Source organism: Streptomyces sp. NPDC054842 (assembly GCF_053611025.1).
On record NZ_JBSGZN010000029.1, the window covers coordinates 1 to 111308 of the forward strand.

The 111308-nt window shown below is 73.3% G+C and carries 92 protein-coding genes; 47 read left to right on the forward strand and 45 right to left on the reverse strand.

The window, feature by feature from the left end; genetic code table 11:
* Window positions 1-284 (reverse strand): alcohol dehydrogenase catalytic domain-containing protein (locus ACWGIS_RS22485; RefSeq protein ID WP_453364236.1); only part of this gene is annotated, 284 nt, incomplete at its 3' end.
* Window positions 285-623: 339 nt separating this feature from the next.
* Between ACWGIS_RS22485 and ACWGIS_RS22490 the strand changes: the two genes are divergently transcribed.
* Entirely contained in the window at window positions 624-2378 is a 1755-nt protein-coding gene (locus ACWGIS_RS22490; RefSeq protein WP_453364237.1) for an ABC transporter ATP-binding protein, read from the forward strand.
* A gap of 26 nt (window positions 2379-2404) precedes the next feature.
* Here the strand turns inward: ACWGIS_RS22490 and ACWGIS_RS22495 are convergent, their stop codons facing one another.
* On the reverse strand, window positions 2405-3865 hold the full coding sequence (locus ACWGIS_RS22495; RefSeq protein WP_453364238.1) for an aldehyde dehydrogenase family protein: 1461 nt from the start codon (window positions 3863-3865) through the stop codon (window positions 2405-2407).
* 206 nt (window positions 3866-4071) lie between these two features.
* Entirely contained in the window at window positions 4072-4362 is a 291-nt protein-coding gene (locus ACWGIS_RS22500) for a hypothetical protein (protein ID WP_453364239.1), read from the reverse strand.
* Between the two features lie 170 nt (window positions 4363-4532).
* Between ACWGIS_RS22500 and ACWGIS_RS22505 the strand changes: the two genes are divergently transcribed.
* Complete coding sequence (locus ACWGIS_RS22505; protein WP_453364240.1) at window positions 4533-4898, forward strand: nuclear transport factor 2 family protein; 366 nt, start codon at window positions 4533-4535, stop codon at window positions 4896-4898.
* A gap of 268 nt (window positions 4899-5166) precedes the next feature.
* On the opposite strand, the gene ACWGIS_RS22510 is transcribed toward ACWGIS_RS22505, so the two are convergent.
* Both ACWGIS_RS22510 and ACWGIS_RS22515 read right to left on the reverse strand, forming a co-directional pair.
* Window positions 5167-6162 (reverse strand): CU044_5270 family protein, encoded by a 996-nt coding sequence (locus ACWGIS_RS22510; RefSeq protein ID WP_453364241.1) that lies wholly within the window; start codon window positions 6160-6162, stop codon window positions 5167-5169.
* Complete coding sequence (locus ACWGIS_RS22515) at window positions 6155-6733, reverse strand: RNA polymerase sigma factor (protein WP_453364242.1); 579 nt, start codon at window positions 6731-6733, stop codon at window positions 6155-6157. The genes ACWGIS_RS22510 and ACWGIS_RS22515 overlap by 8 nt, the downstream gene beginning before the upstream one ends.
* A 105-nt stretch (window positions 6734-6838) precedes the next feature.
* On the opposite strand from ACWGIS_RS22515, the gene ctaD reads away from it, so the two are divergent.
* Window positions 6839-8551: an aa3-type cytochrome oxidase subunit I gene (ctaD, locus tag ACWGIS_RS22520; protein WP_453364243.1), complete on the forward strand. Its 1713-nt coding sequence runs from the start codon at window positions 6839-6841 to the stop codon at window positions 8549-8551.
* Window positions 8548-8907, forward strand: a complete 360-nt coding sequence (locus ACWGIS_RS22525) for a hypothetical protein (protein ID WP_453364244.1) — start codon at window positions 8548-8550, stop codon at window positions 8905-8907. The genes ctaD and ACWGIS_RS22525 overlap by 4 nt, the downstream gene beginning before the upstream one ends.
* Here the strand turns inward: ACWGIS_RS22525 and ACWGIS_RS22530 are convergent.
* Together ACWGIS_RS22530 and ACWGIS_RS22535 are read right to left on the reverse strand one after the other, a co-directional pair.
* The gene (locus tag ACWGIS_RS22530) at window positions 8888-9889 is read right to left on the reverse strand and encodes a polyprenyl synthetase family protein (protein WP_453364245.1); all 1002 of its coding nucleotides are present in this window, start codon (window positions 9887-9889) and stop codon (window positions 8888-8890) included. The genes ACWGIS_RS22525 and ACWGIS_RS22530 overlap by 20 nt on opposite strands.
* Window positions 9890-10042: 153 nt before the next feature.
* Entirely contained in the window at window positions 10043-10711 is a 669-nt protein-coding gene (locus ACWGIS_RS22535) for a TetR/AcrR family transcriptional regulator (protein ID WP_453364246.1), read from the reverse strand.
* 176 nt (window positions 10712-10887) lie between these two features.
* Between ACWGIS_RS22535 and ACWGIS_RS22540 the strand changes: the two genes are divergently transcribed.
* Window positions 10888-12156, forward strand: a complete 1269-nt coding sequence (locus ACWGIS_RS22540) for a YncE family protein (RefSeq protein WP_453364247.1) — start codon at window positions 10888-10890, stop codon at window positions 12154-12156.
* A gap of 1252 nt (window positions 12157-13408) precedes the next feature.
* Here the strand turns inward: ACWGIS_RS22540 and ACWGIS_RS22545 are convergent.
* A complete protein-coding gene (locus ACWGIS_RS22545) occupies window positions 13409-15391 on the reverse strand; it encodes a GTP-binding protein (RefSeq protein WP_453364248.1) in 1983 nt (660 codons plus the stop codon).
* Between the two features lie 352 nt (window positions 15392-15743).
* Here ACWGIS_RS22545 and ACWGIS_RS22550 point away from each other — a divergent pair, with 352 nt between their 5' ends.
* Window positions 15744-15914, forward strand: a complete 171-nt coding sequence (locus tag ACWGIS_RS22550) for a hypothetical protein (RefSeq protein WP_453364249.1) — start codon at window positions 15744-15746, stop codon at window positions 15912-15914.
* Between the two features lie 33 nt (window positions 15915-15947).
* Window positions 15948-17081, forward strand: coding sequence for an XdhC family protein (locus ACWGIS_RS22555; RefSeq protein WP_453364250.1), 1134 nt, complete (start codon window positions 15948-15950; stop codon window positions 17079-17081).
* A 452-nt stretch (window positions 17082-17533) separates the two neighbouring features.
* On the opposite strand, the gene ACWGIS_RS22560 is transcribed toward ACWGIS_RS22555, so the two are convergent.
* From ACWGIS_RS22560 to ACWGIS_RS22575, 4 genes are all read right to left on the reverse strand, one after another.
* Entirely contained in the window at window positions 17534-17956 is a 423-nt protein-coding gene (locus ACWGIS_RS22560; RefSeq protein ID WP_453364251.1) for an SHOCT domain-containing protein, read from the reverse strand.
* Between the two features lie 166 nt (window positions 17957-18122).
* Window positions 18123-18347 (reverse strand): hypothetical protein, encoded by a 225-nt coding sequence (locus ACWGIS_RS22565; RefSeq protein ID WP_453364252.1) that lies wholly within the window; start codon window positions 18345-18347, stop codon window positions 18123-18125.
* A gap of 633 nt (window positions 18348-18980) precedes the next feature.
* Entirely contained in the window at window positions 18981-19181 is a 201-nt protein-coding gene (locus tag ACWGIS_RS22570; protein WP_453364253.1) for a hypothetical protein, read from the reverse strand.
* A gap of 240 nt (window positions 19182-19421) precedes the next feature.
* Window positions 19422-20561, reverse strand: a complete 1140-nt coding sequence (locus tag ACWGIS_RS22575) for an Ig-like domain-containing protein (RefSeq protein WP_453364254.1) — start codon at window positions 20559-20561, stop codon at window positions 19422-19424.
* Between the two features lie 622 nt (window positions 20562-21183).
* Here ACWGIS_RS22575 and ACWGIS_RS22580 point away from each other — a divergent pair.
* A complete protein-coding gene (locus ACWGIS_RS22580) occupies window positions 21184-23427 on the forward strand; it encodes a glycoside hydrolase family 9 protein (protein ID WP_453364255.1) in 2244 nt (747 codons plus the stop codon).
* 50 nt (window positions 23428-23477) lie between these two features.
* Here ACWGIS_RS22580 and ACWGIS_RS22585 read toward each other — a convergent pair whose 3' ends face one another.
* Both ACWGIS_RS22585 and ACWGIS_RS22590 read right to left on the reverse strand, forming a co-directional pair.
* Entirely contained in the window at window positions 23478-23981 is a 504-nt protein-coding gene (locus tag ACWGIS_RS22585) for a metallophosphoesterase family protein (protein WP_453364256.1), read from the reverse strand.
* Between the two features lie 33 nt (window positions 23982-24014).
* Window positions 24015-26453 carry a SpoIIE family protein phosphatase gene (locus ACWGIS_RS22590; RefSeq protein WP_453364257.1) on the reverse strand — a complete coding sequence of 813 codons (2439 nt, stop codon included), beginning with the start codon at window positions 26451-26453 and terminating at the stop codon, window positions 24015-24017.
* A 282-nt stretch (window positions 26454-26735) separates the two neighbouring features.
* Here ACWGIS_RS22590 and ACWGIS_RS22595 point away from each other — a divergent pair, with 282 nt between their 5' ends.
* On the forward strand, window positions 26736-28877 hold the full coding sequence (locus tag ACWGIS_RS22595; protein WP_453364258.1) for a SpoIIE family protein phosphatase: 2142 nt from the start codon (window positions 26736-26738) through the stop codon (window positions 28875-28877).
* 163 nt (window positions 28878-29040) lie between these two features.
* Here the strand turns inward: ACWGIS_RS22595 and ACWGIS_RS22600 are convergent, their stop codons facing one another.
* A complete protein-coding gene (locus tag ACWGIS_RS22600) occupies window positions 29041-30387 on the reverse strand; it encodes a S1 family peptidase (RefSeq protein ID WP_453364259.1) in 1347 nt (448 codons plus the stop codon).
* A gap of 118 nt (window positions 30388-30505) precedes the next feature.
* Between ACWGIS_RS22600 and ACWGIS_RS22605 the strand changes: the two genes are divergently transcribed.
* The 6 genes from ACWGIS_RS22605 (at window position 30506) to ACWGIS_RS22630 (ending at window position 39353) form a co-directional block, all read left to right on the forward strand.
* A complete protein-coding gene (locus ACWGIS_RS22605; RefSeq protein WP_453364260.1) occupies window positions 30506-30919 on the forward strand; it encodes a PaaI family thioesterase in 414 nt (137 codons plus the stop codon).
* A 446-nt stretch (window positions 30920-31365) separates the two neighbouring features.
* The gene (locus ACWGIS_RS22610) at window positions 31366-31581 is read left to right on the forward strand and encodes a type A2 lantipeptide (protein WP_453364261.1); all 216 of its coding nucleotides are present in this window, start codon (window positions 31366-31368) and stop codon (window positions 31579-31581) included.
* A 91-nt stretch (window positions 31582-31672) separates the two neighbouring features.
* A complete protein-coding gene (locus tag ACWGIS_RS22615; protein WP_453364262.1) occupies window positions 31673-32482 on the forward strand; it encodes an HlyD family efflux transporter periplasmic adaptor subunit in 810 nt (269 codons plus the stop codon).
* The gene (locus tag ACWGIS_RS22620) at window positions 32479-34722 is read left to right on the forward strand and encodes an NHLP family bacteriocin export ABC transporter peptidase/permease/ATPase subunit (protein ID WP_453364263.1); all 2244 of its coding nucleotides are present in this window, start codon (window positions 32479-32481) and stop codon (window positions 34720-34722) included. The genes ACWGIS_RS22615 and ACWGIS_RS22620 overlap by 4 nt, the downstream gene beginning before the upstream one ends.
* A 1-nt stretch (window position 34723) precedes the next feature.
* Window positions 34724-37540, forward strand: a complete 2817-nt coding sequence (locus ACWGIS_RS22625; RefSeq protein ID WP_453364264.1) for an NHLP bacteriocin export ABC transporter permease/ATPase subunit — start codon at window positions 34724-34726, stop codon at window positions 37538-37540.
* A gap of 310 nt (window positions 37541-37850) precedes the next feature.
* Window positions 37851-39353: an MFS transporter gene (locus tag ACWGIS_RS22630; protein ID WP_453364321.1), complete on the forward strand. Its 1503-nt coding sequence runs from the start codon at window positions 37851-37853 to the stop codon at window positions 39351-39353.
* Window positions 39354-39389: 36 nt separating this feature from the next.
* On the opposite strand, the gene ACWGIS_RS22635 is transcribed toward ACWGIS_RS22630, so the two are convergent.
* On the reverse strand, window positions 39390-40973 hold the full coding sequence (locus ACWGIS_RS22635; protein WP_453364265.1) for a phosphatase PAP2 family protein: 1584 nt from the start codon (window positions 40971-40973) through the stop codon (window positions 39390-39392).
* 136 nt (window positions 40974-41109) lie between these two features.
* Here ACWGIS_RS22635 and ACWGIS_RS22640 point away from each other — a divergent pair, with 136 nt between their 5' ends.
* From ACWGIS_RS22640 to ACWGIS_RS22655, 4 genes are all read left to right on the forward strand, one after another.
* On the forward strand, window positions 41110-42126 hold the full coding sequence (locus ACWGIS_RS22640) for a Ppx/GppA phosphatase family protein (RefSeq protein WP_453364266.1): 1017 nt from the start codon (window positions 41110-41112) through the stop codon (window positions 42124-42126).
* 150 nt (window positions 42127-42276) lie between these two features.
* Window positions 42277-43272 carry an iron-containing redox enzyme family protein gene (locus tag ACWGIS_RS22645; RefSeq protein WP_453364267.1) on the forward strand — a complete coding sequence of 332 codons (996 nt, stop codon included), beginning with the start codon at window positions 42277-42279 and terminating at the stop codon, window positions 43270-43272.
* The gene (locus tag ACWGIS_RS22650) at window positions 43256-43948 is read left to right on the forward strand and encodes a HemK2/MTQ2 family protein methyltransferase (RefSeq protein WP_453364268.1); all 693 of its coding nucleotides are present in this window, start codon (window positions 43256-43258) and stop codon (window positions 43946-43948) included. The genes ACWGIS_RS22645 and ACWGIS_RS22650 overlap by 17 nt, the downstream gene beginning before the upstream one ends.
* Complete coding sequence (locus ACWGIS_RS22655) at window positions 43929-44132, forward strand: CDGSH iron-sulfur domain-containing protein (protein WP_355790384.1); 204 nt, start codon at window positions 43929-43931, stop codon at window positions 44130-44132. Before ACWGIS_RS22650 ends, ACWGIS_RS22655 begins: the two co-directional genes overlap by 20 nt.
* Before the next feature lie 345 nt (window positions 44133-44477).
* Here the strand turns inward: ACWGIS_RS22655 and ACWGIS_RS22660 are convergent, their stop codons facing one another.
* The 5 genes from ACWGIS_RS22660 to ACWGIS_RS22680 form a co-directional block, all read right to left on the reverse strand.
* The gene (locus tag ACWGIS_RS22660; protein ID WP_453364269.1) at window positions 44478-44912 is read right to left on the reverse strand and encodes a protease inhibitor; all 435 of its coding nucleotides are present in this window, start codon (window positions 44910-44912) and stop codon (window positions 44478-44480) included.
* 295 nt (window positions 44913-45207) lie between these two features.
* The gene (locus ACWGIS_RS22665) at window positions 45208-46248 is read right to left on the reverse strand and encodes a LacI family DNA-binding transcriptional regulator (protein ID WP_453364270.1); all 1041 of its coding nucleotides are present in this window, start codon (window positions 46246-46248) and stop codon (window positions 45208-45210) included.
* A gap of 65 nt (window positions 46249-46313) precedes the next feature.
* Window positions 46314-48746 (reverse strand): glycoside hydrolase family 3 C-terminal domain-containing protein, encoded by a 2433-nt coding sequence (locus tag ACWGIS_RS22670; RefSeq protein WP_453364271.1) that lies wholly within the window; start codon window positions 48744-48746, stop codon window positions 46314-46316.
* 16 nt (window positions 48747-48762) lie between these two features.
* Window positions 48763-50511, reverse strand: coding sequence for a discoidin domain-containing protein (locus tag ACWGIS_RS22675; RefSeq protein ID WP_453364272.1), 1749 nt, complete (start codon window positions 50509-50511; stop codon window positions 48763-48765).
* Between the two features lie 113 nt (window positions 50512-50624).
* Window positions 50625-51719, reverse strand: a complete 1095-nt coding sequence (locus tag ACWGIS_RS22680) for a DUF1996 domain-containing protein (protein WP_453364273.1) — start codon at window positions 51717-51719, stop codon at window positions 50625-50627.
* Window positions 51720-52145: 426 nt separating this feature from the next.
* Between ACWGIS_RS22680 and ACWGIS_RS22685 the strand changes: the two genes are divergently transcribed.
* Together ACWGIS_RS22685 and ACWGIS_RS22690 are read left to right on the forward strand one after the other, a co-directional pair.
* Window positions 52146-53942, forward strand: a complete 1797-nt coding sequence (locus ACWGIS_RS22685; RefSeq protein ID WP_453364274.1) for a coagulation factor 5/8 type domain-containing protein — start codon at window positions 52146-52148, stop codon at window positions 53940-53942.
* 398 nt (window positions 53943-54340) lie between these two features.
* Window positions 54341-55525, forward strand: a complete 1185-nt coding sequence (locus ACWGIS_RS22690; RefSeq protein WP_453364275.1) for a glycoside hydrolase family 64 protein — start codon at window positions 54341-54343, stop codon at window positions 55523-55525.
* 133 nt (window positions 55526-55658) lie between these two features.
* Here the strand turns inward: ACWGIS_RS22690 and ACWGIS_RS22695 are convergent, their stop codons facing one another.
* A complete protein-coding gene (locus ACWGIS_RS22695) occupies window positions 55659-56867 on the reverse strand; it encodes a PucR family transcriptional regulator (RefSeq protein WP_453364276.1) in 1209 nt (402 codons plus the stop codon).
* Window positions 56868-56980: 113 nt separating this feature from the next.
* On the opposite strand from ACWGIS_RS22695, the gene ACWGIS_RS22700 reads away from it, so the two are divergent.
* Complete coding sequence (locus tag ACWGIS_RS22700) at window positions 56981-58150, forward strand: lactate 2-monooxygenase (protein WP_453364277.1); 1170 nt, start codon at window positions 56981-56983, stop codon at window positions 58148-58150.
* On the forward strand, window positions 58147-59148 hold the full coding sequence (locus tag ACWGIS_RS22705; RefSeq protein ID WP_453364278.1) for a 2-hydroxyacid dehydrogenase: 1002 nt from the start codon (window positions 58147-58149) through the stop codon (window positions 59146-59148). The genes ACWGIS_RS22700 and ACWGIS_RS22705 overlap by 4 nt, the downstream gene beginning before the upstream one ends.
* Before the next feature lie 60 nt (window positions 59149-59208).
* Here the strand turns inward: ACWGIS_RS22705 and ACWGIS_RS22710 are convergent, their stop codons facing one another.
* A complete protein-coding gene (locus tag ACWGIS_RS22710; protein WP_453364279.1) occupies window positions 59209-61086 on the reverse strand; it encodes an RICIN domain-containing protein in 1878 nt (625 codons plus the stop codon).
* Between the two features lie 879 nt (window positions 61087-61965).
* Between ACWGIS_RS22710 and ACWGIS_RS22715 the strand changes: the two genes are divergently transcribed.
* The 3 genes from ACWGIS_RS22715 to ACWGIS_RS22725 all read left to right on the forward strand — a co-directional run bounded on the left by ACWGIS_RS22715 (window position 61966) and on the right by ACWGIS_RS22725 (window position 66205).
* Window positions 61966-64347 (forward strand): SpoIIE family protein phosphatase, encoded by a 2382-nt coding sequence (locus ACWGIS_RS22715; RefSeq protein ID WP_453364322.1) that lies wholly within the window; start codon window positions 61966-61968, stop codon window positions 64345-64347.
* Window positions 64348-64421: 74 nt separating this feature from the next.
* Complete coding sequence (locus ACWGIS_RS22720; RefSeq protein ID WP_453364280.1) at window positions 64422-65717, forward strand: arsenic transporter; 1296 nt, start codon at window positions 64422-64424, stop codon at window positions 65715-65717.
* 5 nt (window positions 65718-65722) lie between these two features.
* Window positions 65723-66205, forward strand: coding sequence for a universal stress protein (locus ACWGIS_RS22725; RefSeq protein WP_453364323.1), 483 nt, complete (start codon window positions 65723-65725; stop codon window positions 66203-66205).
* Window positions 66206-66211: 6 nt separating this feature from the next.
* Here the strand turns inward: ACWGIS_RS22725 and ACWGIS_RS22730 are convergent, their stop codons facing one another.
* From ACWGIS_RS22730 to ACWGIS_RS22745, 4 genes are all read right to left on the reverse strand, one after another.
* Window positions 66212-68083, reverse strand: a complete 1872-nt coding sequence (locus ACWGIS_RS22730) for a ricin-type beta-trefoil lectin domain protein (protein WP_453364281.1) — start codon at window positions 68081-68083, stop codon at window positions 66212-66214.
* 272 nt (window positions 68084-68355) lie between these two features.
* Window positions 68356-71133, reverse strand: coding sequence for an AAA family ATPase (locus tag ACWGIS_RS22735; protein WP_453364282.1), 2778 nt, complete (start codon window positions 71131-71133; stop codon window positions 68356-68358).
* Complete coding sequence (locus ACWGIS_RS22740; RefSeq protein WP_453364283.1) at window positions 71130-71990, reverse strand: alpha/beta hydrolase; 861 nt, start codon at window positions 71988-71990, stop codon at window positions 71130-71132. Before ACWGIS_RS22740 ends, ACWGIS_RS22735 begins: the two co-directional genes overlap by 4 nt.
* A gap of 1 nt (window position 71991) precedes the next feature.
* Window positions 71992-72615: an NADPH-dependent F420 reductase gene (locus ACWGIS_RS22745; RefSeq protein ID WP_453364284.1), complete on the reverse strand. Its 624-nt coding sequence runs from the start codon at window positions 72613-72615 to the stop codon at window positions 71992-71994.
* Between the two features lie 282 nt (window positions 72616-72897).
* Between ACWGIS_RS22745 and ACWGIS_RS22750 the strand changes: the two genes are divergently transcribed.
* Window positions 72898-73809 (forward strand): endo alpha-1,4 polygalactosaminidase, encoded by a 912-nt coding sequence (locus ACWGIS_RS22750; RefSeq protein ID WP_453364285.1) that lies wholly within the window; start codon window positions 72898-72900, stop codon window positions 73807-73809.
* A gap of 488 nt (window positions 73810-74297) precedes the next feature.
* A complete protein-coding gene (locus ACWGIS_RS22755) occupies window positions 74298-75194 on the forward strand; it encodes a hypothetical protein (protein WP_453364286.1) in 897 nt (298 codons plus the stop codon).
* A 21-nt stretch (window positions 75195-75215) separates the two neighbouring features.
* Here ACWGIS_RS22755 and ACWGIS_RS22760 read toward each other — a convergent pair whose 3' ends face one another.
* Both ACWGIS_RS22760 and ACWGIS_RS22765 read right to left on the reverse strand, forming a co-directional pair.
* A complete protein-coding gene (locus ACWGIS_RS22760) occupies window positions 75216-75746 on the reverse strand; it encodes a flavoprotein (RefSeq protein WP_453364287.1) in 531 nt (176 codons plus the stop codon).
* Between the two features lie 69 nt (window positions 75747-75815).
* A complete protein-coding gene (locus ACWGIS_RS22765; RefSeq protein ID WP_453364288.1) occupies window positions 75816-76274 on the reverse strand; it encodes a nuclear transport factor 2 family protein in 459 nt (152 codons plus the stop codon).
* Between the two features lie 112 nt (window positions 76275-76386).
* Here ACWGIS_RS22765 and ACWGIS_RS22770 point away from each other — a divergent pair, with 112 nt between their 5' ends.
* Entirely contained in the window at window positions 76387-76965 is a 579-nt protein-coding gene (locus tag ACWGIS_RS22770; RefSeq protein ID WP_453364289.1) for a TetR/AcrR family transcriptional regulator, read from the forward strand.
* 205 nt (window positions 76966-77170) lie between these two features.
* On the opposite strand, the gene ACWGIS_RS22775 is transcribed toward ACWGIS_RS22770, so the two are convergent.
* The gene (locus ACWGIS_RS22775) at window positions 77171-77374 is read right to left on the reverse strand and encodes a cold-shock protein (RefSeq protein ID WP_004979083.1); all 204 of its coding nucleotides are present in this window, start codon (window positions 77372-77374) and stop codon (window positions 77171-77173) included.
* 251 nt (window positions 77375-77625) lie between these two features.
* Window positions 77626-78099 carry a nuclear transport factor 2 family protein gene (locus tag ACWGIS_RS22780; protein ID WP_453364290.1) on the reverse strand — a complete coding sequence of 158 codons (474 nt, stop codon included), beginning with the start codon at window positions 78097-78099 and terminating at the stop codon, window positions 77626-77628.
* 185 nt (window positions 78100-78284) lie between these two features.
* Here ACWGIS_RS22780 and ACWGIS_RS22785 point away from each other — a divergent pair, with 185 nt between their 5' ends.
* Window positions 78285-78728, forward strand: coding sequence for a nitroreductase family deazaflavin-dependent oxidoreductase (locus ACWGIS_RS22785; RefSeq protein ID WP_453364291.1), 444 nt, complete (start codon window positions 78285-78287; stop codon window positions 78726-78728).
* A 154-nt stretch (window positions 78729-78882) separates the two neighbouring features.
* On the opposite strand, the gene ACWGIS_RS22790 is transcribed toward ACWGIS_RS22785, so the two are convergent.
* Window positions 78883-79866: a cation diffusion facilitator family transporter gene (locus ACWGIS_RS22790; RefSeq protein ID WP_453364292.1), complete on the reverse strand. Its 984-nt coding sequence runs from the start codon at window positions 79864-79866 to the stop codon at window positions 78883-78885.
* A gap of 111 nt (window positions 79867-79977) precedes the next feature.
* On the opposite strand from ACWGIS_RS22790, the gene ACWGIS_RS22795 reads away from it, so the two are divergent.
* Window positions 79978-80982, forward strand: a complete 1005-nt coding sequence (locus ACWGIS_RS22795) for a glutathione S-transferase family protein (protein WP_453364293.1) — start codon at window positions 79978-79980, stop codon at window positions 80980-80982.
* A gap of 114 nt (window positions 80983-81096) precedes the next feature.
* Window positions 81097-81402 carry a DUF4235 domain-containing protein gene (locus tag ACWGIS_RS22800; RefSeq protein ID WP_453364294.1) on the forward strand — a complete coding sequence of 102 codons (306 nt, stop codon included), beginning with the start codon at window positions 81097-81099 and terminating at the stop codon, window positions 81400-81402.
* An 81-nt stretch (window positions 81403-81483) separates the two neighbouring features.
* On the opposite strand, the gene ACWGIS_RS22805 is transcribed toward ACWGIS_RS22800, so the two are convergent.
* Both ACWGIS_RS22805 and ACWGIS_RS22810 read right to left on the reverse strand, forming a co-directional pair.
* Window positions 81484-81876: a VOC family protein gene (locus ACWGIS_RS22805; RefSeq protein ID WP_453364295.1), complete on the reverse strand. Its 393-nt coding sequence runs from the start codon at window positions 81874-81876 to the stop codon at window positions 81484-81486.
* A 224-nt stretch (window positions 81877-82100) separates the two neighbouring features.
* Window positions 82101-83693 (reverse strand): hypothetical protein, encoded by a 1593-nt coding sequence (locus ACWGIS_RS22810; protein WP_453364296.1) that lies wholly within the window; start codon window positions 83691-83693, stop codon window positions 82101-82103.
* 187 nt (window positions 83694-83880) lie between these two features.
* On the opposite strand from ACWGIS_RS22810, the gene ACWGIS_RS22815 reads away from it, so the two are divergent.
* Window positions 83881-84243, forward strand: coding sequence for a DUF1304 domain-containing protein (locus tag ACWGIS_RS22815; RefSeq protein ID WP_453364297.1), 363 nt, complete (start codon window positions 83881-83883; stop codon window positions 84241-84243).
* Between the two features lie 32 nt (window positions 84244-84275).
* On the forward strand, window positions 84276-84866 hold the full coding sequence (locus ACWGIS_RS22820; RefSeq protein ID WP_453364324.1) for a TetR/AcrR family transcriptional regulator: 591 nt from the start codon (window positions 84276-84278) through the stop codon (window positions 84864-84866).
* A 70-nt stretch (window positions 84867-84936) separates the two neighbouring features.
* Here the strand turns inward: ACWGIS_RS22820 and ACWGIS_RS22825 are convergent, their stop codons facing one another.
* A complete protein-coding gene (locus ACWGIS_RS22825) occupies window positions 84937-85884 on the reverse strand; it encodes a GlxA family transcriptional regulator (protein WP_453364298.1) in 948 nt (315 codons plus the stop codon).
* A 70-nt stretch (window positions 85885-85954) separates the two neighbouring features.
* Between ACWGIS_RS22825 and ACWGIS_RS22830 the strand changes: the two genes are divergently transcribed.
* Window positions 85955-86905, forward strand: a complete 951-nt coding sequence (locus ACWGIS_RS22830; RefSeq protein ID WP_453364299.1) for an NADP-dependent oxidoreductase — start codon at window positions 85955-85957, stop codon at window positions 86903-86905.
* A gap of 584 nt (window positions 86906-87489) precedes the next feature.
* Window positions 87490-87906: an anti-sigma factor antagonist gene (locus ACWGIS_RS22835; protein WP_453364300.1), complete on the forward strand. Its 417-nt coding sequence runs from the start codon at window positions 87490-87492 to the stop codon at window positions 87904-87906.
* 60 nt (window positions 87907-87966) lie between these two features.
* Here ACWGIS_RS22835 and ACWGIS_RS22840 read toward each other — a convergent pair whose 3' ends face one another.
* Entirely contained in the window at window positions 87967-88920 is a 954-nt protein-coding gene (locus ACWGIS_RS22840) for a ribose-phosphate diphosphokinase (protein ID WP_453364301.1), read from the reverse strand.
* A gap of 224 nt (window positions 88921-89144) precedes the next feature.
* Complete coding sequence (locus ACWGIS_RS22845) at window positions 89145-89879, reverse strand: alpha/beta hydrolase (protein WP_453364302.1); 735 nt, start codon at window positions 89877-89879, stop codon at window positions 89145-89147.
* Window positions 89880-90193: 314 nt separating this feature from the next.
* Here ACWGIS_RS22845 and ACWGIS_RS22850 point away from each other — a divergent pair, with 314 nt between their 5' ends.
* The 4 genes from ACWGIS_RS22850 (at window position 90194) to ACWGIS_RS22865 (ending at window position 93657) form a co-directional block, all read left to right on the forward strand.
* Window positions 90194-90889 carry a DUF4230 domain-containing protein gene (locus tag ACWGIS_RS22850; protein WP_453364303.1) on the forward strand — a complete coding sequence of 232 codons (696 nt, stop codon included), beginning with the start codon at window positions 90194-90196 and terminating at the stop codon, window positions 90887-90889.
* 182 nt (window positions 90890-91071) lie between these two features.
* Window positions 91072-91437, forward strand: a complete 366-nt coding sequence (locus tag ACWGIS_RS22855; protein ID WP_453364304.1) for a cupin domain-containing protein — start codon at window positions 91072-91074, stop codon at window positions 91435-91437.
* Window positions 91438-91746: 309 nt separating this feature from the next.
* Window positions 91747-92283 carry a VanZ family protein gene (locus tag ACWGIS_RS22860; RefSeq protein WP_453364305.1) on the forward strand — a complete coding sequence of 179 codons (537 nt, stop codon included), beginning with the start codon at window positions 91747-91749 and terminating at the stop codon, window positions 92281-92283.
* 138 nt (window positions 92284-92421) lie between these two features.
* Entirely contained in the window at window positions 92422-93657 is a 1236-nt protein-coding gene (locus tag ACWGIS_RS22865; protein ID WP_453364306.1) for a ricin-type beta-trefoil lectin domain protein, read from the forward strand.
* Window positions 93658-93748: 91 nt separating this feature from the next.
* On the opposite strand, the gene ACWGIS_RS22870 is transcribed toward ACWGIS_RS22865, so the two are convergent.
* Window positions 93749-93985 (reverse strand): hypothetical protein, encoded by a 237-nt coding sequence (locus ACWGIS_RS22870; RefSeq protein ID WP_453364307.1) that lies wholly within the window; start codon window positions 93983-93985, stop codon window positions 93749-93751.
* A 217-nt stretch (window positions 93986-94202) separates the two neighbouring features.
* On the opposite strand from ACWGIS_RS22870, the gene ACWGIS_RS22875 reads away from it, so the two are divergent.
* Together ACWGIS_RS22875 and ACWGIS_RS22880 are read left to right on the forward strand one after the other, a co-directional pair.
* Entirely contained in the window at window positions 94203-95240 is a 1038-nt protein-coding gene (locus ACWGIS_RS22875; RefSeq protein ID WP_453364308.1) for a PHP domain-containing protein, read from the forward strand.
* A 37-nt stretch (window positions 95241-95277) separates the two neighbouring features.
* A complete protein-coding gene (locus tag ACWGIS_RS22880; protein ID WP_453364309.1) occupies window positions 95278-95943 on the forward strand; it encodes an HAD family hydrolase in 666 nt (221 codons plus the stop codon).
* A gap of 58 nt (window positions 95944-96001) precedes the next feature.
* Here the strand turns inward: ACWGIS_RS22880 and ACWGIS_RS22885 are convergent, their stop codons facing one another.
* Window positions 96002-97165: a hypothetical protein gene (locus ACWGIS_RS22885; protein WP_453364310.1), complete on the reverse strand. Its 1164-nt coding sequence runs from the start codon at window positions 97163-97165 to the stop codon at window positions 96002-96004.
* Between the two features lie 550 nt (window positions 97166-97715).
* Between ACWGIS_RS22885 and ACWGIS_RS22890 the strand changes: the two genes are divergently transcribed.
* Window positions 97716-98675 (forward strand): SDR family NAD(P)-dependent oxidoreductase, encoded by a 960-nt coding sequence (locus ACWGIS_RS22890; protein WP_453364311.1) that lies wholly within the window; start codon window positions 97716-97718, stop codon window positions 98673-98675.
* 222 nt (window positions 98676-98897) lie between these two features.
* Here ACWGIS_RS22890 and ACWGIS_RS22895 read toward each other — a convergent pair whose 3' ends face one another.
* From ACWGIS_RS22895 to ACWGIS_RS22920, 6 genes are all read right to left on the reverse strand, one after another.
* Window positions 98898-99590, reverse strand: coding sequence for an Lsr2 family DNA-binding protein (locus ACWGIS_RS22895; protein ID WP_453364312.1), 693 nt, complete (start codon window positions 99588-99590; stop codon window positions 98898-98900).
* A 101-nt stretch (window positions 99591-99691) separates the two neighbouring features.
* A complete protein-coding gene (gene nrfD / locus ACWGIS_RS22900) occupies window positions 99692-100588 on the reverse strand; it encodes an NrfD/PsrC family molybdoenzyme membrane anchor subunit (protein ID WP_453364325.1) in 897 nt (298 codons plus the stop codon).
* 77 nt (window positions 100589-100665) lie between these two features.
* Complete coding sequence (locus tag ACWGIS_RS22905) at window positions 100666-101544, reverse strand: 4Fe-4S dicluster domain-containing protein (protein ID WP_453364313.1); 879 nt, start codon at window positions 101542-101544, stop codon at window positions 100666-100668.
* The gene (gene fdh / locus ACWGIS_RS22910; RefSeq protein ID WP_453364314.1) at window positions 101541-104786 is read right to left on the reverse strand and encodes a formate dehydrogenase; all 3246 of its coding nucleotides are present in this window, start codon (window positions 104784-104786) and stop codon (window positions 101541-101543) included. Before fdh ends, ACWGIS_RS22905 begins: the two co-directional genes overlap by 4 nt.
* A gap of 18 nt (window positions 104787-104804) precedes the next feature.
* A complete protein-coding gene (locus tag ACWGIS_RS22915; RefSeq protein ID WP_453364315.1) occupies window positions 104805-105053 on the reverse strand; it encodes a hypothetical protein in 249 nt (82 codons plus the stop codon).
* A gap of 109 nt (window positions 105054-105162) precedes the next feature.
* Window positions 105163-106452 (reverse strand): ROK family transcriptional regulator, encoded by a 1290-nt coding sequence (locus tag ACWGIS_RS22920; RefSeq protein ID WP_453364316.1) that lies wholly within the window; start codon window positions 106450-106452, stop codon window positions 105163-105165.
* Window positions 106453-106623: 171 nt separating this feature from the next.
* Here ACWGIS_RS22920 and ACWGIS_RS22925 point away from each other — a divergent pair, with 171 nt between their 5' ends.
* The 4 genes from ACWGIS_RS22925 to ACWGIS_RS22940 all read left to right on the forward strand — a co-directional run bounded on the left by ACWGIS_RS22925 (window position 106624) and on the right by ACWGIS_RS22940 (window position 111268).
* On the forward strand, window positions 106624-107943 hold the full coding sequence (locus ACWGIS_RS22925; RefSeq protein WP_453364317.1) for an extracellular solute-binding protein: 1320 nt from the start codon (window positions 106624-106626) through the stop codon (window positions 107941-107943).
* 76 nt (window positions 107944-108019) lie between these two features.
* Window positions 108020-109015 (forward strand): carbohydrate ABC transporter permease, encoded by a 996-nt coding sequence (locus ACWGIS_RS22930; RefSeq protein ID WP_453364318.1) that lies wholly within the window; start codon window positions 108020-108022, stop codon window positions 109013-109015.
* Entirely contained in the window at window positions 109008-109880 is an 873-nt protein-coding gene (locus tag ACWGIS_RS22935; RefSeq protein ID WP_453364319.1) for a carbohydrate ABC transporter permease, read from the forward strand. Before ACWGIS_RS22930 ends, ACWGIS_RS22935 begins: the two co-directional genes overlap by 8 nt.
* A gap of 29 nt (window positions 109881-109909) precedes the next feature.
* Window positions 109910-111268, forward strand: a complete 1359-nt coding sequence (locus tag ACWGIS_RS22940) for a GH1 family beta-glucosidase (RefSeq protein ID WP_453364320.1) — start codon at window positions 109910-109912, stop codon at window positions 111266-111268.
* The last annotated feature ends 40 nt before the right edge of the window (window positions 111269-111308 follow it).

Here is a 111308-nt window from a genome sequence, read left to right on the forward strand (position 1 = left end):
TGCCCGCACACGGCACGCCAGTTGAGGATCACGAAGTCACCCGGCGCCACATCCGTGACATCCGCACCGACCGACTCGACCACACCCGCCGCCTCGTGGCCCAGCAGGAACGGGAAGTCGTCGTTGATCCCGCCCTGCTTGTAGTGCAGATCGGTGTGGCACACCCCGCACGCCTGGATCCGCACCACGGCCTCGCCGGGCCCCGGATCGGGCACGACGATGGTCTCGACGCGCACCGGCTCGTCCTTGCCCGGTGCGATCACGCCGCGTACTTCCTGCGCCATGTGGTGAACCTTTCCTCAGTAGACGTTCCGTCAGCCGACCCTACGGGGTGACCGGCGGGTAGCGTGCCAGGTGGGTGACGGGGCGGGCCCGGAAAACGTCCCGGGCACGCGCGGGGCGGTTCCGGGCCGATCGGTGCCCCCGGGGAGCGGCTGCGGATCAGTGGCGGGTTCCTCCACGGCACCTCGCCGGTGGTTCCGTGCGGCGTGACGCCCTGCTTCACGACCGCGGGCCCGCCCCGGCGAACTCGCGGGCGCCCCGCGAATCCCCTGGTCCCGCCCCTGGCCGGGAACACGGGGACGTAGCCTGGAAGTTCCGCCCCGACTCCCACGAGGAGCGCCGTGACCATCGCCCAGACCGAAGCGGCCCCGCCCGCCTGGCGGTTGCTGTTCGGGTACGTACGGCCGCACCGGTGGGCACTGCTGGCGGGCGCGCTGCTCGCGCTCGGCACCGGGGCCACGGGGCTGGTCCTGCCGCTGGTGGCACGACGGCTCATCGACGACCTCTCGCACGACCGCTCCATCACCGGCGCCCTGCTCGGCCTGTCGGTGCTGGTGGTCGCCAACGCGACGGTGGGCGCGCTCGGTTCGTACGTCCTGCGGCGCACCGCGGAGTCCGTGGTGCTCGGCGCCCGGCGCACCCTGTCCTCGTACCTGCTGCGGCTGCGGATACCGGCGGTGGACCGCAGCGAGCCGGGCGACCTGATGGCCCGCATCACCTCGGACACGACGCTGCTGCGGGAGGTCACCACCGACTCGCTCGTGGGGCTCGGCACCGGCGGGCTGACCCTGGCCGCGACCGTCGCGATGATGGGCTTCGTCGACCCGGTGCTGCTGGGCGTCACCCTGGCGGTGGTCCTGGGCGCGGGCACCGTGCTCGGCGTGATCGTGCCGCGCATCAACCGGGCGAGCCGCCGGGCGCAGGACGCGGTCGGCGTGATGGGCGCCTCGCTGGAGCGGGTCCTCGGCGCGCTCCGCACGGTCAAGGCGTCCGGCGCCGAGCAGCGGGAGGAACGGGCCGTGCACGCGGCGGCGCAGGAGTCGTGGCGGCAGAGCGTGAGCGCGGCCAAGTGGTCGGCCGCCGCGGGCAACACGGCGGGCCTCGCGATGCAGATCGCGTTCATCACCGTGCTCGCGGTGGGCGGCGCCCGGGTCGCGACGGGCGCCATCGACGTCGGCACGCTGGTCGCGTTCCTGCTCTACGTCTTCTATCTGATGTCGCCGATCCAGCAGGTCGTCGGCGCCGTCACGCAGTACCAGACCGGTGCCGCGGCGCTGGCCCGGATCCAGGAGGCGCTCAGCCTGCCGGCCGAACCGGTGTCCCGGGCGGCGCCGTTGCCCTCGCCGGGCGCGGAACCGGCCGCGCTCGCCTTCGAGGACGTCCGCTTCCGGTACGCCGACGATCTGCCGTACGTCCACCACGGTGTGACGTTCGCCGTCCCCGCGCAGGGCATGACCGCGTTCGTCGGGCCGTCCGGCGCGGGCAAGACGACCGTGTTCTCGCTCATCGAGCGCTTCTACGAGCCGGAGGCGGGCGTCATCAGCGTCGACGGGCGCCCGCTGGAGGACTGGGAGCTGCCCCGGCTGCGGGCCGCCATCGGCTACGTCGAACAGGACGCCCCGGTCCTCTCGGGCACGATGCGCGACAACCTGCTGCTGGGGAACCCGGAGGCGGACGAGGCGGAGCTGGACCGGGTGGTGAAGACGACCCGCCTCGACGGTCTGCTCGAACGGCTGCCGCGCGGCCTGGACACGCTGGTCGGCCACCGCGGCACGAGGCTCTCCGGCGGCGAGCGCCAGCGCGTGGCCATCGCCCGCGCCCTGCTGCGCCGCCCCCGCCTGCTGCTCCTGGACGAGGCCACCTCGCAACTGGACGCCGTGAACGAGGCGGCGCTGCGCGACACGGTCGCCGACGTGTCCCGGACGACGACGGTCCTGGTCGTCGCGCACCGGCTGTCCACGGTGACGATGGCGGACCGGATCGTCGTGATGGACGCGGGCCGCGTGCGGGCGGTGGGCACCCACCGTGAACTCGTCGCGCGGGACCCGCTGTACGCCGAACTGGCGGCCACGCAGTTCCTCGCGACCTCGGGCTGACCTTCGCACCATTTACTGACTGTCCGTCAGAACGGGTAGCGGGCCTGCTGGGTGGCGATGGTCACCCATCGCGTGCTGGAGAACGCCTCGACGCCCCAGCGCCCGCCGAACCGCCCGTAGCCGGAGGCCTTGACGCCGCCGAAGGGCGCGTGCGGCTCGTCGGCGACGGACTGGTCGTTGACGTGCACGATGCCGGTACGGATCCGGCGGGCGACGGCGAGTCCGTGCGTGGCGTTCTCCGTGATGACCCCGCAGGTCAGCCCGTTGTCCGTGTCGTTGGCGACGGCCACGGCGCTGTCGTCGTCGGCGAAGGTCTCCACGACGCAGACCGGTCCGAACGCCTCCGCGTAGTACAGCTCCGCGTCCTTCGGGACGCCGGTGAGCACGGTCGCGGAATGCACCGCGCCGTCCGGCTCGCCGCCTCCGGTGAGGACGGTGCCGCCCTTGGCCACGGCGTCCTCGACGAGCGCGGCGACCCGCCGGGCGGCGGAGGCGGTGACCAGCGGGCCGACGACGGTGTGCGGGTGGCCGGGGTCGCCGGCCCGGAGCGAGGCGACCTTCTCGGTGAACTTGCGGGTGAACTCCTCGGCGAGGGACTCGTGGACGAGGATGCGGTCGCCCGACATGCAGATCTGCCCGGAGTTCATGAAGACCCCGAAGGTGACGGCGTCGACGGCGTAGTCCACGTCAGCGTCGTCGAGCACGAGCACGGCGTTCTTGCCGCCCAACTCCAGCACCGCGGGCTTGAGATGCCTGGCGGCGTGGGTGCCGATGACGCGGCCGACGCCGGTGGAGCCGGTGAAGTTGACGGCGCGCACGCGGGGGTCGGCGATCAGCGTCTCGGCGATCTCGGCCGCGTCCGCACGGTCGTTGGTGATCACGTTGAGTACTCCGTCGGGCAGTCCCGCTTCCCGCAGGACGTCCGCGACCAGCAGCGCGCAGGCGATCGGCGCGTCCTCGCTCGCCTTGACGACCACGGTGTTGCCCGCGGCCAGCGGCGCGGCGACGGCCCGGGTGCCGAGGATGACGGGGGCGTTCCAGGGGGCGAAGGCGGCGACGACGCCGAGCGGTTCGCGTACCGCGAGTCCCAGCACTCCCTCCTCCTGGGCGCTGAGGACCTCGCCGCGCGGGGCGGTGATCGCGGCGGCCGCCTCGCGCAAAATGTTCGCGGCCAGCGAGACGTTGAAGAGGGCCCACGGCCGGGTCCCGCCGGCCTCCCGCGCCATCAGCCCGGCCACCTCGTCGCCCCTGTCGTCGAGCAGGTCGGCCGCGTCGAGGAAGATCTTCCGCCGGGCGAAGGGGGCGAGCGCGGCCCATCCGTCAAAGGCGGCGTCGGCGGCGTCCACGGCCCGCGTGACGTCCTCGGGGCCGGCGGCGGCGACCGTGGCGTACACCTCGCCGGTGTAGGGGTCGACGTCCTCGGCGGTGCGGCCCGAGGCGGCGGGGACGTCCTTGCCGCCGATCAGCAGTTCACGGGTGATGGCCATGGCGCGGCTTCCTTCGGTACGTCACTACGGCATACACAACCAGGATGCCCGGAGTCGGCCCGAGCGAGGTTGTTCGCAAAGTGAACTTTCGTTCGTTCAACTACCGGGATGCTCCGGCCGCGCCCGGGGAATGTCAAGGGCCCCCGCCGGAGCGGGGGCCCTCGGAGCGCGGTGCCGGACTCCTGGGAGCCGGCGCGTACCCGGTGTCAGCCGACGGGGAGCAGCCCGACGACGGGGGCGACGAGGTCGGTCGCCTGGTGCAGCTGGTTGAGGTCGTGCAGTCGCTTGAGGCCCGCGAGCTGGCTGGACACGTGCGGAAGCTGCTCGCGGTGCTCGGCCGGGACGTTGCTCTGGGCGAGCGCGTCGAGCTGGGCGACCGGGCTGATCGGCGCCACGCCGAGGGTGTCGGCACCGAGCGCGTTCGCGGCCGGGGCGGCGAGCCCCGTGGCACTGACAACGAGACCAACGGCGGCAACGATGCGTCGTGTTGAGATCATGACTTCAGCAACGCTGCCGGGCCCCGTCCGGACACGGCCGTACCGGGCTCCTCACCCGAGAGGCGCACAGCGCGGCCTGCGCTTGCCGACCGTCGCGCGGCGGAGGAGCCTCGAAGGAGGGGCCCTCGCGGCCCGCTCCTCGCCGGGCCGCGGCCCTCAAGGAGGTCATCATGGGCACCGCAGCAGGTCCCGCCTTCGACACCGAGGCTCTGCGCCGGGGCATCGAAGGACACAGCGCGGCGGCACTCCTGTCGCTCTACGCGGACGACGCCGAGATCCGGGTCGTCGACCGCAACACGCAGCCCAGCCACCCGATGGTCATGCACGGCCGGGACAAGATCGGCGAGATGCTCGCCGACGTCTACAGCCGCGACATGACCCACAAGATGGAGCAGTGCGTCGTCCAGGGCGACCGCGTCGCCTACACGGAGTCCTGCCAGTATCCGGACGGGGTGAAGGTGCTGTCCCAGTCGATGATGTCCCTGCGCGACGGGAAGATCGTCGATCACACACTGCTCCAGGCATGGGACGAGTGACGCGGCGCTGGCCGCAGGCCCGGTTCACGTCCCGTGTGACCTGGACCGTCTCGGCGCGGGCGACCATGGGCCGGTCGCGTCCGGCGCCGGCCCGGCGGCAGGGCGCGGTCCCGCCGAGGCGGTGGCCGGCGGCGTCCTGGATCCTGGTGCGCGCCGTCCTGCGGGCGGTGCGTCCCCGCGCGCGCCGTCGGCGCCGGCTCCCGCCCTGACGGGCGGGGTGGTCCGCCGCACCGCGCCGTACGTCACCGGTGACCGGCCCGGCACGCGGTCATCGCATCCACGCGCTATACGACATCACGTCGCCCGCCTCGACGCCGTACTCCGGTTCGGCCTCGGTGACGGTGTCCTCCAGTCCGAGGACGGCGCCGGTCGACGGGTCCAGGACCAGCATCCGGCGCGTGGAGTGCGCCGCGTCCCCGTACACGTACGCCTGCCCTTCGCGTCCCAGGCGGTCGGTCACGGCGCCGAGCGGCCGCAGCCCGTCGGCGTCGGCGAGGAGCCGGATCAGGGCCGCCGACTCGCGTCCGCCCAGGGTCCAGTTGTCCAGGAGTACCGCCGTGGCGTCCAGCAGCCGGGGCGTGTCCATGGTGTCGACGGGGTCGATCTCCTCCAGGTAGGCGCGCAGCCGTCGGGCGTCGTGCGGGGGACGCGCGGCGGGCGGGGCGTCGCTCCAGCTGGGCGGGTACGACCGCCGGCTCAGGACGTGCCCGTCCTCGACGGTGCGCGGGGTGTCCCCGCTGTCGGTGATCACGGGCCTGCCCGGGTGGCGCGGGTCGGTCGCCACGACGAGTTCCGTGTGGCTGCCGTCGGCCTTCCAGCGCACGACGCGCTCCTCGGGGAGGGTGAGCGGCGGCCGGGCACCGGGTCCGCCGGTCATCGCGAGGCTCCACGTCTGGACGTGCGTGCCCCGGCGCAGGGGCGTCTTGTCGCCGGCGGCGGCCGCCCGGTCGGCGATCCGGTCCAGCGGGACGGCGGCGGAACCGGTCTCGACGAGCAGCGGGCGGGGGGCGGCGACGGCGGGCGCGGTCGTCGTCCCGGACAGCAGCAGGGTCAGCGCGAGCGTCGCGACGGCGGCGGACGCGGCGAGGCCCCAGGCCCAGCGCCGCTTGTGCCGTACGCCCGGCGGCCGTACGCGCGCCGGGGCGCCGGTCAGCAGGTGGTCCAGCCGGCGTTCGGCCCGCCGGTCGAGGGGCCGGTCGCGGAAGCGGGGGTCGTCGGACGGCACCGGGTCGGCGCGGCGCAGCAGGTCGAGTTCGTCAGCCATGGCCGTGCTCCGTGCTGTCGTGGCCGGGCGTGCCGGCGCCGGGCGTCGCGGACGCGTGGGGGCGCCAGGTGTCCCGCATGCGGTCGATCTCGGTCCTCAGGCGGCCACGGGCGCGGTGCAGCCGCATCGCCGCGGCTCTGCTCCCGCAGCCGAGGGCGACGGCGATCTCGTCGATCCCGAGTCCCTCCCACGCCGTGAGGCGCAGCACCTCCTGGTCGCCGGGGGCCAGGCGGGCCAGGGCCTCGTGCACCCAGGCGCCGGGCGTCTCGGTGTCGGGGCTGTCCACGATCTGCCGTCGGTGGGCGGTCTCGTGGTGGCCGATGCGGTCGACGAGCCGTCGCCGGCGGCCGTACCCGCGTACGGCGTTGGCCAGGCAGTTGCGGGCGACGCCGTACAGCCAGGGCAGCGGGGTCGCCGGCAGCTCCGCACGCCGGCGCCAGGCGACGGTGAACACCTCCGCCACCACTTCCTCCACCTCGCTCGTCCGGCCGTCCAGTCGCCGCGCAACGTAGCGGCTGACCGCCCAGTAGTGCTCGCGATAGGCAGCGGCGAAGATCTCGTCGTTGCTCATGTCCCGTAGGTGTCCGGCAGGCCGGTGTTCGTCACACCGGCCGGTGTGACGCTCGTCGCTTCCCCCGAGTGTGACGGCCGCGCTGGGTGCGGACACAGGCGGGGCATGGAGAGCAACACCGCGACGACGCCGCCGTCCGCGCCGTCCCCGCCCGTACGCACCCACCGGCCCGGAGCCACCGCCGTCAGGTGGCTGACGACCACCGACCACAAGACGATCGGCTCGCTGTACCTGATCACGTCGTTCGCGTTCTTCTGCATCGGTGGCGTCATGGCGCTGCTGATGCGTGCGGAGCTGGCGCGGCCGGGTCTGCAGATCATGTCGAACGAGCAGTTCAACCAGGCGTTCACGATGCACGGCACGATCATGCTGCTGATGTTCGCGACGCCGCTGTTCGCCGGATTCGCCAACTGGATCATGCCGCTGCAGATCGGCGCGCCCGACGTGGCGTTCCCGCGGCTGAACATGTTCGCCTACTGGCTCTACCTGTTCGGCTCGCTGATCGCGGTGGGCGGTTTCCTCACCCCGCAGGGCGCGGCCGACTTCGGCTGGTTCGCCTACAGCCCGCTCTCGGACGCGGTCCGTTCGCCGGGCATCGGCGCCGACATGTGGATCATGGGTCTGGCCTTCTCCGGCTTCGGCACGATCCTCGGCGCGGTCAACTTCATCACCACGATCATCTGCATGCGCGCGCCCGGCATGACGATGTTCCGCATGCCGATCTTCGTCTGGAACGTCCTGCTCACCGCGGTCCTGGTGCTGCTGGCCTTCCCCGTGCTCGCGGCGGCCCTGTTCGCCCTGGAGGCGGACCGGAAATTCGGGGCACACATCTTCGACGCCGCGAACGGCGGCGCGTTGCTGTGGCAACACCTCTTCTGGTTCTTCGGCCATCCAGAGGTGTACATCATCGCCCTGCCGTTCTTCGGGATCATCTCCGAAGTCATCCCGGTGTTCTCCCGCAAGCCGATGTTCGGCTACATGGGCCTCATCGGCGCGACCATCGCCATCGCCGGCCTGTCCGTGACCGTGTGGGCGCACCACATGTACGTCACCGGCGGCGTCCTGCTCCCGTTCTTCTCCTTCATGACGTTCCTCATCGCCGTACCGACCGGCGTGAAGTTCTTCAACTGGATCGGGACCATGTGGCAGGGCTCGTTGTCCTTCGAGACCCCGATGCTCTGGGCGACCGGCTTCCTGATCACGTTCGTCTTCGGTGGTCTGACCGGCGTCATGCTCGCCTCGCCGCCGATGGACTTCCCCGTGTCGGACACCTATTTCGTGGTGGCGCACTTCCATTACGTCATCTTCGGCACGGTCGTGTTCGCGATGTTCGCCGGATTCCATTTCTGGTGGCCCAAGTTCACCGGCAGGATGCTCGACGAGCGGCTCGGGAAAGTCACCTTCTGGACGCTGTTCATCGGGTTCCACGGCACGTTCCTCGTGCAGCACTGGCTGGGCGCCAACGGAATGCAGCGCCGCATTCCCGACTATCTGGCGGTGGAAGGTCTCACCACGCTCAACACCGTGTCGAGCGTCTTCTCCTTCGTCCTCGGGCTGTCGTTCCTGCCGTTCTTCTACAACGTCTGGAAGACCGCCAAGTACGGCAGGAAGATCGAGGTCGACGACCCGTGGGGCTACGGCCGTTCGCTGGAGTGGGCGACCTCCTGCCCGCCGCCGCGCCACAACTTCCTCACCCTGCCGCGGATCCGCTCCGAATCCCCGGCGTTCGACCTGCACCACCCGGAGATCGCCGCCTCGGGCGTGCCCTCGGGTCCGGCGGTGGACGGAACCGCCGGAGCTCCGATGGAGGTGCGATGACGGCCACCGACGACCATCTGCCCGACGCGGACCTCTGGATCAGGCAACTGGAGGGCCATCTCCTCGTCGAGGCCGCGCGCGCCGAGGGCAGGGCCGAAGCCGCCCTCTTCACCGGGTCGTTGCGGTGGCTCACGGACACCCAGCGGGAGGAGGTGGAGGCGCGCTACGCCGAGCACCACCTCGCGCTCAACCGCCGCTGCTGGGAACGCACGGCGGAGCGCGCAGCGCAACTGCGGTCCGAGTACGAGACGTTGTACCGCTCGCTACGGCGCCGCCTCTACCTCGGGGTGGTAGTGGGCGCCGTCCTGGTCTCGGCCGCGGTGCTCGCCCTGGCCGTCACGGCCGCCCGGCGCTGAGCTGTTCGACGGGGCCGGGCTCCAGCCGCATCCGGGACGACTCGTCCACGAGGTGCCGCAGTACGGCGAGGTACTCCTCGTCGCCGCCCAGTTCGCGCAACAGCCGGTGCGCGTCGGCTCGGAAGGCGTCGAGGTCGTCCCGGCAGCGGCGGAGCAGCGCGGCGTCGAGGAGCACCGCGGTGACCTCGGCCCGGGCGGAGCCGGACGTCCGGGCGGCGGCGTGCGCCTTCAGCAGGAGCGCCCTCTCGGCGGGCGGGGCGTCCTGGAGCGCGCAGGCCAGCAGATAGGTCACCGTGCCGTTCGCCAGGTCCTCGTCGCGGCCCGACAGGATGTCCTCCTGGTCGTTGAAGATCTGCCACAGGACGCCGAAGACGCAGCCGAACTCCCGCCAGCGCTCGACCCTTTCGGCCGGCGCCCCCGCCAGGATCGCCGCCATCGCCGTGATCATGGCGAACGGGGCGCCGGACTTCCCCCGGTAGGCGGCGACCACCCGCTGCCGGTCGGCGCCGGCGACATCGGCCCGGAGGTCGCGCAACTGGCCCTCGGCGGCGGCGACCAGCCCGTTCAGGACCTCGGCCGTCAGATCGCCGCGCACCGCCTCGGGGATCCGCGGTGACCGCAGGGCCAGAACGGGCAGCGGCAGTCCCGCGACGACGGCCGCGAGGAGCGCTTCGCTCGGGTGCAGGCCACCGACGCGCACCGCGCCCTGCCCGTCGGCCAGGTCGTCGAGGTGGCAGGCGGACGTCCACCACAGGACGTGCACGGCGGCCAGCGGGGCGGCCGGTCCGGGAGCGCCGGTCTCCGCGGCGTGCACGACCATCGGCAGCACCGAGAGCGGATACGCGAACTCACGGTGCCGCAGGAGTCCCGTGACCGCGCTCCTGACGGCGGTCGCCGAGGGGCCGAGACGCCCGACGGCGGCCCGCACCTCGGCCTCTATGTCCGCGGACACCTGTCGGTGCAGGTCCGCATACGTCGTCACAGGCACAACTGTTCCCTTCGCTGAGGACAAAGACGTGATTCGATCATCGGGCGCGGACCGGAGCCAGGGCGAGTTCCGGCCACGACCACGAGCGGCCGGACCGCGATCGGTGCGGTGAGCGGGACCGCGCGGCACGCCGCCCCGGCAGGGGTTTCAGGGGTGGTGGCCGCCCGGGGACCAGCCCACGGGGCGCAGCACGGCGAGCAGTTGGCGCACGAGTTCCTCGACGACCTGGTCCAGGGTGGCGTCCACCCGGCCGGCGCTCCAGTCGTGGAGCAGACCGTTCACGCCACCGATGAACGCGGTCGCGGCGATCCGGTAGTCGCGGAAAGCCGCCTCGCCGCGTGCCGCCGCCGCGTCCGCCTCCGCGCAGATGAGGTCCACCCAGCGGGCCCGGCGGTCGAGCCGCTGCTCCTCCAGTGCCGGGCTGACCCCGATGATCTCGACGAACGTGATGCGGATCCGGCGCGGGTCGGAGGTGACGTCGGCCGCGTAGGCACGGAAGACCGCGGCGACACGCTCGGCGAGCGGCAGCTCGCGGGCCTCGGCGAGCGCCGCCAGGGCCGCCGCCTCGGCCCAGTCGTTGACCTGGAGGTGCAGGGCGGCCAGCACGTCCTCCAGGGTGCGGAACTCCTCGTAGAACTGGCGGGTGGACAGGCCCGCCGCCTCGCTGAGCGCCGCGACGGTGGCCGCCCGGAAGCCGGGGCGGTCGCCGAACACCTGGAGGGCGGCCTCCAGGAAGCGCCGTCGGCGTTCGGCCTGCCGCTCCTCGGCGGACCGGCCGCCGTACCGCCCGGTCGGCTGCCTCAGCCTGCCCGCCACCCCTGCCTCCCCCATCGCCGGCCGGTCCGGCCCTCGGTCGATTTTGTCCTGCCCGGAGTCTTGTGGAGAGGGCGCCCCGCTCCTTACTTTCCAGTAAGTCAACTCTGAACGCGGGCGTGTTCAGATTCCCTTGTCATGCCCTTGCCATTTCACCCCCCTCTACGACAAGGACCGCCATGTCTGCCCCTCGCTCACGGCACCTGTGCACCCTGGCCACCGCACTGACCCTCGCCCTGTGCGCCACCACGAACGCCGCCACGGCCGCCACGGCCCCCTCCCCCGCGGCCTCCTCCGCCGGACCGCGCGAGGTGATGTTCGTGGGCAACAACTGGGACGGCACCGCCGACGTCATCGAGTCCACCGGGGACCTGTCGAGAATCGGCCGGATCGACGTCGTACCGGACAAGGCGGCACGCATGGCGGAGATCAACGCCGACCCCATCAAGTGGGCGTTCTTCCTCGGCATCCGCAACGGCGTCGGCGAGGGCCACGACCAGCTCGTCGACGACATGTACGCCACCCCCGACGGGACATCGATGGTCGTCTCGCGCCCGAGCTTCGCCGACGTGGTCTCCATCGACCTGGCCACCGGCCGGATCAACTGGCGCTTCCGGGTGTCCGGTTACCGGGCCGACCACATGGCCGTCTCCCCCGACGGCACCCGCGTCGCGGTCTCGGCCTCGACCGCGAACACCGTGCACGTCCTCGACATCGTCACCGGCCGCCAGCTCGGTTCCTTCGCCACCGGCGACAAGCCCCACGAGAACGTCTTCTCGCGCGACGGCCGGTACATCTGGAACATGTCCATCGGAGACGTCAACACCGCCCTCGACGAACCCTGGCTCGACTGGACGAAGGGCGACCGGCGCATCACCGTCGTGGACACGAGCACCTTCAAGCAGGTCAAGGTGATCGACATGCGGCAGCGACTCGACGCGATCGGCCTCAAGGACCACTCCGACGCCGTGCGGCCCGCGGTCTTCAGCCCCGACGAGTCGAAGCTGTACTTCCAGGTGTCGTTCTTCAACGGCTTCCTGGAGTACGACGTCGGGAGCGACCGGATCACCCGCGTGAAGACCCTCCCGAAGAACCCCGCCACCAGCAACGACCGCACCACATGGGTCAACGACTCCCGCCACCACGGCATGTCGGTCAGCCCCGACGGCACCAAGCTGTGCGTCGCCGGGACGATGGACGACTACGCGACCGTCGTCGACCGGGAGACCCTCCAGGAGGGGCCGCTCGTCACCGCCTCCAAGCCGTACTGGGCGACCGTCAGCGGCGACGGCCGGTCCTGCGTCGTCTCCGAGAGCGGCGCCGACCGGGTCACCGCGATCGACTTCGCCACCGGCCGGAAGACGGCGTCCGTGGCGGTCGGCGACCACCCGCAGCGCGTGCGGCTGGCCAGGGTGCCGGCCGGCTGGACCGGGGTCTCGGCTGGGTGACGCGCGCTGTTAGGTGGACGTGGGCTCTGGCGGGGGGGCGTTCGGGGGGCGTGGGGGGGGCGGGCGGTGGTCCGGTCCGTGGGGGGCCGGTCTGTGTGTGGGGGGCGGTCCGGTCTGTGGGGGGGGGCGGTCCGGTCTGTGGGGGGTCCGTTCTTTGGGCGGTGCTCCGGTTTGTGAGCGGGGCTCCGGTTTGTGGGCGGTGCTCCGGTTTGTGGGCGGTGCTCCGGTTTGTGGGCGGTGCTCCGGACCGAAACCGGCGCTCCACTCAGATACCGGTGCTACGGACAGTGACCGGTGCTCCGTTCCGTGGGCGGCGCTCCATTCGCTGACTGGCGCTCCGCTCTCTAGGCGGCGCTCAGGACCGTGATAGGCGCTCCGTTTCCTGAGCGGTCTCCGTTTTGCGGGCGGCGCTCCGGGCCGTGACCGACGCTCGGCTTCAAGACCGGTGCTCGGTCTTTGATGCCGGTGCTCCGGACGGTGACCGGTGCTCCGTTCCGTGGGCGGCGCTCCGGGCCGTGACCGACGCTCGGCTTCAAGACCGGTGCTCCGTTTTTGATGCCGGTGCTCCGGACGGTGACCGGTCCTCTGTTCCGTGGGCGGCGCTCCATTCCCTGACTGGCGCTCCGCTCTCCGGGCGGCGCTCCAGACCGTGATCGGCGCTCCGTTTCATGAGCGGTGCTCCGTCTCGTGGGCAGTGCTTCGTGACGTGACCGGTGCTTCGAGCCGTGGGAGGCGCTCACTTCCGTGCGCAGCTCTCTGGACCGTGGGCGGCGCTCACTTCCGTGGCCGGCGCTCCGTTCCATGAGCGGCGCTCCAGACCGTGGCCGGCGCTCCGTTCCTTGAGCGGCGCTCTCTTCCGTGGGCACCGCTCCGTTCCGTGGGCGGCGCTCCGCTCCGAGACTGGTGCTCGCTCCCGTGACCGGCGCTCCGCTCCGAGACTTCCGTGGGCAGCGCTCCCCTTTTATGAGCGGCGCTCCGTTCCGTGAGCGGCGCTTCAAGCCGCAGCTAGCGATCCGTCCCGTAAGCGGCGCTCCGCTCTATCGACAGTGCTCCGTTCCCTGACCGGCGCCCCACGCCTGGCCCCCGCTCCCGAAGCGGTGAGCGGGGGCCGGTGAGCCTCCGTGCCGCCCGGTTCGGGGGCCGCGGCAACGGGTGCCGTCACGTGCAGGCGAGCCAGCACGGCCGTCGCCCCGCCGCCCCGTCGCCCCGTCGTCCTGTCGCCCCGACGCCCCGCCGCCCGGGCTTGCCCCGCTCAACTCCCCACCCGCCGCGTCACCTTGAGCAGGTAGCCCTTGCGGTCCAGCGGGTTGTGGTCCGTGCGCGGGCGTTCCGGGACGGTCCCCCGTGCGACGGGGGCGTAGTGGTCGAACACGGCGTCCAGTTCGCCCTCGCCCCGGGACAGTCCCGGCAGCAGCACGCCCAGTTCGTGGACCGCCGCCGCCGGGATCCGGCCCTCCAGCACGCTTGTCGCTCCGCGCGTACTGGTCGCCTCGGGGACGGCGCGAAGTTTCGCCAGCACGGGCAGGACGGCCGTGAGCGTGTCGGCCGGAGTCTCCAGGCTGAAGCGGTGCATCGGCTCGTGCACGCGGGAGCCCGCCCGGCGCAGCGCGCTCATCAGGACCAGCGGGGTCAGCCCGCGGAAGTCGGCGCCCGTGCTCGACATGCTCTTGTCGAAGCGCTGGTGAGCGTGGCTCTGACGCGGCGAGTAGCCCGAGTGCGTCATGGTCACCGTGCAGTCGGTGACCTCCCAGCCGTGCACTCCCTGGCGCAGGGTGTCCCGCACGGTGTCCTCGACCGCCTTGAAGAAGGCGTACGGCATCGACCCGAGTTCCACTCCGAGCCGGAACCCCACACCGCTGCCGGCCGGCGCCGGGTCGACCCGCAGTCCGACGGTCGCGAGGAACGGGTTGGGCTCCCTGCCGTTGAACTCGACTGCCGCGCCACTGCCGACGGGGCGCTCGACGCAGATGGTCGTCGTCTCACGGAAGCCGACGTCGAGTCCGAACTCGTCGGCGAGGGTCGCCTGCACGACCTCCTTCTGGACCTCCCCGTACAGCGACACGGAGATCTTCTGGCGGAGTTCGTCGGTGCGCAGCGCGATCAGCGGGTCCTGTTCGGCGAGTTGGGTGAGCGCCACGTGCAGGGCGCCCTTGTCGCCGGGCCGGCGGGGGACGACGACCGTCTCCAGGGTCGGCGGCGCGAAATGACGCTCCGCGCCCGGCCGTGACGACCGGCCGAGGGCGTCCCCGATGCGGATGTCGGCGAGGCCCCGGAGCCTGCCGATCCGTCCCGCGGCCACGGCCGTGTCACCGACCGCCGCACCGTTCTCGAAGACGTCGATCCCCGTGATCTTGCCCTCACGGCCGTCCCCGTAGGTGATCCGGTCGCGCGTCCGCAGGGTGCCGGAGAACATCCGCGCGTAGGCGATCTTCTCCCCCGCCGGACCCCGTTCGACCTTGAAGACGGTGCCCTCGACCTCCCCGTCGGCCCGGCCCCCGGCGGCGGGGAGCAGCTCCCGGATCCCGGCGACCAGCTCCGGAACGCCCGCTCCCGTGATGGCGGACCCGAAGTAGACCGGATGCACGCGGGCCCGGCCGGTCTGGCGTACGAGAGAGGCGCGGAGCCGGTCGTCGGAGACGCCTCCGTCGACGTACGCGGCGAGCAGCGCGTCGTCGTGGCCGGCGAGCACGTCGAGCAGCGGCGCCCGGAGCCGCGGCGCGGAGAAGGGCACGAAGCCGGCGTCCGGAGTGCCCGGGGCACGGACGTCGCCCATGGGGACGATCGCCGGGGTGAGCCGCGCGGCCACGCTGTCCAGCAGCGGCGCGTACCGGGCGCCGGACCGGTCGATCTTGTTCACGAACACGAGGGTCGGAATCCGCAGCCGCTGGAGCGTCCGCATCAGCACGCGCGTCTGCGCCTGGACGCCCTCCACCGCCGACACCACCAGGACCGCCCCGTCGAGCACGCTGAGCACGCGCTCCACCTCGGCGATGAAGTCCGGGTGACCGGGAGTGTCGATCAGGTCGACGGTGAGGTCGCCGATCGCGAACGACACGACGGCGGACTTGATCGTGATGCCGCGCTGCCGTTCCAGGGCGAGGGTGTCGGTGCGGGTGCTGCCGTCGTCGACACTGCCGAGCTCGTCGATGACCCCGACGGTGTGCAGCAGCCGCTCCGTCAGGCTCGTCTTACCGGCGTCTACGTGCGCGAGGATTCCCAGGTTCAGGGTGGGCACAGGGCGTCATGTCCTTTGAAGAGGTGATCGTTCCTTCGGCGGTGGACATGGACGCTGCGCGCATCGGTGCTCCTGGGGTCGGGGACGGTTCGTCCCCCGTAGTGCAGCAGGCGGCAGTGGGCGGGGGCAACGGAATTAAGCGCGGAGGAGATCGTTCCGGGCGCGCGGGTGATCCGTGGTGCCGTGGGTACCCGCACCGGCGTCCGTGCGTGACGGGCGACGTCGGCGGTCCCGCGGAAGGGGCTCGGCGCCACGGTCGCCGTAGTGGCCGGGTGTCCTCGGCACGCCGGGCGGACCCATCAGGACACGGCGGGCGCCCGAGCGGCGCCCCGGTCGACCCGGAAGGCTGATCATGAGCGAGCACACCCCGTCCCAGGCCGAGGGCGAGCCGGACACCGGCACCGATTCCTCCGGGGCCACCCACGACACCGGGCACACGGACCCCGGTGCCGCCACCCCCTCGCAGGCCGAGGGCGAGCGCGACGACGAGGACGAGACCGCCGACGAGTCCGGTACGTCTTGAGGAGGGCCGCGCGGAGGCCGGCGGGAGCGGGCGATGCGTGAGATCCTCCCGGCGCTGAGCCGCTGGTACACGCGCGGCTCGCCCTTCGGCCTGGCCACCGTCGTCGCCGTCAGCCGCAGCGCGCCGCGCGATCCGGGGGCCGCCATGGCGGTCGGCCCCGGTGACGAGGTCGTGGGCAGCGTGTCCGGCGGCTGCGTGGAGGGCGCGGTATTCGAGCTGGCGCGCGAGGTGCTGGAGGGCGGCGAGGCCCGGCTGGAGACGTTCGGGTTCAGCGACGAGGACGCCTTCGCCGTGGGGCTGACCTGCGGCGGGGAGATCACGGTGCTGGTGCGGCGCGTCTCCCCGGGCGACGACCCCGCCTTCGGGGCCGTCGCCCGGTCCGTGGCGGCGGGCCGGCCGGTGACACTCGCGACGGTGACCGCCGGGCCGGCCCGGCGCGGAGCCTCGCTCGCCGTGTGGCCGGCCGGGGAGCCCGGTCCCGACGACGGCGTCCCCGGCACCCTGGGCACGAGCGGACTGGACGTCGCCGTCACCGCCGACGCGCAGGGCGAACTGGCCCAGGGCGCCTCCGAACTCCGCCACTACGGGCCGCACGGCGAGCGCCGCGAGGACACCGTCGGCGTCTTCCTGCACTCGTTCGCGCCACCGCCACGCATGCTGGTCTTCGGCGCCATCGACTACGCGGCTGCCGTCGCCCGCATCGGCGACTTCCTCGGCTACCGCGTCACGGTGTGCGACGCCCGGCCGGTCTTCGCCACGCCCCGGCGCTTCCCCTCGGCCGTCGAGGTCGTCGCCGAATGGCCGCACGTGTACCTCGCCGGGACGACGACGGACGAGCGCACGGTGATCTGCGTCCTCACGCACGACCCGAAGTTCGACGTCCCGTTGCTGGAGGAGGCGCTGCGCCGCCCGGCCGCGTACATCGGGGCGATGGGCAGCCGGCGTACCCACGACGAACGGATGGCGCGCCTGCGTGAGGCCGGCCTGGGCGCGGAGGAGCTGGCCCGGCTGCGGTCGCCGGTGGGGCTCGACCTGGGAGCCCGTACGCCGGAGGAGGTGGCGGTGTCCGTCGCCGCGGAGATCGTCGCGCTGCGGTGGGGCGGGAGCGGTGTGCCGCTGACGGCGACCGCGGGCGCCATCCACCCGGCCGGCACGGCTTCCAGCTGAGCGGACCGGCGCCCCGGGATCGTCGCGTTGCGATGGGCCGGGAGCGGGGTGCCGCTGACGCGACCACGGGCGCGAACCGCCCGGCCGGCACGGCCCCCCACTGAATGGTCCGTAGCTGCCCCGTCCGGGGGACGGCCGGACGGCCACGGGCGGACCGGCGACGGACCGGCGACGGGCGGACCGGCGACGGCATCGCGATGCGGCCCGGCGCCTTCGCCGGCCGGGAAACGAGGGCGCTGGATCAGCGTCCCCTCCGTCGGCCGGGAACGCAGGTGACCGCCGACCGTGGCGGCGCACGAGGCACTGACGCACGGATGACGGTCACAGCACGAGACGTACGCGTCCGGGTCCCCGTCACGTGACGGGGACCCGGACGTCCGGCCGAGGGCCGTTGGCTCCCAGGGGCTCCGCAAAGCCCACAGAGGGCCCGGCGTTGTCCTGGGGCGCTGTCCCTAGGTCAGGAGCTTCGTCTTCGCCCGCTGGAACTCCTCGTCCGTCAGCGTGCCCTTGTCCCGGAGCGCCGCCAGCCTGGCGAGCTCGTCGACCTTGCCGGCGCCGCCGCCCGTGCCGGCGCCCGCGCCGGTGCCGCCTTCCGCCGCGGCTTCCCGGACGTACGCCTTGAAGGCCGCCTCCCGCTCCTGAGCCTCCGCGACGTCGCGCTTGCTCATCGACTTGCCCCGGGCGATCACGTAGACCAGGACGCCGAGGTAGGGCAGCACCAGCGCCAGGACCAGCCAGCCGGCCTTGGCCCAGCCGCTGAGGTCGTGGCTGCGGAAGATGTCAGAGATGACCTTGAACAGCAGGAACAGCCACATGATCCACAGGAAGAACCAGAGCATGGTCCAGAACAGGTTGAGGAGGGGATAGTCGTCCATCGTCGCTCCCGATCTCCGGGCCGCCGACCCGAATGGCCGGGTGCCACTCCTTGGTAACACCACAAACCGGGCACCGCTCGTTGTGGCCGGCTCCAGGGAGCCACGACAGGGGCCTCCTCGCGGACGCGGTGGCGCCCGTCGCGTGACCGTGCGCCACCGCGGCCGGCTAAGCGGTGCCCCACTCGTGCGGGAGGCCGCCGCGCCACTCCACCCGCTCCGGGTCGTCCAGGATCTCGTCCGGGTCGAGCAGACCGGCGGCCTCCAGGAACACGATCAGGTCGTGGTCGGAGTGGGCCAGTCCGAGATCGACGTCCCGGCCGTCCCGGCGCACGCTCACCCGCCTGCCACCGCTGGACGAGGGCCGGTGCACGACGATCAGGGTCTCTGCCACGGGATCAAGAGTGCCCCGGCAGCGAGACCGGCGCAGCCCGGCGGGGTCGCCGGGCCGCCCTGGGCGCCGGACCCCCGGCCGGCTGGGGGACGGTCGCCCGAATGGCCGACCCTTGGCCGAGTCGCCCGGACGGCCGACCGGTTGTCGAGCCGTCCCGATGGCCGACTGATGGCCGACCGGTGGCCGGTTCCCACGGCGGGGCGGTGAGCGGCTTTTGAGGCCGGGGGCTTAAGCCGGGGGACGGACAGCCGCGGGGACGGACAGCCGGCCTCCTCGGCCTGCCGGCCGGTGGGCGGGACTGCCGGTCCCGGGCGGGGCGGTCACCGGGCGAGCCGTGCCGGGCCACTGGTCACGCTCCGAGCGGTCGCGCCGTCCGGACGCGTCGCCCGGACGCGTCGCCCGAGGGCCGGACAGTCGCGCGCGAACGCCCGGTGGCCGGGCCGCGCGGCCAGCGGCCCCGGAGGGTAGGCCGGTGGACGGGCCTCCCGCCGGTGGCCGGGCCCCGCGGCCGACGACCAGTGGGACGGCGTAGGCCGGTCGACGGGCTTCCCGCCCCGGTGGCCAGGCCTGCGGCCAACAGCCAGTGGGGCGGCGTAGGCCGGTGGACGCGCCTCCCGCCCCGGTGTGGCGCGGTCAGCGGCCGCGGACCGCTCCGCGCTGCCTGTTCGCGGGACGCGAGGGAGGCGGGAAGGACGCCTCTTCCTCCTCGTCCAGCGGCGGCAGGTCGACGGTGTAGCACGGCTGGAGGAACAGACCGTGGTGCTGCGGCGCAGCGGGCGTTCCGGCCGGGTTCTCCGCGGGCTGTGCGGAGTCGTGCTGAGGCGAGGCGGGCATCCAAGACCATCCGGAGTTGAGGGTCGCACGGATCGGAGACGGAACTGTCGGACGATGCCGTCCGGTATCTGTCCGCCTCGCGTGCGGCTGCCCATTAGATCCTATTGACGGCCGCAGGACGACAGGACGCGGTGCGAGAACCGCCACGGACGGGAGCGCGCGCCGTCCGCGGACGCGCCCTGGGCACCGGTTCCGGTGCCCGGAGCCGCGCCGTTCCCCGCTCCGGACGGCGCGAGGGTGTCACCGCAGGGCGCTGCCCGCCCGCCACTTCGCCCAGTCCACGTTCCAGTCCCCGTAGCCGTTGTTGAGGGGCACGGTGTCCGTGGAGTTGAGGACGGTGACCGGGTCGCCGTAGTCGACGTGCTGGAAGAACCACTTGGCGTCCTCGGTGCTCATGCCGATGCAGCCGTGACTGCCGTTGACCCGCCCGAACTTGCCCTCGTTCCACGGCGCCGCGTGGGCGTAGGTGCCCGAAGTGGTGAGCTGCACGTCCCACTTGACCTTGCCGAGGTCGTACGCCTCACGGCCGAATATGCCGACGGTGGACGAGTCCATCCGGATGGAGGGGACCTTGCTCAGCACCACCATCGTGCCGTCCCAGGTCTCGAATCCCTTCTTGCCGGTGGACACGGGCAGGGTCCGCAGCTTCCTCCCGTTCTCGGTGACGGTCATCGTCTTCTTCGCCACGTCGACGGTGCTGACGACGGCCTTGCCGACGGTGAAGCCGATCTTCCGGGTCTGGGTGCCGTAGAGCCCTCCGCCTGCGCCGACCCCGTCGAGGTTCATGCGCAGGGTGACCCGGGTGCCCGGCTTCCAGTACTCCCGGGGGCGGTAGTCGATCCGGTCCTTGCCGTTGCGGTCCTTCATCCAGCTCCACGCGCCCTCCGCGGCGGGGGACGAGGTGACCTTCAGACGGCGTTCGACGGCCGCCTTGTCGCTGATGGGCTTGTTGAAGACGATCGACACCGGCAGGGCGGTGCCGACGGTCGACCCCTGCTCGACGTTGTACTCGCCGACGAAGGTCCGCGACTTCGGGGGCTCGGCGGTGGTGAAGGTGCGGCGTTCGGTGATCTTCCGCCCGTCGGACGCCGTCGCCCTGGCCTCCACCGTGTAGGTGACGCCGGGGGCCAGTTCGGCGCCGGAGGTCCAGGAGTCCCGGTCCCCGGAGTACGCGCCGTCGAGGGCGCCGGGCCCGGGGGCGGTCACCTTCACGGAGGTGAGCTTCCCGCTGCCCGCGCGTACCGTCACCTTCTTGTCGACCGGCACGGACGAGGCGTCGGCGGCGGGGGCGACGCGTATCCGGTGCGACGCCGCCCCCTGCTTGCCGTCGCCGTCGTCCGACGACCCGCTGCAGGCCGTGAGGGCGAGGGACCCGGTCACCGCCAACACGGCGACGCGTGTGCTCGTTCGGTGCCCGGGAGACCTCCCGGCGGGCCGTCGCTGTCCGCGTGCTTGGTCCATGACCCCCTCCAACGGCGATACCGGCGGCAGACTCGTGGCCGACCCGTCTCCCGGACGGTATTCGGCTCGCCCACCGCCTACCCCTCGAACGGCCTTTCACAGCTACGGGACCGCCCGCGCCGCCGCCGCGCCGCGGAACGTCCTGAACAGGCGCTCCCCCGTGCGGTGTTGCGACTGCCCCGGGCGGCCGGTCCGTGAGCGACCGCGACTTTTCTGTCTGACGGAGCGTCTGAATGGCTGCCCGGGCGGCTTGTTGCCCCATCCCCGCACGCCCTGACCCCGCCGCGCCCCCGTCAGCACCTCCAGAGGGGCCACGCGGCGACCACCGAATTAGTGCGCGCCGGTGCCCCGTGACGGCGAACTCATGTCACCCGTCTTGTCCGACACTCCCCCGCGCCCCTACAGTCCCCGCAACGGCAATTGGGAGCGCTCCCACGCCCGTTCGGCCCGACACGGGCGTCCGCGGGCCCGACCTGTGCCCCGTGGGTCCGGCCGCGGGCGCCGGCATCCCGCACCTCCCACTCCCCCAAGGAGCCCGGACGTGAAACGACGCAGAACCACGTTCCTCACCGCGACGGCCCTGGTCGCGGCGGCGCTCGTCACCGTGCCCGCCGGACCGGCCGCGGCCGACGAGATCGAGCAGGTGAAGAACGGCACCTTCGACGACTCCAGCGCTCCCTGGTGGACCACGAGCAACGTCACGGCGGAGCTGTCCGCGGGGCAGTTGTGCGCGGACGTGCCCGGTGGCACCGCCAACCGCTGGGACGCGGCGGTCGGGCAGAACGACATCACGCTCGTGAAGGGCGAGTCCTACCGGTTCAGCTTCACCGCCTCCGGTGTGCCCGAGGGACACGCCCCGCGCGCCCTGGTGGGCCTGGCCGTGGCGCCGTACGACACCTACTTCGAGGCGAGTCCGGCGGTGAGTGTCAGCGGCGACACGTACACCTACACGTTCACCTCGCCGGTCGACACCGCCCAGGGGCAGGTGGGCTTCCAGCTCGGCGGGGGCGCCGACCCGTGGCGCTTCTGCATGGACGACGTGTCGCTGCTCGGCGGTGTGCCGCCCGAGGTCTACGAGCCCGACACGGGGCCGCGGGTGCGGGTCAACCAGGTCGCCTACCTGCCGGCGGGCCCGAAGAACGCCACGCTGGTCACCACGTCCACCGAGCCGATGCCCTGGCAGCTGAGGAACGCCGCCGGCGAGGCGGTGGCCCGGGGCCTGACCGTGCCGCGCGGCACCGACGTGTCCTCCGGCCAGAACGTGCAGTCGATCGACTTCGGTTCCTACCGCAAGCGCGGCAAGGGCCTCACCCTCGTCGCCGACGGGCAGACCAGCCGGCCCTTCGACATCGGCACCGCCGCCTACGAGGACCTGCGGGCCGACGCCCTGAAGTACTACTACACGCAGCGCAGCGGCATCGAGATCCTCGGCTCGCTGCGCCCCGGATACGCGCGTCCGGCCGGGCACGTCGACGTCGCGCCGAACCAGGGCGACGGGCACGTGCCGTGCCAGCCCGGGCTCTGCGACTACACGCTCGACGTCACCGGCGGCTGGTACGACGCGGGCGACCACGGCAAGTACGTCATCAACGGCGGCATCGCCACCTGGGAACTGCTGAGCACGTACGAACGCTCCCTCACGGCCCGGACGGGCAGCCCGGGCAGGCTCGGCGACGGCACGCTGGACATCCCGGAGAGCGGCAACAAGGTGCCGGACGTCCTCGACGAGGCGCGCTGGGAGCTGGAGTTCCTGCTGAAGATGCAGGTCCCCGCCGGCCGGCCGCTCGCGGGCATGGCGCACAGCAAGATCCACGACGAGCAGTGGACCGGGCTGCCGCTGCTGCCGAGCCAGGACCCGCAGAAGCGTGAACTGCACCGGCCCACCACCCAGGCCACGCTGAACCTCGCCGCCACGGCCGCGCAGGCCGCCCGCCTCTACCGGCCCCACGACCGGGCCTTCGCGGCCGAGGCGCTCAAGGCCGCCAGGACCGCCTGGAGGGCCGCCCTCGCGCACCCGGACACCTACCCCTCGGAGACCGACGGGACGGGCGGCGGGGCGTACTACGACTCCGACGCGCGGGACGAGTTCTACTGGGCCGCCGCCGAGCTGTATCTCACCACCGGCGACGAGGAGTTCGCGGATCACGTCCTCGGCTCACCGCTGCACACGGCCGACGTCTTCGGGCCCACCGGTTTCGACTGGTCGAGGACGGCGGCGCCCGCCCGGCTCGACCTCGCGACCGTCCCGAACCGGCTGCCGGGCCGCGACAAGGTCAGGCGGTCCGTCGTCAAGGCGGCCGACACCTACCTTGCCACGCTCGCCGCGCAGCCGTACGGCATGCCGTACGCGCCCGCGGGCAACGCCTACGACTGGGGCTCCAGCAGCCAGGTGCTGAACAACGCGGTCGTCGTCGCCACGGCGTACGACCTCACCGGACGGAGCCGGTACCGCGACGGCGCGGTGCAGAGCATGGACTACATCCTCGGCCGCAACGCGCTGAACCAGTCGTACGTGACGGGCTACGGCGAGGTCGCCGCGCACAACCAGCACAGCCGCTGGTACGCGCACGAACTCGACCCGAACCTGCCCGGCCCGCCGAAGGGCACTCTCGCCGGCGGCCCCAATTCGAGCATCCAGGACCCCTACGCGCAGAGCAAACTCACCGGCTGCGTCGGCCAGTTCTGCTACATCGACGACATCCAGTCCTGGTCGACGAACGAGACCGCCGTCAACTGGAACGCGGCGCTGGCCTGGATGGCGTCCTTCGTGGCGGACCAGGGATAGGGGGCCCGCGACGGTCCCGGCGTTCGCCCCGAGGGCGGGCGCCGGGACCGTCACACCCGCGGCGGCAGCCGGTGCAGGACGACGTCCGTCAGGCCACCGTCGGCCACTTGCGCGGTCATGTACGTGCAGTGCGGCTGGCGGCGGCGGTCGGTGGGGGAGCCCGGGTTGAGCAGGCGCAGCCCGGTCTCCGCCGTCGTGTCCCAGGGGATGTGGCTGTGGCCGAAGACGAGGACGTCCAGTTCGGGGAAGCGCTCGGCGCAGCGTCGTTCGCGTCCCTGGGCGGCACCGGTCTCGTGGACGACTCCGAAGCGCAGGCCGCCCAGTTCGGCACGGGCGACCTCGGGGAGGCGGGCGCGCAGGCCGGGGCCGTCGTTGTTGCCGTACACACCGATCAGAGCCCTCGACCGGGCCTCCAGCAGGTCGAGGGTGGCGGTGTCCACCCAGTCGCCCGCGTGGATCACCACGTCGGCGAGCGGGAGTTCGGCCAGCAGCGGCGCGGGGAGTTCCTTGGCGCGCTTGGGCAGGTGGGTGTCGGACATCAGCAGCAGACGCACCCGCTCAGGGTGCCATCCCGGGGGCGGCGCCGCTCACTCCAGGACCAGCTCGCTCCACACCTGCTTGCCGCCGCTGACCGGCACGGTCCCCCAGGACGCCGACATGGCGTCGACCAGGAGGATGCCGCGGCCCCCGGTGGCCTCCCAGCCGATGCTGGTCGGTTTGACCGGGGTGCGCGGGGAGCTGTCGGCGACGGCGATCCGCAGCCGGTTGCCGAGGAGCGTCAGGTCGAGCCGCACCGGGCCGTCGGTGTGGACGAGGGCGTTGGTGACGAGTTCGGAGACGACGAGGAGCACGGCGTCCGCGTCGACGCCGACGTGCCACGCGCGCAGGGCGCGCCGGGTGAAGCGCCGGGCGTGCCGGACGGCTTCGGGGACCCGCCAGACGGTCCAGCTCTCCCGCAGCGGGCGCAGTGCCATGCCGTCGTAGCGCAGCAGGAGCAGGGCCACGTCGTCGCTGCGGTTGGCGTCGGCGAGCAGGACGTCGGCGACGAGTCCGAGGTGGGCGGGGTCGGACGCGGCGAGGCCGGCGGCGAGCCGGTCGAGGCCGTCCTCGATGTCGAGCTCCGCGGACTCCACGAGGCCGTCCGTGGTCAGGGCCACCAGCGTGCCGGGCTGGAGGCGCAGGGGGCTCATGGGGAAGTCGGCCTGCCGGACGACGCCGAGCGGCGGGCCGCCCTCGGACTCGGCGATCTCCGTACGGCCGTCGGGGTGGCGCAGCACCGGCGGCAGGTGTCCGGCGCGGACGAACCAGGCGGCCCCCTCCTCCATGTCGACGTCGACGTAGCAGCAGGTGGCGAAGAGGTCGGTCTCCATGTCCGTGAGGAGGCGGTTGGCGAGGGAGACGACGACATCCGGTGGGTGTCCTTCGACGGCGTACGCGCGCAGGGCGGTGCGCATCTGGCCCATCAGGGTGGCGGCGCCGGCGTTGTGTCCCTGGACGTCGCCGATGACGAGGGCGACGTGGTTGTCGGGCAGCGGGATCACGTCGTACCAGTCGCCGCCGACCTCCAGTCCGGCCGTGGTGGGCAGATAGCGGGCGACGGCGACCGCGCCCGGCAGCTTGGGGAGCCGGCGTGGCAGCAGGGTGCGCTGGAGCATGCCGACGAGCTCGTGCTCGGCGTCGAAGGCGTGGGCGCGCATGAGGGCCTGCCCGGCCAGGCCCGCGGCGGCGGTGAGCAGGGCGCGTTCGTCGGGCCCGAAGTCGTGCGGCGCGTCCCAGCCGATGAGGCAGGCGCCGCCCATGCGTCCGCCGGCGGCCAGCGGCAGCACGGCGAGTCCGCCGGGCCCGACGTCGGCGAGGGCGGGCTCCAGGTCGGTGCCGGCGGGCCAGATCCCGGCGCGGCCCTCGCGCAGGGCCGCCGCGAGGGTCGGCATGGCGCGCACGGGCGCGTCCGGCCACTCCGAGCGCCACTCCGTGCGCCACAGCTCGGGCCACGCCTCCGGCTGCGGCGGGTCCAGGACGGTGACGACGAGGCGGTCCCCCTCCAGTTCGGCGAGGGCGATCCGGTCGGCCCGCAGCGGCTTGCGCAGGGCGGTGACGACGGCCTGGCCGACGTCGCGGACCGTGCCGGCGGTGGCGAGCGCGGCGGCGAGCCGCTGGACGCGGGCCACGTCGTTGACGCCGGAGCGCAGGTCCGAGGCGTCGGCGACCGTGCCCACCAGGCGTGCGGGCCGGCCGTCGCCGCCGGGCAGGAGCCGTGCGCGCAGCCGCAGCCACCGGGGGACTCCGGACGGCTGGAGGATGCGGAACTCCAGCTCCCGGTCGCCGATGGACATGTGGTCCGGCTCGACCACCGACATCAGTGTGGGCAGGTCCTCGGGGACGGTGAGGGAGAGCAGGGTCTCGATGTTGCCGTCGAAGTCCTCGCGCGCGATGCCGAACAGTTCCAGCATCTCGTCGTCGATCTCGACCCGGCCGCTGTCCATGGCGAGGCTGAAGGAGCTGGCGGGCAGGTCGCCGGGGCCGCCCGGGGTGAGCGCCGGGAAGGTGGCGGCGTCGGCGATCAGCGTCAGGCACTCGCGGTCCTCGGCGTCGAAGCCGCGGTCGTTCTCGCTGACCGCGGCCAGGCAGCCGCCGCCGCTCAGGGGCAGGACGGCCAGGGAGAACTCGTGGGAGGGCAGCCGCCGGGCGTCGGCGCAGCGGGCGAGGTCCTCCGGGGTCAGCCAGCGCGGCCGGCCCGAGCGGTGCACGTCGGCCGCGGGCGCGGTGCCGGCCAGGGGGTAGCTGTCGCGCAGCCCGTACAGGGTCCTCGGCAGCCCGGCGGACTCGACCAGGCACAGTTCGTCGCCGCCCTCGCCCGGCGCGTACACGGCGGCCAGGGCGGCGCCCGCGAAGACGAGCGCCTGTTCGAGAATGCGCCGCAGCCGTTCGCGGGAGCCGAGGTCCGCGGTGAGCGTCTTGAGGGCAAGCTCGGCACGCGACGATCTCGTTCTGCGTCCTGCGGCGCCCTCACTGACCACGTCCGTCATTACAGCGCTTCCCGGACGCGCGCGCAGCCCCTGGGACGGTTCCCGGGCTCCGGGACGGCGGCCGGACTCCGCCGCGGGGAGGGATTGCGCCCCGGGACCGCTTCGTCTTCGTACTGCCGTGCGGGGACTTCTGTACGAAGAGGTCGGTTCCGCCACGCGTGCGAGGCGGGGCGGGAGAGGACCGCCGGTGTCCCTGCGCCCGGGCACCGCGCTTCTCGCCGTGCGCGAAACGGCCGCGCGCGAGAGCCTTGACCCTGGGACCCGTCGCGGCCATGCGAGGAGGTGGTCGGCGTGTCCGACTGGCAGGCGTCCGGTCAGGCACCGGCCGCCCCGCGGGCACCGGTCGGCAAACCGCTGCTCTCCCTCACCCTCGCCACGATCATGGACGACGTCGGGGCGCATGCGGGTGCCGTGTACCTGCTGGCGCCCGATGAACCGGTCCTGGAGATGGCCGTCATGGCCGGGATGCCCCGGGCCTTCGCCGCGCCCTGGGAGCGGGTCGGGCTCAACGCCCCGATCCCCGTCGCCGAGGCGCTGCGGCGACGGCGACTGATCTGGGTCGGCGGCGAGGAGGAGATGGCCCGCTGCTATCCCCGTATCGCGGTGGTCCTGCCCTACCCCTTCGCGCTGGCCGCCGTCCCGGTGGCGACCGGGCACACCGCCTACGGCGCGATGTTCGTGACCTGGCCGAGCACGCATCCGCAGGAGCTGTCCGACCGCGAGCGGTCCCACCTCGTCGCGGCCGGCGACCGGCTGGCGCTGCGCCTGGAACGCGCGGTGAAGCAGAAGCGACCCCTGGCGCCGGAACCCGATCTGCCCACCCCGGCGACCGCGCTGACCGGCCGCCTCGGCACCGTGGAGGCGGCGCGCCTGGTGGAGCGGCTGCCCTACGGGCTGTGCGCGCTGGACCTGCACGGACGGGTCAGCTTCGCCAACCGGGCCACGGCCGAGCTGCTGGGAGTGTCCGTCGACGACCTGGTGGGCACGCAGCCGTGGGCGTCCGTGCCCTGGCTCAACGACCCGGTGTACGAGGACCGCTACCGGGCGGCGCTGATGAGTCAGCACGTGACGTCGTTCGTGGCGCTGCGCCCGCCCGGCGAATGGCTGTCGTTCCGGCTGTACCCGAGCACCGACGGGCTCAGTGTCCGTATCGCCAAGGCCCGCGCGGTGACCGAGATGAACCGCGCGCAGCCCCGGCGCACGGACACCAACCCCCGCCTGGTGACCATCTCCCACATCCTCAGCCTGGCCAGCGCCCTCACCGAGGCGGTGAGCGTGCAGGACGTGGTCCAGCTGGTCGCCGAGGAGGTCGCGCCCGCCGTCGGCAGCAAGGCGCTGGTCGTCCTCGGGACGCGGGGCGGGCGGATGCACGTGCTCGGGCAGCACGGGTACACCGACCCGCGGGTGGTGGAACGTTTCGACGGGCTCCCGCTCACCGCGCAGACCCCGGGCACCCGGGTACTGAGCAGTGGTGTGCCCGCCTTCTTCGAGTCGCGCAGGCAGCTGGAGCACATCTACCCCTCCCGGAACGCGACGCCCGACGGCATGGCCGCGTGGGCGTACCTGCCGCTCGTCGCCTCCGGGCGGCCGGTCGGCACGTGCGTGCTGGCCTACCCGGAGCCGCACGCCTTCCCCGCCGACGAGCGGGCCGTGCTCAGCAGCCTCGGCGGGCTCGTCGCCCAGGCCCTGGAGCGGGCCCTCCTGTACGACGCCAAGCACCAGCTGGCCCACGGCCTGCAGGCCGCCCTGCTCCCGCACTCCCTGCCGTCCCTGCCCGGGATCGAGGCCGCGGCGCGCTATCTGCCCGCCACCCTCGGCATGGACATCGGCGGCGACTTCTACGACCTGGTGCCCACCGGCAGGCAGGCCGCCGCGGTCATCGGCGACGTCCAGGGGCACAACGTGACGGCGGCCGGCCTGATGGGGCAGATCCGGACCGCCGTACGGGCGTACACGACCGTCGGGCAGGCGCCGGGCGAGGTCATGCGCAGCACCAACCGGCTGCTGATCGACCTGGGCACCGAGCTGTTCGCCAGCTGCCTGTACCTGCGTCTCGACCCGGCACGCGGACGGGCGGTGCTGGCGCGGGCCGGGCACCCTCCCCCGCTGCTGCGCACACCGGACGGCCGGGTCCGCGTCCTCGACCTGCCCGGCGGCCCGCTGCTGGGGATCGACGCCTCGGCCGCGTACCCGACGACCGAGGTGGAGTTCGCCCCCGGTTCCGTGCTCGCCCTCTGCACCGACGGTCTCGTCGAGGCCCCCGGTGTGGACATCGAGGACGCCCTGGCCGAGCTCGCCGGGCGGCTGGCCGAGCTGGGCGGCCAGCCGCTGGACATGCTGGCCGACACCCTGGTCAGGCGCCCCGAGACGTCGCCGGAACGGCCGGACGACGTCGCGCTGCTCCTGCTGCGGGCCCGCGGCTGACCCGGGGCCGGACACGGAGCGGTCCGGCCCTCCCGCCGGAGAGCCGGACCGTTCCACCGCCCGGACGAACCGCTTTTGCGCCCGGTACGGCGGTCCTGTGGGGCCGGGCCGGTGATCCGGGCGCTGTCCTCACCCGTGGATCACCGGTCGCGGCGGACCGGGGTCAGTGGCCCTCGACGGCCTCCCCCGACCCGTCGTCGGCCGCGCCGGAGCCGTCGTCGGCCGCGCCGTCCGCCGGGGCCGACGGATCGACCGCCTCGCCGCCTCCGGCCTGCTCGTCCTCGGCACCGCCTCCGGCCTGCTCGTCCCCGGCGCCGCCGGCTCCTTCGTCACCGGCACCCGCCTGGCCGTCTCCGCCGGCCTGGTCGCCGGCCTCGTCGCCCGCCCCGGCGCCCGCGCCGCCGGCACCCAGGGTGGCGCCGACCGCCTCCAGCGCGGTGGTGACGGGCTGGAAGAAGGTCTCCCCGCCGTTGGTGCAGTCGCCGCTGCCGCCCGAGGTCAGGCCGATCGCGCTGCCGTCCTGGGTGAACAGGGAGCCGCCGCTGTCGCCGGGTTCGGCGCAGACGTCGGTCTGGATGAGGCCGGTGACCGTGCCCTCCGGGTAGTTCACGGTGGCGTCGAGGCCCGTCACGTTGCCGTCGTTCAGGCCCGTGGTGCTGCCCATGCGCAGGACCTGCTGGCCCACGGTCGCCTCGGCGGCCTGGGTGATCTCCACCGTCTGCCCGTCGCCGACGTCGACGGCACTGGCCGCCTCGGTGTTCGGGTCGTCGTACTTCACCAGGGCGAAGTCACCCGCGCCGGGGAAGGTGGCCTGGTCGACGGTGGCGATCGGTGCGCCGTCCTGCGCGTCCGACCACTCGGCGGCGGCGACGCCGCAGTGACCGGCCGTCAGGAACGCCGGACTGCCGTCGCCCGCCGTGACGTTGAAGCCCAGGGAGCAGCGGGCGCCGCCCCCGAAGATGGCGTCGCCGCCCTCCACGAACGTCTTGAACGTGCCGGAGGAACGCTTGACGGTCGCGACGTCGGAGCCGAGCGACTTGACGGTCGACGTGAGCTGGTTCCACCGGGCGCCGGTGACGGTGCTGTCGGCGGTGACCCGGATCTCGTTGGTCTTCGGGTCGACGGACCAGGCGGTGCCGGGGATCGTCGCGTCCGTCCGCAGCGTTCTGGCGGCGGCCTTCAGGGTGGCGGTGCTGTTGTCCACCTGGTTCGGGACGGCACCGGCCTTCCGGATCTCGTTGACGACCTGGCTGTCGTCACCGACGACGTTGATGATGATCTGCTGCCTGCCGGCGTCGTAGTACGAGCCGGCGAAGGCGTCGCCGAGCCGGGAGGCGAGCCTCGCCGCCACGTCCGAGGCGTCGGCCGCCTTGAACGTGCGGGGAGCGGCGTCCGCCTGGTCCGTCTGGGACGCCATGGCGTTGGGCAGCACGAGTGCCGCCGCTCCGAGCGCCGCCACGCTTCCTGCCGCGATCGCGGCCTTGCGCTTGGGTATGCGTTTGTGACTCAACTCTCGACCTCCTGGGGGGCGGGGTCCGAGCCGCCGTCCGGCAGCTGACTGGGGGCGCCTGGATGGCAGTTGATACGCACGCGCCGCCTGGGGCGTTCAACGGGGTAGGAATCGCCGCATGACACTGACACGCGCCGAAGCCGACCGGATCCTCGCCGACAACTTCGCCCCCTGGGTGCTCGACCTGGGGCTTTCCGTGGCCGAGTTGGGGGACGACAGGGCCGTCCTGCGGCTCCCGTGGTCGGACCGGCTGGCCCGGGCCGGCGGTTCCCTGTCCGGTCAGGCGCTGATGGCGGCCGCCGACACGGCGACGGTGATCGCCGTGTCCGCGGCCCGCGGCGGCTTCGTGCCGATGACGACGGTGCAGCAGTCCACGAGTTTCCAACGGGCCGTCACGGACGCGAACGTCTCGGTGGAGGCGGTCCTCACCAAGCTGGGCCGCCGGATGGCCTTCGCCGACATCACACTGACCGCCGAGGGGTCGGCCGACGTCGTGGCCCGGGCGAGCACGGTGTACGCGCTGCTGGGCTGACACGGGACCGAACGAAGCCGCCCGGTGACGCTCCGTACCGGACGCGGAGCGGAATCCTGGCTTCAGCGAATCTGCACACCGAATGCGCAACGAGGGCACCGCGCACGGCGGATCTGCACACGCGGCCGCCGTGCGCCGCGCCCCGGGCCCGGACTGTCCCTTTCCGGCCGCGGAGGGCAAGGGGTGGCGCGAACCGATGCCGCGCAGCATGTGAAGAAGTCGCCGCCGAGACGTGGGCACGCCTGCACGCCGGCTCCCAAGTGCCCTGGTCGGAGCCCTGATTGATTGGAAGGGCGGCGCGCCACCGTGCTTTGATCCGTGGCACCGCGGTTCGTACGAAGGTTTCCGGAGACGGGAGCCGCAAAGCCCGCGGTCGCGGCCGACCATCTGTCCCCAGAGGGGGCCGCTCCCCCCTTACCCACACCCATACGAAGGGAAGTTCCCCCATGAACTCCACCCCCCAGGTTGCGACCGTCGAGATCTCCGACGCCGAGCTCGACAACGTCGCGGGCGGCCTCTCCGTCCAGGCCGTCGGCACCGTCACGGACCTCGTGGACTCGGTCGCCCCGGTCTCCGGCCTCGTGGGCACCGCCGTCGGCACCGTCGAGGGTGTGACCGGCCTGAACACCGCCCCGGTCACCGGCCTGGTCGCCGGTCTCTGATCGCATCCACGCGCCGTCGAGTCCCGGAACCACTCCCCGGTTCCGGGACTCTCGGATGCCCTGACTCTCCCGGACAGCTGAGGGAAGACCCGTGCAGTTCCGCCAACAGGCCCTCGCCAAGCTGCAGTCGCCCGAGGAACTCGACCTCCCGGTGCGTTTCGCGCGCCCCCAGGGCTGGCTCGTCCTGTCCGTGACGGTCGTCGTCATGGCCGCCGCGTCGGTCTGGGCCGTGACGGGCACCGTCGCGTCCACGGTGAGCGCGCCCGCCGTCCTCACGCACGGGGAAGGCAGCTACGTCCTGCAGAGCCCGGTCGCCGGCCAGGTCACCGCGGTCCTCGCCGAGGAGGGCCGGCGGCTCCCCGCGAACGCCCCCGTCCTCGAAGTCCGCACGGCCGAGGGCGAGAAGAGAGTCGTCCGCACCGTCGCCGCGGGCCGGATCACCGCGCTCGCCGCGACCATCGGCGCCATCATCACCACCGGCGCGAACGTCGCCGCCGTGGAGAAGGTCGCCCACGCCGGGGACCCGCTGTACGCGACCGTGTACGTCCCCGCGGAGAACGCCGCCGGCATCCCGGTGGACGCGGCTGTGGACCTGACCGTCCAGTCCGTGCCGACGCAGCGGTACGGCGTCCTGCGCGGCCACGTGAAGGCGGTCGACCGGACCGCGCAGACCCGGCAGCAGATCACCGCCTACCTCGGTGACAGCCAGCTGGGCGAGCAGTTCACCGAGAAGGGCAGGCCGGTGGCCGTCCTGGTACGCCTCGACCGGTCCCCCGGCACGAGAAGCGGCTACCGGTGGTCGTCCGCCGACGGGCCCCCGTACGCCCTCGACTCCATGACCCTGGCCACGGGTTCGATCCGCCTGGCCGATCAGCGCCCCGTCGATTGGCTCCTGCCGTGACCGCTCCCCAGGACACCCTCCCGCCACCCGTACGGGGCAGACGCCGCGCCGCGCCGCCCCGGCGCTCGGTGCCCGCGGGCCGCCGGAAGACGAAGACGGTCCGCACCCCCACCGTCCTCCAGATGGAGGCCGTGGAGTGCGGCGCCGCCTCCCTCTCCATGGTGCTGGGCCACTACGGGCGGCACATCCCGCTGGAGGAGCTGCGCATCGCCTGCGGGGTCTCCCGGGACGGCTCGCGGGCCAGCAACCTGCTGAAGGCCGCCCGCAGTTACGGCCTGACGGCCAAGGGCATGCAGATGGACACCAGCGCCCTCACCGAGGTGCGCGCGCCCGCGATCCTGTTCTGGGAGTTCAACCACTACGTCGTCTACGACGGCACGGGGCGCCGTCTCGGCAGGCGCGGCGTGTACGTCAACGACCCCGCCAAGGGCCGACGTTTCGTCCCGATGGAGGACTTCGACACCAGCTTCACCGGCGTCGTCCTGGTCATGGAGCCGGGCCCCGACTTCCACCGGGGCGGCCGCAGGCCGGGGATCCTGGGCGCGATGCCTGCCCGGCTGCGCGGCACGTCGGGCACCATGCCCGCGGCGGTGCTGTCGAGCCTGCTGCTGGTGGCGGTCGGCGCGGCGGTGCCCGCGCTCAGCCGCACCTACATCGACATGTTCCTGATTGGTGGTCAGACGTCGCTGCTGGGCGTGCTGTTCGCGTCCATGGGCGCCTCCGTGCTGCTCACGGTGGTCCTCACCTGGCTCCAGCAGGCGAACCTGCTGCGCGGGCGGCTCATCTCCTCCACGCTGAGCAGCGCCCGGTTCCTGCGGCACCTGCTGCGGCTGCCGGTCACCTTCTTCTCCCAGCGCAGCCCCGCCGACCTGGTCCAGCGGCTCCAGTCGAACGACGCGGTGGCCGAGACCCTGGCCCGCGACCTCGCGGCGGCCGGGGTGGACGCGGTCGTGGTCGTGCTGTACGCCGTGCTGCTCTACACGTACGACCCGCAGCTGACGGCGGTGGGCATCGGCGTCGCGCTGCTGAACGTGGTGGCGATGCGGGTGGTGATACGGCTGCGGGCCAACCGGACCGCGAAGCTGCGGGCGGACAGCGCCCGGCTGACCAACACCGCTTACACCGGGCTCCAGTTGATCGAGACGATGAAGGCCACCGGCGGTGAGGACGGCTACTTCCGCAAGTGGGCGGGGCAGCACGCCACCACCCTGGAGGAGCAGCAGCGGCTCGGCGTGCCGAGCGCGTGGCTGGGGGTGGTCGCGCCCACGCTGGCGACGCTGAACAGCGCGCTGATCCTGTGGATCGGCGGTCTGCGCGCCGTCGAGGGGCACATCTCGGTGGGTCTCCTGGTCGCGTTCCAGGCCCTGGTGACCCGCTTCACCGCGCCGATCACCCGGCTCAACGGCGTGGCGGGCCGCATCCAGGACTTCGCGGCCGACGTGGCCCGGCTCAAGGACGTGGAGAACTTCCAGGCCGATCCGCTCTACGCCCGCGGCGGCACCGGCGACTCCACCAGGCGGCTGCACGGCCATGTCGAGCTGGAGAACGTCACGTTCGGCTACAGCCCGCTCGACAAGCCGCTGCTGACCGGCTTCTCGCTCACGGTGGGGCCGGGGCAGCAGGTCGCGCTGGTCGGCGGCTCCGGCAGCGGCAAGTCGACGGTGTCGCGGCTGATCTCGGGGCTGTACACCCCGTGGGAGGGCACGATCCGCATCGACGGCCGTCGCCTGGAGGACATTCCGCGCGGCGCGCTCGCCGCTTCCGTCTCCTTCGTCGACCAGGACGTCTTCCTCTTCGAGGGGACCGTCCGGGACAACGTCGCGCTGTGGGACCCCTCCATCCCGGACGACGAGGTCACCGCGGCGCTGCGGGACGCGGCGCTGTACGACGTGGTGCTGCGCAGGCCGGGGGGCATCCACAGCCGGGTCGAGCAGGACGGGCGGAACTTCTCCGGCGGTCAGCGCCAACGCCTGGAGATCGCCCGGGCGTTGGTGCGCAGGCCCAGCATCCTGGTGCTCGACGAGGTGACCAGCGCGCTGGACGCGGAGACCGAGCAGATCGTCATGGACAACCTGCGCAGGCGGGGCTGTGCCTGCGTGGTGATCGCGCACCGGCTGAGCACGGTGCGCGACAGCGACGAGATCGTGGTGCTCGAGCACGGCACGGTCGTGGAGCGGGGGCGGCACGACGCGCTGGTCCTCGCCGGCGGCCCGTACGCCGCGCTGGTCGGGGAGCGGTGAGATGACGACGGTTCAGGACGGCGACCTCGTCCTCGGGGCGCTCGGCGGCATGGGGACGCCGGTCGACTGCGCCGGGTTCAACCGGCTCGACCTGGAGGGCCCGCAGGTCCTGTGGCTCGTCGCGGCGGGTGCCCTGGACCTGTTCGCGGTCGACGCGGCGCTCCAGGGGCACTGGCACCACCTGGGCCGCCTGGAGGCGGGTGCGCTGCTGCTCGGCCCGGTCGCGGGGCCCCAGCACACGCTCGTGGGGCGGCCGTCGCGGGACTGCGTGGTGCGCCGGATCGGGCTGCGCGAGCTGTACCAGCAGGCCCCCACGCAGACCTGGTCGTACGACGAGTACGGGAACCCCCAGTACGTGCCGCCGACGTCGAGCCCACTGGAGTACGCCCTCGCGCTCGGTGTCGGCCGCGGTCTGTCCATCCTCTTCCAGGCGCCGATGGCCACGGAGAGCGCCGCGGCGCCCACCGACGACGACGTCTTCTGGATGCAGGTGCCGCCCGGGAGCGTGCAGTACGGCTCCCTGTACGGCGCGGAGGCGGCGGCCGACCTGCTCATGGACCCCGGGGTCTGGCAGGGCATGGTCGACCAGCAGTACCGCCTCCTGGCCACGCTCGACCGGTGGATCGAGCAGCTGGAGGAGCACCACGAGCACCGTACGGCGGCCGGCATCGAGGCGGGCGAGGCCGTCCGCGCCCGGGCCGACCGCACCCTGCTGGCGTCGATCGGCAGGTCGTCGGGCAGGCGCCCGACCGCCGCCGACGCGGACGCCACCTACGCGGCCTGCGAGCTGGTCGCCCGGGCGGCCGGGATCACCCTGGCGCAGCCCGTGCGCGGCGGCGCCGACAGCGAGCGGCTCGATCCCGTGGAGCGCATCGCCCTGGCCTCACGCGTGCGGGCCCGGGCCGTACGGCTCGACGGGCGCTGGTGGCGCGACGACATCGGTCCGCTGGTGGGCCACCGTGCCGTGTCGGGGGCGCCGGTGGCGTTGCTGTGGCGGCGCGGCGGCTACGTGGCGGTGCACCCGTCCTCGGGCCGGGAGACACCGGTGGAGAAGGCCAACGCGGCGGAGTTCGAACCGCGGGCCGTCATGTTCTACCGGCCGCTGCCCGAGCGCCGGCTGAGCCCGCTGCGCCTGATGCGGTTCTGCCTGCGCGGCACGGGCGGCGATCTGCGCAACCTCGCGGTCAGCGGCCTGGTGACGGTGGCGATCGGGGCGCTGGTGCCGATCGCCACCGGCAAGGTGCTCGGCGAGTACGTCCCCCAGGCGCGGCTCGGTCCGATCGCGCAGGTCTGCCTGGCCGTCATGGTGTCCGGTGTCGTGTCCGCGGCGTTCATGCTGCTCCAGAACCTGACCATCCTGCGGATGGAGGGACGCATCGAGGCGGTGCTGCAACCGGCGGTCTGGGACCGGCTGCTGCGGCTCCCGACGACGTTCTTCACCTCGCGCTCGACCGGTGAGCTGGCGAGTGCCGCCATGGGCATCAGCTCGATCCGCCGGCTGCTGGCGGGAGTCGGGCCTACGGTCGCGCAGGCCGGCACGGTCGGCGCGATGAACCTGGGCCTGCTGCTCTGGTACAGCGTGCCGATGGCGCTGGCCGCGATCGGGATGCTCGTGGTCATCGCGGCCGTGTTCCTGGGGCTGGGCCTGTGGCAGGTGCGCTGGCAGCGCAGGCTGGTCGTGCTCGGCAACAAGCTGAACAACCAGGCCTTCCAGACCCTGCGCGGGCTGCCGAAGCTGCGCGTGGCCGCGGCGGAGAACTACGCGTACGCCGCCTGGGCGGGCGAGTTCGCGCGCAGCCGTGAACTCCAGCAGCGGGTCGGACGCATCAAGAACCTCACGACCGTGCTGGGCGCGGTGTACCTGCCGTTGTGCTCGCTGCTGATGTTCATGCTGCTGGCGGGCCCGGCGCGCGGCTCCCTGACGGCCGCGGAGTTCCTCACCTTCAACACCTCGGTGACCATGCTGCTGACCTCGGTCACCCAGCTGACCAGCGCCTTCGTCTCGGCGGCGGCCGCGCTGCCGATGTTCGAGGAGATCAGGCCGGTGCTGGACGCGACGCCCGAGGTGCGCACGGCGAGCACGCGGCCCGGCCCGCTGTCCGGCGGGATCGAGGCGCGGGGGCTCTCCTTCCGGTACTCCGACGACGGTCCGCTCGTCCTGGACGACGTGTCCTTCGACATCCGGCCGGGCGAGTTCGTGGCGATCGTGGGGCCGAGCGGCTGCGGCAAGTCCACGCTGCTGCGGCTGCTCATCGGCTTCGACCGGCCGGTCGCGGGCAGCGTCCTCTACGACGGCCAGGACCTGGCGGCCCTCGACCAGTCCGCCGTGCGCCGCCAGTGCGGGGTCGTGCTCCAGCACGCCCAGCCGTTCAGCGGGTCGATCCTGGACTGCATCTGCGGCACCGAGCCGTACACGCCCGAGGAGGCGATGGCGGCGGCCGAGATGGCCGGTCTCGCGGAGGACATCCGGCGGATGCCGATGGGGCTGCACACCATCGTCTCGGGCAGCGGCGCGGTCTCGGGCGGCCAGCGGCAGCGCCTGATGATCGCCCAGGCGCTGATCCGCCGGCCGCGGATCCTGTTCCTCGACGAGGCGACCAGCGCGCTGGACAACGAGACGCAGCGCACGGTCATCGAGAGCACCCGGGCGCTCGACGCCACGCGCGTGGTGATCGCGCACCGCCTGTCCACCGTGATGGACGCGGACCGCGTCATCGTGATGGAGGACGGCCGGATCGCCCAGCAGGGGCCGCCCGCGCAGCTCCTCGCGGACACGGGCGGGCGGCTCCACGAACTGGTGCGACGCCAGATGCGGTGACCGTCCGCCGACGAGCACACCGAGGCCGGGGTCCCTGAGGGGCCCCGGCCTCTCGCGTGGGTACGTCGCTGTGTCCTCGGTGCCTTGGGGCGGCCGGTGCTTCGGGGTTGGCCGGTGCTGTGGGCGGCCAGTACCGCGGGGCGGCCGGTTCACGAGGCGGCCTGTGCTCAGGGACGGCGACGGATGCGAGGGCGTTGTGTGCCACACAAGCGAAACTTTGCCGTTTCGATCGCCGTGGTCTACGCTCGACGTGTACGAAACCGTTTCGTTTACGTATCCGTAACGCAGCGCAACTTCCCTGGAGCGTTCTCTGATGTCCCCGACCCTGACCGAAAACACCCGCGCGGGTGCGGCGGAAGCGCCCGCGGCGCATCCGGCGAAGCGGTGGTGGATCCTCGCGATCGTCGGCATCGCGCAGCTGATGGTGGTCCTCGACGCCACCATCGTGAACATCGCCCTGCCCTCCGCCCAGGCGGACCTCGGCTTCTCCGACGGCAACCGGCAGTGGATCGTCACCGCCTACTCGCTGGCCTTCGCCTCCCTGCTGCTGCTCGGCGGACGCATAGCCGACCTCTTCGGGCGCAAGCCCGCCTTCCTCGTCGGCGTCGCCGGGTTCGCCGGAGCGTCCGTGCTCGGCGGCGCGTCCACCAGTTTCGGCATGCTGGTGATGGCCCGCGCCCTCCAGGGCGTCTTCGGCGCACTGCTCGCCCCCGCCGCGCTCTCGCTGCTGAACACGACGTTCACCGAGGCCAAGGACCGCGCCAAGGCGTTCAGCGTGTACGGCGCCATCGCGGGCGCCGGCGGTGCGGTCGGCCTGCTGCTCGGCGGCGTCCTCACCGACGCGCTCGACTGGCGCTGGACGCTGTACGTCAACGTCGTCTTCGCGATCGTCGCGTTCGTCGGCGGCTGGGTGCTGCTCGGCAACCACCGCGACGCGGCGAACTCCCGGCTGGACCTGCCGGGCACCCTGCTGGTCTCCTCCGGCCTCTTCGCCGTGGTCTACGGCTTCTCCAACGCCGAGACGCACGACTGGTCCTCACCCGCCACCTGGGGCTTCCTCGTCGCCGGCGGTCTCCTGCTCACCGTGTTCGGCTGGTGGCAGACGCGGGCCAAGCACCCGCTCCTGCCGCTGCGCGTCCTGCTCGACCGCAACCGCGCCGCGTCCTTCGTCGCCGTCCTCATCACCGGCGCGGGCATGTTCGGTGTCTTCCTCTTCCTCACCTACTACCTCCAGCTGAACCTCGGCTTCAGCCCCACGAAGACCGGCGTCGCCTTCCTGCCGATGGTCGCGGCCATGATGGTCATGGCCCAGCTCTCCACCACCGTGCTGGTGCCGCGCATCGGACCGAAGGCCGTCATCCCGGCGGGCTTCGCCATCGCCGCGGTCGGCATGGCGTGGCTGACCGGCATCGGCGTCGCCTCGGACTTCTCCACGGCCGTGCTGCCCCAGGTCGTCCTGATCGGCGCGGGCCTCGGCATCGTGATGCCGCCCGCCATGGCGCTCGCCACGAGCGGGGTGGCCGCCGAGGACGCCGGCGTCGCCTCCGCGACGGTCAACACCATGCAGCAGGTGGGCGGTTCGATCGGCACGGCCCTGCTGAACACCCTGGCCGCGAGTGCCGCGACGAGCTACCTGGCCGGCCGGGACGCCACCGACAAGCTGGTGCAGGCGCAGTCCACGATCGAGAGCTACACGACCGCCTTCTGGTGGTCGGCCGGGTTCTTCGCCGCGGGCACGGTGATCGCCTTCCTGCTCTACCGCCGCGGGACGCAGGAGCCGGACCCGGACGCCGCACCCGTCGTCCACATGTGAGCGAGCCCGGACCGCCGACACCGGTCCGGAGCAAGGTCACCCGCGAGCCGAGGGGCCGCCGTCCTCAGGGAGACGGCGGCCCCTCGCCCGTGCCCGGTACCGGGCGGTGGCGGCGGCGAGACGTGCCTGCCGGCCGAGCTCGTTCGGCGGCAGCGCCGGCCGGTAGACGACCAGCGCCCGCGGGTCCTTCGTCAGCCTCAACTCGTCGGTTCCATGGACGACTTCACCGTCCTGGGCCAGTGGCCCCGTCCCCGCGAGGCCGGCCAGCTCCACCCGCGGCACGGTCTCGGCGCTGTACACGCGGGAGCGGCCCAGCGCCCCGGCCAGCGCGGAGACGAGCACCCGGGTACGCGCGAGACGGTGACCGGCGTCGACCGTCCGCAGGTCCAGCAGCCCGTCGTCCAGGCGCGGCCGGTAGGACGGGGCGAAACCGTCGGGCAGGTAGCGGCCGTTGCCGGCGAACAGCAGCCACAGCCGCCGCGGCCGGCCGTCGACGATCAGCTCGACGGGGGTGGACGTACGCAGGACCCGGGCCGTGGCCAGGGCCGCCGCCGGCCACTTGCCCCAGCGTTTCTCCAAGTGCTCGCGGACGCGGACCAGTTCGGGATAGAACCCGATGCTGAAGGTGTTGAGGAACCGCACCTCCTCGCCCGTCGCCGACGTGGCCACCCCGAAGTCCACCGCCACCGCCTCACCCCGCGTGACGGCGACCGCGGTGTCCTCGAACCCCGGTACGCCCACGTCCAGCGCGAAGTGGTTGAGGGTGCCGCCCGGGAACACGGCGAGGGGCAGGCCGGCCCCGGCGGCGGCCCGGGCCGCCGCGTTGACACTGCCGTCACCCCCGCACACGCCCAGCGCGCCGCCCGACCGCGCGGCCCGCTCGACCGCGTCGCCGAGCAGCCGCGCGAAGTCGTCGTCGGGTCCGCACTCGACCAGTTCGGCCCGCGGCAGCAGCCCGCGCAGGTGGTCCGCGGCGGGCAGCGGCGAACCCGGCCCGCCGCTGCCCGCGCCGCTGTTGACGAAGACCACCAGTCCCTCGCCGTCGGGCAGGGCGGGGGCGCCGGCCGCCGGCCGTTCGCGCTCCGGGACGGGGCTTCGCGGGGGCCACCACCGGCAGGTGAGCGCGGCGGCCCCGGCCCCGATCGCGGCACCGGCCAGCACGTCACCGGGGTAGTGCACACCGACGTAGATCCGCGAGAGGGCGACCGCCGCGGCCAGCGGCGCGACCACGGCACCGTACCGGGTGGACTCCAGGGCGACCCCGGTGGCGAAGGCGGCGGCCGAGGCGGCGTGCCCGGAGGGGAAGGACGTGGTGTGCGGCTGGCGCCGCAGGTGCCGCACGGGCGGCACGTGGTCGAGGAGCGGACGGGGGCGCCGGGCGCCCCACTTGACGACGGTGTTCACGGTGAGGGAGGCGAGGGCGAGCGAGCCGGCACCGCGCAGGGCGGCGCGCCGGGCGGTGCGGCCGCCGAGCACGGCCAGCCCGGCGGCGGCGCACAGCCAGAGCCTGCCGTGGTCGGCGGAGCGGCTGAGCCGGGTCACCGCCGGATCGGCGCCCGGCAGCCGCGTACCGGCGACCCGTGTGAACAGCAGTCGGTCCCACTCGCCCAGTGCACCCATGCTCCATCGGTACGGGATCGCGCCCCCGACGGCATCCGGGGCGACCCGGACCGGTGACGGCGCTGCTCCGGGCGGCGCACCCGCGCGGCCGCCGCGCGACGGGCGTGCTTCGACACCAGCCGGGTACTTCCCCGGAATGCGACTGAGCGTGGTGGATGTGGGATCGAACACTGTCAGACTGGTCGTCGCGGACGCCGAGGGCGGGGTGCCGCTGCCGGTGCACACGGCCAAGTGGCGCCTGCGGCTGTCCGAACACGTGGAGCCGGACGGCCACATACCCGAGGAATCGGTGCATCAACTCGTCCAGGCGGTGCACGGTGCCGCGCGGACCGCGCAACGGTGGGGCGCGCTCGGCCCGTTGGCGTTCGCCACCGCCGTGGTGCGCAACGCGCCCAACCGCGCGGAGATCCTGCGGACCGTGCGGTCCGAGACCGGAGTACCGCTGTGCACGCTGCCCGGCGAGGTGGAGGGTGAGCTCACGTTCCTCGGCGCCCGAAGATGGATGGGCTGGCGCTCGGGACCGCTCGCGCTGATGGACATCGGCGGCGGCTCACTGGAAGTCGCCTTCGGGCGGGGCCGGTTGCCCGACTTCGTGGCCTCCCTGCCGCTGGGCGCCAGCCGGTTGACGCAGGAGTTCCTGCTGGGCCAGGACCCGCCGACGCAGGAGTCGCTGCGGGCACTGCGGCGCCGGGTGCGCCACCAGCTGCGGGACGTCGCCGCGCGCATCCGCTGGGAGGGTCCGCGCACCGCGGTGGCGACCTCGCGGACGTTCCAGCAGCTCGCGCGGCTGTGCGGGACCGCGCCCGGCCGCAACGGGCCCTTCGTGGAGCGGGAGCTGCACCGCAGGGAGCTGGGCGCCGCGATCCCGCGCCTCGCCGCCCTCCCGGCGCGCGAACGCGCGCGGCTGCCCGGCATCTCGGCGCCCCGTGCCGCGCAGAGCCTCGCCGGTGCCGTGGTCGGGCACACGACGATGAAGCTCACGGGGCTGAAGAAGGTCAGCATCTGCCCGTGGGCCATCCGCGAGGGCGTGCTGCTGCGGCACATCGAGGACGGCGGGTCCTGGTGGGCCGAGATCAGCGAGCACTACGACGACATGCCGCCGCCCACCGGGGCGGGGACCGTGCCGCTGCGGATCGCGGCGCAGGCCCGCTGAGCCGGAGCCGGCCCCCGGCACGGGCGGCCTTCGTCCATGTGTTCGAGCACATGCCGGACGACGGACGAGGGCCGCCGGACGGGTCGGCGGCGCCGTCACGAGCACCGCGGCACCACGGATGACCTGGCGCGTGGCGGGTACCCGCCCGCCATGACAGAAGATCGTCCAGGACCGAAGCTGCCGCACGGCCGCGGCCCCCTCTCGACGGCCGTCATCGCCCACCTGGCGGGCACGGGCGCCCTCCCCCCGGCCGAGGACGTCCGTGCGGCGTCGCCCTACGGCGACGACCTCCAGCTCGCCCTGTACTGCTGCTACGAACTGCACTACCGGGGCTTCGCCGGGGTCGATCCGGACCTCGAATGGGACCCGGAGCTGCTGCGGACCCGGCGGGCCCTCGAAGAGCGGTTCCTGACCGCCCTGCGCGCCGACACCCAGGTGCACGACAGCGTCGAGGCCGCGGTCAAGGAACTGCTCGTGGAGCCGGCGGAAGGTACCGGAGTCAGCCACCATCTGCGCGACGAGGGCGAGTTGTGGCAGGTCCGCGAGTACGTTGCGCACCGCTCGCTCTACCACCTGAAGGAGGCCGACCCGCACGCCTGGGTGCTGCCGCGGCTGTGGGGCCGGGCCAAGGCGGGGATGGCGGCCGTGGAGTTCGACGAGTACGGCGGCGGCCGGGCCGAGCGGGTGCACGCCCAGCTGTTCGCCGACATGATGAAGGACCTGGGGCTGGACACGGCGTACGGCGCCTACCTGGACTCGGGTTCCGCGGAGATGCTGGCCGTCGTCAACATGATGTCCCTCTTCGGCCTGCACCGGTCGCTGCGCGGCGCCCTGGTGGGCCACTTCGCCGCGGTCGAGATCACGTCCTCGCCCGGCTCCCACCGGCTCGCCGAGGCCATGCGGCGTACGGGCGCGGGTCCGGCCGCCGAGTTCTTCTACGACGAGCACGTCGAGGCCGACGCGGTGCACGAACAGGTCGTCCGGCGGGACGTGATCGGCGGCCTGCTGGCCGAGGAGCCCCAGCTGGAGGCCGACGTGGTGTTCGGCATCGACGCCACGGGCCATCTGGAGGACCGTCTCGCCGCGCGTCTCCTCACGGAGTGGCGGGCCGGGAGGCCCACGCTGCGGGATGCCCATATTTCATGACTTCCCGGGTACCCGGCCTCGCGTGAAACCTCTGGCACTTCCGGGCGTGTACGCCCCACAGGATGACACCTCTCTGCTGGTCGACGCGCTGGCGGACGAGCCGCTCGCACCCGGGGCACGGGTGCTGGACGTCTGCACGGGTACCGGCGCCCTGGCCCTGGAAGCCGCGCGGAAGGGCGGCCGGGTGACCGCCGTGGACGTCTCGTGGCGGGCCGTGTGCACCGCCCGGCTGAACGCCCGCCTGGCCGGGCTGCCGGTGCGCATCGTGCGCGGCAACCTCTTCGCCCCGGTGGCGGGCCAGTCGTTCGACCTGATCCTCACCAATCCGCCCTACGTGCCCGCGCCCGGCGCCCGGGGCATGCCGCGGGGCGCCGCCCGGGCCTGGGACGCCGGCCAGGACGGCCGGCTCGTGCTGGACCGGATCTGCCGCGAGGCACCCGCCCTGCTGCGGCCGGGGGGCGTGCTGCTGATGGTCCACTCGGCGCTGAGCGGAGCCGATCCCACCCTCAGGCTGCTGCGGGCGGCCGGGCTGACCGCTGCCGTGGCGGAGCGGCGCTGGGTGGCGTTCGGACCCGTGCTGCGCGAACGGGAGAGCTGGCTGCGCGAACGCGGTCTGCTCTCCGAGGACGACGAGAAGGAAGAGCTGGTGGTCATCCGTGCCGAACGACCCCTCTGACGCCGCGCGCCGGATCACCGTGCAGCGCCGCGGCCCGCTCCTGGTGGACGGCCCGGTCGAGGTCGAGCTGGAGGACGGCAGCGTCGTCTCCTCGGACCGCTTCCGCGTCGCGCTGTGCACCTGCCGGCTCAGTCGCCGCTACCCCTGGTGCGACACCAGCCACCGCCGCTCGAAGCCGACCTGAGCGGCCCGCCCGGACATCCGCCCTCCGCCGTGGTGCGCGCCGGACGAGCCGGGTGAGCCCGGCCGGACGACGAGGTGTCGTCGGCCGGGCGAGCCGGGTGCGGCCGGCCGGTCCGCGATCGGCCGCATACGTCGACTCGTCACCCCTGCCCTCACCCGATCAGGTGGACGATGTCCTGGTGCGCGGCGACGCGTCGTGCCGTGGACATGCCGAGGGCCGGCGGACGGCCCCACTCCGTCCTGCCGGCCCTCGGTGCGAGATCACGTGGTCCTCCGCGACGGGGGCTCGCACTCCCCAGTTACGGCCCTCGATGGATGCTCACGGGGGCCGCGCGATCCCGGTCCCTCAGAACGCGAAGACGGTCATCCCGTAGGAGTTCTTCACGCACTCGTTGGCGAAGGTGCGCTCGTAGGACACGCGACGGCCCTGCCACACGCCGTCCACGGTCACGACCACCGGATCGAACTGCTTGGTACACATCACCTCGCCCCTCACGTCCAGGGCGTCGAAGTCCCCGCCTGACGAGCGGAGTTCGGCACACGCCCGGACCGGGTCCGGATGGGTTCCCGAGGCGGTCGGGGCGCAGCTCAGGGTGACGGCCCGTTCGGGCGTGACACCCGCCGCTCCCTCGCCGTGCCCGGTGGTGAGAACCAGGGCCGAGGGGGCGTAGAGCGAGGCGGGCGCGGGGGTGGGGGCTGCGAGGGCGGAGCCGGCGAGGGGTCCGCAGACGGCGGTGGCCGTGAGAGTCAGGGTCGCTGCCCAGCGCGCGGTGTTCGGCATTGTGTGCATCCTTCCGCTGTTCGGAGGCGTACCGGCTCGGGTTGGTTGCCGGTGCGGCGAGCGCGAGTCTGCCGAGTCCGGCAGGGAAACACACATCGACCCCACGCGTTTCGGTAACTTTGAGTATTGAATCAGTGGCGCGAAGTCACAGAATTCGAACGTGCAAGCCCCATGGCTACGGGGTTGATCATCGCCGGTATCGGTCCCCTGGCCGGTTTCCCCTGGCTCGGCAATAGGCCTGAAACATTCCGGTTCGGGCCCCGGCGGTGCCGTCCGGGGGCGTCCCGGGCACCTCTCACGCCGAAGCGCGCACCACGAGTTCCGGTGCGAAGACCAGTGCGGTGGGTTCGGTCCGCACGCCGCGGATGTGCTCGTCGAGCAGCCGCGCCATCGCCGCCGCCATCTCCTCCACCGGCTGGCGCACCGTCGTCAGCGGCGGACGGCAGGTCACCGCCACGCTGGAGTCGTCGAAGCCGACCACGGCGACGTCGTCCGGCACCCGCCTGCCCCGCTCCCGCAGCAGCTGGCAGACGCCCTGGGCCATGAGGTCGTTGGCCGCGAACACCCCGTCCACGTCCGGATGTCCGGCCAGCAGCGCGGACATCGCCGACATGCCGCTGTCCAGCGTGAAGCCGCCCTCGGCGACCGGGACGTGCAGGTGCCCCCGGCGCGCCATCGTGTCGCGGAAGCCGGCCAGCCGGTCCTGACTCGCGGAGACGGCCAGCGGGCCGGTGACGGTGACGATCCGCCGGCAGCCCCGGGCCAGCAGGTGCTCGGCGGCCAGCCGCGCGCCGTCCCGGTGGGCCAGGTCGACGTGGCTGAGCGGCAGGGGCCGCGACGGCCGCGCGAACAGCACGGCGGGCACTCCCGCGTCGGCGAGGAGGGCGGGCAGGGGGTCGTCCGCGTGCGTGGAGACGACGAGGGCGCCGTCCGCGCTGCCCTGCCGCAGGTAGGCCAGCGCCTGCTCCCGCGCCGCCACCGACTCGGCGAACATCAGCACCGGGTGCATCGAGCGGGGGCGCAGGTAGCCCACCACTCCCCCGACGACGCGCCCGAAGAACGGGTCGGCGAAGACGCGGGTCGCGAACCCGTTCTGCTCCTCCTCCGAGGCGTCACCGGCGCCGGAGACGATGAGCGCGACGGTTTCCGTGCGCCGGGTCACCAGGGAGCGGGCCGCCCGGTTGGGCGCGTAGCCGGTCCGCTCGATGGCCTGGCGCACGACGTCCTGGATGGCCGGGTCGACGTTGCGGACGCCGTTGACGACCCGGGACACGGTCGCCCGGGAGACCCCCGCCTCCCGCGCGACGTCCTCCAGCGTAGGAGCCTGTCTGCTCATTCCGGCACCCTAACGGGCCGTCCCGCGCACGGTATAGAGCGCTCTCCGGCTCCTGCGGGCCCAAGTCAGCCGGCTGCCGTCACCTCCAGCGCCGCCGTCAGCGGCAGATCACCGGCCGAGCGCCCGGCCAGCACCAGGCAGTGGCCAGGCTCGGTGCGCCAGGCCCGTTCCGCCGGCGACCAGTGCCGCAGCGCGCGGGCCGGCACCCGGACGCACGCCGTCACCGTCTCGCCCGGGGCCGCCCGGACGGCCGCCCAGCCCGCCAGCCACCTGGCGGGGCGCTCCCACGCCGACTCCGGCCGCGCGAGATACACCTGTACGACCTCACGTCCCGGCCGGCCGCCGGTGTTGCGCACGTCGACGCGTACCGTGAACGGCGCGCCGGCCTCGACCGCGGACGGCGCGCCCACGTTCTCGTAGCACCAGGTCGTGTAGCCGAAGCCGTGGCCGAACCAGTAGGCGGGCTCCCGGCGTCGGCGCAGCCAGGCCCGGTAGCCGATGTGCAGTCCCTCCTCGTAGTCGAGCCGTCCCGCGTGCGGGCGGGTCCGGGTGACGGGGGCGTCGGCGAGGGCGGCCGGCCAGGTGGTGGGCAGGCGTCCGCCCGGTTCGGCGCGGCCGAACAGCACGTCGGCGAGACCCGCGCCCGCCTCCTGCCCGGGGAACCAGGTCAGCAGGACGGCGCCGGCCCTGGTGTGCCAGGGCAGTTCCACCGGTCCGCCGCTGTTCACGACGACCACGGTCCGCGGGTTGGCGTCGGCCACCGCGCGCACGAGGTCGTCCTGCCGGCCGCCGAGGGCGAGGCTCGTCCGGTCGTGGCCCTCCGACTCGTCGTGCTCGGTCGTGCCGACGACCACGATCGCCGCGTCCGCCTCCCCGGCCGCTCGGGCCGCGGCGGCGAGCGACTCCTCGGCGCCGGTGTCCGGGGGTGCGGCGCTGACGACCGTCGCGCGGCCGGTGCCGGGGGCCAGCTCGCGCCGGGCCACCAGGTGCGCGGTGCGCCCGGCTGCCAGGTGGACCCGGCCGTGGTGGGCGGGCGGGCTGACGTGGACGACCGCGGGATCGTCGGTCCGCCTCGGGAAGTCGCCGTCGACCAGGGTGTGTTCGTCCACGGTGAGGCTCAGCCGGCCGAAACCGGCGATGCCGAAGGTCCAGGCGCCGGTGGTCCTCGGCAGGAGCAGGGCACTGATCTCCACGGTGTGCGCGGCCGGTACCAGAAGCGGCTCCAACTGACGCCCCGATTGCCGGTGTTCGGCGTAGAGCTCGGCCCCGGACACGTCCAGCATGCGCAGCAGGACGCCCGCGACGCCCGAGCGCGGGTCCCGGCACAGCTCCATGTCGAGGGGCGGCGGCGGCGCGTCCGGTGACGGCCCCGGCGCGTGGACGACGCGGGCCCGGCCGCGCAGCGCGGACCGGATGCCGTCGAGCGGGGTGACGACGGCCGACGGGAAGACGCCGGCGCTGCCACCGCCCTGCGCACGCGGTCGGGTGGCGTGCGCCCCGATGACGGCGACGGTGCCCAACGCGGCCGGATCGAGGGGCAGTACGTCGCGGTTGTGCAGGAGCACCGTGCTCGCGGCGACGGCGCGGCGCAGGAGGAGCCGCGCGTCGCGGGAGCGGACCCGGGGCGCCGTGGCCCGCGGTCCGCCGAGCGCGCCGGCCCGGTCGGCGAGCCGCAGCAGCCGACGGACCTTGTCGTCGACGGCCGCCTCCGGGACCGCCCCCTCCCGCACCGCGCGGACGAGCGCCTCACCCCAGGGGCCGTCCGGGCCCGGCATCGCGAGGTCGAGGCCGGCGGCACCCGGCCCCGCGGTCGAGCGCACGGCGCCCCAGTCGGAGAGCACGACGCCGTCGAAACCCCACTCCCCCTTGAGGGGTTCGGTCAGCAAGGGGCTGGCCGCCATCGTGTGTCCCCCGACGCCGTTGTAGCCGGCCATGACGACCCGGACGCCCGCCTCGACGGCCGCCTCGAACGGGGCGAGGTACACCTCGCGCAGCGCCCGCTCCCCGACCCGGACGTCGACGGTCAGCCGGTCGGTCTCGGAGTCGTTGGCGACGTAGTGCTTGGCGGTGGCGGCCACCCCGTGCGCCTGGAGGCCGCGAATCAGGGCGGCACCGGTGCGGCCGGTGAGTTCGGGGTCCTCCGCGAAGCACTCGAAGTGCCGTCCGCCGAGCGGGGTGCGGTGCAGGTTGAGGGTGGGGGCGAGGACGACGTCCACGCCCTTGCGCCGGGCCTCGGCGGCGAGGAGCCCACCGAGGCGCTCGGTGAACTCCTCGTCCCACAGGGCGCCGAGCGCGGAGGCCGAGGGCAGCAGCAGCGCCGGGTCCCGCTCGTCCCAGGCTTCCCCGCGCACCCCCGCGGGCCCGTCCGACATCACCAACTCCCGCAGTCCGAGAGCCGGTTCGGCCGCGGTGCGCCAGGTCGTCGCACCGGTGAGCAGCCGGACCTTCTGCGGCAGGGTCAGCTTGTCGAGCAGGCGCTCGAGTTCTTCGTCGGTCATGGTTCACGGACTCCGCTCAGCGGTGGACGCCGAAGTGATACAGCGAGTAGCCCCAGCCGGTGCCCCGCGCCGTCCCGTTGATCCGCACGTACCGACCGGTGCCGCTGACGTCGAGGTCGTCGACGCCGCCGTTGCCGTCGCTCACGGTGCGGACGGTCTGCCAGTTCTGGCCGTCGTCGGAGGTCTGGACGGTGTAGCCCTTGGCGTAGGAGGTCTCCCAGACGAGCTGGACGTGGGTGAACGACGTGCGGGTCCCGAGGTCGACCCGGATCCACTGGGGGTCGCTCCAGTCACTGGCCCAGCGGGTGTCGGCCCTGCCGTCCACGGCGTTGGCGGCCGGGCAGGGGCAGTCGCCGCCCGAGGGCTGGTACGAGGAGGCGGTGGCCGGCCTGCCGAGGGCGAGGTCGGTCCCGTTCACCGGCGGGGCGACCACGCGGATCGAGCGGGTCTCGACGCCGACGTTGCCCTTGCCGTCGGTGGCCTTGACGTACAGCTTCCAGACGCCGGGCCGGTCGGGCGCGGTGAAGCGGAGCCGGCCTCCTCCGAGGTCGGTGGCGGGCAGCGAGGTGAGCTGCTTGGACTGGTCGACGTAGTTGCCGTTGACCAGGACCTCGTAGGCAACGGGGTCGCCGTCGGGGTCGGTGGCCTTGGCGGTGACGGTGACCTGGCGGCCGGCCGGCACCTGGGACGGGTCGACGTCCAGGGCGGGTTCGGGGACGACGGGCGGGGTGTTGTCGCGCGAGGTGTCGGCCCCGTACGCCCTCTTCACCGCGTAGTAGGACAGGCGTTTCTGGCCGGCGGGCAGCAGGTTGAACCAGATGCCGCCGAAGTCGTACTCGGTGCCGTAGTGGAACATCGTGGCGCCCAGCGCGACACCCTGGTGACCGGTGACGCAGTTCCAGGCACGGGTGTATCCCTCGGCCTTGGCCTGGTCGGTGGGCTCCTTCGGTACGCCGTTGGCGTCGTCCGGCACCTCCCATTCCCCCGCGGGCCCGGTCTCGGTGACGATGTACGGCTTGGTGTAGCCGCCCCGCTGCCAGTCGGCGCGCACGTCGCAGACCGCGTCGTAGGCGTTGACGGCGTACAGGTCGAGGTCGGGCGCGTTCCTCTTGTAGTAGGGCCAGGCGCCGGTCCACGCGTCGGTCGAGGTGACCGGATGGTTCGGGTCGACGGCGTGGATCTTCCTGGTGATGTCGTTGACGAGGGTGGTGTAGGCGTTGCGCTGCCGTTCCAGCTCGTCCCCGCTGTAGCAGTTCTGCAGACCGAGGACCGATTCGTTGCCGACGTTCCACATCAGGACGCCGGGGTGGTCCTTGTAGGTGGCGACCCACTTGGGGAACTCGTCGAGCACCTGGTTCTTGTACGCGGTGTCGGTCAGGTAGTCAACGCAGCCGCCGCTGCCCGGGCCGCCGCCCGGCTGGAGCCAGAAACCGGCGATGACCTTGATGCCGTTGGCGGCCGCCGAGTCGAACAGGGGCTTGCTGGAGGCGTCGGTGCCCCAGGTGCGGACGGTGTTGACGCCCATGGACTTCAGGTCGGGCAGGTAGCGGCCGGCGTCCGCGACGGACGGCCCCCAGGTCAGTCCCTTGACCTGGTAGGGGCGGCCGTCCACGGTCAGCTGCCAGTTGCCCTGCGAGCCGGTCACCTTGACGACGCTGCCGGCGGCCTGGGCCTGCTGCGCGGGCAGGGCGAGTGCCCCCGCGGCGAGCAGGGTCGCCACGGCGGGCGCCGCGGCCCGGCGCGCGGCGGTACGGGATCTGGTCATGTCTGCGTCTCCGGTGTGCGGGTGGGGGGGGAGGCCGGCCGACGGGGAGGCAGCCGGGCCGGCGGGGGACCGGCCGGAGGGGCGGGCGCCGCTCCGGCCGGCGCGGCTCCGGGTCAGGGGAGCCGGTAGTTCGCGTCGAGCGCCGCCCCGGCCTCGGGGTGGGTCTGGTCGTAGCCGCGGGCGTCGCACTGGAGCGCGCCGACGACGCAGTGGTCCACGAGCGCCTTCAGCGTCGGGTCGTCCCAGGCGTTGAAGAAGTCGTAGTGGAAGGAGTAGCCGGGTCCGCTGGCCAGCCTCACCTGCGAGAGGTCACCGTTCACCGGGAAGGCCATCTTGAACTCGATCATCGGCAGCGCGACCGGGTGGGACGCGGGGCAGATGTTGTTGTTCGTGCCGGGGTTGACCACCGGATAGGCCATGTGGCTCTGGTGGTCCGGCGTGTCCAGGTACCGGCCGTCCCAGCAACTCGGCGCCTGGAACCGGATGTTGAGCTGGACGTCGGGGCCGGTGGGGCAACTGGCGGGGAACTGCACGTTGAAGTAGCTGTTCCCGCACTCCCAGCCCTCGACGAAGCCGCGGTGGCTGCGGAACTGCTCGGCGGTCTGCATGGGGTTGCCGACCACGAACCGCAGCCCCTTGGGGAAGGGCCGGACGCTGGTGTAGTCCGTGACGCCGGCCTTGTAGTAGATGGTCTGCGGTCCGACCGGCAGCACCGCCTGCGTCCCCTTGAACAGGGTCGGCATCCAGTACGCGGACTTGTCGCCGGGCGCCTTGCAGGTGGTGGACCCGCCGCCGAGCGAGGCGGTCGAACTGGCCGCGTTCGTCGTGGTGTTGCCCATGAAGGTGTGATCGTGGGACTTGCCCGGCTGGCCCGGATAGACGATCGGGTCGTCCGGGCGGGTGTGGGACACCGAGCAGTTGGCCTGGAACTCGTGGAAGTAGCGGTGGGGCGGCTCCTTGGTGGAGGGCTGGACGCCGGTCACCTGCGGGACGGCCGGGATGAAGCCGTCGCCGTCCGGGTCGTCGGGTGAGGCGGCCGTCGACGCGGCCATCACATGGCCGGCGTGCGGGACCGCGGCCCGTTCGGCCGGCGCCCCGCCGGCGGGGAGGGTGTCGGCGCTCATGGCTACTCCGCCGAGGCCGAGCGAGGTCAGCAGCAGCGCGCCGCTGACGAGCATTCCTGAGACGATCTTCGATCTCCGTGCCATGGAGACCTCCTGCCACGTCGAGGGACGGTGGGGGTCGAGCGGCCGTGAGGGCGGCGTGCGAGGTGCTCCCGCGACGGCTCGCCGAGGGACGATCACCTGTGCCGGAAACAGGTGGGAGAGCGCTCTCCCGCCCTGGAGTGTTGTGGCGGTGACGCGGGAGTGTCAAGGGATCCGACGAGGTGTCATCCGAGCGCCGGCACGCATCTCTTGAATCCAGTCCCTGACCGGGAGCCGGTACGGCGGAGGACTCCCGCGCCGCCGAACCCGGCCAAAACGGCGCCTAGTTGCCGTCGCGTCCGCAACAACTCACGCGGCCGCGGTCACAACTCTTGACGCGTCGTTCACGCGGATGAAGCATTCATCGGCGAGAGAGCGCTCCCAGACACCCCACACCGTTCATTTCCTGAACCAGGAGAGTCTCCCCCCATGCACCCTGCCCCCACAGGTCCCTCCTCTTCCGGCCGGTCCCCCCTCGCCCGGCGCACGGTGCTCGGCGCCGTGGCCGCCGCGGCCGCCGCCCCCGCACTGCTCGCCGCCTCCTCCCCCGCCCAGGCGGCGCCCGACACCGCCCGCGCCCTGCCCGGCGGCGGCGACCTCGGCCCTAACGTGATCGTCTTCGACCCCGCCACCCCCGGCATCCAGGCCAGGCTGGACCAGGTGTTCGCCCGGCAGGAGTCGGCCCAGTTCGGCACCGGCCGCTACGCGCTGCTGTTCAAGCCGGGCACGTACCACGGCCTCAACGCCCAACTCGGCTTCTACACCTCGATCGCCGGCCTCGGACTGTCACCGGACGACACCACGATCAACGGCGACGTCACCGTCGACGCGGGCTGGTTCAACGGCAACGCCACCCAGAACTTCTGGCGTTCGGCGGAGAACCTCGCCCTCAACCCCGTCAACGGCACCAACCGCTGGGCCGTCGCCCAGGCCGCCCCCTTCCGGCGCATGCACGTCAGGGGCGGCCTCAACCTCGCCCCCGACGGCTACGGCTGGGCCAGCGGCGGCTACATCGCCGACAGCCGCATCGACGGCACGGTCGGCCCGTACTCCCAGCAGCAGTGGTACACCCGCGACAGCTCCGTGGGCGGCTGGACCAACGCCGTCTGGAACATGGTGTTCTCGGGCGTGCAGGGCGCACCCGCGCAGAGCTTCCCGAACCCGCCGTACACCACGCTCGACACGACACCCGTCTCGCGGGAGAAGCCCTTCCTCTACCTGAACGGCGCCGACTACCGCGTCTTCCTGCCCGAGAAGCGCACCAACGCGCGCGGCACCACCTGGGGCAGCGGGACACCCCGGGGCACCTCGCTCCCCCTCACGCAGTTCTACGTGGCCAAGCCCGGCGTCACCGCCGCCACCCTGAACGCGGCCCTGGACCAGGGCCTGCACCTGCTGCTCACCCCGGGGATCTACCACCTCGACCAGCCGGTCCAGGTCAGGCGTGCCAACACCGTGGTGCTCGGGCTGGGTTACGCGACGCTGATCCCGGACAACGGCGTCACGGCCCTGAAGGTCGCCGACGTCGACGGTGTGCGGCTCGCCGGGTTCCTGATCGACGCCGGACCCGTCAACTCGCCCACCCTGCTGGAGGTGGGCCCCACCGGGGCCTCGGCCGACCACTCGGCCAACCCGACCACGGTCCAGGACGTGTTCATCCGCATCGGCGGGGCCGGCGCGGGCAAGGCCACCACCAGCATGGTGATCAACAGCCGGCACACCATCGTCGACCACACCTGGGTCTGGCGCGCCGACCACGGGACCGGCGTCGGCTGGGAGACCAACCGCGCCGACTACGGCGTCCGCGTCAACGGCGACGACGTCCTGGCGACCGGCCTGTTCGTCGAGCACTTCAACAAGTACGACGTCCAGTGGTACGGCCAGCGCGGCCGCACGATCTTCTTCCAGAACGAGAAGGCCTACGACGCGCCGAACCAGGCGGCGATCCAGAACGGCTCCGTCAAGGGGTACGCGGCCTACAAGGTCGGCGACTCGGTCACCGCGCACGAGGGCTGGGGCCTCGGCAGCTACTGCTACTACAACGTGGACCCCACCATCGTGCAGCACCACGGATTCGCCGCGCCGAACAGGCCCGGGGTGAAGTTCCACGACCTGCTGGTCGTCTCGCTGGGCGGCAACGGCCAGTACGAGCGGGTCATCAACGACACCGGGTCACCGACCTCCGGCACCTCGACCGTGCCGTCCACGGTGGTCTCCTACCCCTGACCGCCGGCCCGCCCGCTTGAGCGGCACACCCCCGGGCGTCCCGCCGCCACCCACGGCGCGGGGCGCCCGGGCCCCACGCCTCGCTTAAGCGAGCCCTAAGAGATCTTTATGCAGCAAGGCTGCGTAACAACGCGCAGGTCAGCGCCTCTTGCCCGGCGACGCTGAACGTTGGCGGGGGCAACCGTCCTGCGTAGCATCACTGCCATCCCTCCGGCAGAACGACCCCCACCCCCGCAACTCCTCCGCCGCACAACGAAATGCGGCAGGAGCCCCCACCGCGCACACACCGCTCCCGCCCCCGCACATCGGCGGCCCGCCCGCTTCCACGGCGGCCACCAGGCCGGGCGATCCCGGCTCCCGGACCCCGCCGGAACCCCCCCCACGAGAACAGGAACCACATGATCACCCGTAGAAGGATGTTCGCCTCCCTCGCCGCCGCAGCCGTCGCCGGTCCGGGTCTCGCCCTGGTCGCGCCCCGCGCCCTGGGAGCGGCCGTTTCGGACGGCTCCCGCACCGCGGCGGCCGGAGCGCTCCCGCTGACCATCGTCAACTCGACCGGCGAGTTCGCCAATTCGTCCGTGTACCTCTACGTCGTCGGCAACCAGGACGGCCGCCAGGTGCGGGTCACCCCGGACGGCACCCTGGCGCCCGTGGCGCTGTCCGACAACGGCGCCGACGGGTACACCGACTACGCCATCCCGCTGGCCGCGAGCGGTGAGACAACGTTGTCCCTCCCCTACATGTCCGGCCGCATATACGTCGCCCTGGGCGGCAAGCTGAAGTTCAAGGCCGTCACCGACGGCGCGGGGAACGCGGCTCTCCAGTACCCGGCGGGCTGGGTCACCTCCGACCCCAGCTACGACGTGCTGCACGACTGCGCCGAGTTCACCTACAACGCGGCCGGGATGTTCTGCAACACGACCATGGTCGACATGTTCAGCGTGCCGATGGCGATCCGGCTCACCGGCGCCGCCGACCGGACCACCGGGACGCTGGTGGCGGGTGGACGCGACAAGGTGTTCGCCGCCGTCAGGGCCGTCGACGCCTTCGCGCCGCTGGTCGTGGGCGACCGCCGGGTGATCGCCCCCGGACACGGCCTGGACGCCGGGCTGTTCGCGAAGGACTACCTCGCCCCGTACATCGACGAGGCGTGGAGCACGTACGCCTCCAGGGACCTGAAGGTCACCACCAACGCCGGGACGTTCACCGGCCGGGTCAGCGGCGGCACGCTCTCCTTCACCGGGCCGGCCTCCGTGTCCTTCGCCAAGCCGTCCACCCGTGACGTGCTCTTCTGCGACGGCGCGCTGGCCGCGCCCAACGACGGCAGAACCGGCCCCGTCGCCGCGGTCCTCGGAGCGGCGTTCAACCGCACGACCCTGGTGAGCACCCCGGACCAGCCGACCACCGACCCCGCGTCCTTCTACCGCACCGCGGTCACCAACCACTACGCGAAGGCGCTGCACGCCGCCACGGCCGACGGTAAGGCGTACGGCTTCGCCTTCGACGACGTGGCGGACTTCGCCTCGTACATCCAGGACACCGCCCCGACCGCCCTCCGGCTGTCCCTGACGCCCTTCTCGTAGCGGCACCAACGGCAGGCGCCCGCCGGGCCCTTCCGCGCCGTCGCGGCAGGCGGGGTCCCGGCGGTGCTTCCGTGGTCGCCCTTCTCCGTCGCCGGGCCGCGCACCCGGTGGACCGCTGCCGTTCCCGCGGGGCTCAGAACCCGGCCGTGCGGGCGATGTCCAGGGTGAGGCGGTGCCAGGCGTCGCGGGGGTCTCGGCCGGTCAGGGTGTGGACGCGGCGCAGGCGGTAGCGGAGGGACTGCGGGTGCAGGTGCAGGCGGCGCGCGGCGGCGTTCGCCGAGCCGGTGTCCAGGTAGGCGACGAGGGCCTCCAGCAGGTGGCGTCCGCCGGGTTCGGCGAGCGGGCCGAGGACGAGCCGGGCGATGTGGTCCGGGGCGGCGGCCGGGTGCCCGGCGAGCAGCGCCAGGACGTGCGCGTCGGCGTCGGTGAGCAGGTGACCGGGCCGGTGGGCGTGCGCCGGTGCCGTGTCGAGGGCGTCGGCGGCGAGGCGGTGGGCGACGGCGACGCGGTCCAGGCTCTCGCCCGTGAGCGCGCAGCCGCGCCAGGAGTGTCCGGCGAGCACGGCCGCGGCGCGGGCGGCGGCGGTGGCCGGCAGCAGCAGGACGGCGCGCGGGCCCCGTACCGTCGCCAGGGACGCGGTGTCCCCGTCGGGCGCGGCCAGGGCGTCGAGGAGTCCGGCCGCCGCGTCGTGCGACATGTCGGCGCCGTCCGCGACGGCCGGCTCGGCGACCAACAGGCAGTACGGGTCGGGGAGTTGGATGCCCAGGCGGGCCGAGCGGTCGGCCAGCGCGCCCACCGAGGCGTGCCGGCCCGCGATCAGGTCGTCGAGCAGCAGCCGCAGCGCCCGGCCGCGGTCCCCGGCGAGGTCCTCGCTGGTGGCGGCGTACGCCGTGGCCATCTCCTCGGAGAGGGTGTCGAGCGCGGTCAGCAGCATCCGGGTGAGGGCGAAGGCGTCCGCGGCGGCCAGGTGCGGCGCGCGGGCCGCGATCTCGTCGGTGAGGACGGTCGCGGCCACCCGGTAGGCGCGCAGCACCGCCTGGACGGGGCGTCCGTCGGCCGCCCGGGCCGCCGCGATGCCGCGGAACCGCCGGAGGTCGGCCGCCTCCAGTACGCCGTCGGTGGCCCACAGGTGCAGCAGGCGTTCGAGGCCCCAGGCCGCGATGGCCCGCACCTCGGGCAGCCTGCTGTCGTCGAGGGCCGCGTAGACGGGGACCTGTTCGTGCACCGCGTCGACGACCGCCGCGACCACGCGCGGGTCGGCGAGCAGCTCCTGCCGGACACGCTCCCTGTCCCCCGCCGGGGGCGGTGCGCCTGCGGCCTCCTTCGGCGTCCTGCTTGTCACACCGTGATGATCCCAGCCGCGCGATGTGCGCACCACGGTGGACGGGCCTTGTCACACTCGCCAGGATCGACGTCGTACAGCGCGGTCTCAGGGACGAGAGGCGGGACGTACGGATGGCGAAGCACTGGGCCGACTTCCAGTACGAGATCTATCTGAACGGGATGACGGGAGCCGTACCGCGGCTGCCCACCGATCTGACGCGGCTGGAGGAACTCACCGAGCAGCGGCTCGGCCCCGGTCCGGTCGGCTATGTCGCGGGCAGCGCGGGCAACGGCAGTACGGCCCGCGCCAACCGGGCCGCGCTGGAGCGGCGCAGGATCGTGCCGCGGATGCTGCGGGACGTGCACGAGCGTGACCTGTCGGTGGAGGTGCTGGGCCGTTCGCTGCCGGCGCCGCTGGCGCTCGCGCCGGTGGGCGTGCTGTCGATCATGCATCCGGACGCCGAGTCCGCCGCCGCGCGGGCCGCCGCGGCGCAGGGCGTGCCGTTCGTCCTGTCGTCGGCCTCCAGCACGCCGATGGAGCAGGTCGCGGAGGCGATGGGCGACGCGGAGCGCTGGTTCCAGCTGTACTGGGCCAAGGACCGCGAGGTCACGAAGAGCTTCCTGGACCGGGCGAAGGCCGCCGGGTACACGGCGCTGCTCGTCACCCTCGACACCCCGATGCTGGCCTGGCGTCCGCGCGATCTGGACCAGGCGTATCTGCCCTTCCTGCACGGGGTGGGCACCGCCAACTACTTCTCCGACCCGGCGTTCCAGGCAGGTCTGGCGAAGCCCGTGCACGAGGACCCGAACGCCGCCGTGATGCATTTCGTGGGCATGTTCGCGGACCCGGGCAAGACGTGGCCGGACCTGGAGTTCCTGCGGGAGAACTGGGACGGGCCGATCCTCCTGAAGGGCGTCCTGCACCCGGACGACGCCCGCCGTGCCGCGAGTGCCGGGATGGACGGGGTGATCGTGTCCAACCACGGCGGGCGCCAGGTGGCGGGTTCCGTCGCGGCGGCCGACGCGCTGCCCCGGGTCGTGGAGGCGGCGGGCGACCGGCTGGCCGTCCTGTTCGACAGCGGTGTCCGCACCGGCGACGACATCTTCAAGGCGCTGGCCCTCGGTGCGCGGGCCGTGCTCGTGGGACGCCCCTACGCGTACGGGCTCGGCCTGGACGGGCAGGCGGGCGTGGAGCACGTCATCCGCTGCCTGCTCGCCGAGTTCGACCTCACCCTCGCCCTGTCCGGCCACGCCACCCCGGCCACCGTCGGCCCCGACGACCTGATCGAGGAGACCGCATGAGCACCGCGCACGACTCCGCGGGCGAGACCGTGAAGAACGTGCTGGCCGTCGTGTCACCCCATGTCGGGGGCCGGACGGCGGGGGCCGGGCTCGCCGCCGTCTTCCCCGGGCGGGCGCGGGTGACCGTCGTGGAGGCCACGGACGAGGACCCCGTCGCGCTGCGCGAGGCCCATGTCGTCATCACGGGGCTCGCTCCCGTGGACGCCGGGCACATCGCCGCCGCGCCGGAACTGGAGCTGATCCAGTGCGCGAGCCACGGTTTCGACTACGTCGACCTGGACGCGGCGCGCGCCCGGGGGCTGCCCGTGTGCAACATCGGCTCCAGCGGCGCCGAGAAGCAGAACGTGGCCGAGCAGACCTTCGCCCTGATGCTCGCCCTGGCCAAACAGCTGGTCCCCGCCCACACCGCGCTCGTGGACGCGGACTGGGCGCTGCCGCGGCTCCAGCGGTCGATCACCGAGCTGTCCGGCAAGGTCCTCGGGATCGTCGGACTGGGCCACATCGGCGAGGAGGTGGCCCGCCGCGCCGTCGCCTTCGACATGAGCGTCGTGTACGCGGGCCCGCAGCCGTTGGGCCCCGAGGCCGAGGCCCGGCTGGGCGGGGCCCGCCACGTCGGACTCGACGAGCTGCTGCGTGTGTCCGACTACGTCAGCCTGCACGCGCCGCTCACCGAGGCGACCCGGCACCTGCTGAACGCGGAGCGGCTGGCGCTCCTCAAGCCGACCGCGTTCGTCGTGAACACCGCCCGGGGCGCGCTGATCGACCAGGACGCCCTGGCGGACGCGCTGGAGGCGGGCACGCTGGCCGGTGCGGGCATCGACGTCTTCGACCCCGAACCCCCCACGGCGGCGCTGCGGTTGCTCAAGGCCCCGAACGTGGTGCTCTCGCCGCACGTGGCCGGTGTCACCCGCGAGACGCTCGTGCGGATCGCGCTGGCCGCCGTCCAGAACGTCGCCGGCTTCCTCGCGGGCGAGGCACCCCGGGACGTCGTGTCGTAGCGGTGCCGCGTGCGGCGTGGGGGTGGGCCCGGACCGTGAACCCGCCCCCACGCACGACGGTCAGAGTCCTGCGCCCGCCAGGACGTCGGACGGCTCGACGGGCAGCTGGACGGGCACCGGCAGGGCCGGGGCCCGGCCCGTGTCGTCGCCGACGGTCACGGCCCGGCGCGGTTTGTGCCGCTTCGACGGGGACTTGTCCGGGTGCGTCGAAGGGGCCGGCCGCCGCTCGTCCGGCGACCCCTCCGACGCGTCGTCCGAGGGAGTCCCGGAGGGCCGGGCCGGCGGTGCGGACGTCCCGGCGACGGACAGCGAATCGGGGCTCGCCGTCGGGACGTCGGTCGCCCAGCGCTGGTCGTCCGAGCCGTCCCGGGCCTTGGTCACCACGTCCGCCTTCGGATCCGTGGCGGCGGGTACGACGGCCAGCTCCTTCTTCCACCGGGGCAGCAACTCGCCCTGGAGGGTGAGGTCGTAGCGCACGTCGTCAGCGCTCTTCGCGCCCTCGGCCACGCAGCGGCCCAGCACGACGAGTCCGGAGGCGTCCGCGTGGGAGTCGAGGCACAGTCCGGGAGCGGCGACGCTGCGCAGCAGGCCGTCCTCCTCGTACGACCACTGCTGGGTCCAGGCGGAGGAGCACACGGCGAGCGCGGTCCCGGTGCCGGCCTCGGCCCTGCCGCCTCTGACGTCCAGGCACAGGTCGGCGGCGAGATTGCGGAGCCTGGTCCGGCGCGGGGCGTCGGGCAGACCGGCCGAGTCGGGCGGTGACGTGGCGCCGGGCGGCGTCGGGGAGCCGGGGGCGGGTGAGGCCGCGGTGCCTCCGGTGGCGCCGGTGGAGGCGGCCGGGCCGGTGGTGCCGCCGTCCTGCGACCAGACGCTCGCGACGAGCACGGTCGCCAGCACCGCCGCCGAGGCGATGCCGACGCCGGTGACGACGGCCCTGGCGTCGGTCCCGCGCTGCGGGTTCCAGCGGCCGGGCGCGGGGATCCGGGACATGAGCCGGTGGCGTCCGCCTCCCGCGGCGCGTCCCCGTCCGCCCGCCGGGCGTCCGCCGCGGCGCGGGCGGTCGCCTTCGGTGGGGGCGGTCGCTCCGGTGCGCGCACCCTCCCGGCGGCCGGGACGGGATTCCAGGTAGCGCCTGGCTCCCCAGCCGAGCACCGATTCGGCGAGCAGGGTGCCCAACCCGCTCTCGAAATAGCCCAGTTGTTCGGCGGCGAATCGGCAGTGGCGGCACTCCTGGAGATGCTGCCGTACATCGGGGAGCAACGCGCCGCCGCGCCGAATGGGAACGTCCAGCAGCCTGTTGTAGAAGCGGCATTCCTTGCTGGGCGCGAGTTCCTGATGGGCGCGTACACAACCCGCCCGGAATTGTTCCCGCGCCTGCTCCAGCGCGGCGGCGGCGGAGCCGGTGCCCAGCCCCGACAGACCGGCCGGTACGGATATGGGCTCGGCCTCGACCTCCGTGTGCCACAGCAGGCACTGGGCGAGTCCGGACAGGCTCAGGAAAGCGCGCTCGGCGAGCCTGCGGTTCTCGGGTGTCACCGTCGTGGCCGCCCGCAGGCCGCGCGCCCCGGCGGGTTTCGCCAGCTGCGGCAGCACGGCGGTCACCGGGTCCTGGCCGGACCAGTCCGCCACCGTGTCCCGGACCGTGAGGAGCAGCCGGGGCCGCAGCGCGGCGCCGGACCCGCCCAGCGTCAGGTCCTCCAGGACCTGGTGGAAGGACGCGGCGGCCACCATCGAGGCGACGCCGGCCGAGGAGGCGAGGCAGATGACGGAGTAGTCGTACGCCGACTGCCAGTGGCGCGCCATGAGCAGGGCCACGGAGTGCGGCGCCCCGCCCTCCGGTCTGCCGCTCAGGCGGGCGGCCAGGCTCTCGTCGGATTCACCGGCGGGCGGCCCGGGCCTCGGGGGATGAGTAGGGAGTGGGGGGTGGGGGGTGTGCACAGAGCGGATTCCTTCCAGGGTTCACACCGGCAGGAGTTACGCCTGCCCGAATGACCCTTCGTTGGTGCGTACCTTTATCGGCGAGCGCGGGGGAAAGCGGCCGGGGACGGGGCCGCGGGGCGACCGTTGCCGAAGGCCTTTCGAGCCTGTCGGCGGCCCGAAATACCGAGTGGTGAATCAGACCTGGTCATTGCCCCTGCGCGGGGAGTTCACCCTCGCACAACTCGCGTTGGGCCAACAAGGCACTTGGGCAACATCCGCGGCAATTGAAATTCCGTCAGCAAGGCGCGTCGACTTCTCTCGCTCGCACCGGCATTCGATATCGGAAGCGCCCCGTGTGAAGTCCTCGCCCGCGCCGGCGCTCCGCGCACGCTCCCGGCGCGCGACGGCGCGTAGTCCACTGGGAACCGGCCCTTCTCGGAGGCCCCGCGCGGGACGGCGGCTCTCCCGTGCGAAACCGGCCGCCGGCCCTGATCTCCCGCCCTCGGCCGGCGGCCCCGGGGCGTCGAGCACCCTCCGCGTGGGTGCGACGCGGGGCCTCGTGGGAGCGCTCCGACAGTCCGGGGACGGTGCCCGCGCTCCCGGCGGACGTGCGTGCGACCGCCCTGCGGCACCCGTGCCGATGACTCCGCGTTCGCTCACAACTGACCGTGCAGGGACGGAATCTGACGGTGCAACGTGTCCGTCGGCCGGGGATTCGGCGGCGCCGGCGTCCTCCGCCGCGTGCGACGCCTTGGTCCCGGCGGTGCCACCGGGTCCCGGCCACGTCCGCCGACCGGGACCGCCCGTCCCCCGGGTGCCGGACCGCGCCACCCACTAGGCTGGAAACACGAGTGACGTTGCTTGTTCACTGTGGGTGTGCGCAAGGGAGTGGCGACGATGGGCCCGGTGCTTCCCCTCGACGAGTCGGCCACGGCACGGGCCGTCATCGACGAGCACGGCATCGTGCGCCACTGGAACGAGGGCGCGCGCCGGCTGCTGGGACACGCGCCCGCCGACGTCGAGGGCCGTCCCGCCGCCCGTCTGCTCGCCTCCGCCGGACCGCCCGCGGGCCCCGCGCCGGACGAGGGCCGCTGGAGCGGCACCCTGGACCTGCGGCACCGCGACGGCGGCACCCGGTCCGTGTGCGTGCTCGCCCACCACCGGCGCCCCGGGGACGGCGGACCGGGCGACTGGCTCCTCCTCAGCCCCCTGGAGGGCCTCCGCACCTCGGCGGACGACCTCCTCGTCTCCGCCGCCCTGGCCCAGTCCCCCTGCGCGACCGCCGTCTACGACGACCGGATGCGGCTCCGGGGGATCAACGACGCGATGGCCGGGGTCATCGGGCTCCCGGAGGACCACGTGCGCGGGCTCCGGGTCCCCGAGATCAGCGGCAAACCGGAGAGCGCCGACCTCGAACGCCAGATGTACGACGTGCTGGCCTCCGGCACCCCGCGCGACGTCGAGACGTATCTGCGCGCGGGCGGTGAGGAGCACGCCCACGCCTGGCTGGCGCGGATCGCCCGGCTGACCGACGCGGACGGCCGGGTGCGCGGCGTGTGCGTGTCCGCCCACGACTTCAGCGACCAGTACCGGGCCCGGGAGCGGCTGCAGGTCGTCAACGAGGCGAGCGTGCGCATCGGCACCACCCTCGACGTGACGCGTACGGCGCAGGAGCTCGCGGACGTCTGCGTCCCCGCCCTCGCCGACTTCGTCAGCGTCGACCTGCTGGAGCCCGTGGACCACTCGGGCGACCCCACCCCGGCCCCGGTCACCGCGCCCGTGACCCTGCGCCGCGCCGCCCACCGGTCCGTGAACCCGGGCGCCCCCGAGGCCGTGGTCCGGCTCGGCGAGGTGGACGTCTACCCCGCCTCCTCACCGCAGGCCGACTCCCTGCTGGCCGCGCGGACCATCGTCGCGCCGGACGAGACCGCCGCCCTCGCGGACTGGCTGTCCTGGGACCGCCGGCGGGGCGAGCGGGTCGCGGAGTACGGCATCCACGCCACGATGTCCGTCCCCGTCCAGGCCCGCGGCGCGACCCTGGGTGTCGCCGTCCTCAGCCGGTTCCGCCGCCCCGACCCCTTCACCGCCGAGGACGTCCTGCTCGCCGAGGAGATCACCGCGCGGGCCGCGGTGTGCATCGACAACGCCCGCCGCTACTCCCGCGAGCGCGAGACCGCGCTGGCCCTGCAGCGCAGCCTGCTGCCGCGCTCCCTGCCCCGGACCGCCGCCGTCGAGGCGGCCTCGCGCTATCTGCCCGCCGCGCGCGCGGGGGTCGGCGGCGACTGGTTCGACGTGATCCCGCTGTCCGGGATGCGCGTCGCCATGGTCGTCGGCGACGTCGTCGGCCACGGGATCCAGGCCTCGGCGACGATGGGGCGGCTGCGTACCGCGGTGCGCACCCTCGCCGACATCGACCTGGCGCCGGAGGAGCTGCTGACGCACCTCGACGACCTCGTCGTACGGCTGTCGACGGAGGCGGGCAGCGACGGCACCACCGGCGAGGTCGGCGCCACCTGCCTGTACGCGGTGTACGACCCGGTGTCGCGGCGCTGCACCGTGGCGCGGGCCGGGCACCTGCCGCCGATCCTGATCCCGCCGGACGGTCCGCCCCGGCAGCTCGGCGTGCCGGCCGGACCGCCGCTGGGTCTGGGCGGCATGCCCTTCGAGTCCGCCGAGTTCGAGCTGGCCGAGGGCAGTGTGCTCACGCTCTACACCGACGGGCTGGTCGAGAGCCGCGAGCGGGACCTGGACGCCAGTCAGGAACTGCTCCGCGAGGTCCTGGGGCGCTACTCGGGCTCCCTGGACGAGACCTGTCACGAAGTCCTCCAGCACCTGCTCCCGCCGGGCGGCGCCTCCGACGACGTGGCCCTGCTGCTCGCCCGGACCCGCGAGCTGCCCGCCTCCCAGGTGGCGGCCTGGGACGTCCCCGCCGACCCCTCCCTCGTCGCCCCGGTCCGCAAGCACGTGGTGGAGCAGCTCGACGCCTGGGGTCTGAGCGAGGCTGGGTTCACTGCCGAGCTGGTGGTCAGCGAGCTGGTCACCAACGCCATCCGCTACGGCGACCATCCGATCCGGCTGCGCCTCATCCACGACGACACCACCCTCATCTGCGAGGTCTCCGACAGCAGCCACACCGCGCCGCACCTGCGCCGGGCCAAGACCTTCGACGAGGGCGGCCGGGGGCTGCTGCTGGTCGCCCAGCTCACGGAGCGCTGGGGCAGCCGGCACACCGCCGAGGGCAAGACGATCTGGGCGGAGATCGCGCTCCTGGAGGAATGAGGGGCGGCCGGTGAGCGGGTCCGGGGACCGCCACGGCCGGGTCCGCGGCGGTCCGCCCGGAGGGGGCTGCTTTCATGAACGGGCACGAGGAACCGCGCCCGGAGGACCGAACCCTGAACACCCCGCTCGCCGAGGCACTCTCGGTCGTCCTGCTCGTGGCCGTCCTGGTCTGCGCCGTCGTCCGCCCCTTCGGCCTGCCCGAGGCCGTCGTGGCGGTCCCGGCCGCGGGCGTCGCCGTCGCGACCGGCGCGATCTCGCTCGACCACGCCCGCGCGGAGAGCGCGCACCTGGGTCCGGTGGTCGGCTTCCTGGCCGCGGTGCTGGTCCTCGCCCGCTACTGCGACGAGGACGGCCTCTTCCAGGCGTGCGGGGCGTGGACGGCCCGCTGGGCGGCGGGCAGTCCTGGGCGGCTGCTGACCGCCGTCTTCGCACTCGCCTCGGCGATCACCGCCGTGCTGAGCCTGGACGCCACCATCGTGCTGCTCACCCCGGTGGTGTTCGCCACGGCCGGCCGCATGGGAGTCCGCCCCAAGCCGCACGTGTACGCCTGCACACACCTGTCGAACACGGCCTCGCTGCTGCTGCCGGTCTCCAACCTCACCAACCTCCTCGCGTTCACCGCGAGCGGGCTGAGCTTCACCCGCTTCGCCGCCCTGATGACGCTGCCCTGGCTGGTCGCCATCGGCGCCGAGTACCTGGTGTTCCGCCGCTTCTTCGCCCGCGACCTGAACGCGGCCGCCCCCACGCCGAGCGCCGGCGCGCCGCCCGAGGTGCCGGTGTTCGCCCTGGTCACGGTCGCCTGCACGCTGGCCGGGTTCGTCGTGGCCTCCGCGCTCGGCATCGACCCGGCCTGGTCCGCGACGGCCGGGGCGGCCGTCCTCGCCGTACGGGCCCTCGTGCGGCGGCGCACGACGCCGCTCGCGGTGCTGCGCGCCACCGCGCCCGCCTTCCTCGCCTTCGTGCTGGCGCTCGGCATCGTCGTGCGCGCGGTGGTCGACAACGGCCTGTCCGACGCCCTCGGCCGGCTCCTGCCCGACGGCAACGGGTTCCTCGCCCTCCTCGGCATCGCCGCCCTGGCCGCCGTCCTCGCCAACCTGATCAACAACCTGCCCGCGGTCCTCGTGCTGCTGCCGCTGACCGCCGCGTCCGGTCCGGGCGCCGTGCTGGCGGTGCTGCTGGGCGTCAACATCGGGCCGAACCTGACCTACGCGGGATCCCTGGCGACCCTGCTGTGGCGGCGTATCGTGCACGAGCACGACCACGGCGTCGGTCTCGGCGAGTTCACCCGGCTCGGTCTGATCACCGTGCCGGCCGCGCTGGTCCCGGCCGTGGCGGCACTGTGGACGGGACTGCTGGTCTTCGGAGGCTGATGGACATGCGGGTGATCGCCTGGCTCGTCGAGGGGACCTGGCCCGCGTCCGTCGACGCCGTGCGCGCCCACGCCCCGCGGTCCGCGGACGTGGTCCTGCTGCACGTCAGCGAGCCGGACGTACCGGCTCTCGCGCACGGCGCCTTCGCGGGCCTGCTCGGCCGCGGCCATCCGGAACGCGACCCCGGTAACCGCCTGGAGGACCTGGGCACGGTGTCGGCGGCCCGGCTCCTGGACGCCGCGGCGGAGCGGCTCGGCGGTCCCTGCACCCGGCTGGAGCGCACCGGGCACGCCGAGCGCGAGGTGGTCGACGCGGCCCGGGGCGCCGACCTGCTCGTCCTCGCCCGCGACGGCGACCGTGCGCGACTGGGCCCGCACAGCCTCGGCCCGGCCGGACGTTTCGTCGTCGACCACGCGCCCTGTCCGGTGCTGCTGGTCTGGCCGGAAACGGCGCCGGACGTCACGACGCTGCCGCCGCCGCCCGCCTGAAGCCGGTCAGTGCCGGTGCCCCCGGCCGCCCCGGTCCCACCAGCCGTGCCCGTCTCCCCCGCAGGTGAACCACGAGCACGTGTCCCGGCCGGAACCGCCGGACGTCCCGGTGGACGGGGCCGCGGTGGGGGCGGGCGTGGCCGTCCGGGACGGGGGCGCGGAAGGCTTCGGACTGCTGTCCTCCGGTGGCGCCGGGCGGTCCGCGGAGTCCCAGTCGACCGACTCCAGCCGCAGCCGGTCCGCCGAGGTGTCGGTCAGCCAGCGCTGCACGGCGGACTCGTCCGCACGGGGCTTGAGGACCAGCGCGGCGCCGTCCCGCGAGGAGGCGGGCGTGAGCGCGAGATCCTGGTTCCACCGGGGGACGAGGGTGCCCTGCAGGGTGAAGTCGTAGCGCACGTTCCTGGTCCCCGGCCTCCCGGCCCCGGTGCACCTGCCGAGCACGACGGAGTGGCCGAGGTGGGAGTCGAGGCACAGTTCGGGGGCGGTCCGGCTGCGCAGCAGCCCGTCGGTCTCGTACACCCACTGCTGGTTCGCGGCCGCGGCGCACGGGAGCAGGACGGCCTCGGCGCCCGCCGCCGGCGTCCCGCGGTCCAGGCCGACGCACAGTCCGCTCGCGGTGTTGCGGAGCCGGCCCCGCAGCGTGCCGACGGGACCGCCGTCCGCGGTGCTCACCCAGGCGGGCGGGGCGTCGGGCGCGGACTCCGTGCCGGGGCCGTTCCCTCCGGCCGGGCGTCCGCCGCCGTCGGCGCCGTCCCCGGAGGCCGCCCACACGGCGAGCGGTACGAGGACGCAGACGCCCACCGTCAGGACGGCGAGGGCGAGACGCCTGCGGTGGCGTGCGCGCCGGTGCGCGCGCAGCGTCGCCGTGCGGGACCCGGCGCGCGGCGGCCGGGCGGGCGCCGGCGGGGCGGCGGACCGGGCGCGAGACGTCTTCGCGGTGACCGGGGCCCGGGTCGCGGTGCCGGTGAACGGCTCACCGCCCCGCACCCCGCCCGCCTGAGCCCTCGGGGGTCCCGCCGGCCGCTCCTCGCCGGGCTCCCCGTCGGTCCGCCCGGGCCGGGAGTCCAGGTAGTCCCGCGCACCCCAGCCGAGTACCGCCTCGGCCAGCAGGGTGGCGAGCCGCCCGTCACGGTGGTCGAGCTGCCCTGCGGCCTCCCCGCAGTGCCGGCAGGTGCTCAGGTGCTCGCTCAGGTCGGGGTCGAGGACGTCGTCGTCGCGGCGCAGGGACACGTCCAGCAGCCGGCTGTAGCGGCGGCACTCCTGGTCGGGGGCCAGTTCGCGGTGGACGTCGAGACAGCCCGCGCGCAGCAGCGAGCGGGCCCGCTCCAGCTTCACGGCGGCGTCCTCGGTGCTCAGTCCCAGCAGCGCGGCGGGACCGTCCAGGTGCTCGGCCTCGACGTCCGCGTGCCAGAGCAGGCAGCGGGCGGGCGCGCCGAGACGCTGGAAGGCCCGGGAGACCAGACGTCCCGTCGCGTGGGGCAGGAGCCGGTTCGCGGCGGGTTCACCGTCCTCGGCGGTGGAAAGGAGGGCGGGGTGGAGCAGTTCCCGGCGGTGGTCCGTGTCCCATTCCGCGGCGATGCGCCGTACGGCGACGAGGGCTTCGGGCCGCCAGGCCGCCGTCGGACCGCTCCCGCGCAGGGTCTCCTCGAAGAGCCGGGTGAACGCGGTGGTGGTCAGCATCCCGGCGGGATGAGGGCCGTTCGCGCACAGGAGCGCGTACGAGTAGGCGGCTTCCCAGTGGCGGCTGAGGAGTTCTCCGACGGGCTGATGCGTGGGTCCTTTTCCCGAGTGCCTCTTCAGTTCGGAGGCGAGTTGTTCGTCCGTCGGCTCGGATGCTCGGCCGGGGGCGGAGGAATTCGGCGGAGGGATGTCATTCACGTGCACTTTCCTCCCGAAGCCCGCGCGGCGAACAGTCCGTACCGGAGTTCCGCGACAGGGGGTCACCAGAAACGCAAAAGCGTGCAGGGGGAAACGAAATCGGCCGCGCCCCGTCAGGCACGGCACACCTTTGCACAGGTCACCGAGACGGAACAAGACATCCCGAAACTTTCGCGACTCTCTTCGGCACGCGCGAATTGACGCGTTGTCAGCAAGCGCCTCGAACGGGCAATTTCCCCTCTCCGTCCCTTCCTGTTCCCGCCCGGCGCGGACTACTCCCCGAGCACGTCGCGGAGTTGGGCCCGCGAGGTGATGCCGAGCTTGGGAAAGATCCGGTAGAGGTGGAAACCGACCGTGCGGGGCGAGAGGAAGATGCGCTCGCCGATCTCGCGATTGGTGAGGCCGGTGGCGGCGAGCCGGGCGATCTGCACCTGCTGCGGGGTGAGTTCGGCCAGCGCGTCGGCGGCCGGCGGCGTGCCGGGCGTGACGCCGGCCGCGCGCAGCTCCGCGAGGGCGCGTTCCCGCCAGGGGCGGGCACCGAGCCGGTCGAAGACGTCGAGCGCCGCGGTGAGCAGCGGGCGCGCCTCCACCGAGCGTCGTCTGCGGCGCAGCCATTCCGCGTAGTCGAGGCGGACCTGCGCGCGTTCGAAGGGCCATTGGTCGCCCTCCGGGTCGGCGAGGGCGGCCAGGAAGTGCCGTTCGGCGTCGTCCGGTCCGGCCAGGAGCGCGCTCGCCCGGTGCACGATCGCGTCGAGCCGCACGGACACCCCGCCGGCCCCCGCGAGCCGCCGGCGGACGGCGCCGAGGACGCGCCGCGCGTCCTCGGCCCGTCCCGTGCGCACGGCGGCCGCCGCGAGATCGGCCAGGTGGTAGTCGGAGGCGTGGTAGTGCAGGGGTTCGGGTTCCGGGTCCTGGGTGTAGACGGCCCGGAAGCGGTCGTAGGCCGCCGGATGATCGCCTTCGGCGAGCGCCGCGGCGCCCAGCGCGTAGTGCGCCCGCACTTGCAGACTGCGGCAGTTGGGCAGGTCGATGCCGTGTGCGGCGCGCTGCACGGCGGCGCGCGCCTGCTCGGTGTCGCCGCGCAGGGCGAGCAGGGTGGCCCCGAGGACGGGCGAGCCGACGGCCACGTTCTCCAGGCCGGCCTCGGCGGCGGTGCGGTACGCCTCGTCGACGGCTTCCTGGCACGCGGCCCACGAGCCGTTCTCGTACAGGGCGAGGGCGAGGGCCTGGGCGACGGTCGCGTTGGCACCGGCGGTCGGGGAGCGCCGCAGGTGTTCCAGGGCGGCGCCGAGCAGGCGTATCGCCTCGGCCGTCTCGTCGAGGATCCAGGCGGCGGCGCCGGCGGCGGTCAGCCGGGACAGCCGCTCGTCGGACCCGCCGGGGCCGGACTCCGCCGCCGGCTCGGTCCAGGCCGTGCCGCGGAGCATCGACAGGGCCTGGACCCGGTGCCCCAGCGGGTCGCAGCCGGCCAGTATCCACAGCCGGCCCGTCTCGTCGCGCTGGTGAGGCACCCGCTCGGCGGTCCGCAGGATCTTCTCGCGGTGCGTGAAGTCCCCGGCGTTGTAGGCGGGGGTGGTCGCGGTGCTCAGGGCGTCCAGGGCGAGCCCGGGGTTCGTCTCGACGGCGGCCTCGGCGACCGGCAGCAGGAAGCCGAGCGAGCCCTCGAACTGGGTGGTCACGGCGAGAGCCCAGCCCGCCCGGAGGGACGCCTCGGCCAGCACGGCCGGGTCCTCGGCGATCGCCGCGACGCGGGAGGCGATCTGGCCGACCCAGCGGGGGTGCCCGGCGTACATCGCCATGGTCGCCGCCCGGACCAGGCGCCGCGCGCGCACGGCGGGGTCGGGGGTGAGCAGCGCCGCCCGTTCGAGCGCGGTGGCCGCCGCCGCGTAGCCGCCCCGGCGTCGGGCGCGCGAGGCGCTGTCCACCAGCTCCCGGGCCACCTCCTCGTCGACGCCCGAGACGGCGGCGGCGCGGTGCCAGGCGCGGCGGTCGGGTTCGCCGTGGAGCACGTCGGCCAGCGCCCGGTGCGCGGCGTGGCGTTCGGCGTAGCTCGCGGCCTGGTAGACGGCGGAGCGGATCAGGGGGTGGCGGAAGCGGATGTGCCCGTCGGCGATGCGGACCAGTCCGGCCCGTTCGGCGGGCAGCCAGTCGCCGGGGCCGGCCGGGCGGGCCGGGTCGTTCGTCGCGGCGGCGGACAGGATGACCGGCAGCTCGGCCGTCTCGGCGGCCGCGGCGAGGAGCAGCAACTGCCGGGTGGGGCCGGGCAGTCGGGGCAGGTCCGCGGCGAAGATCTCCTCCAGCCGGGCGGTGAGCGGCAGCGTGCCGTCCTGTGCGGCGGCCGGGTCGCGTCCGGCGGCGCGGGCCAGCTCCACCAGCGCGAGCGGCACGCCCGCGGCCTGTTCCAGGATGCGGGAGCGGGCGCGCCCGACCGGCGGCCGGGGCTGGACGTCGAGGAGCCGGCCCGCCGCCGCGGGCTCCAGCGGCTCGACCGCCAGCGTCCGGGCCTCGCGGGCGAACGGCGCGGGTACGCAGCCCTCACGCGCCGCGACGAGCAGGGTGAGCGGTTCGCCTTCGAGGCGCCGGGCGACGAAGGCGAGGACGTCGAGCGTGCCCACGTCCAGCCAGTGGGCGTCGTCGGCCACCAGGAGCAGCGGCCCGCCGTGCGCCGCGTCGGAGAGCAGGGTCAGGGCGCCCAGCGCGGTCAGCAGCGGGTCGGCGGGCTCGGCTCCCTCCTCGATCCCGAACACGCCGAGCAGCGCCGCGCGTTGGCGTGCGGGGAGCCCGTCGGCCAGGTCGAGGACCGGGCGCAGCAGCTGGTGGAGTCCGGCGAACGGCAGCTCCGACTCGCCCTCGCAGCCCCGGCAGCGCAGCACCCGCGCTCCGGCGCGCCGGGCCAGGCGGGCGGTGGCGTCCAGCAGCACGCTCTTGCCGAGCCCTGGGCCACCGGTGACCAGCAGGACCTGGGCCGACGGATCGTCCACCAGCCCCGCGAGCAGCGCCAGTTCGTCCTCGCGGCCGACGATCCACTCGTCTCCGACGGGCGGCGTCATGCGGCGAACCGGAGGATGGCGTCGGCGACCGCCCTGGGGCTCTCCAGCAGCATGGCGTGGGTGGCGTCGATCCCGGTGACCGTCACCCCGGCTCCGTACTGGGCCAGTTCGGCGAGTTCCCGGTCGAGGTCCTTCGCACCGGCGGCCGTCGGCCCGCACGACCAGTCCATGCCGGGGATCCGGGGCGCGGGCCGCAGCGCACGGCCGAGCAGCACGGGCCGCGTCGTCCGCCGCAGGAGGCCGAAGAGGTCGAGCGAGCCGACCGCTTCGCGCATCTCCCGCGCCCGCGCGCGCTCGGGCCGCAACTCCAGCCGTCCGTCGGGCCGGTCGTGGGTCGCGCGCAGGACGCCGGCCTCCAGCAGTTCGTACGGGATGCCGAGCCGCTCCGACAGGGTGCGCTGGAGGGCGAGCAGTTCCTTGAGCCCGTCGGCCGGCAGCGGACGTCCGGACAGGGCGGCCGCCGGATCTCCCCCGTACCCGGGGTCCCCGTCCTGGCCCGGGCGTTCCCACCCGAACCCGTCCAGGTTCACGGCGCCCGGCGTGAGGTCGGGGTGCTCCAGCGCGTACAGGACGGCGATCACACCGCCGACGCAGTGCCCGACGGGCAGCGCGTCCGGTACGCCGTACTCCTTCAGGACGCCTTCGAGGTGACCGAGCACCTCCGGGACACCCCAGGCGCCGGACGGGGAGAGACCGTGTCCGCGCAGATCCACGGCGAGCACCCGGTGGCGGTGCACGAGCATCGGCGCGACGGCCGCCCAGTCGGCGAGGGTGCGTCCCGCGCCGTGCAGCAGGAGCAGGGGCGGGCCCTCGCCCCCGTGGTCGTGCACGGCCGGTGCGCCGCGGTCGTTCCTCATGTCATGACAATAAGGCCTCCGCGCCGGGCCTCAGAATGAGTTCCAGCGTCGCCAGCGGGCCTCCCGGGAACTGCTGGAGCCGCCCGCCGGCCGCCAGCGGCCCGAGGTCCACCGCCGCCCAGCCCGCCCGCCGCACGAGGCCGGCGATGCGGCCGTTGGCCCCCGGGTGGTTCCCGGAGAGGAAGATCACACGGCGTCCGGCGGGGGTGCGCGGGTCGGCGCCGAGCAGGGCGGGCGGCAGCGTGTTGAACGCCTTGACCAGGCGCGCACCGGGCAGCAGACCGGCCACGACCTCGCTGGACGGGCGCCCGCCGAGCTCGGCCGGCGTGTGGTCGGGGCACAGCGGGTTGACGGTGTCGACGACGATCCGCTCCTGCCAGTCCGACGACTCGGCGGCCCGCACCGCCTCCCGCAGCCGCTCCCAGGGCACGGCGAGCACGACGATCTCCTCGACGGCCGCCGCCTCCACCGTCGCGGCCGTCGCTCCGGGTCCGAGGGCGCCGGCCAGCGCCCGCGACCGCTCCGGGCCCCGGCTGTCGCTGACGACGACCCGCTCCCCGGCGGCCAGGAAGCGGGCGGCGAGGGCCTGCCCGACGGCTCCCGCGCCGATGATCCCGATGGGCATGCGTGCCTGCTCTCCCGTGGTGCCCGGCTGCTCCGACGTGCGCACCGGCCAGCATCGGGCACCGGCCGTCGCGGTGCTTCTGTCGCGTGACCTGATTCCGCGGCGCGGGGGGCCGCTTGACTCGCGGCGCCCCGGCGCGCTTGGATCTTTGACGTGCCGTGGTGGAACCCGGCACGCAGAGGTGCGCCCAGCCGGTAGCGGACACGGTCCAAGCCCGGCCACAGTCGCCAGGACCGCGGACGCGTCCGAGGCGGGGTCGTACTCGCAATCGATGGAGCGGACATGTCCGTCACGCGTGCGGGCCGTTCCCGGCCCCTGCGGACCGTCGCCGCGGCCCTGGCCGTCCTGACCGCGCTCGCGGGATGCGGATCCGGGTCCGACGGGACCGGCAAGAACCGGGCCGGCGCCCGGGACGGCGCGGCCACGGCCGGGACGACCCCGGACGACCACGACAGCCCGAAGCAGGCGCCGTCGTCGCGGACCGGGGTGCGCCTGCCGCCGCTCGGCGCGGGCTTCGACTACCAGATCGGCGGCGCCTATCCCCCGCCGGCCGGCGTGCGCGTCGTCAGCCGCGACCGCTCGGCGACGCCCGCGCGCGGCCTCTACAACGTCTGTTACGTCAACGCCTTCCAGGCGCAGCCGGCGGAACGCGACACGTGGCCCGCCGACCTGCTGCTGCGCGACGCCGACGGCGAGGTCGTCGTGGACCGCGACTGGAACGAGGCACTGCTCGACATCGGCACCCCGGCCAAGCGCGAGCGGGTGGCCGCGCGGGTCGCCCGCTGGATCGACGGCTGCGCCGCCAAGGGCTTCGACGCGGTCGAGCCCGACAACTACGACAGCTACACCCGCTCCCGGCACCTGCTGACCGCCGACGACGCCGTCGCGTTCGCCAGGCTCCTCTCGGCGCACGCCCACGCCCGGCACCTGGCCGTCGGCCAGAAGAACACGCCGGAGCTGGCCGGGCGCAGAAAGGCGGCCGGGCTCGACTTCGCCGTGTCGGAGGAGTGCGGCGAGTACGACGAGTGCGGGGTCTACGCGAAGGCGTTCCGGGACCGGGTGCTCGACATCGAGTACACCGACAGCGGCCTGCGCAAGGCGCGCTCCGGGTTCGGCGGCCGCCTGAGCATCGTCCGCAGGGACGTCCTCGTGTCCACACCGGCCGACGAGGACTACGTCCGCCGGACCCGCTGACGGGTTGGCCGAGCCCGGGGACCGCTCGCCGTGGCCGTCGCGGAAGCGGGCCGACAGGCATGTCCCGTCCGGGTTCGAGTCCGGGGACGCTCCGGGCCGTCGCCGAACCGGACCCTCGGGCACGTCCTGACCGGGCCCGGGCCGAGCCCGGGGACGCGCCACGGCCGTCGCCGAACGTGACCGACCGGCACGTCCGTCCGGGCCCGGATACGAGCCCGGGAGGTGCCGTGGCCGTCGCAGAACATGGCCGCCCGGCACGTCCCGCCCGGGCCCGGGTGTGAGCCCCGGGACGGCTCGCCCTGACCGTCGCCGAGCCGGGTCGACCGTTACGTCCCGTCCGTGGCCCGGGTGCCTCGGACGGGTGCCGGTCCTTCGTGCCGGCAGGTGACCGTCCGGCGTGGGAGCGGCGGCTCGGGACGGCCTGGCGCGCATCCTCGACGCACGCGACCGGCGGACCCGCCGGTCACAGCCGTGCGGGAGGAAGAACCGTGCCGACACCCCCCACCGTCCGCAGGACGTCCCGGACCCTCACGGCGGCGGCCCTGCTGGCCGCCGCCGTCGGATGGGGCGTCGTGGGAGAGCCCGCCGCGAGCGCCGAGCGGCGCGCCCCCTCCCCCGCCCCCGGCCCCGGCGCTTCCGCACCCGCCACCCTGTGCGCCCAGGCGGGCATCCTGAAGGGCGAGAACGGGCAGCGGGCCGCCGTGAACCTGTGCGCGAGCAGCGGCGGCCCGACCATGTCGGTGTCGGCCCCGGCCACCTGCACGCGGGCGGGCACGTCCGTCGCGTACGCCTGTACGACCTCGGGCAGTTGGACGGCGCGGCGCGCGGGCGAGACCGTGGCCTCCGGGACACTGCCCGGCGGACGCGAGTACCCGGGGCCCGGCACCTACGACATCAGCGGCGAGGTGCACGTCCGCTCGGTGCCCACGGGTGTCGACCTGCGCGGCCGGGTGCACGCCACGCTGACCCTGTCCGGGCCGAAGGCCGCGCCCACGCACCGCATCGACGTCGACCGGGACTCGCTGCGCGCGGGTTCCGCGACGACCGTGACCTACACCGTCGCGCGGGAGAGCGAGCAGGGGGACGGCAGCGCCCGGTTCGGGCTCATCGGCGAGGAGGGATCCGGGGTGGAACTGACGACGTCGGACCCGCGCTGCGTCAATCCGCTGACCGGCCGCCATCCGTCCACGAAGCGCAGCACGCACGCCCTGGACTGCGCGCTCACCGAGCTCCAGCCGGGCCGGCCCGACACCGTCGTCGTCCACGTCGCCGTGCCGGAGTCCTGCTCCACCGTGGTCTCCAAGCTGGGCTACTGGATGCCGGAGGGCCAGGCCGTGTACACCGGCGGCATGCTCGTCGGGCCCACGCTCACCTGCACGGACTGACGGTCCGCCGCCGCGTCGGGCTCAGGCGGGACGGGCGAGCAGGTCGAGCACCCGCTCCCAGCGGAACTCGCCGCGTCCGCCGTCCGGCCCCGGCGCACCGTCGTACGGGTCGCCGAACCGGACACCCATGCCGCCGAGCCGCTCGACGCTCGCGCGGTAGGCGGGGTGGGCGGCCAGCGCCTCGTTGACGCAGGGCAGTACCGCCGTCGGGACGCCGAGGCCGTACGCCTCGCACAGGGTTCCCAGGGCCAGCGTGTCGGCTGTGCCGGCGGCCCACTTGTTGACCGTGTTGAACGTGGCCGGCGCCACGGCGACCGCGTCGGGCGCCGGGAACGGGCGGGGATCGCCGGGCGAGCGCCAGGCGGAGCGGATCGGGCGGCCGGTCCGCTTCTCGGCCTCCGCCGTGTCGAAGAAGCCGACCGCCTGCGGGGTGGCGATGACGCCGACCTCCCAGTCCGGCAGGGCGGCGGTGATCAGCGTGCCGACGTCCGCGGCGACACCGGCGGCGCAGACGACGACGTACAGGAAGGGCTTCTCGGCGCGTTCGCTCACCCGAGCACCCTAATGACCCGGGCCCCGCCGTCCGGATCCGGTCGGCGTCGCGTGGGGTCGATCCCGGCCTCAACGCAGGGGCAGGGTGTCCCCTTGTTCCGACTCGGGGCGCGGGCCCCTGATCCGGCGCTCGCCCTCCTCGATCCGGACGTCGTCGATGCTCGCCTCGCGGCGCGTCATCAGGCCGTGCTCGTCGAACTCCCAGAGCTCGTTGCCGTACGAGCGCCACCACCGGCCGTCCGCGTCCCGGCACTCGTACTGGAAGCGGACGGCGATCCGGTCGCCGTCGAAGGCCCAGAGGTCCTTGCGCAGCGCGTACTCGTGCTCCCGCGCCCACTTGGCGGTGAGGAAGGCGACGATCTCGTCCCGGCCCCGCACAAACGTGTCGCGGTTGCGCCAGACAGAGTCCCGCGAGTACGCGAGGGAGACCCGGTGCGGGTCGCGGGTGTTCCAGGCGTCCTCGGCCGCCCGGACCTTTCGGGCGGCCGTCTCGCGGGTGAAGGGCGGAAGGGGTGGACGGTCGCTCATGGCGTCCTCCTCGGGTGGGGCGCGGCAGCCCGCGATGCAAGAGAACGTCCGTTCTCCAGGTGGCTGCTAACGTAAGAGAACGCTGGTTCTCACGTCAAGGAGCGGACTTCGGATGGACAGCACGGCGGCCCGTGACCAAGCCCTGGCCCTCGCGCGGACCCAGGCCCTGGACGCGGCGGAGGAGCTGTTCTACGGGCGCGGTGTCCAGGCCGTCGGCATGGACGACGTACGCGGCGCCTCCGGCGTCTCGCTGAAGCGGCTGTACCAGTTGTTCCCGTCCAAGGAGCTGCTGGTCGAGGCGTACCTGGAGCGGCGTGACGTCCGCTGGCGGCGGCACCTGGCCGAGTACGTCGAGCGGCGGGAGGACCCGGCGGAGCGTGTCCTCGCGGTCTTCGACTGGCTGGAGGAATGGTTCGCCGAACCCGGGTTCCGCGGCTGCGCCTGGATCAACTCGTACGGCGAACTCGGCGCCACCTCACCCCGGGTGGCCGCTCAGGTGCGGGCGCACAAGCAGGCGTTCAAGGGCTGGCTGACGGAACTGGTGGCCGACGCGGGCCGGCCGGCGTCCGTCGCCGGACAGGTGTACCTGCTCGCCGAGGGCGCCATGGTCACCGCGGGGGTCGAAAGGAGCCCGGCGCCCGCCGTGCACGCCCGTGAGGCTGCCCGGGTACTGCTGAACGCCTGCCGGTAGGGCGCGAATCGCGGACCGGCGCGAAGAGGTCGAGATCGGCCTGGACGACGCCGAGGCGGGCGCGGAGGAAGGCTGAGGGCGTGGGGAGCGCGGAGGCGTCCACGCGCTCGGCGGGGAGAACCCTGTGCCGCCGAGCGGTCCCGGCCTGGGCCGGGACCGGGTCGAACCGGCCCGGCCCGAGGGCCGGGACCGGTTCGTGCAGGGGTCAGGCGGGGGTGATGTTCTCCGCCTGCGGGCCCTTCTGGCCCTGGGTGACGTCGAAGGTCACCGCCTGGCCTTCCTGGAGCTCACGGAAGCCGCTCGCGTTGATGTTGGAGTAGTGCGCGAAGACGTCCGGTCCGCCGCCGTCCTGCGCGATGAAGCCGAAGCCCTTTTCGGCGTTGAACCACTTGACGGTTCCGCTGGCCATGCTGTGCCCTCCGGTTGAGATCGGGACCCGCACCGCGCGGGCCCCAGAGGTGATCGACCTGGTCGACCGCACAGCAAAGCGCCCGCGCCGGAGCGCGGGCAGGTACGGCGAACCACGACATCTGGCAGCGACGCTACACGGCGGAACCGGCGCCCACCAGAGAGCAATGGGACATGATCCGGACGGCGCGTCGCGCCGACGTTGTCCGGATCCGCCCCGGCCCGGCGCCGGCGACGGCGTCCGGGCCGCGCTCAGGGCCGTCCGGGGGCATGGCCGGCGGGCCGGTCCGGCTCGAAGGCGCGGGCCACGGAGAGGCTGTCCTCGTACACGTGGTGCCGGGTGACCAGCCCGTCCGTGACGGTGAGATGCAGAGCGAACCTGGCTTGGTAGTCCCGTCCGGTGGCCGCCGCCGTCTGGCGGATCTCGCCGAGCACGACCGCGTCGCCGCCGTCCACGAGAACACGCTCGATCGCGGTGGCCGCCCGGCCCGGCACGTGGTGCGCGGTCAGCTCCCGATAGTGGGCCGCGGCGTCGGCGCGCGTGGAACGGTGGCGGATCCAGGGCGTCGCGGACCGCCCGTGCTCGTCTTCGGGCCAGCTCAGCTTCCAGTCACCCCGTTCGGCGTACAGCTCGGCGATCCGCTCGGGATCGGCCTCGCCGATCCGGCGCAGCAGTTCCTCGACCAGGCTGCGGGTGGCGGCGGTGCGGTCGGCTGCTGCGGACATGAACGGACTCCCTGATCTGTACCGGTGCCGGCCCGGGGGCCGGCGGCGTACTACGGGCCCACCGTGCCCCGTCCGGCCGACACCGTCGATTACCCCTGAGGTAGGGGCCTGGTTGATTTGCGCGCGAACCGGTGTTGAATCTTGACTGGACGACACCAGTACAACGCGACGATGGGACGGAAGACATGCCTCTTGAGGGCGAGTACGAACCCAGCCCGGAACAATGGGTGCGCGACCAGGTGGAGTTGTACGAGAGCTCCGGCGGCACCAAGGGGACGACGCTCGGCAACACGGGCCTCCCCGTCATCGTCCTCGCCAGCCGGGGTGCCAAGAGCGGCAAGATCCGCAAGACCCCGCTGATGCGGGTGGAGCACGAAGGGCGCTACGCGGTGGTCGCGTCCCAGGGCGGCGCGCCCAAGCACCCGGTCTGGTATTTCAACCTGAAGGCCGACCCGCACGTGTCACTCCAGGACGGCCCCGACGTCCACGACCTGACCGCGCGTGAGGTCACCGGTGAGGAGAAGGCGGCCTGGTGGGAGCGCGCGGTCGCCGCCTACCCGCCGTACGCCGACTACCAGAAGCAGACGGAACGCGAGATCCCGCTCTTCGTGCTGGAGCCGACCGGCTGATTCCGTCACCCGCACCTGAGTGACCCGTACGAGCACCGCTCGGCACGGGTCACCGCCGGGACCGTACGAGGCGGCGGACCGGCCTTCGAGGGCGTGCGGAGAGCGCCGGGATCGGGGGCCGCATGTTCCCCCGCCCTCCGGCGGCATCCGGACGTCAGGTCCCGCCGCGCTCCCCCGTCGCGGCGGGGCTTTCCGCACCCCGCCGTGCGGCCTCCCGGGCGGCACGCGCGTCCGTGACGTCGAGGAAGATCTGGTCCGCCTCCGGCACCAGCCGGGCGACGGAGCGCTTGATGCGGACGGCGACGTCCTCCACCTCCTCGCTGTCGAGGCCGGGGACCAGGTCGACGCGGGCGGCCACCAGAGTGGAGTCCAGGCCCATCTTCATGGTCAGCAGCGCCTCCACGCTGTCGATCTCGGGCTGGGCGTTCAGCACGGCGCGGATCCGGTCGCTGAGCTCCTCGTCGGCGGCCTCCCCGACGAGCTGGGCACGCGCGTCACGACCCAGCCAGTAGGCGACGCAGACGAGCAGCGCCCCGATGGCCAGCGAGGCGGCGGCCTCCCACACGACCTGCCCGGTGACCATGTGCAGCACCATGCCGACGATCGCGAAGCTGACGCCGAGGACCGCGGTGCCGTCCTCGGCGACGACCGTGCGCAGGGCGGGGTCGCGCAGCCCGCCGCCCTCCCCGCGCACCTGGAGCAGTGCCCGCACCAGGGAGGCGCCCTCCGCCACCAGGGCCACGCCGAGGACCACCAGGCCCGTCACATAGCCGGAGAACGACTCCTCGGCCCCGTTCCTGAGTGCCTCGACGCCCTGGAAGACCGAGAAGCAGCCGCCCATCACGAAGATCCCGACGGCCGCGAGCAGGGACCAGAAGAACCGCTCCTTGCCGTACCCGAACGGGTGGCGCCGGTCGGCGGGGCGCCGGCTGCGCCGAAGCGCCGCCAGCAGGAACACCTCGTTCAGGCTGTCGGCGACGGAGTGCGCCGCCTCGGAGAGCAGCGCGGGCGAACCGGAGACCAGACCGCCCACCGCCTTGGCGACGGCGATCAGGAGATTGGCGCCGAGCGCGACCAGGACGGTGACGCGCGTCTTGCGGTCGGAGCTGGTCGGTCGGTTCGTCGAGTCGTTTGCCACAGGCCCCGGATGCCCGAGCCCGCTCCCCTCACACAGTGGCGTCGGCGGAAATCGGGGAACCCCTCCACCGAGGGCTCACGCGGACGGCGGCGGGCGGAGAGGAGAGGCGCGATGGCGAACGCCGACTACGGCACGAAGGAGTTCAGGCGCTCCGGCAGTCACTTCGCGGACCGGGTCACCGCCGACGGGCGGGACGGCTGGCCGGTCGAGGCGGGGCGCTACCGGCTGGTCGCGAGCCGGGCGTGCCCCTGGGCGAGCCGCGCGCTGGTCTCACGGCGCCTCCTCGGGCTGGAGGACGCGGTGTCCCTCGCCGTGGTGGACCCGATCCAGGACGACCGGAGCTGGCGGTTCACGCTGGACCCGGACGGCCGCGATCCCGTCCTCGGCATCCGTTTCCTGAGCGAGGCCTACGAGGCCCGGGAGAAGGACCACCCGGGCGGAGTGAGCGTGCCCGCGCTCGTGGACGTGCCCAGCGGCAGGCTGGTGACCAACGACTACCAGCGGCTCACCCTGGACTTCGCCACCGAGTGGACGGACCTGCACCGCGAGGGTGCGCCGGACCTGTATCCGGCGGCGCTGCGCGACGAGATCGACGAGGTCATGGCGGGCGTCTACGAGGACGTGAACAACGGGGTGTACCGGGCGGGCTTCGCGAACCGGCAGGAGCAGTACGAGGAAGCGTGCGCGGGTGTCTTCCGGCGGCTGGAGTCGCTGTCACGGCGGCTCGCCGAACGGCGCTACCTCGTCGGGGAGACCATCACGGAGGCGGACATCCGGCTGTTCACGACGCTGGTCCGCTTCGACGCGGTCTACCACGGCCACTTCAAGTGCAACCGCTGGAAGCTCGCCGAGGACCGGGTGCTGTGGGCGTACGCCCGCGATCTGTACCAGACGCCGGGGTTCGGCGACACGGTCGACTTCGACCACGTCAAGCGGCACTACCACCAGGTCCACACCGGCATCAATCCGACCGGGATCGTCCCGCTGGGCCCGGACCTGGGCGGCTGGCTGACACCGCATCACCGCGAGGAACTCGGCGGCCGTCCGTTCGGCGACGGGACGCCACCGGGCCCGGTGCCCGAGGGTGAGGAGGTGCCCGCACAGGGGCGGCCCTGATCACCTGTGACCGCGTCGACCGACTCCGGCCTGCGTATTCGCCGCGGATAGGGACACACGCCAAGTGTCCGGCGACACCCCGGAGGCCGACCGAGAGGCAACAAGGAGAACCACATGTCGAAGAAGACGAAGAAGAAGACGCTCCCCCTCGCCTACAAGCCCGTCGGGTTCGTGCTCGGCTGGGCGGGCGGTGCGCTGGCGGGCATGGCGTTCCAGGCCACCTGGAAGGCCATCCGCCACGAGGACAACGCGCCGGACGCCCTCGACAAGGACCGCGGCTGGGGCGAGGTGCTGCTCGCCGCGGCGGTGCAGGGCGCCATCTTCGCCGTCGTCCGCAGCGCGGTGGACCGTACGGGCGCGAAGGCCATCGAGCGCTCCACGGGCGTCTGGCCGACCGACGACAAGAGCGGCCGGGACTGAGACCGGCCGGCGCACGGGCACCCGGCACTCCGGTGCCGGTGCCGTCCGGCGGCGGTCCGATCCTGGGACCGCCGCCGGCTCTCAGCCCTGCTTGGGGGCCGTGGCGGGGACGAGCCGCAGGGTGAAGGAGTGCCCGGCCGGATCGGCGTACCCGCGCTCCTCGTACGGACCGGAGGCGTCCTTCGTCTCCAGGGGGCGCCCGCCGAGGCCCACGACCCGGCGCTCCACCTCGTCGAGGTCGTTGACGTGGAAGTCCAGGTGGGCCTGGAGCGAGTTCTCGGGGCGCGGCCAGCTCGGCGGCGTCGCCATCACATCGCGGCGGAACGCCAGGCGCAGTCCGTCGGGGGCCTTGATCTCCACCCGGTTCGCGCTCGCGTCGGTCTCCTCGGCGTCCAGCAGTTCCTTGTAGAAGGTGGCGAGCTTCTCCGGCTCGGCACAGTCCAGCACCACGACGCCTGTCACTACCAGTCCCATGGTTCCTCCGTACGGTCGGGCGCGGGCGGCGGCGCCACCTGCTGCCACACGCTCCCCGGGTACCCCCCGCCGGACGGGATCAGTCGGCCGCCGACAGTCTTGCCCCGTATGTGTATTGACATGTCGTCAGGTCGGTACGCGCCGACGCCGCGGACGCGTCCCCCGGACGGGTCCTCCTCGGCGCGCCGGGCGACCGACCCCGCTCGTGGGGGGGCACCCGGTGCTCACGCGCGGCGCAGGATGCGGTTGGCGCCGGCGGCGGCCGTGGTGGCGAGCAGCCAGCCCAGGCAGATCAGCAGCACGGCCGGCCACTGGAGGGCGCCGTCCGGGCTGAACGCCCGTTCCTGCCCGAAGTCCACGAGCGGCAGGAGCAGGTCCAGGGTGTAGACGGCGGGCTGGAAGCGGGGTGGCCGGTCCGGGTCGAGGGGCTGGGGCGGCCACCGGGAGAACAGCAGGGTGCCGCTGACCATGATCGCGGCCAGCCACCATACCGCGCGCATCGGCCGGTAGCCGTAGCCGACCGTCACGTCCTGGAGCCGGCTCCAGACCCGCCCCGGCCAGGGCAGGCCGGCGCGCAGCCGGGTCTGCTTGGCCAGTTGCACCGTGCGGGCGTCGGCGTCGTGGCCGTGCTGCCGGTACACGGAGGCGAGCTGCTCGTAGGGCTGCGGGGTGAACCCCTGCGGGTCGCGCGCCAGCAGTGGAAGCCTTCCCCGGGCGGGTAGTTGGGGCAGCAGGCTCTCGTAGACCACGCCCTCCATGCGCACCCCTTCGGGCCAGCCGTCGGGGGTGCCGCGCAGCACGGTGACCCGGGTGTGGCTGAGATCGACGGTGCCCCGCGCGGGCGGGGCGAGGCTCAGGGTGAGTTCGGAGGCGGTGGAGCGGCGGCTGGTGAGGGCGGGGCGGCCGGCCGGGACGTCGATGCGGGCGTCAGCGAAGGACACCTTGCTGCGGACGGTGATGTTGCTGAGGGCGAGTCTGCCGCGGGCGGTGAAGCCGTCGCAGCAGTTGAACTCGGCGCCCACGTCTATGCCGTGGGCCCGCAGCGCGGTTCCGTGCTCGACGCCGAGTGAGGCGCCCTCGAAGAGCACGCCGCCGCCCACCCGCGCGTCGCACAGGTCCACGGTGCCCTCGGCGACCAGGCCGCCCCGGCCGTTCAGGTCGCCGCCGATGTGCAGCCGGTTCGCCTTGAGCGCCGTCCCGTCGGGGTTGCCGAGCGCGGCGCCGGTGAGCACGACGCTGCCGCGTACGGCGGTGTCGCGCAGGTCGGCGCGGCCGTCGACGCGCAGCCCGGTGCCGGCCTGGATGTCGCCGCCCACGGTGGCGCAGCGGAGTCGGAGGGCGCTCTCGCCGCGCCGCTCGCCGCGGCCGGTCAGGTGGCTGTCCTCCAGGTGGAGGGTGCCGCCGATCGAGGCTCCGTACAGGTCGGCCGGGCCTTCCACCCGGCAGCCGCTGATCTCGCACTTCCAGCCGGTCGTCATGCCGACGGCGGTGAGGCCGGGCAGGGTGCAGCCGCGCATCTCCAGTGCTCCGAGGGAGGCGCCGTCGAGGCAAGGGGCGTGCGTGAAGCGGCAGTTGTGGAGCCGCAGCGTCCCGCTGACGACTGCTTCCGCCAGGTCGAGCCGGCCGGTGACGCGCACGTCCCGCAGCCGGAGGCGGGCGAGGTGCCCGGGCTCGGGCAGGGGCGGCGCGATCAGGAGCCTGCGGACCGCCGCCGCGCGGACCTCTCCGCCGTCCGCGTACCACTCCCCCCTGCGGAACGCCGCCCACATGCTCCGCTCGTTCCAGCTCCACTCGCTGGGCGCGGGACTGCCCGACACGTCAACTCCCCTTTCGATCAAGGAAACCGCAGCATCGCTACCCCGGCGGCACACCGGACAACCTCCGATGCCGCGCGCCCGCGCCCGTGACGGCCGACGGCTGGCATGCCGGACAGTTCCTGGACACCTGTCCAGCTATAGTGGACACCTGTCCATGAAATCGTCTCGAACGGGGAGTCCACCGACGATGCACACCCTCGCGAACGTGCTGGTCGGCCTGGTGGCCGCGCTGCACGTGTACATCCTGGTCCTGGAGATGTTCCTGTGGGAGCGCAAGCCGGGCCGGGGGCTGCACGGGTTCGATCCCGGCACCGCCAAAACCACCGCTCCACTGGCCGCCAACCAGGGCCTCTACAACGGTTTCCTGGCCGCCGGGCTGGTGTGGGGCCTCGTCGCCGCCGACCCCACCGGGTTCCGCGTCCAGGTGTTCTTCCTCGTGTGCGTCGTGGTCGCCGGGGTGTTCGGGGCGGCCACGGCGAACCGCCGCATCCTCGTCGCGCAGGCACTGCCGGGCGCCCTCGCCCTCGCCGCCGTGCTGGTCGCCGGGTGACACCGCCACGCCGCCGGGACCCGCGCGCGGGCATGCCGCCGCCGGACGCCACGACCGGGCACGACGACCCCGCGCCGCGGGACCCGCGGGCCGCCCGGACCCGGGCCCGGCTGCGCCGGGCACTGCTGGAGGAGTGCGCCCGGCGCCCGCTGGCCGAGGTCGGCGTGACGGCGCTGGCCCGGACGGCGGGGGTCGGCCGGGCCACGTTCTACGTGCACTACGCCGACCTGGAGGCACTGGCGGTCGATGCCTGCGCCGACGTCGTCCGGGACGCCGTGGACGCGCTGCACGCCTGGCGCGGGCGCCCGGACCCGGTGTCGGCCCCGCCCGCCCTGCTCGCGTTCTTCGGCGGTCTCGCCCCGCACGCCGCCCTGTACCGCGCGCTGCTCACCCCGGGCGGGGGCGGCCCGCTCGGCCAGGTCCTGCACCGCGACCTGCGCGCCCGCAGCCTCGCGGAGCGGGAACTCGCCGGCGCCCCGGACGCCCCGCTCGTCGCCTCAGCCGTGGCCGCCGCCTTCGCCGGGGTGCTCGCCGACTGGCTGCACGGCCTCATCGACGCCTCGGCCGACGAAATCGCCCACCAGGCCTGGCAGTTGCTGGTCGCCCTGCACCGGAGCCGTTGACGGTCGCACACCCGCGCACCTGCCCCGCCGGGAAGCTCACGGTGGCCGGGAGCGCCACCCGGGCCCCTCCCTAGTGCACGGCCTGGAACGTACGCCGGTACGCCTGGGGCGAGACACCGATCGCGGCGTGCAGGTGCTGGCGCAGCGAGGCACCCGTCGCGAATCCCACCTCACCGGCGATCTGGTCCACCGACAGGTCGCTGGACTCCAGCAGATGGCGGGCGCGGGCGACGCGCTGCTGGATGAGCCAGCGGCCGGGGCTCATGCCCACCTCCTCGTTGAAGCGGCGGGCGAAGGTGCGCATGCTCATCCGGGCGTGGACCGCGAGATCTGCCAGCGTCAGCGGTTCACCGAGGTGTTCCAGCGCCCAGTGCCGGGTGGCGGCCGTACCGGTGGCCGAGGCTTCCGGGACCGGCTGCTCGATGTACTGCGCCTGGCCCCCGTCCCGCCAGGGCGGCACCACGCAGCGCCGCGCCACCTTGTTGGCCAGCTCGCTGCCGTGGTCCTTGCGGATCAGGTGCAGGCACACGTCCACGCCGGACGCGGCGCCCGCCGAGGTGAGCACGGAGCCGTCGTCCACGAACAGCACGTCGGGGTCGAGGTCCACCTCCGGGAACATCTCGCGGAAGTGCCCGGCGAGCTGCCAGTGCGTGGTGGCCCGGCGCCCGTCGAGGAGTCCGGCCGCCGCCAGTACGAAGGCACCGGTGCAGATGGAGACGATGCGGGCACCGGGCCGGATGTGCGCGAGTGCCGCCGCGATCTCGTCGGACAGCCGCGAGGTGACGTACGAGGGGGTGACGGGCGGGATCACCACGGTGTCGGCGGTGCCGAGGACCTCGGGGCCGTGCTCGACGGTCACCGAGAAGTCGGCGTTGGTGCGCACCGGACGTCCGTCGACGCTGCACGTCAGCACCTCGTACCTGCCGTCCGCCGCACCGAAGATCCGGCTGGGGATGCCGAGTTCGAAGGGGTAGATCCCCTCGAGCGCCAGCACCACGACTCGCTCCGTCTGCTCCATGGCACGATTCTAGCGAACATTGGCAATCTTGCCATTTCCTCGCCCGGCCGCTCCCGGCAGGCTGGTGCCCATGACTACTGCGAACACGATGCGAGCCATGCGTCAGACCGTCCTCGGCGGACCCGAGGTCCTGGAGGAAGCGGTGGTGGAGCGGCCCTCCCCGCGACCCAGCGAACTGCTCGTGCGGGTGCGCGCGGCCGGGGTCAATCCCACCGACTGGAAGCACCGCGCGACCGGCGGGTTCCTCAAGGAGCCCCCCTTCGTCCTCGGCTGGGACGTCTCCGGTGTCGTCGAGGCGACCGGCCTCGGCGTCGCCCTCTTCAAGCCCGGGGACGAGGTCTTCGGGATGCTGCCCTACCCCTTCGGCGTCGGCTCGCACGCCGAGTACGTCACCGCCCCGGCCCGCGCCTTCGCCCACAAGCCCGCCTCCGTCGACCACGAGCAGGCGGGCGCGCTCCCGCTCGCGGCACTGACCGCCTGGCAGGTCCTCGTCGACACCGCCGACGTGCGGCCCGGGCAGCGCGTGCTCATCCACGCGGCCGCCGGCGGGGTCGGCCACCTCGCCGTCCAGATCGCCAAGGCGCGCGGCGCCCACGTGATCGGCACCGCCAGCGCGGGCAAGCACGACTTCCTGCGCGAGCTGGGCGTCGACGAGCCGATCGACTACCGGGAGACCGACTTCGCCGAGGCCGTCCGTGACGTGGACGTCGTCCTGGACACGGTCGGCGGCGACTACCGGTTCCGCTCGCTGCGCGTACTGCGCCCGGGCGGCATCCTGGTCTCGATCCTGCCGAGCGGGGCGACGGACTTCATCGAGGAGGCCGAGAAGCTGGGCGTCCGGGCGACGGAGATGCTCGTCGAGGCCGACCACGCCGGCATGAAGGCGATCGCCGGCCTGGTGGAGGAGGGCAAGCTGCGCGCCACCATCGCGGGCTCGTTCCCGCTCGCCGAGGCGGCCGAGGCGCACGCCCTCGGCGACACCGGCCGCACGGCGGGCAAGCTCGTACTGACGCTCCCGTAGTGCCTCCGGGGCCGCCGCCGGATCCGCCGTGACGCCCTCCCGGGGCGGGAACGGGCGTGCGGCCTCCGATCGTGCGGGCGCGGCCCGGCCCGGCTCGGACGCTCCGGGAGCCGGGCCGGGCGGGGCGATCCGGGTCCGGCGGAGTGGCGCGTCCGGCGGGCGCCGAGGTCGGCCCGGGCCGCCTCGCCGACCGCGCCGCGCGGGACGCCGCACGCCCCACCCGACGGGTGTGCCACCCGTCGGACCCGCCCATCCGCTGGAGCCGCCTCATCTCCGGGCCCGCCTCATCCGCGGGACCCGCCCCTCGCGTCGATCACGTCGGCCCCGGTGATCCCGACGATCCGGACTCTTCCGGTCCGCCCGACCGTCCAAGACGCGCCGCGTAGATCCAAGACAAGACATATGTCAATCGAACATGCTGGAATTCACTCCAACGGGGGTAACTTGCAGAACAAGGAACGGTTTTGCAGCCCGGGGTGCCCAGGTGTCGTGTCTACGCTTGCCGAACTCGTCACCCCGGCCCCAGGTGACTCCGGGTCCCGCCAACAGCGGCGGGCCAATGGCCGGTTGGAGGCGATGTCGTCGTGCAGCACGAACCTGCCCCCCTCACCCGGCATCTGCGGATACACCGGTACCGGGGCCACACCGTGCTGGAGTTCCACGGGGAGATCGACATCAGCGCGGCGCTCGACGTCGTCCCGCTGCTGGACGCGGAGACCGGCCGCCCCGGCGCCCGGATCGTGATCGACCTGCGCCCCGTCGAGTTCTTCGACTGCTCCGGGCTGCGCCTGCTGTACCGCGCCAGGCACCGCGTCGTCTCCCGGGGCGGCGAACTGCGCCTCGTGTGCACCCACCCGCTGACCCTGCGGATCCTCCGGGTCACCGGGCTCGGGCGGGTGCTGCCGCCGGCGGCGTCACTGGACGAGGCGGTCGGCCGCACCGAGGCGGCGGCCGGGTCCTCACCCGCTTCCGGGCGGCCTCTCCCCACCTGCCCCGACTGACACGGCCGGGCCGGCGTAGGCCGGGCCACGGCCCGCCGTCCGCGCGCCGCCGGACCGCGGCTACGCGGTCTCGGGCGCGTCGAACAGGGCACTGACCGACTCGCCGTTGTGAATCCGCCGGACCGCCTCGGCCAGGGCCGGGGCGATGGACAGGATCCGCAGCTTGTCCGTGCGCTCCTCGGGCGCGATCGGCACGGTGTTCGTGCACACGATCTCCAGCACGTCGGGCTGCTCGCTGAGCCGCTTCAGGGCGCCCGCGGCGAACAGGCCGTGCGTGCAGGCGACCCGGATGGAGCGCGGCCCCAGCTCGCGCAGCCGCTCCAGGAGTTCGAGGACCGTGCTGCCCTTGGCGATCTCGTCGTCCAGCACGATGACGTCCCGCCCGGTCACGTCGCCGATCACGGAGCTGATGCTCACCCGGTCGTCCGCGAACCGCTGCTTGGCACCGGCGGCCACCCGCGCGCCCAGCATCCGCGCGAACGCGGCCGCCTCCTTCGCGTTGCCGAGGTCCGGCGAGACGACGGTCGTCCGCGAGAGGTCGTGCCCCTGGAAGTGCGCCGCCAGCTCCCGCAGCGCGTGCAGATGGTCGACCGGCACGGAGAAGAAGCCGTGCACCTGGGGCGAGTGCAGGGTCATCGCGAGGACACGGCTCGCGCCGGCCGCCACCAGCAGGTCGGCCACCAGCCGCCCGCCGATCGAGATCCGCGGCGCGTCCTTCTTGTCCGAGCGGGCGTACGCGTAGTGCGGCATGACGACCGTGATCCGCCCGGCGGACGCGCCCCGCGCCGCGTCGCACATCAGGAGCAGCTCGACCAGGTTCTCCTGCACCGGCGCAACGAGCGGCTGCACCAGGAACACGTCCCGCTCACGGCAGTTGGCCTGGAGCTGCGCCTCCAGGCAGTCGTTGGCGAAACGGCTGATCCGGGCCGGACTGAGCGGAACGCCCAGGTGCGCACAGACCTCGGCCGCCAGCTCGGGATGGGCACTGCCGCTGAAAACCGCGATGTCACGCACGATCCGCTCCTTCAAGATCAGATCCGGGATGCGCGGCACATGCTACGGGCAGCGGGGGACGCCCTTGACGGCCGCCTCTCCCCCGGGCTCGCGGACGGCACGGCCGAAGCGACCCGCGGCGGGACTGCGCGGTGGCAGGCGGCGACGGCCGGGGCATCAGTCCAACGCCCGGCGGCACGCGGCCTCAGTCACCCGACGCGGCGGCACTGGGCGGCGGCGGGGCATCAGTCGCCCGACGCCGCCGCCTGCGCGAGGATGCGGGCCGTCTGCTGTCCGGCCCGCACCGCGTGTTCGGCGCGGGAGCGCCGGCAGCGGCCCAGGACGGGGTCGTACTCCGCCATGACCACACCGGCGTGATCGGTGTCGGGTTCGGTGAGGCTGGCGGCCCGGCCCTGGTCGCGCAGCGCTTCCAGGAGCCGGCGCGAGTGGTGGCCGGGCACGTCGGTGTCCCCGGTGCCGTGCACCAGATGCACGGGCGTCGAGACCGCCGGAAGGTCCGCCACGTCGGCGAGGGGCGCCGTGCCCGTGCTGCGGGCCGCGAGGTCGTAGCGTCCCGCGACGCCGACCACCGCGCAGGGGCGCCAGTCGTCGGACCCGGCGCGCAGGGCGACGCCGACGGCCGCGCCCGCCCCGGCGGACCAGCCCGCCACCACCGCGCGGTCCGGGTCCCCGCCGAACCGCCCGGCCCGGCCGCGCAGCCAGTCGACGGAGGCGAGCAGGTGAGAACGGCCGCGGTCGGGGGCCGCGGGATTCCAGTCGGGGACGAGGACCAGCAGTCCGTTGGCCGCCGCCTCCTCGGCCAGGGGCGCCAGCATGTCCTTCTCGTCGGTGCCGCTGCCGTGCCAGAGCAGGGCGGTGGAGACCGGCCCGTCGAGGTCGGGGCGGTAGACGTCGAGGAGTTGCCGACGGCCGTTCACGGGAGTGGTGTAGGGCAGGTCACGGGTGACGGTGACGGGCATGTGCGCTGAGGAGACCTTCCGCGGGTGCTGCGGGGCGGGCGGGACCATCGGAGAGCTTTGTCTATCAGCCGCGCCGGGGCGCCCGACGCGCGGGGCGGCGCCTTTCGGGGCGCAGGTGCCGACGGAGGACTCGCGCGGGTCCGGGTGCGGCACCTCCACGCGCACGCGCGGACCGCCGTCGGCGGCGGAAGCCGCGCCCCGGCGGAGGCCCGCGCGCCGCGTGATCGTCCGGGCCGGCGCGAGGATTCGGCCAACCCGGCGTTGTGCCGCGGGATTTGGCGGGCACACGGCGTAGAGAAAGGAGGACTGTCGACATGACGACGTCCACCAAGCAGACGCCCGGCTCGACGACGTCCGAGGACCGGGGCAAAAGGCAGCTGCCCGGCTGGATCAAGGTGCTGGTCGCCCTCGTCCTGGTGCTCGCGGTGCTGTTCGCCGGACTGCGGCTCAGCGTGCTTCCCGGGCTGCGTGACATGTTCGGCGAGGAGACGCACGACCGGTCGGGGCCCGCGCTCCTGAAGTCCATCCAGGACATGAGCCGGTACGAGGCCGCGTCCGGCAACTTCCAGGTCGTCGTGGACCTGGAGAAGGACGCCAAGCTCCTGCCCGACGCGATCCGCGGCACCCGCACGCTGTACGTCGGCGCGGGCACCGTGGACGCCTACGTCGACCTCGGCCGGCTGGACGAGAAGGACGTGTCCGTCAACGACGACCGCACGTCGGCCACGCTCCACCTGCCGCACGCGGCGCTCGGCAAGCCCGCGCTCGACGCCGACCACTCCTACGCCGTCTCCAAGCAGCGCGGTCTCTTCGACCGGCTCGGTGACCTCTTCTCGGACAACCCCAACAGCGAACGCGCCGTGCAGAAGCTCGCGGTCAAGCACATCGGCGAGGCCGCCGACGACAGCGAACTGACCGTGCGCGCCGAGGAGAACACCACGAGCATGCTCAAGGGACTGCTGGGCTCGCTCGGCTTCAAGGAGGTGAAGGTCACCTACGGCACCGCCTGACCGAGCGGGACCGCGAAGCCGCCGGGGGGACGGCCGTTCCCCCCGGATGGCAGTCTCCCCGGAACGGGCGGAGCATGGAGATGAGGGGTCCGGTTGACGTGGGCGTCGGCCGGAGAGCGCCGCGGAGGAGACGAGCACCGGCCCCGGCAGCATCGGGCACGGCCCGATGGAAGGGAGCCGTCATGCTTGAGGTCAAGACGGTCGACAAGCCGGACGAGCGGCGCGATTTCCCCCGCGGTCACCTGGAGGCGGTCCACCTCAGCGGACTGGACTTCGCCGTGGGGACCTTCGAGCCCGGCTGGCGCTGGTCCGAGTCCGTCGGCCCGATCGCGGGCACGGACAGTTGCATGATCCACCACAACGGCTACGTGATCCAGGGCCGCATGCGGCTGCTCATGGACGACGGCGCCGAGGGCGAGGTCGGTCCCGGCGACGTCTTCGTCTGCCCGCCGGGACACGACGCCTGGGTGGTGGGCGACGAACAGGTCATCCTCTACGACTTCGCGGGCGGTATGGCCCAGGACTACGCGAAGGCCGGGAACGGTTAGGTTCCGCTCCGATCGGACGCGGCCCGGCGGGCGCACACCCCGCCGGGCCCCGTCGCGTTCCCGTGCCGTCTCCGGCGGTTCCCCGGTCCGACACACGGCGGCCCGGTGAGGCGGGGGAATGGGGGCAGACGGCGAGGGAGGGAAATCGCGGCCCGTGGCGTCCACGGCTCACGGCCACCTCGACGAACCCGCGCTCACGGCCGCCTCCGACCGGGCATCCACCGCCGTATCGCGGGTAACCGCGCTCATCCGTAAGGCAGTTGAAACCGGGAGGACGGAATGGCACGTACGGCGTCGGGACTGTGGGGCATGCGTACCACGCGAACCGCCAAGTCCGGCAGGCGAACGCCGGCACCACCGCCGGAGCCGGCGCCGCGGGAGCGGCGGGGACTCCCCTTCCCGGTGCGCCTGCTGGTCATGCTGCTCGCCTTCGCGGCCATGGTGGGCTTCGCGGCGGTCCTCGCGCGGCTGACCCTGGAGCCGTCGCCGGCCTCGGAGGCGCTGACCCACAACAACCTGCATCCGGGCCGCTCCCTGGACGCGTACCTCTCGCAGCCGGCCCTGCGCGACGCGTTCAAGCAGGTCGGCGGAAACGTGCTGCTGGGCGTGCCGTTCGGGGTGCTGCTCCCCATGCTCGCCCCCAAGACCCGGGGTCTGCTGCGCGTCGTGCTCCTGACCGCCCTGGTGATGCTTCTGGTCGAGGTGGTGCAGGGGGCGTTCATCACCGGGCGGGCCTTCGACATCGACGACGTCATCCTCAACACGGCCGGGGCGCTGATCGGTTACCTGCTGCTCGGCCGCAGGCTCGGCCGGGCGGTGCACCCGCGTCGCCGTCGCCGTGACTGACGCGCGGACTGCCCCGAGGTGGTCCGTACCAAAGTCTTGACACCCCCTTACCTCACTTCTTAAATCAAGAGGCGAAGCATGCACCCCCACACCTAGCGGCACGCCCACCCCACGGGTCGCCGTACAGAAGGGAGAGTCATGGACTCCCCGCGCCTGCTCCGCCGATGTCTGCTCGCCGCGCTGTCCGCCGTGTTCGCCGCCTCCGCCGCCGTGGTCCCCGCACACGCGGGTCCTCAGGCGGCGGCGGCCGTGACGTTCTCGGACACCTTCGACGGGCCCGCCGGATCGGCCGTCGACTCCTCGAAGTGGCAGATCGAGACCGGCGACAACGTCAACAACCACGAGCGGCAGTACTACACCTCGGGCAACAACAACGCGGCGCTGGACGGCCAGGGCCACCTGGTCATCACCGCCCGCAAGGAGAATCCGGGCAACTACCAATGCTGGTACGGCCGTTGCGAGTACACCTCGGCCCGGCTCAACACCTCCGGCAAGTTCACCAGCACGTACGGCCATGTCGAGGCGCGGATGAAGATCCCGCGCGGGCAGGGCATGTGGCCGGCGTTCTGGATGCTGGGCAGTGACATCGGGCAGGTCGGCTGGCCCAACTCGGGCGAGATAGACGTCATGGAGAACGTGGGCTTCGAGCCCTCGACCGTGCACGGCACGCTCCACGGCCCCGGGTACTCGGGCTCGGGCGGCATCGGAGCCGGCTACACCCTTCCCAACGGCCAGGTCTTCGCGGACGCCTTCCACACCTTCGCGGTGGACTGGGCGCCCGACTCCATCACCTGGTCGGTCGACGGCACGGTCTACCAGCGGCGCACCCCGGCCGATCTGGGCGGCAAGGCCTGGGTGTTCAACAAGCCGTTCTTCCTGATCCTGAACCTCGCGGTGGGCGGCTACTGGCCGGGCGACCCCGACGGGTCCACCACCTTCCCGAAGCAGCTCGTCGTGGACGAGGTGAAGGTGACCACCAGCGACTCGGCCGGCACCGCGGGCCCGATCACGGGCCTGGCCGGCAAGTGCGTGGACGTGGCCGGGGCGAACCCGGCCAACGGGACCGCCGTGCAGCTCTACGACTGCAACGGCACCGCGGCCCAGAAGTGGACGGTCTCCACCGACGGCACGATCCGCGCGCTGGGCAAGTGCCTTGACGTCAAGGACAACGGCACGGCGGACGGTTCGGTCCTCCAGCTGTGGGACTGCGGCGGCGGGCCGAACCAGAAGTGGGTGGTGACCGCGGCCCGGGACATCGTCAATCCCCAGGCCGACAAGTGTCTGGACGTCACCGGCAACAACTCCGCCAACGGCACCCGGCTGCAGATCTGGACCTGCTCAGGCAACGCCAACCAGAAGTGGACGGTGAGCTGACGCAGGGACCGCCCGGACGGGCGGCGGAGGGTCCGGCCGGGGTCACCCCCGCCGGACCCTCTTCTCGTTTCCGGCGCTGCCCGGACGGTCTCTAGTGCGGGGTCCAGGTGAGCTTGTCGCCGCCGACCCAGCGGACGACGTCCGGGTCGTCCAGGTCGTGGACCGTGATGCCGTAGGCCGCGGCGACCAGCAGGACGTCGGTCACGGCCCTGGCCTCGCCGACCACTTCGCCGTCGATCTCGACGATGCGGAACGGCGGCCTGCCCGGCTGCACCCCGAGCACCATGATCCGCGGGGTGGAGATGTGGGGGCTCGCGATTTCGGTCATGTCTAGAGCGTAAATCGGTTCTTATGTGACGGTGAGGGACAACGGGGGCGGCCATGGCCGCCCCGGCCCCGTACGGCGCGGGAGGGCCGGGAAGTGCTTGTTCGGCCGCCCGGGTGAGCGCGGCCGGGCGGCCTGCCGCCCCGTTCACCCGGGCGGCCGAACGGACCCGCCGTGCGGTCCGGCGGCCGCTGGGCAAGGCTGGAGACAGGAGGTGGCGATGGACCCCGTCGAGGCGCTGGACCGGATCGCGTTCCTGCTGGAGCGGGCCCAGGCGCCCACGTACCGCGTCCGCGCGTTCCGTACCGCGGCCGCCGTACTGGGCGCGCTGCCCGGCGACGAGCTCCGGGCGCGGGCCGCGGCGGGGACGTTGGAGTCCCTGAAAGGCGTCGGCCCGAAGACCGCGCAGGTGGCGCGAGAGGCACTCGCCGGCGAGGTGCCCGGCTACCTGGAGAAGCTGGAGGGCGAGGCCGGGGCCCCGCTCGCCGAGGGCGGCGGGGAACTGCGGGCGCTGCTGCGCGGGGACTGCCATCTGCACTCGGACTGGTCGGACGGCGGCAGCCCGATCGAGGAGATGGGCCGGACCGCGGCCCGCCTCGGACACGAATGGGCGGTGCTCACGGACCACTCCCCGCGGCTCACCGTGGCGAACGGGCTGTCCCCGGAGCGGCTGCGCGAGCAACTGGACGTGGTGGCGGACCTCAACCGGCGGTGGGCGCCGTTCCGGCTGCTCACCGGCATCGAGTGCGACATCCTCGACGACGGCTCGCTCGACCAGGAACCCGGGCTGCTGGAGCGGCTCGACGTGGTGGTGGTCTCCGTGCACTCCAAACTGCGCATGGACGCCCGCGCGATGACGCGCCGCATGGTGGCCGCCGTACGCAACCCGCACGCGGACGTCCTGGGGCACTGCACAGGGCGGCTGGTCACCGGGCGGGGCCGGCCCGAGTCCGAGTTCGACGCCGACGAGGTCTTCGCCGCCTGCGCCGAGGCCGGGACCGCCGTGGAGATCAACAGCCGGCCCGAGCGGCTCGACCCGCCGCGCCGGCTGCTGCGCCGGGCGGTCGACGCGGGCGTGCTCTTCTCCGTCGACACCGACGCGCACGCACCCGGCCAGCTGGACTGGCAGATCCACGGCTGCGCCCGCGCCGAGGAGTGCGGGGTGCCCGCCGAACGCGTCATCACGACGTGGACGGCGGACGAACTGCTGGCCTGGACCCGGAACCGGACGGCTCCGCGGCGCGTGGCGCGCCCGTGACGTGGTACCCGAGCGACGTGAGAGGAGATCACATCTGATGGAACGGGCTGCCGTGTTCGACGTCGACGGGACTCTCGTCGACACCAATCACCTGCACGTGACGACCTGGTGGGAGGCCTTCCGGCAGGCCGGGCACCGGGTGCCGATGCACGCCATCCACCGGGCGATCGGGCTGGGGTCCGACGACCTGATCGCCCACCTGCTCGGTGACGACCGGGATCCCGGTCAGGACGAGGCGCTCAGCCAGGCCCACAAGACCCTCTACGGGACGTACTTCGACCGGCTGCCGCCGCTGCGGGACGCCGGGCGGCTGCTGCGGCGCCTGGCGGACGACGGCTGGACCGTCGTCCTGGCCACCTCGGCGGGCGGTGCGGAGCTGGGTGCCCTGCGCCGGGCCATCGACGCCGACGACGCCATCAAGGCGACGGCGAGCGCCGACGACGTGGAGCAGGGGAAGCCGGCCCCGGAGCCGGTCGAGCACGCCCTGGACCTGGCCGGGGTGCCGGCCGAGCGGGCGGTGTTCGTCGGCGACACCGTGTGGGACATGCGCGCGGGCACCCGCGCCGGGGTGACCACGGTGGGTGTCCTGTGCGGCGGTATCCCGCGTTCCGACCTGGAGGAGGCCGGGGCGGGCAGCGTCTACCGCGACCCGGCCCATCTGCTCGAACGGCTGACGGACACCCCGCTGGCCCCCGGCGCCTGACGCGCGGCGCGTGTGCCGGTCCCCCGGGACACGCGCCGGATCACCCGCCCCCGTCAGGTCAGGACGCGGGGCCCGCCGCCCTGCGGAGGTTGGAGATGCAGGCCCCGATGGCCTCCTGGAGCTCCTCCAGGCGCTGGAGCATGTCGTCCTCGTAGATGTCGTCGATGTCCTCGACGTCGTCGAAGGTCAGCTCCTCGAACACCTTCGTCGCCCGCTGGAGGCTGCTGTAGAACTTCGTACGGCGCTCCTGGACCCGCAGCTCGGGGTCGGCCTCGACCGTCTGGACGACGAGGCTCCTGACCGTGTCGTACGCCTCGGCGGCCCACTGTCCCGCCTCCTCGTCCTCGTCCAGCTCGTCGATGAGGGACAGGTGGCGCTCGGCCTCCGCGCGCAGCTCGGCCGGGGCGTCGATGGTCTGCCCGGCCGGCGTCTTGACCTGGCCGTTCTCCACGATCTGCCGGACGTAGCCGATCCGGTCGGCGGCACGCGTCTCGGTGGCCACCGCCTTCTTCAGGTCGTCGGTGCGGGCGATGTCCCGAGCGAGCTCGGTCTGGAGCGCCGGGTCCTCCTTGAGGCGGTCGAGCAGGGCAGTCCGCGCGGCCTGGGCGGTGGAGGGGTCGGCGAGGATCGCGGCCCGCAGCGCGGTGGGGTTCTCGGCGACCTCCAGGGCCTTGGTCGGCCGGATGCCCTCGGCCTCGGCCGCGGCCGTGATGGCGGTCCCGCGCTCGGAGGCGGCGCTCGAACGGGCGGAGTAGTACGACAGCCAGGCGTCCGAGTCCGGCAGGTCGATGTCCTCCCCGGGGGCGAGCACCTCGAAGTGCGGGACGAGACCGTCGTCGGCCGCCCTGTCCCAGGCCTTGTAGTAGCGCATGACCCGTTCCGGGGAGCATCCGGCGAGTCCGGCGAACTCCTTGGCGGAGATCTTCGGGGTCTCCCCGGCCGCCTGGCCGCCGGGGCGCACGCTGCGCGCCACCTTCAGGGCGAAGGCCCAGCCGCCGGTGCGGGCGTAGACGCCGAACTCCCGCGCGTCGCGCGAGACGCACTCGTCCACGGGGCCCGTCGGCGCCGCGTCCGGAGCGTCTGCCGGAGCGGCGGGGGCGGGCACGGACCCCGCCGGGACCTCCTCGCCGGACGGGGCTCCCTCGTCCCAGAAGTGCTCCTCGGCGGAGGTGTCGTCGGTGGGGGGAACGGCCGCCTCGGGTGCGGGGCTCGCTACGGACACAGGGAACTCCCCAGATCAGCGCGGATGACACAGACAGATGACACAGACAGAACGAGCAGCCTATATGAGCCCGTTCACTCGCTTTGTACACGTCGCCCTGTACCCGCGCCGGGGCGGCTCGGCGGCGGTGTCGGGAGCCGTTCGTGTTCGTGCCGGGGCGGCTCGGCGCCGGTGCGGGGAGCCGATGCCCCGCGGTGACGCAGATCACCATGAATCCCCCCAACCCGGGGAACACCCGCAGGTAGTCACCCGTTGAACGAACCGTGGGTGCGGATGGGACAGTGTCCCCGGGCCTCACCTATTGCCCACAGGGAAGATCGTCCGGCTGAAGCCCTGTGGAGCGTCTCGCCGAGAGGCGACCGCCATGCGTGCCCACGTCAGGACCGCCCCGACCGTGATCCCCCCGTCCGGTCGGGGCACTTCTGTGTCCGCCGCGGGACGCCCGCCGCGCTGGCTGCCGAATCCGTCGCGAGACCCCCGGGGCCCGCCCATCCCGCCGCGGCCGTGTCCGCTTGACTTGGAGTGCGCTCCAATTCGTAGCGTGCTGCGCATGAGCACTGCACAGCACAAGATCGGTTCGGGTTTCGGTGCCACGAGCACCGCCGACGACGTTCTGCACGGCATCGACCTCGGCGGCCGGCTCGCGCTCGTCACGGGGGGCTACTCCGGACTCGGCCTGGAGACGACCCGGGCGCTCGTGAAGGCGGGCGCCCGCGTGATCGTGCCGGCCCGGCGGGTGTCCGTGGCGCGGGAGGCGCTGGCCGGACTCGACGGCGTCGAGGTCGACGAACTCGACCTCGGGGACCAGGACGGCGTGCGCGGCTTCGCCGAGCGGTTCCTCGCCTCGGGCCGCACGCTCGACATCGTCATCGACAGCGCCGCGGTCATGGCCTGCCCCGAGACGCGGGTGGGGCCCGGCTGGGAGGCGCAGTTCGCGACCAACCACCTCGGCCACTACGCCCTCGTCAACCGGCTCTGGCCGGCCATCGCGGCGGGCGGCGCCCGCGTGGTGTCCGTGTCCTCCGCGGGCCACCACTACTCCGGCATCCGCTGGGACGACGTCCAGTGGCACGAGGGCTACGACAAGTGGGAGGCGTACGGCCAGGCCAAGACGGCGAACGCGCTGTTCGCCGTGCACCTGGACCGGCTCGGCCGGGACGCGGGCGTCCGGGCCTTCTCCCTGCACCCCGGCGGCATCCTCACCCCGCTCCAGCGCCACCTCCCGAAGGAGGAGATGGTCCAGCGCGGCTGGATCGACGAGGACGGCACCCCGCTGAACCCGCAGGGCTTCAAGACGCCCGAGCAGGGCGCGGCCACCCAGGTGTGGGCGGCGACCTCGCCGCAGCTCGCCGGGATGGGCGGGGTGTACCTGGAGGACTGCGACATCGCGGAGCCCGCTCCCGCCGACGGCACGCGCACCGGCGTGTGCGACCACGCGACGGACCCCGAGCAGGCCGCGCGCCTGTGGGAGCTGTCCGCGGAGCTGACCGGGGTCGACGCGTTCGCGTGACCACCGCCCGCCGCCGGCGGGACGCGCACTCCGCCGCGGGCGTGCCCACTGCCTGACAGGTGGGGGCCGCCGCGCCCGGCCGGGCCACGGGCCGCCGTCCGGATCAGGCCCCTCGTGGCCGGCGGGGTGGCCCTCGGCACGGACGGACCAGGCGAGGCGACAGTCCTCATCGCCGCAATCAACGACTGGCTGTGACCGGCCCCGCCCCGCCGGACCCGGCGTTCAGCGTGATGCTTCGTATGCCTCACGGATGGCTGCGGGGACACGTCCGCGGTCATTCACGAGGTAGCCGTTCGCACGAGCCCACAGACGTACGGGCTCATCCTCCGGCCTGGGATCGAGCCTACGGGCCCTGCCAGGTCCGCTCCTGTCACCAGAAGCGACCCCCTCAAGCTGGTCAGCTACGTCCTGAAAGAAGGCGAACAACGAGGCATACTCGCTGTCTTGAGGGAACGACCCCTCACTCCAAGACCCCACGGTCCCGGTGCTCGTGTTCACGAACTTGCCGTATGCACCGTCTCTCTCCGAGAAGATCGGCACCCATGCCCTGCGCCAGGACGGGTGGTCGATGTCTCCGGACGGCGCCATCTCCTCCATGCCCATCTTGTGGAAATAGACACGCTCGATGTCCACGAGGCTTAGAAGAAGTCCGCCGCTGGGGATGACGCCCGAGCGCCCCAGCGCCACCGGACCCGACCCGGCATGAGGCTGCCGACCGGCATCAAGGTCGTTGGCCAGAAGCCACTGCCGCATCTGCTCCGGCAGTTTCAGCCCCATGCGCAGTTCAGCTTCGCAAATGGCTGCCTGGCTGCCCGGACCGCCAAGGGCAGCGAAAACGCCCGGGCCGTGATGTTCAAACCACGTGGTCACCCGGCCCCACGCCTGCCGTATGTCTTCTGCCCTCCGATGATCCACGGGCAGACCGTACTCAACGCCACTGACAGCGCATGGTTTCCACCTACGCCGTTGTAGCCAGCCGCGCGACGCCCAGAACCCTGGCACCTTCGGTACACGCTCTAGGCCCGCCGGTCCGCCCGTTCCCGCTGCGGCACGACCGTGTACTTCGGGTCCTCGGCCGAGGCGACGCCCGCCGCGAAGACGCCGAAGCGGGTGCACACCGATCCGGCGAGGAGGGCGAGTCCGCCCACCGCGGCGGCACCCCGGGAGCGGCCGCCGAGGAGGGCGCCGCCGAGCGCGCCACCGACGGTGAGGGCGCGGGCGGCTCGCAGCAGCGTGCCGGCCCGGCCCTCCCGGTAGGTCTCGGCGACCATGCCGAGCCGCCGCTCCGCGGCCCCGGTCGCCGCCGTCTCGCCGAGCGCCGCGAGGACCGCGGCACAGCGGGCGGGCGCCGTCTCGCGGAGGGGGGCGACGACGAGCGCCATGCCGGCGGCGGCAGCCGTCGCGGAGGACACGAAGAGGTACGGCAGTTCGCGGTGGGCACCGTGCCAGGCCGGTACGGCCGTGTCCGCGGCGAGGACGGCGGTGTAGGCGGCGACGGCCGGCCCGAGCAGGGCGGCGGCGCCGGTCGCGGCGGCACCGGTCCGCGGCATCCGCCCCGTCACGGCGCAGACCGCCGCGGCCCCCGCGGCGGGCCCGTACGCGGACAGCAGCCAGGAGCCGACGCTCATCGGGGAGGTCGGTTTGAAGACGCGCAGCATGTTGACGAAGCGGTCCGGCCGTCCCAGGTCGTGGACGAGGGCAGCCGCGGAGAGCGAGACCGCGGTGAGGGAGGAGACCTTCAGCGCGGTCGCGGTGGTGGTGCGCCCGGTCAGCTGCGCGCCCGCCGCGAGCACCGACCCCGCCCCGGCGAGCCCGCCGAGGAAGAAGTACCCGGCGATGTCCCGCGGCTCCCAGGACGGCGCCTTGATGACGGGGCGGCCGTAGTACGACTCGAACTCGGCACGCGGGACCATGAGTTGCTCGCCTCGGCGGCCACGCCTGCGGCGCCGTCCCGGTTCCTGTGCCCGCGCTTCGGCGGGGCCGGGGCTGGTCATCGGCGTCCCTTCCCGGTCACGGCGAACGACAGCGCGATCCCACCCAGCAGGGACAGGGCGGCGGCGCCCGCGTGCTTCCACATCGCGGGCAGGTCCCGGGTGGTGACGACCGGGTCCGGGGGCAGCCCGTACACCTCGGGCCGGTCCAGGAGCAGGAAGAACGCGCCGTCGCCGCCGACTCCGTCCTCGGGGTCGTGACCGTAGAGGCGGGCGTCGGTGACGCCGGCCTCGTGCAGCTGGTCGACCCGGAGCGCTGCCCGCTCGCGCAGTTCGTCGAGGGGGCCGAACTGGATGGACTCGGTGGGGCAGGCCTTGGCGCAGGCCGGTTCGCCGCCCGCGCCGAGCCGGTCGTAGCACATGGTGCACTTGAACGCCCGCCCGTCGTCCGGGCGTTGCTCGATGACGCCGTAGGGGCAGGCGGGTACGCAGTAGCCGCAGCCGTTGCACACGTCCTGCTGGACGACGACGGTGCCGAACTCGGTGCGGAAGAGGGCGCCCGTGGGGCAGACGTCCAGGCACGCGGCGTGGGTGCAGTGCTTGCAGACGTCCGAGGACATCAGCCAGCGCATGCCGTCGCCGCCGGAGCCGGGTGCCGGGGTCTGCTCCGAGTCGGGCTGTGCGAGCGGGAGTTCGGTCCGGCCGTCCGGCCGGGGCGGCTCGGCAGGTGCGGCCTGCGCGGCCGGGCGCGGCTGCTCGATGAACGCCACGTGCCGCCAGGTCGACGCGCCGAGTGCCTGGGTGTTGTCGTACGACATGCCGGAGAGCGTCAGGCCGTCCTCCGGGATCGCGTTCCACTCCTTGCAGGCCACCTCGCACGCCTTGCAGCCGATGCAGACGGAGGTGTCGGTGAAGAAGCCGACCCGTTCGGCGCTCATGCGCGGGCCTCCGTTCCGGTGGTCTCGGTGATGCCCGCGCGTCGGCGGTAGTCGGCGACCAGGCGCGGCAGTTCGGGGCCGCGGGGGCGGCGGCCGGGCCGGATGTCGGCGGTCAGCGCCTTGTCCTCCTGGATGTGGGCGTTGGGGTCGAGCGCGATGGCGACCAGCTCGTTGGCCGCGTCGCCGGTGGCCACACCGTTGGGTCCCCAGTGGAAGGGCAGCCCGATCTGGTGGACGGTACGGCCCTGCACCTTCAGCGACTTGATCCGCTCGGTCACCATCACCCGCGCCTCGATGGCGTTGCGCGCGGTGACGACGGTGGCCCAGCCGCCGTGCTCCAGTCCGCGCTCGGCGGCGAGCTCGGGCGAGACCTCGCAGAAGAACTCCGGTTGCAGCTCGGCCAGATAGGGCGACCAGCGGCTCATGCCGCCCGCGGTGAAGTGCTCGGTCAGTCGGTGGGTGGTGACGATGTACGGGTAGACGTCCGCGCCCGGTTCGTCGCCGCTCGGGTGATAGCGGTTGCCCTCGCGGGGCAGCAGCTGGCGTACCGGGGAGCGCGGCGTCGACGGGTACAGGGCGTTGGTGAACGGCGAGTCCTGGGGCTCGTAGTGGGTGGGCAGCGGGCCGTCCTCCAGGCCGGCGGGCGTGTAGAGCCAGCCCTTGCCGTCGGCCTGCATGATGAACGGGTCGTCGCCGCGCAGCGCGTCGGGCCCGGTGGCGTCCTCGTCGGGCACGAAGTCGGGGGCGCGGTCGGGCACGAAGTCCGGGACGTCGCGGCCGGTCCACCGGCCGGACTCCGGGTCCCACCAGACGTAGGCCTTGCGCTCGCTCCACGGGGTGCCGTCGGGGGCGGCGGAGGCGCGGTTGTAGAGGATGCGGCGGTTGGCGGGCCAGGCCCAGGCCCATTCGGCGGCCACCCAGTCCTGCTCGCCGCCCGGTTTGCGGCGGGCGGCCTGGTTGACGCCGTCGGCGTAGACACCGCAGTAGATCCAGCAGCCGCACCGCGTCGAGCCGTCGTCCTTCAGTTCGGTGTAGGCGCTGAGCGGACTCCCGTCCGCGGCATGGCCGTTGATCTCGGCGAGGACGGCGTCGGCGACGGGTTCGTCCAGGGGTCCGGTCACCGGGTAGTCCCAGGTGAGGTCGAGGACGGGGCGGTCCATCGGGTCGGTGGAGCCGGCCAGCTTCTCCTGGACGCGGCGGCCCAGGTGGTACGTGAACCACAGGTCGCTGCGCGCGTCGCCCTCGGGTTCGACGGCGGGGTAGTGCCACTGGACCCAGCGGTTGGTGTTGGTGAAGGAGCCCGCCTTCTCGGTGTGCGCGGCGGCCGGGAAGAAGAACACCTCGGTGCCGATGTCCTCGGTGCGCAGTTCGCCGCTCTCGATCTCGGGGCCGTCCTGCCACCAGGTCGCGGACTCGATGAGGGAGAAGTCGCGGACCACCAGCCAGTCGAGCTTCGCCATCCCGAGGCGTTGCAGCCGGGTGTTCGCGGACCCCACGGCGGGGTTCTCCCCCATCAGGAAGTAGCCCTTGCAGGTGCCGTCGAGCTGCGCCATGACGGTCTCGTAGGTGGAGTGGGAGCCGGTGAGGCGCGGCAGGTGGTCGAAGCAGAAGTCGTTCTCGGGGGTGGCCGCGTCTCCGTAGTACGCCTTGAGGAGGCTGACGAAGTAGGCCCGCATGTCGCCCCAGAAGCCCTTGTCGGTGCGGCTCGCGGCCACGAACGAGTCGAGGTCGACGTGGGTGTGGGCGTGCGGCATGGGCAGGTAGCCCGGCAGCAGGTTGTAGAGCGTCGGGATGTCGCTGGAGCCCTGGATGGAGGCGTGGCCGCGCAGTGCCTGGATGCCGCCGCCGGGGCGCCCGATGTTGCCTAGGAGGAGCTGGAGGATGCTCGCGGCGCGGATGTACTGGGCGCCGACGGAGTGCTGGGTCCAGCCGACGGCGTAGCAGAAGGCGCTGGTGCGGTCGCGGCCGGAGTTGGACGTCAGGTCCTCGCAGACGCGCAGGAAGGTGTCGCGGGGTACGCCGGTGATCTCCTCGACCAGCTCCGGGGTGTAGCGGGCGTAGTGCCGTCTGAGGATCTGGTAGACGCAGCGCGGGTGCTGGAGCGTCTCGTCGCGCGGCGGGCGGGGGCCGGTGCGGGCGCCGCCGGAGCCGTGGGTCTCGGAGCCGCCGAGCGTCTGCACCCGCTCCTCGTACTGCTCGTCGACCTCGCCGGTGGGCTGCTGCACGTCGATGCCCTCGTACTGCCAGGTGCGCGGGTCGTAGTGCCGCTCGGCCTCGTCGAGTCCGGAGAACACGCCGTCCAGGTCCTCGGTGTCGCGGAAGTCCTCACGGACCAGGGAGGCGGCGTTGGTGTAGTTGAGGACGTACTCGCGGAAGTCCTTGCCCTCGGTGAGGACGTGGTTGATGATCCCGCCGAGGAAGGCGATGTCGGTGCCGGCGCGGATCGGGACGTGCAGGTCGGCCAGGGCGCTGGTGCGGGTGTAGCGCGGGTCGACGTGGATGACGCGGGCGCCGCGCTTCTTGGCCTCCATGACCCACTGGAAGCCGACGGGGTGGGCCTCGGCGAAGTTGGAGCCCTGGATGACGATGCAGTCGGAGTGCTGGAGGTCCTGCATGAAGGTGGTGGCGCCGCCGCGACCGAAGGAGGTGCCGAGTCCGGCGACGGTGGAGCTGTGGCAGACCCGGGCCTGGTTCTCCACCTGCACCACGCCGAGGCCGGTCAGCAGCTTCTTGATGAGGTAGTTCTCCTCGTTGTCCAGCGTCGCGCCGCCGAGGCTGGCGATGCCCATGGTGCGGGCGGTGCGCATCCCCTCGTGCTCCCACTCCCAGGTGTCGCGCCGGGTGCGGACGACCCGCTCGGCGACCATGTCCATCGCCGTGTCGAGGTCGAGGGGCTCCCACTCGGTGCCGTACGGGCGCCGGTACAGCACCTGATGGCGGCGGGCGGAGCCGGTGGTCAGCTGGAGGGTCGCGGAGCCCTTGGGGCAGAGGCGGCCGCGGCTGACGGGCGAGTCGGGGTCGCCCTCGATCTGGACGACCTTGTCGTCCTTGACGTAGACCTGCTGGCCGCAGCCGACCGCGCAGTAGGGGCAGATCGACCGGGTCACCCGGTCGGCCGTGTCGGTGCGCGGACGCAGCCGCTCCGTCTGCGGCGAGGTGGCGGCGGACCCCCTGGCCAGGCGGTCCTCGCCGGTGAGCTGACGGTAGACGGGCCAGCGGCGCAGCCGGTCGGACACACCCATGGATGCTCCCTGTCGGGGTCAGGCGGAGGACTCGTCGGGGCCGGGGTGCTCGGGGTGGACGGTGTCCGAGCGGTCGCCGCCCTGTCTGCCGGTGCCCGCCTCGTCCGTGTCGGGCACGTCGGAGCCGGACTCGTCGTCGCCGTCCGCCTCCTGGGCGAACGGAGCGACGTCCCAGGGATCCTCACCCTCCTGGACCTGCTGGTCGGGCAGGTCGCGCGGGATCGGATCGCCGGTCTCGCCGGGACCCTCCATGCGGTGATCGGTCACAGCGGTCTCCATTCTTCGGCAGGTCGGCGCGGCCCGCACACGCTGAGGGGCCGCCCGTCGGCGAGGCGCGGGTACCGCGCCGCTCCCCCGCGAAACCCCCTGCCGTGGATCAGTGCGGGGCCCGCTCCTCCAGCGCGGTGCGCCAGGCGGGTGAACGCCCCTCGCGTACGGTCTCGGCGCGCCGGCCGCCGCGGGCGAAGAAGTCGGCGAGCGGCAGGATGGCCGCGCCGACGGTGACCGCGTCCGGGCCCAGCCGTCCCAGGTCGATGGTGACGTGCTGGGCCGGGTAGCGCAGGGCGTAGGAGGCGGCGTAGCGCCGGACGGCGGGCAGGAAGCGGGAGCCGAGCTGGAGGCCGGCCCAGCCGCCGATGAGGATGCGCTCGGGCTGGAAGAGGTTGATCAGGTCGGAGAGGCCCGCGCCCAGGTACTCGGCGGTCTCCTCCAGGACGGCGAGCGCCACGGAGTCGGGGGCCGTGTCGCCGGCCGGGTAGGCGGCGGCGAGCATCGCGGTCAGGGCGGTCTCCTCGTCGACGCCCTCGGGGGGCCGTCCGCCCTCCTCGCGCCAGCGGTCGAGGAGCGCCTCGGCGCCGGCGTAGGCCTCCAGGCAGCCCAGGGCGCCGCAGCGGCAGCGGCGCCCGCGGACCCGCACGGTCAGGTGCCCCCACTCCACGGCGCGGCCGTGCTCGACCTCGTCCGTGACCAGGCAGGCGCCGACGCCGGAGCCGAAGAGGACGACGGCCGCGTTGCGGGCGCCGCGGCCGGCGCCGAACCACATCTCGGCCTGGCCGAGGGTCTTGGCGCCGTTGTCCGTGAAGTACGGGACGGAGTCGGGGAGCCGGCAGGCCGAGCGGAGCAGGGACTCGATCGGGACGGCGTCCCAGCCGATGGTCTGGCCGTGCACCACGGCGCCGCGCTCGGCGGTGCGGGCGACGATGCCGGGGACACCGACACCGACGCCGAGCAGGCGTTCCGGGGCGATGTCCGCCGCGGCCAGGACCTCGGCGATGCCGTCGCAGATGTGCCCGACGATGACGTCGACGTCGTACCCCTGCTGCTCCAACGGCCGCTCGGTGCGGGCGAGTTCGGTGAGGGTGAGGTCGAACAGCTCGACGCGGACCCGGGTCTCGCCGACGTCGACGCCGATCATGTGGCCGCTGGCGGGCGCCACCCGCAGCAGGGTGCGCGGCCGGCCGCCGTCCGAGTCGACGCTGCCGGCCTCCTCGACCAGCCCGTCGGCGAGGAGCTCGGCGACCACGTTGCTGATCGAACCGGAACTCAGTCCGGTCGCCGGGCCCAGTTCGTAGCGGCTCATCGGCCCGTCGAAATACAACCGTTGCAACACGGCGGTGCGATTGCCCCGCCGCAGGTCACGCACTGTTCGCCCGTTCCGCCCCGCCATGTGGGTCCCTTCCGGTCCGCCCGACCTGCAAGATACCCCTGCGCGAAGGCTTGACGCGACTTTCTTCCGGGTCTTAACTCACGTCCTAAATTAAGCCATGAGGATCGTTCGGGAAGTGAACGCACGCCCCGGCCCCTCACGGCTCTTTCTCCGGAAAGGGACACCAGAGCCATGCGCAGATTCCGAGCCGCGGCCGCCGGTGCGGTCACCGTCTCCATGCTGACCGCCGTGACCGCCTGTGGCGGCGGCTCGTCGACGGGCGAGGGCGGGTCCAACGACTCGCCGAAGACGCTCACCTACTGGGCCTCCAACCAGGGGCCCAGCGTGGAGGCGGACAAGAAGATCCTCACGCCCGAGCTGAAGAAGTTCGAGAAGCAGACCGGCATCAAGGTGAAGCTGGAGGTCGTGCCCTGGTCCGACCTGCTCAACCGCATCCTCGCCGCGACGACCTCCGGTCAGGGTCCGGACGTGCTCAACATCGGCAACACCTGGTCCGCCTCGCTCCAGGCGACGGGCGCGCTGCTGCCCTGGGACGACAAGAACTTCGACAAGATCGGCGGCAGGGACCGCTTCGTCGACTCGGCGCTCGGCTCCGCGGGCGCCTCCAGCGCCGACCCGGCCGCCGTCCCGCTGTACTCGATGGCGTACGCCCTCTACTACAACAAGAAGATGTTCGCCGACGCGGGCATCTCCGAGCCGCCGGCGACGTGGGACGAGATGGTCGCCGACGGCAGGAAGATATCCAAGAACGACAAGTGGGCGCTGGGCGCCGAGGGTTCGAACCTCTCCAACAACATCCACCAGGTCTTCGTCCTCGCCAAGCAGCACGGCGCCGACTTCTTCGACGCTGAGGGCAAGCCCGACTTCACCTCGGACGGTGCCGTCGCGGCCGTCAAGCAGTATGTCGACCTGATGGCGAAGGACAAGATCGTCGCCCCCGGCAACGCCGAGTACGCGCAGAACCAGTCCCTCCAGGACTTCGCCAAGGACAAGACCGCGATGGTGCTGTGGCAGACCGCCTCGGCCACCTTCAAGGCGCACGGCATGAGCGACGACGAGTGGGGCGTCGCGCCGGTCCCGGTCCAGTCCGGCACCCCGGGCACCGGGACGGCCACCAACTCGATGGTCGCGGGCATCAACATGGCCGTCTTCAAGAACACCAGGAACATCGACGGCGCCACCAAGTTCGTGAAGTTCATGACCAGCGACGGCGAGCAGAAGATCCTCAACAAGACGTACGGGTCGATCCCGCCGGTCAAGGCGGCGCAGGCGGACCCGGCGTTCAACACCCCGGCCCTCGCGGTGATCAAGGACACGCTCGCCAAGAGCGCGGCGCCGCTGCCGCAGGTCGCCGACGAGTCGCAGTTCGAGACCGCCGTGGGCACGGCCGTCAAGGAGCTGTTCGCGGACGCGGCGGCGGGACGGGCGGTGACCACCGCCTCGGTGAAGGCCAAGCTCGCCAAGGCCGAGCAGCAGATGCCGAAGAAGTGAGCGTCCCGATGACCGCGACGTACGACGGAGGCACCGGGACGCCCTCCGTGACCCTGACTGCAGAAGCGAGTGCTCCATGACCGTGACCGCTGCCCCCGAAGCCGGGGAGCGGGCGGTACGCAAGGACTCCCCCGGTGCGGCGCGCGCCCCGCGCCGCACCGGGCGGCTCCGCCGTATCGGGCTCCCGTACCTGCTGCTGCTCCCCGCACTGCTGCTCGAACTCCTGGTCCACCTGGTGCCGATGGTGATCGGCATCCTCATGAGCTTCAAGGAGCTCACCCAGTTCTACATCCGCGACTGGGGCACGGCGCCCTGGACCGGCCTGGACAACTACCGCCTGTCGGTGGACTTCGACGCGCCCATCGGGCAGTCGCTGCTCCACTCGTTCTGGGTGACGTGCGCCTTCACGCTGCTGTCCGTCGGCCTGTGCTGGCTGATCGGCACGACGGCCGCGGTGTACCTCCAGGAGACGTTCCGCGGACGGGGACTGCTGCGGGCGATCTTCCTCATCCCGTACGCCCTGCCCGTCTACGCGGCCACCATCACCTGGGCGTTCATGTTCCAGCACGACAACGGCCTGGTGAACCACGTGCTGCACGACCAGCTCGGGCTCACCGACAAGCCGTCGTTCTGGCTGATCGGCGACAACAGCTTCTACGCGCTGCTGACCGTCTCGGTCTGGAAGGGCTGGCCGTTCGCCTTCCTCATCGTGATGGCGGGCCTGCAGAACATCCCCAAGGAGCTGTACGAGGCCGCGGCCATCGACGGCGCCGGCGTCTGGCAGCAGATCCGCCGGATCACGCTGCCCTCGCTCCAGCCGGTCAACCAGGTGCTCGTGCTGGTGCTGTTCCTGTGGACGTTCAACGACTTCAACACGCCCTACGTGCTGTTCGGCAAGGCGGCGCCGGAGGCAGCGGACCTCATCTCGATCCACATCTACCAGTCGTCGTTCGTGACCTGGAACTTCGGCACCGGATCGGCGATGTCCGTACTGCTGCTGCTCTTCCTGCTCGTCGTGACGGCCGTCTACCTCGTGGTGACCTCCCGGGGAAGGAAGACCGCCGATGTCTGACACCGTCCGCGCGCCCCGGTCGCCGATGGCGGCCCCGCGCTCCTTCCTCTGGTCCCGCCGGATCTTCCTCACCCTGCTCACCGGCTTCGTCCTGCTGCCGGTGTACGTCATGCTCTCCAGCTCGCTGAAGCCGCTGGAGGACGTGTCGGGCAAGTTCCGCTGGATGCCGAGCGGGCTCACGATCCGGCCGTACATCGACATCTGGTCGACGGTCCCGCTCGCCAGGTACTTCGTGAACTCGCTGATCGTGGCGGGCGCGGCGACGGTCTGCTCGGTGGCGATCGCGGTCTTCGCCGCGTACGCCGTCAGCCGCTACCGCTTCGCCGGCAAGCGGGTGTTCACGGTCACCGTGCTGTCCACCCAGATGTTCCCCGGCATCCTGTTCCTGCTGCCGCTCTTCCTGCTGTACGTGAACATCGGCAACGCGACCGGCATCGCGCTGTTCGGCTCGCGCGGCGGCCTCATCCTCACGTACCTCACCTTCTCCCTGCCGTTCTCGATCTGGATGCTGATCGGGTACTTCGACTCGGTGCCGCGCGACCTCGACGAGGCGGCCATGGTGGACGGCTGCGGACCGCTCGGCGCCCTGTTCCGGGTGGTCGTGCCGGCCGCCATTCCCGGCATCGTCGCCGTCGCCGTGTACGCCTTCATGACCGCCTGGGGCGAGGTGCTGTTCGCCTCGGTCATGACCAGCGACGAGACCCGCACCCTCGCCGTCGGCCTGCAGGGCTACGCAACCCAGAACGACGTGTACTGGAACCAGGTCATGGCCGCCTCGCTCGTCGTCAGCGTCCCCGTGGTCGCCGGGTTCCTGCTCCTGCAGCGCTACCTCGTCGCCGGGCTCACCGCGGGAGCCGTCAAGTGACCGGCTCTCCCCCTCCCGAAAGGACCTCCGTGACCATCGACCTCGCCGCCTTCCCCGATGACTTCCTGTGGGGCACGGCCACGTCGGCCTACCAGATCGAGGGCGCCGTCGCCGAGGACGGCCGCTCCCCCTCGATCTGGGACACCTTCTCGCACACCCCCGGAAAGATCGACAACGGCGACGACGGGGACCTCGCCTGCGACCACTACCACCGCTGGCGCGAGGACATCGGGCTCATGCGGCAACTGGGCACCAACGCCTACCGGTTGTCGGTCGCCTGGCCGCGCGTGATGCCGGGCGGCGACGGCCCGGTCAACGCGAGGGGGCTGGACTTCTACGACGGGCTGATCGACGCCCTCCTGGAGGCGGGCATCACGCCGTCCGTCACCCTCTACCACTGGGACCTGCCGCAGGTGCTCCAGGACCGCGGCGGCTGGCCGGAGCGCGACACCGCGCACCACTTCGCCGCGTACGCCTCGGTCGTCGCCGAGCGCCTCGGCGACCGCGTCCAGCACTGGACCACCCTCAACGAGCCGCTGTGCTCGGCGTGGATCGGCCACCTGGAGGGCCGGATGGCTCCCGGCTGGACGGACCTGCCGGCCGCGGTACGCGCCTCCTACCACCTGCTCCTCGGCCACGGCCTCGCCGCCCAGGCGATCCGCGCGGCGTCCCCCGGCGCCCAGGTCGGCATCGTCAACAACCTCTCCAGCGTCGTACCCGCCACCGACCGCCCCGAGGACGTCGCCGCCGCCCACCGGCTGGACGGCCACACCAACCGCTGGTGGCTGGACCCCGTCCACGGCCGCGGCTTCCCGGTGGACATGCGCGAGGTCTACGGGGTCGAACTCCCCGAGCGGCAGGGCGACCTGGAGACGATGGCGCAGCCGCTGGACTGGCTGGGCCTCAACTACTACTTCCCGTCCGCGGTCGCCGACGACCCCACCGGGCCCGCCCCGCGCGTCCGCACGGTCCACCGGCCCGGCGTCCCCCGCACCGCCATGGACTGGGAGATCGACGCCGCGGGCATCGAGGGCCTGCTGCTCCGCCTCACGAACGAGTACGGAGCCCGCAGGCTGTACGTCACCGAGAACGGCTCCGCCTACCCGGACGTCGTACGGCCCGACGGGACCGTCCACGACCCGGAGCGCACGCTGTACCTGGAGCAGCACCTCGCGGCCTGCGCCTCGGCGGCCCGCCGGGGCGCGCCGCTGGCCGGGTACTTCGCCTGGTCCCTGCTGGACAACTTCGAGTGGGCGTACGGCTACGACAAGCGCTTCGGCCTCGTGCACGTCGACTACAAGACGCAGAAGCGCACCGTGAAGGGCAGCGGGCACCGGTACGCGGACATCATCCGCAGCCACGGGGGGCTGCGGCGGAACGCGGCCTGACATCGACGGCGGCCACCGCCCCACGCGGCGCGTGGGGCGG

What these genes read in the sequence shown, in the direction of transcription:
- ACWGIS_RS22495 (WP_453364238.1), bottom strand. Translation starts at nt 3,865, where the DNA reads ATGGCCATCACCCGTGAACTGCTGATCGGCGGCAAGGACGTCCCCGCC.
- ACWGIS_RS22500 (WP_453364239.1), bottom strand. Translation starts at nt 4,362, where the DNA reads ATGATCTCAACACGACGCATCGTTGCCGCCGTTGGTCTCGTTGTCAGT.
- ACWGIS_RS22505 (WP_453364240.1), top strand. Translation starts at nt 4,533, where the DNA reads ATGGGCACCGCAGCAGGTCCCGCCTTCGACACCGAGGCTCTGCGCCGG.
- ACWGIS_RS22510 (WP_453364241.1), bottom strand. Translation starts at nt 6,162, where the DNA reads ATGGCTGACGAACTCGACCTGCTGCGCCGCGCCGACCCGGTGCCGTCC.
- ACWGIS_RS22515 (WP_453364242.1), bottom strand. Translation starts at nt 6,733, where the DNA reads ATGAGCAACGACGAGATCTTCGCCGCTGCCTATCGCGAGCACTACTGG.
- ctaD (WP_453364243.1), top strand. Translation starts at nt 6,839, where the DNA reads ATGGAGAGCAACACCGCGACGACGCCGCCGTCCGCGCCGTCCCCGCCC.
- ACWGIS_RS22525 (WP_453364244.1), top strand. Translation starts at nt 8,548, where the DNA reads ATGACGGCCACCGACGACCATCTGCCCGACGCGGACCTCTGGATCAGG.
- ACWGIS_RS22540 (WP_453364247.1), top strand. Translation starts at nt 10,888, where the DNA reads ATGTCTGCCCCTCGCTCACGGCACCTGTGCACCCTGGCCACCGCACTG.
- ACWGIS_RS22550 (WP_453364249.1), top strand. Translation starts at nt 15,744, where the DNA reads ATGAGCGAGCACACCCCGTCCCAGGCCGAGGGCGAGCCGGACACCGGC.
- ACWGIS_RS22555 (WP_453364250.1), top strand. Translation starts at nt 15,948, where the DNA reads ATGCGTGAGATCCTCCCGGCGCTGAGCCGCTGGTACACGCGCGGCTCG.
- ACWGIS_RS22560 (WP_453364251.1), bottom strand. Translation starts at nt 17,956, where the DNA reads ATGGACGACTATCCCCTCCTCAACCTGTTCTGGACCATGCTCTGGTTC.
- ACWGIS_RS22570 (WP_453364253.1), bottom strand. Translation starts at nt 19,181, where the DNA reads ATGCCCGCCTCGCCTCAGCACGACTCCGCACAGCCCGCGGAGAACCCG.
- ACWGIS_RS22590 (WP_453364257.1), bottom strand. Translation starts at nt 26,453, where the DNA reads ATGACGGACGTGGTCAGTGAGGGCGCCGCAGGACGCAGAACGAGATCG.
- ACWGIS_RS22605 (WP_453364260.1), top strand. Translation starts at nt 30,506, where the DNA reads ATGACACTGACACGCGCCGAAGCCGACCGGATCCTCGCCGACAACTTC.
- ACWGIS_RS22610 (WP_453364261.1), top strand. Translation starts at nt 31,366, where the DNA reads ATGAACTCCACCCCCCAGGTTGCGACCGTCGAGATCTCCGACGCCGAG.
- ACWGIS_RS22625 (WP_453364264.1), top strand. Translation starts at nt 34,724, where the DNA reads ATGACGACGGTTCAGGACGGCGACCTCGTCCTCGGGGCGCTCGGCGGC.
- ACWGIS_RS22635 (WP_453364265.1), bottom strand. Translation starts at nt 40,973, where the DNA reads ATGGGTGCACTGGGCGAGTGGGACCGACTGCTGTTCACACGGGTCGCC.
- ACWGIS_RS22640 (WP_453364266.1), top strand. Translation starts at nt 41,110, where the DNA reads ATGCGACTGAGCGTGGTGGATGTGGGATCGAACACTGTCAGACTGGTC.
- ACWGIS_RS22645 (WP_453364267.1), top strand. Translation starts at nt 42,277, where the DNA reads ATGACAGAAGATCGTCCAGGACCGAAGCTGCCGCACGGCCGCGGCCCC.
- ACWGIS_RS22650 (WP_453364268.1), top strand. Translation starts at nt 43,256, where the DNA reads ATGCCCATATTTCATGACTTCCCGGGTACCCGGCCTCGCGTGAAACCT.
- ACWGIS_RS22660 (WP_453364269.1), bottom strand. Translation starts at nt 44,912, where the DNA reads ATGCCGAACACCGCGCGCTGGGCAGCGACCCTGACTCTCACGGCCACC.
- ACWGIS_RS22665 (WP_453364270.1), bottom strand. Translation starts at nt 46,248, where the DNA reads ATGAGCAGACAGGCTCCTACGCTGGAGGACGTCGCGCGGGAGGCGGGG.
- ACWGIS_RS22670 (WP_453364271.1), bottom strand. Translation starts at nt 48,746, where the DNA reads ATGACCGACGAAGAACTCGAGCGCCTGCTCGACAAGCTGACCCTGCCG.
- ACWGIS_RS22675 (WP_453364272.1), bottom strand. Translation starts at nt 50,511, where the DNA reads ATGACCAGATCCCGTACCGCCGCGCGCCGGGCCGCGGCGCCCGCCGTG.
- ACWGIS_RS22680 (WP_453364273.1), bottom strand. Translation starts at nt 51,719, where the DNA reads ATGGCACGGAGATCGAAGATCGTCTCAGGAATGCTCGTCAGCGGCGCG.
- ACWGIS_RS22685 (WP_453364274.1), top strand. Translation starts at nt 52,146, where the DNA reads ATGCACCCTGCCCCCACAGGTCCCTCCTCTTCCGGCCGGTCCCCCCTC.
- ACWGIS_RS22690 (WP_453364275.1), top strand. Translation starts at nt 54,341, where the DNA reads ATGATCACCCGTAGAAGGATGTTCGCCTCCCTCGCCGCCGCAGCCGTC.
- ACWGIS_RS22700 (WP_453364277.1), top strand. Translation starts at nt 56,981, where the DNA reads ATGGCGAAGCACTGGGCCGACTTCCAGTACGAGATCTATCTGAACGGG.
- ACWGIS_RS22705 (WP_453364278.1), top strand. Translation starts at nt 58,147, where the DNA reads ATGAGCACCGCGCACGACTCCGCGGGCGAGACCGTGAAGAACGTGCTG.
- ACWGIS_RS22715 (WP_453364322.1), top strand. Translation starts at nt 61,966, where the DNA reads ATGGGCCCGGTGCTTCCCCTCGACGAGTCGGCCACGGCACGGGCCGTC.
- ACWGIS_RS22720 (WP_453364280.1), top strand. Translation starts at nt 64,422, where the DNA reads ATGAACGGGCACGAGGAACCGCGCCCGGAGGACCGAACCCTGAACACC.
- ACWGIS_RS22725 (WP_453364323.1), top strand. Translation starts at nt 65,723, where the DNA reads ATGCGGGTGATCGCCTGGCTCGTCGAGGGGACCTGGCCCGCGTCCGTC.
- ACWGIS_RS22735 (WP_453364282.1), bottom strand. Translation starts at nt 71,133, where the DNA reads ATGACGCCGCCCGTCGGAGACGAGTGGATCGTCGGCCGCGAGGACGAA.
- ACWGIS_RS22740 (WP_453364283.1), bottom strand. Translation starts at nt 71,990, where the DNA reads ATGAGGAACGACCGCGGCGCACCGGCCGTGCACGACCACGGGGGCGAG.
- ACWGIS_RS22745 (WP_453364284.1), bottom strand. Translation starts at nt 72,615, where the DNA reads ATGCCCATCGGGATCATCGGCGCGGGAGCCGTCGGGCAGGCCCTCGCC.
- ACWGIS_RS22750 (WP_453364285.1), top strand. Translation starts at nt 72,898, where the DNA reads ATGTCCGTCACGCGTGCGGGCCGTTCCCGGCCCCTGCGGACCGTCGCC.
- ACWGIS_RS22765 (WP_453364288.1), bottom strand. Translation starts at nt 76,274, where the DNA reads ATGAGCGACCGTCCACCCCTTCCGCCCTTCACCCGCGAGACGGCCGCC.
- ACWGIS_RS22770 (WP_453364289.1), top strand. Translation starts at nt 76,387, where the DNA reads ATGGACAGCACGGCGGCCCGTGACCAAGCCCTGGCCCTCGCGCGGACC.
- ACWGIS_RS22775 (WP_004979083.1), bottom strand. Translation starts at nt 77,374, where the DNA reads ATGGCCAGCGGAACCGTCAAGTGGTTCAACGCCGAAAAGGGCTTCGGC.
- ACWGIS_RS22780 (WP_453364290.1), bottom strand. Translation starts at nt 78,099, where the DNA reads ATGTCCGCAGCAGCCGACCGCACCGCCGCCACCCGCAGCCTGGTCGAG.
- ACWGIS_RS22785 (WP_453364291.1), top strand. Translation starts at nt 78,285, where the DNA reads ATGCCTCTTGAGGGCGAGTACGAACCCAGCCCGGAACAATGGGTGCGC.
- ACWGIS_RS22795 (WP_453364293.1), top strand. Translation starts at nt 79,978, where the DNA reads ATGGCGAACGCCGACTACGGCACGAAGGAGTTCAGGCGCTCCGGCAGT.
- ACWGIS_RS22800 (WP_453364294.1), top strand. Translation starts at nt 81,097, where the DNA reads ATGTCGAAGAAGACGAAGAAGAAGACGCTCCCCCTCGCCTACAAGCCC.
- ACWGIS_RS22805 (WP_453364295.1), bottom strand. Translation starts at nt 81,876, where the DNA reads ATGGGACTGGTAGTGACAGGCGTCGTGGTGCTGGACTGTGCCGAGCCG.
- ACWGIS_RS22815 (WP_453364297.1), top strand. Translation starts at nt 83,881, where the DNA reads ATGCACACCCTCGCGAACGTGCTGGTCGGCCTGGTGGCCGCGCTGCAC.
- ACWGIS_RS22820 (WP_453364324.1), top strand. Translation starts at nt 84,276, where the DNA reads ATGCCGCCGCCGGACGCCACGACCGGGCACGACGACCCCGCGCCGCGG.
- ACWGIS_RS22825 (WP_453364298.1), bottom strand. Translation starts at nt 85,884, where the DNA reads ATGGAGCAGACGGAGCGAGTCGTGGTGCTGGCGCTCGAGGGGATCTAC.
- ACWGIS_RS22830 (WP_453364299.1), top strand. Translation starts at nt 85,955, where the DNA reads ATGACTACTGCGAACACGATGCGAGCCATGCGTCAGACCGTCCTCGGC.
- ACWGIS_RS22845 (WP_453364302.1), bottom strand. Translation starts at nt 89,879, where the DNA reads ATGCCCGTCACCGTCACCCGTGACCTGCCCTACACCACTCCCGTGAAC.
- ACWGIS_RS22850 (WP_453364303.1), top strand. Translation starts at nt 90,194, where the DNA reads ATGACGACGTCCACCAAGCAGACGCCCGGCTCGACGACGTCCGAGGAC.
- ACWGIS_RS22855 (WP_453364304.1), top strand. Translation starts at nt 91,072, where the DNA reads ATGCTTGAGGTCAAGACGGTCGACAAGCCGGACGAGCGGCGCGATTTC.
- ACWGIS_RS22860 (WP_453364305.1), top strand. Translation starts at nt 91,747, where the DNA reads ATGCGTACCACGCGAACCGCCAAGTCCGGCAGGCGAACGCCGGCACCA.
- ACWGIS_RS22865 (WP_453364306.1), top strand. Translation starts at nt 92,422, where the DNA reads ATGGACTCCCCGCGCCTGCTCCGCCGATGTCTGCTCGCCGCGCTGTCC.
- ACWGIS_RS22870 (WP_453364307.1), bottom strand. Translation starts at nt 93,985, where the DNA reads ATGACCGAAATCGCGAGCCCCCACATCTCCACCCCGCGGATCATGGTG.
- ACWGIS_RS22875 (WP_453364308.1), top strand. Translation starts at nt 94,203, where the DNA reads ATGGACCCCGTCGAGGCGCTGGACCGGATCGCGTTCCTGCTGGAGCGG.
- ACWGIS_RS22880 (WP_453364309.1), top strand. Translation starts at nt 95,278, where the DNA reads ATGGAACGGGCTGCCGTGTTCGACGTCGACGGGACTCTCGTCGACACC.
- ACWGIS_RS22890 (WP_453364311.1), top strand. Translation starts at nt 97,716, where the DNA reads ATGAGCACTGCACAGCACAAGATCGGTTCGGGTTTCGGTGCCACGAGC.
- nrfD (WP_453364325.1), bottom strand. Translation starts at nt 100,588, where the DNA reads ATGGTCCCGCGTGCCGAGTTCGAGTCGTACTACGGCCGCCCCGTCATC.
- ACWGIS_RS22905 (WP_453364313.1), bottom strand. Translation starts at nt 101,544, where the DNA reads ATGAGCGCCGAACGGGTCGGCTTCTTCACCGACACCTCCGTCTGCATC.
- fdh (WP_453364314.1), bottom strand. Translation starts at nt 104,786, where the DNA reads ATGGGTGTGTCCGACCGGCTGCGCCGCTGGCCCGTCTACCGTCAGCTC.
- ACWGIS_RS22920 (WP_453364316.1), bottom strand. Translation starts at nt 106,452, where the DNA reads ATGGCGGGGCGGAACGGGCGAACAGTGCGTGACCTGCGGCGGGGCAAT.
- ACWGIS_RS22925 (WP_453364317.1), top strand. Translation starts at nt 106,624, where the DNA reads ATGCGCAGATTCCGAGCCGCGGCCGCCGGTGCGGTCACCGTCTCCATG.
- ACWGIS_RS22930 (WP_453364318.1), top strand. Translation starts at nt 108,020, where the DNA reads ATGACCGTGACCGCTGCCCCCGAAGCCGGGGAGCGGGCGGTACGCAAG.
- ACWGIS_RS22935 (WP_453364319.1), top strand. Translation starts at nt 109,008, where the DNA reads ATGTCTGACACCGTCCGCGCGCCCCGGTCGCCGATGGCGGCCCCGCGC.